Raw genomic sequence first — 89036 nt, 5'->3', positions numbered from 1 at the left:
ACCCCCGGCTCAACGGCCGGGGGTCGGCGAGCTCCGGTGTCCGCCCCACATGGCGCCGCGGAACGGGTCATGCGGGATGGCTACCACCGGCGTGAACGGCCGGATTCCATCATTTCCCGCAAATCCGGCAATTCTGTGCGCATTCGCTTCCTTCCCCGTCACTGATTCTCGTCGAATTCGCGCGTCGCCATTAGCACCCGAACGCGGAGGAATCGTCGCGCGGTATGAGACACTCGTCTGGACGAGCCTGGTTGGAGGGGGCCTCGGTTCGGCGCCCGGCAGCCGACGGGAACCAGGGAAGGTCTGCCGATACTGGGGGCGAGACGTGCTGGCGCTTCGATTGCTGGGGCCTCTGGTGCTGTCGGTGGACCACGACGAACTCGACCTCGGCGGCACCCGGCAACGGGTTGTGCTCACCGCTCTCGCACTCAGCGCGAACCGGGTGGTCCCGGTCGAACAGCTCATCGACGCCGTCTGGGACTCCGCGCCGCCGAACACGGCACGCGCGCAGATCCAGATCTGCGTGTCCGGGCTGCGCAGGGTGCTGGCGAAGGCGGGCGACGAGGCGCAGATCCGCACCCGCCCACCCGGCTACCTGCTCGAGATCCCCGAGGACAACCTCGACATCGCCCGGTTCACCAGCCTCGTGGCCGCCGCGCGCACCCACATCGAGGCCAACCGCGTCTCCGAGGCCGTCGCCGCGCTGCGCAGCGCGCTGTCGCTGTGGCGCGGCCCCGCACTGGCCGGCATGTACTCGGAGCCGCTGCGCAGGCACGCGGCCCAGCTCGAGGACGCCAGGGTCACCGCGATCATGGAGCGGATCCGCCTCGACCTCGCGCTCGGCAGGCACGAGGAGATCGTCGGCGAGCTTTTCGCGCTGGTGAAGGAGTACCCGCTGCGGGAACGGCTGTACGAGAACCTGATGCTCGCGCTGTACCGGTCCGGCCGTCAGGCCGAGGCGCTGGAGGTGTGCAGGCAGGCACGGGCCACGCTGATGGAGGAGCTCGGCATCGAGCTCGGCGACAGCGCGCGACGGCTGGAGACCGCGATCCTCAAGCGCGACCCCGGGCTCGACGTCGCCAAGGGCGGCGGCGCCGGGCCTCAGGTCCGGCCCGCGACGGCCGCGCAGGAGCCGCAGACGGTGGTGCCGCGCAGGCTGCCCGCGACCATCGCGGACTTCACCGGCAGACAGGCGCAGCTGGCCGAGATCAAGCACGCGCTCGGCAGCGACGAGCAGCGCGGGAACACCGAGAACTACGGCATGCGCATCGTCTCGATCTCCGGCAAGGGCGGCGTCGGCAAGTCCACCCTCGCCCTGCGTGCCGCGCACGAGCTACGTGACTCCTACCCCGACGGCCACCTCTACGGCGACCTGGAGTCCTCGGGCGGCGACGACCGCGTGCGCGGCGTGCTCGCCAGGTTCCTGCGTGCGCTGGGCGTCGACGGCAACGCGATGCCCGACGACGACGAGGAACGCGGCGACCTCTACCGCAGCCGCCTGGCCAACCGGCGGGTCCTGGTCGTGCTCGACGGCGCGACGGACGAGGCCCAGGTCATGTCGCTGCTGCCGGCGGGTGCCGGGTGTGCGGTGGTCGTGACCAGCAGACCGAGGCTGTCCGGCCTGCCAGGCGCACACCAGATCGCCATCGACGTGTTCGACGTCGACCGCTCGCTCGAGCTGCTCGCCACGATCGTCGGCGAGGACCGGCTGGTGGCCGAGCAGGCGGCGGCGCGCGAGCTGGTCGAGCTGTGCGGCGGCCTCCCCCTGGCGATCAGGATCGCGGGCGCCCGGCTGGCGTCCCGGGCGCACTGGCGCATCGACCTGCTGGTCGCGCGGCTACGCAACAGCGTGCGCAGGCTCGACGAGCTGTCCTTCCGCGGCCTCGTGCTGCGCTCCAACATCGACCAGAGCTACCAGGTGCTGTCGGCGGTCGGGCAGCGCCTGTTCCGCCGGTTCGCGTTGGTCACCACCCCCGACTTCCCGGGGTGGATCGCCGCCGCCCTGGTCGACGCCGACCCGTACGACGCCCTCGAGGTCGTGGAGACCCTGGTCGACGCGCAGTTGCTGGACACGGTGCAGTATCCGGGCGAGCGACTGCGCTACCGGTTCCACGACCTGATCCGGGTCTACGCCACCGAACTGCTCAACACCGTGGAGTCGGAGGCCGAGCGCACCGAGACCGTCGAGCGGCTGCTGGGCGCCTGGCTGGCCCGCGCGGAGCACGCGCACCGCAAGGAACACGGGGGCAACTACACGATCCTCCACGGCACCGCACCCCGCTGGGCCCGCGCGGCCGAGCTGGAGGACATCGACGAGATGGGCAACCAGATCGAATGGCTGGACGGCGAGCGCCGCTCGCTCGTGTCGGCCGTCCGGCTGGCCGCCGACTACGAGCTGGCAGAGGCGAGCTGGGACCTCGCGCTCACCTCGGTGTCGTTGTTCGAGGTCAAGGGCTACTTCGACGACTGGCGCGAGACCGGCGAGCGCGCGCTCGCCGCGGCGGAGGCTGCGGGCAACCAGCGCGGTCGCGCCGCCATGCTCTACTCGCTCGGCGGGATGCACTCGCAGCAGACCCGCTGGGCCGAGGCCGAACGCTGCTACACCGCCGCGCTCGAGATCTTCGAGCGGCTGGGCGACGACCACGGCTACGCCCTCGCGTTGCGCAACATCGCCACCCTCGACCGCCTGCGTGACGGGGACGAGAAGGTGATGGCGAAGTACGAGGTGGCCCTCGAGAAGATGCGCGCGGTCGGCGACCGGGTCGGCGAGGCCTACATCATGCGGAACATGGCCAAGGTGTGCATCGATGGAGGGGACACCGACCGCGCGCAAGCTCTTCTGGAGGCAGCGCTCGAGCACTGCCGGGGGGTCCGGTACCTGCGCGGTGAGGCGCAGGTGCTGATCCGGTTCGCCGAGCTGCACCAGTTCGTCAACAACTTCGAACAGGCTCACCAGTCGCTGAACCGGGTACTGCTGATCGTGCGGGACCTCGGCGACCGCATCGGCGAGGCGTACGCGCTGTACCGGCTGGGGGTGGTCCGGCAACGCTCCGGGCGGCTGGACAACGCGGAGACCACCCTCCAGCACGCCCTGTCCCTCGCCGAGCAGGTCGGCGAGCGCATGGTCGCCGGGTGGGCGCACTACGCGCTCGGCGAGATCGCGCTGACCCGCGGCCAGGAGACGGCAGGCGCCACTCACGTCGAGGCGGCTCTCGCACTGTTCATCGAGCTGGGCGCCACCATGTGGCGGGCGAAGGCACTGGTCCTGCGTGCGGACGTCCACCAGGGCCGGGGAGAGGACGAGCCCGCGGCCTGCGATCTCGGCCAGGCCATCGAGCTGCTCGCCACGGTCGAGTCCCCCGAGGCCGTCCGGTTGCGCAAGGAGCTGGAACGCAACCGCGGCGGCGCCGTCTTCCACTGATTCGGCGAACGGAGTCGATGAACGGTGGCAGGGCAACTCCCCCGAGCAGTCGCCTGCCACCGGTCCTATGCGGTCACGATCACGGGCAGGGGGGCGTCTGCCAGTCGTTGTCGCACTCGACGGTCGTCGGCTGGGATGCCGCGGTCGCCGTGGCGGTCGCCATGAACATCGCGGACAGGCCGAGGAACAGGGCGGCTGAGGACAGGACGATCTTGCGAATGGCAGACATGGCATTGCCTCCGGAACTGTTCTCTGATTTCTTTCTGCGGAAATCCCGCTCGAGAACAAGTAGACAGGGGCGCACCTTCAGTTGATTTTCAAGCAATTTAAGGAATTCTCTCGCCGGTCGATAGCGATCAGATAGCGCGATAGCGCGCCCCTGTCGGTCACCCCGCGTGCACACCGACGGCGACGGCCCCCGCCGCCCTGGCCGACAGGTGGCCGGCGTCGCGCAACCAGCGGACGGTGTCGGCGAAGGTCTCCTCCACTGGCCTGCTGGGCCGCCCGCCCGCGTCCTCCGCCACCCGCGCCGCGCACGCGCAGGTGTAGATCGCGCCGTACTCGGCCGGGATGTGCCACGGCCACATCCGCTGGACCACACCCATGAACGCGCCGAGCGGCAACATGGCGCGCGCCGGCAGATAGGCCGTCGGCAACGCCCGGCCGGTGACCTCCCGCAACGTCGCCACGAACCGCCGCGTGCTCACATAGTGGCCGGGCCCGAAATGGCGGTTTCCGGCAGGTTCTTCCCCAAGCAGCGCCGCGTGCAACGCGGCGGTGTCGCGGACGTCGCCCACCGGCAGCCCGCCCGACGGCCATACCGGCATCAGCCCGCGCAGCGTGTTGCGCAGCCGCGTGACCTGGTCACCCAGCTTGGGATCGTGCGGGCCGAGCAGCGCGGGCGGGTAGGTGATCGTCACCGGGGCGCCATCGGCCTGGTGGGCACGGGCGACGGACTCGGCGGCGGCCTTGGTCGCGAGGTAGGCCTCCCTCGGGCGGCCGACCGGTGAGTCCTTGGCGAGCACCCGGCCCGGCGCGGGCAGCAGCGCGCCGAAGCTGGACACGTACACGACCCGGCCGACCCCGGCCCTGCGCGCGGCGGCCATCACCTCCTCGGTGCCCGCCACGTTGGTCCTGCCCATCTCGCGGCGTGCCCGGCTGTCGAACGAGTAGACCGACGCCGCGTGCAGGACCGCGTCGGCGCCACGCACCAGCCGCTCCACGCTGAACCGGTCGAGCACATTGCCCGTGACCACGTCCACCTCGGTGGTGTCCACCCCCAACGGCGCGAGTGCACGCTCCACTGTGGACTCATCACGGACGAGCAGCCGGACCCGGTGACCCGCACGGAGCACGGCGGCGACGGAATGCGCGCCGACGAACCCGGTACCTCCGGTGACACTGATCAGCAAGAGAACCTCCAGGTACTGGCACGAGAAGGGGCCGTTGCCCGTGGCACGGACAACGGCCCCTGTGGTCGCTCGCCGGGGTCAGGCCGCCTTGGCGGCACTTCCGGCGTCCGCGCCGTAGCGCGGCGAGTTCTGGTAGGAGGCCAGCTTCCACTCGCCGTCCTGACGGACCGCCAGCCACGAGGCGCGGATGGCGTTCGCCTCGGTCACCTCGGTCTCACCGGGGTGCAGGACGCCGCCGAGGCTCAGCAGGAGCATCACGTCCGGGCCGAGCGACCGGATGCTGATCGGCTTTCCGGTCACCTGGGTGCCCTGCCAGCGGCCTGCCCACTCCTTGGTCATCTGCTCACGGATCTCGTCCCGGCCGGTGGACAACGACCCGGGCAGGATCATCGTGCCGTCGTCGACGAACACGTCCGCGAAAGTCTCGGCGTCGTGGTAGGCCCACGCGGCCAGGACCTTCTGGGTCAGAGCGGCGATCGCGGCCTTGTCCGCATCGGTGGTCATTCCTGCTTCCTCCTGATGTTCGACTGACCGGCTGTCAGATGTAGAGCGTGTTGGGTTCGAGACCGCACAGCACCCGGCCGTAGAGCTCGAAGTTCGTGTTCGGGTGCATCAGCGCGTGCTGGTTGACCGCCTGGATGTCACGGTTGATCCGCTGGATCGGGATCCCGCTGTAGATCGAGGTCCCGCCGCTCGCGGTGGCGAGGACGTCGATCGACTCCTTGGCGAGCCTGATCACGCTGCCGACGTCGGCCCGCGTCCTGGCCCGCTCCTCGAGCTTCCACTCGGTGCCCTCTTCGCACTTGCGGTCCACCAGGTTCGACGCGCGCCAGGCGTGGAACTCGGCCTGGTCGATCTTCAGTGCCGCCTCGGCCACCTGGAAGTGGGTGATCGGCGCCTCGCGCTGGCTCTCGTAGTTCGTGTAGGTGATCTTGCGATCGGGCAGCCGGTCAAGGAAGACGTCCTTGGCGCCCTTCGCCATGCCCACGATCGCGCCCGTCGACGACGCGGCCGCGACCGGCATCAGCGGCGCGCGGTAGATCGTGGAGTTCGCGTTGCGCTTGGACGCGGTCTGGCCGGACAGCACGACCGGCAGCGGCAGCACGCGCTGCTGCGGGATGAACAGGTCCTTCGCCACGGTGCTGATGCTGCCGGTGCCACGCAGGCCCGCGGTGTCCCAGTCGTCGACGACCAACAGGTCCGACAGCGGCACCAGTGCCATCACCGGGTACGGCTCGCCGTCCGGCGGCACCAGGATCGCGATGATCTCCTGCCATTGCGCGTGGTGCGCGCCGCTGATGAAGCCCCACCTGCCGTTGACGACGATGCCGCCGTCGACCGGCGTCGCCATCGCGGACGGGCTCAGCGTCCCGCAGATCCGCGTGTCCGGGGTGGCGAAGACCTCCTCCTGCACCTCGTCCGGGAACTGGCACGCCATCCAGGTCGGGATCCAGTACACCGACGCCACCCAGGAGGTGGAGCCACAACCCTGGCCGAGCGCGGTGCTGACCTCGGTGAGCGTGCGGGTGTCGGCCTCGTACCCGCCGAAGTGCTTGGGGCGCCGCAGCTTGAACACACCGGCGTCGGCCAGTGCCTCGATCGACTCGTCGTGCAGCCTGCGGTTCTCCTCGGCCCATGCCGCGTGCTTGCGCAGCAGCGGGATCAGCTCCGTCGCCTTCCGCACGATTTCCTCGCGCGGTGGGATCGTGGTGGCCAAGATGTCCTCCAAGCAATGGGGTCGGAACGAGCACGAACACGTGTCGCGCGAGGGGCTCGCCCGCGTCCGCGGTTGTTCCTGTCGAGCGTCCCCCGGCCAGGTCACCGGTGCATCTCCCGGCGTGCGGGTTACGCCACCGTCCACAGGCGACGGACGACGCGTGAAGACAGCATTCGCAAGGATGTCCCTCGGGCGGCGGCGGTGTGATCCTGGATGCCGACCCATGCCACCACACGAGGGCGGTGACCCCAGTGACCGAGCAGACCCGGCCGCTGACCGGCGCGGAGTACATCGAAAGCCTCCGCGACGACCGGGAGATCTATCTGTACGGTGAGCGGGTCAAGGACGTGACCGAGCACCCCGCCTTCCGCAACCCGGTACGGATGACCGCGCGGCTCTACGACGCGTTGCACGACCCCGAGCACCACGACGTGCTCACCACCGCCACCGACCACGGCGGCAGCGAGGGCTACACCCACCGCTTCTACACCACCCCGCACAGCGCCGAGGACCTCGTCGCCGACCAGCAGGCCATCGCCGCGTGGGCACGCATGAGCTACGGCTGGATGGGCCGCTCCCCCGACTACAAGGCCGCGTTCCTCGGCACCCTCGGCGCGAACGCCGGGTTCTACAACCCGTTCGCCGACAACGCCAGGCGGTGGTACCGGGAGTCGCAGGAGAAGGTCCTGTACTGGAACCACGCGATCGTGCACCCGCCGGTGGACCGGAACCGGCCACCGGACGAGGTCGCCGACGTGTTCGTCCATGTCGAACGCGAGACCGACAGCGGGCTGATCGTGTCCGGCGCCAAGGTCGTGGCGACCGGGTCGGCGCTGACCCACTACAACTTCGTCGCGCACTACGGGCTGCCGATCAAGGACCGCAAGTTCGCCCTGGTGGCCACCGTGCCGATGGACGCACCCGGCATGAAGCTGATCTGCCGCCAGTCCTACACGGCCGCGTCCGCGTTGACCGGCAGCCCGTTCGACTATCCGCTGTCCTCGCGGATGGACGAGAACGACACGGTACTGGTGCTGGACAAGGTGCTCATCCCGTGGGAGAACGTGTTCATCTACGGTGACGTCGTCAAGGTCGGCATGTTCACCGGGCACTCGGGGTTCATCGAGCGGTTCACCTTCCACGGCTGCACCCGGCTCGCGGTGAAGTTCGAGTTCCTCGCAGGCCTGCTCGCCAAGGCACTCGACATCACCGGCGTCAGCGACTTCCGCGGCGTACAAACCCGACTCGGCGAGGTCATCGCCTGGCGCAACCTGTTCTGGGGCCTCTCCGACGCCGCCGCCCGCAACCCCGTACCGTGGCGAAACGGCTCCGTACTCCCAAACCCGAACTACGGGGCGGCGTACCGGTGGTTCTCCCAGCTCGGTTACGCGCGCATGCGTGAGATCGTCCTGCAGGATGTCGCAAGTGGACTGATCTACCTCAACTCGAGCGCGAAGGACTTCCAGAACCCCGAAGTCCGGCCGTACCTCGACAAATATCTGCGCGGCTCACACGGCATCGACTCCGTCGAACGCGTCAAGGTGATGAAACTCCTGTGGGACGCCGTCGGCACCGAGTTCGGCGGCCGCCACGAACTCTACGAACGCAACTACGCGGGCAACCACGAGAACACCCGGGTGGAACTGCTGCTCGGCCAGATGGCCGACGGCCAGCTGGACTCGTACAAGGAACTCGTCGACCGGTGCCTCGCGGAATACGACCTGGACGGCTGGCAGGTACCCGACCTCGCCTCGTTCGAACAACTCGGCGAAGCGGGCCGCGACCTTCTGGGATGACGGGCCTCACGATCGACCGGGGTTATCGATCGATCCAAAGAAACGAAAACCGCGCGCATCCAGCGATACGCGCGGCGAGATGATCAGATGCGACCCTGAAGTCGTTGACAGGCCAGGGATCCGGGTGTCACAGCGCCCCCTGGTCAATTACCCGACCAAGGGAGCGGAATGAACCTCTCCGCAGAACCGATCGCCCCGATGAGTGGCCACCAGGTGCTGGTGTTCGTGACCCTCATCGGCCTGTTACTGGGCAGCGCCCTGCTGCTGGGCCTGCTGGCCCGGCGCCTGGGTCTGCCATCGGTCATCGGAGAGTTGTGCGCGGGCGTCCTGATCGGGCCGTCGATCGTCGGGACGCTGGTCCCGGACGTGGCCGGGTGGCTGCAGACCGGCCAGGAGCGCCAGCTGCACCTGGTGGACGCGGTGGGCTACCTCGGTGTGCTGCTGCTGGTCGGGATCACCGGCATCGGCATCGACGTCGGACTGCTGCGCCGCAGAGCGGGCGCGACAGCATGGGTGAGCGCGACCGCGCTGGTCCTGCCCCTCGCGGCCGGTGTCGCGCTGGGGCTGGTGCTGCCGGACGACCTCGTGGCACAGGGCGCGGACCGTGTCCCCTTCGCCGCGTTCGTCGGCGTCGCCATGTGCGTGAGCGCCGTTCCGGTCATCGCCAAGACCCTGCTGGACATGCGCCTGCTCCACCGCGACGTCGGTCAGCTGATCATGGGCAGCGCCACCGCGAGCGACCTGGTCGGCTGGCTGCTCCTGTCGGTCGTGTCCGCCATGGCGACGGTCGGCGTGCGCGCCGCGAACGTGCTCCTCCCGGTCGCGTTCATCGCCGGGCTCGTCCTCATCTGCATGACCGTCGCCCGGCCCTCGGTCGGGTACGTGCTGCGCCTCGCGGGGCGGACCCGGGACCATGGCGCGATGACCGCCACGGTCGTGCTGCTGCTGTTCGCTTTCGCCGCCCTCACGCAGGCCCTGCACCTGGAGGCCGTGCTCGGCGCGATGCTCGGCGGCATGGTGATCGGGTCGTCGAAGTACCTCGACCGGGAGAAGCTCGCGCCGCTGCGAACGTTCGTCACCGCGGTGCTCGCGCCACTGTTCTTCGCCACCGCAGGCCTGCGCATGGACCTGACGGCGCTGGCGAGGCCGACGGTGCTCGCCGCGGCCGGGCTGGTGCTGGTGGTCGCGGTGGTCACCAAGTTCGCGGGCGCCTACCTCGGGGCTCGCACCGCGCGCATGGGACGCTGGGAGTCGATGGCGCTTGGCGCCGGTCTGAACGCACGTGGTGCGATCGAGGTGATCATCGCCATCGTCGGGCTACAGCTGGGCGTGCTGACCACGGAGATGTACACGATCATCATCCTGGTCGCGATCATCACGTCGCTGACCGCGCCGCCGATGCTGCGTCTGGCCGCCAGGAACATCGAGGTGACGGCCGAGGAGAAGGCGCGGGACCGCTGGCTGAACGGCCCCACCGCCGACGACAACGCCGACGACGATGACGGACCTACGCTGCGAGCCGCGTGACGCTGCCGGGGCTCAACCTGAATCCACCGATTTCTTATCGGTTTGTCCGGTCGCGCAACGGACGCCGCCTTGGTCAACCCCGCTTCGCGGGCCGCAGGGTGCGAACCCCGTGCCCCGTCTTTCAGGACGTTGAGCCTGAATCCACCGGTTTGCCTAGTTGGTGCCACGAAAGGCGCCTTTGGGACGCTCAACGCCCTGAAAGCGCCTTTCGGGACATCGCGCCTGTCCGCCACCTCTGATGGGGACGCCGCCGGAGGCAAACCGGCGACAAACCAGCGAAGAGCCCCGGAAGCAAACCCAGCGAAGGCACAAGAAAATTCCGTCCGGCGAGAGGATCGCCGGACGGAATCCTTGTCGTGTCAGCTCGCGGTCTGTGCCGCGATGAACTCGGTGACGCTGCGCGGGCGCAGGTCGATCCAGTTCTCCCGCACGTAGGTCATGCAGTCCTCGCGGCCCGAGGGGCCGTGCACGACCGTCCAGCCGTCCGGTACGGGCGCGAACGACGGCCACAGTGAGTGCTGGTTCTCGTCGTTGCGCAGGACGGTGTAGTTGGCGTCCTTCTCTTCGAATGGGTTTGGCATCCGCTTCTCCTCCGGCTCAGGCTGCCGCAGCGGCGTCGGTGTCGATGTGTTCTGCCAGCCCTGCCACGGTCGGTACGTCGAACAGCACGTTGATCAGCAGGTCGACGTCGAGCTCGGCCCTGATCCGGCTGAGCAGCCGCATCGCCTGCAGGGACTGGCCGCCGAGGTCGAAGAAGCTGTCGTCGATGCCGACCTTGGGTGTCTCCAGCACCGAGGCGAAGATCGCGCACAGCGCCTCCTGCAGCGGCGTCTCCGGCGCCCGGTAGGCCGAGGTGGCCTCGAAGTCGGGCTCCGGCATCGCCTTGCGGTCCAGCTTCCCGTTCGACGTCAACGGAAGCGACTCCAGCTGGACGAACGCGGCTGGCACCATGTAGTCGGGCAGCGTCTGCCTGGCGTGCGCGCGCAGCGCCCCCAGGTCGATCTCACCCGACTCGGCTACGACGTAGCCGACCAGCCGCTTCTCCCCCGACTCCAGCTCCCGCACCACGACGACAACCTGCGCGAGACCGGGGTAGTCGACCAGCGCGGCCTCCACCTCGGCAAGCTCGACCCGGAAGCCGAGGATCTTCACCTGGCTGCTCGCCCGGCCGACGAACTCGATCAGGCCGTCGTCGTTGCGGCGGGCCAGGTCTCCGGTGCGGTACATGCGGGCGCCCGGACCACCGAACGGGTCCGCGACGAACACCTCCGCGGTCAGGTCCGTGCGGCCGAAGTAACCGCGGGAGACACCACGGCCTGCGATGTAGATCTCCCCCTCGATGCCGTTCGGCACCGGTTCGAGGCGGTCGCCCAGGATGTAGATCGTGACGTCGTTGAACGCGTCCCCGACCGGCACCAGCATGCCGGGAGTGTAGGACGCGGTCAGCGGGTGGTGCGCGGAGAACAGGGAGCACTCCGTGACGCCGTACATCGCCCGGATCACGATGTCCGGACAGGCGTCCAGCACCCGGCGCACCGCACCCGGCGAGATCACGTCCCCGCCGGTGAGGATCTCGGACAGTCCGGTGAACGTGTCCAGCGACTCCTCAGCGAGCACCCGGAACAGACCGGCCGTCAGGTGGATCCCGGTGATCCGCTCCTCCGTGATCAGCTCGCGCAGCTTGGCAGGCTCCAGGAGCCCCGGCGGCGCGACAACGACCTGGCCGCCGTGCAGCAGCGGCATCCAGATCTCGTAGGTGGACACGTTGAACGCGTACGGCGCCACCATCAGCACCCGCGCGTGCCGCTCCACCGTCCACTGTGTATTGAAGATGAGCCGCACCACGTCCCGCTGGGTCACCGCGACACCCTTGGGGTGGCCGGTGGAGCCGGACGTGTGGATCACGTAGGCCAGCTGGTCCGGGTGGATCGGCACCGACGGGTCGGTGACCGGCTGCTCCTCGGTGGCCGGGTCGTCGTCGACGATCACGACCGGCACGCCGGTCGGCAGGCCCGCGTCACGCATCGTGGTGTCGGCCAGCAGCACCGCCACGTCCGAGTGGTCCACGACCCACTGCTGGCGGTCGGCCGGGTAGTCCTCGTGCACCGGGATGTAGACGCCGCCGGACTTGACCGTCGCGAGGATCGCCACCACCAGGTCGATCGACCGTTCCAGCAACACCGCCACCCGGTCGTCCTGGCGGACGCCGAGCCCGATGAGCCGGTGCGCGAGCTGGTTGGCACGCTCGTCCAGTTCCCGGTAGGTCAGCTTGGCCGTACCGGCGGACACCGCCACCGCGTCCGGCGTCCTCGCGACCTGTTCCGCGAACCGCTCGGGGATTGCAAGTGATCCCATCTCCGTGTTTCCCATCCCTATCCCGCCAGCGTGTCCGGCGTCTGCGGCGCGTCGGAGTCCTGGAACGCCCGCAGCGCCAACGGTCCGTCGAAGATGTCACGCATGCCGGAGACACCGGACAACATCCGGGCGAAGTCGATCTTGCGCGGCCGCAGGCGCTTCGGGTCGATGCTCTGCTGCGCCGCCTCCCAGTAGTCCTCAACGGACTTCGTGCGGTCGTAGAAGAACCGGACGAACTCCAGCAGCGAGTTGAGGAACTCACGGTAGTTACGTTCGTAGCGCTCGTAGAGCGCCGCCTCCTGGTCCGGGTTGCGCAGCGCGAGGTTGGCCGTCTCGAACAGGCCGAGCGAACCACGCAAGGTCAGGCCGACGCCGGTGGAGAGCAGCGGGTCGATGAACGCCGCCGCGTCGCCGACCAGTGCCCAGCCGGGACCGTAGAACTTCGTGCAGGTGTAGGACCAGTCCTTGATCGTGCGGTACCCGCTCACCCTGGTGGCCGGCGCGGTGAGCGAGGTGATCTCGTCGGCCGAGGCCAGCTCACTGGCGTGCAGTTCCTCCAGCGACTTGCCTGCCTTCTTGTACTCGTCGATGGGCGTCACGTAACCGATGCTCACCGTCCCGTCCGAGAGCGGGATGAACCAGAACCAGCCGTGCGGGCGGTTCTCGGTGAGCGTGTCGCCCCACCGCGTTCCGCTGTAGCGGTTGCAGTTCTGGAAGTACGCCCAGACCGCGATGTTGCGCAGGTCGTTGTGGTACTCGATGAGCCCGAGCTTGCGGGCGAGCAGGTGCTGCTGGCCGGAAGCGTCGACCAGCAGCTTGGAGTTCACGGTGGTCGGTTCCGCGTCGCCCTTGCGCAGGTAACGCACGCCGACGGCACGGTCCCCCTCGAAGATCGCCTCCTGGACCGTGGCCTCCTCGATCACCAGCGCGCCGAGCTCGCGCGCCCGCCCGAGCAACACCGAGTCGAAGTCGGCCCTGCGGACCTGGAACGTGTACTCGTACTCCGACGCCTCGGTGAACCGGAAGTCCCATGCGCCCTGGTTGCGCCCCCACATGAGGGTGCCGCCGTACTTGCGGACGTAGCCCATCCGGTCCAGCTTCTCGCGCAGGCCGAGCGCCTCGATCGTCGGCATCGAACCGGTGATGAGCGACTCGCCGATGTGATAGCGGGGGAACTTCTCCTTCTCCAGCACGAGCACCTTGTGGCCCTGCTGTGCCAGCAGACCGGCTGTCGCCGACCCGCCGGGACCGCCGCCGATGATGACGACGTCGAAGTCTTCCGTGCCAGCCATTGTCGTGATTCCTCCGTCAGTCACTACGCTGCTCAGTTGCCGTCCCGGTACCGCTGGGTCTCGACCGCTTCGTACAACGACTTGATGTTCGAACTGCCGAACGTGCTCGCGCCCGCCCGCTCGATGATCTCCAGGAAGATCGTGTTCCTCGGGTGCACCGACTTCGCGAAGATCTGGTAGAGCTGACCGCCGTGGTCCTCGTCCAGCAGGATGTTCAGTGCGTGGAGCTCCTCGACACTGTGCCGGTCGGGCTCAACGCGCTCGGCCAGCAAGGTGTAGTAAGCGTCCGGAGTGGACAGGAACTCGATGCCGCGGTCCCCGATCTGCCCCACGGAGGCGAGAATGTCGTTGGTGCGCAGCGCCATGTGCTGCACGCCGGGCCCGCCGTGGTCCTTCAGGAAGGCGTCGATGTGCCCGGCCTCCAGCGAGACGTCCGACTCGATGAGCGTCAGCGTGACCGCCCGCGACTTGCTCTGCACGACCTTGATGTACATCGCCTGGTCGCCTGCCTCGATCCGCTCGGTGAGCGTGAGGTCGAAGTCGAGCGCCTGCCGGTAGAACTCGACGGTGTCGTCGATCTGGCCCGGCTCCACGACGACCGCGAAGTGGTCGACGGCGGTCAGCCCGAGGCCGTCGCCGTCCCCGGGAACGGAGACGGAGCCCAGCCCGCGCGCCTCGTACGCGGCTGAGCCGGCCGGACGCTGCACGAACGTGTGCGTCACGTCGCCGAAACCCATGACCGACGCGGTCACCACGTCGTTGCGCTCGGCCGGCGGCGCGACCGGGCGCGCGCCACCGCGCACCGCCTGTTCGAAGGCGCCGGCCGCGTCCGGCACCCGCAGACCGATGTTGGCCACCCCGTCACCGTGCCGCTCGACATACGCGGCCGCCGGGTGATCCTGCTCGACCGCCTGGGTCAGCACCAGGTCGATCTCGCCCTGCCCGACCACGACCGACCGGACATCCCCTGACAGGTCCACAGGAATCGCACGTACCGCGCAGCCGTAACCATCGACAAGCCAGTTGATACTTTGCTCGATGTCCGCGACATAGAACTCGACATAATCAACGGCCATGTTTTCGAATACTTGCGCTCGCGATATCGTCATCTACCCTCCAGGAGCTGCCAGAGACGCTGACATACGAGACTCCCACTGACGTTGACATCCGGTACACACACGCGCATCTTTCTGATTGCCGAGGAACCGTTACCCCGAGGAGAGCATCATGACCGCCACCTACACCTTCGACGTCTTTTCGAGCCTCGACGGTTTCGGCGCCCACAGCGGCGACTGGGGCGGCTACTGGGGCAAGCAGGGCCCCGAGCTGCTCGACCACCGCCTTGCCCTGTACAGCGAGGATCAGCGGATGGTCTTCGGCGCCACCACGTATCGGAGGCACGCGCGGATGCTGGCCGCGAGCGCCGATGGCGCCGAGGTTCGTGACCCATGGGTCACCCGGATGAGGGACCTGCCGGCAACGGTGGTGTCGAGCACGCTGAAGGGAGCGCTCGACTGGCCGGATGCGACAGTCGTGAGCGGCGACCCCGTCGACATCGTCGCCCGGCTCAAGGAGGAGTCCAAGGTGCCGTTGCGCTCACACGGCAGCCTGACGTTGAACAGGGCCCTGATGGCCGCCGGGCTGGTCGACCGCGTCCAGGTGACACTCTTCCCGGTGATCTCCGGTCAGTCCGGAGTGGACCCGGTGTTCCAGGACGCGGCTGGCTTCGACCTCGAGCTGATCGAGAGCCGGACGCTCGACGGCCACACCCAGGAGCTCACCTACCGGCCCACCCCGCATGCCTGAACCATCGCCGAAAGCGCGTTTCCCGGACCATTCACAGATAATTAACCCATTGAGCATCCTGGAAGTTGTCCACGCACGAGCCGCGACTCTACGCTTCTGGTTTCTGAAACCCCAAACCCGTGCCGGAGCCTTTGTCGGCGTTCATCCGTCGCCCGTAGCTGAGGGAGAAATTCGTGGGCACAATCCATGATCTGGACGTCACGCGTGGCGAGAAGGCCTGGCTGACGATCGGTGACACCGAATTCCATTCGCGACTGATCGTCGGGATCGAGCAGTACGACTCGGTGACCGACGTCAAGAACGTGCTCGAGGCGACCGGAGCCGACGTGTTCATCACGACCGTCGACCCGGACAGCAGGCGCTCCAGCCTGCTCCTGTCCGACCTCGACGCCGAGTTACCGCTGGACCAGTTCGTGTGGATCGGCACGACATCGTTCTCCCGGTCGAAGGAGAGCGCGCTGCGGACCGCCGAGATCCTGCACGACTCACTGGGTATCAACATCCTGAAGCTCGACGTGCGCGGTCACGACAACGTGCCGGACAACCGGCAGACCGTCGAGGCGGCGGCCGAACTGCGTGCGCGGGGCACCCACCTGCTGCCGTTCATCCTGCCCGACCTCGGCGTCGCGCGGGAGCTGGTGGACCTCGGGTGTTCTGCGCTGCGGGTGATGGCCGCCCCGGTCGCGTCCGGCCGCGGCATCGTCGACCCGAGGTCGATACGCACCATCATCGAGCAGTGCGAGATCCCGGTGGTCGTGGAAGGCGGCCTCGGCAGCGCGAAGCACGTCGCACTGGCCATGGAGCTGGGAGCGGCCGCGACGCTGGTCAACACCGCCCTTGTGCAGGCGGGCGACCCGATCAAGATGGCGAGGGCCATGCGCCACGCCACCATGGCCGGCCGGCTGTCCTACGAGTCCAGGCCCATGGCCGGGGACGCACTGGCGGCATGACGCGATGACAGTGCGTCAACCACAGCCCCACCCCGTGTCCCCGGGTGCGGGCACCGGGCCGCGGCGACGGGCACTCGCCCTGCTCGCCGCGGCCACCGCGGTCGGGAGCACCGGCCTCGCCGCGGGCGGCACGGCAGGCGCGCTGCTGGTCGTGGACATCACCGGGGCGCACGCGATGGCGGGTGTTCCGCTGGGACTGCTCGTCGTTGGCTCCGCCGCCGGCGCGCCGCTGCTCGCCCAGCAGGCGGCGGCAGGCCGCCGCGTCCGGGGCCTGGCGCTGGGCTACGCCATCGGTGTGGCAGGCGCCCTGATCGTGGTCCTTGCCGCACTGTGGCAGAACCTGCCCCTTCTCCTCGCGGGCAGCTTCGTGCTCGGGGTGGCGAACTCGTCGGTGTTCATGTCGCGATACGCGGCCATGGACGCGGCCACCGAGGGCACCAGAGGCCGGGCGATCGGCGTGGTCTTCGCCGCCATGGCACTCGGCGCCATCGTCAGCCCCACCCTGCTCGGACCGAGCGGGTCCGTGGCGCGGGCGATGGGCCTGCCGCCGCTGGCGGGTCTGTACCTGGTGGCGGTGCTCGCGTTCGGCGGCGCCGCGGTGCTGCTCGCCGCCCGGTCCGGTGCGCTCGCCACGCACCCCGAGCCCGGGGACGGGCGTGGCATCGTGGCCGTCCTGGCCGACACGATGCACCGCCCGGCGGCGGTGACGGCCGTCATCGTCCTGGCCGCGACGAACTTCGTCATGGTCGGTGTCATGACCATCGCGCCGGTGCACCTGACCGGGCACGGGCATTCGCTGGGCCAGGTCGGCGCCATCATCGCGCTGCACGTCACCGGGATGTTCGCGGTGGCGCCCCTGACCGGGCTGCTGGCCGACCGGGCAGGACCGGCCGTCGTAGCAAGGCTCGGTGGCCTGCTGCTGACCGTCGCCATGGTCATCGGCCTGTTCGTCGAAGGCTCGGGCGTCCTGGTGATGACCGTCCATCTCCTGGTTCTCGGCGTCGGCTGGAACTGTGGCGTCGTCGGCGGCAGCACGCTGCTCGGCACGGCTGTCCCCGCGCGGACGCGGCCCCATGTTGAGGGCATCGCGGAGGTGATGATGGGGCTCGCCGCGGCCGCCGCGGGCCCGGTCTCCGGCCTGGTCGCCGAACTCGGCGGTTATCTCACGTACTGCCTCATCGCCATACCGGCCGCCGTGTTCCTGTTCCTGAGGAGGATCCCCGCGTGAAACTGCTGACGCTGAGCAACAGCTGTCCCCGGTGGGACGCCGGTGGGCTGTTGCCGCGCTCGCCGGGTGGGCTGGTGCCGATGCTCATCGCGCTGCTCACCCAACACGGCGGGCACTGGGTCTTCACGGCTCCGCCCGGCAGCCCGTCGACGGGGTCGGTGCCACTGGACGGCGATGTCTGGCTGCATCCGGTGGAGCTGGACGAGACCTCCCGGCAGCAGCACTACGACACCGTGTCCATCGGACTGCTGCTCGGGATGCTGCACTACCTGCACGACACGTCCAGGCAACCGGTCGTCGACAGCGACATGGTCGAGGCATGGGGCGGGTACGAGGAGGTCAACCGGACCTACGCGAGGCGCCTCGGCGAACTGGCCGGCAACGCGGCTGACGAGCTGGTGCTGATCAACGACCCGCATCTGATGCTGGTGCCCGAGTACTACGCCGAACAGGGAGAGCGTGCGAACCGGTTGGCGTACTTCCTCGGCACGCCGTGGTGCGAGCCGGACTACTTCTCGATCCTGCCGGGCTGGATGCGCACCAGGATCCTGGCAAGCCTGCTGCGATGCGATGTCGTTGGCTTCCACGCGGACCGCTGGGTGGACGCGTTCCTCGCGTGCTGCCGCCGGTATCTGCCAGGCGCCACGATCGACGGCAACACGATCCGTTACCGGGGCGGGACGACGCGGATGGTCGCCGTACCGTTCCCGCTCGACGTGGACACGGTGGAGCAGGTCCGCGAGGAGCCCGCGACCACCCGCTGGCAGGGCAGGCTCGCCGAACTCGCGGCCGGTCGGCGGATCCTGACCAGGGCCGACCGGCTGGATCTGTGGAAGAACATGACCCGGGGCTTCCTGGCCTACGAGGCGATGCTGGCGCGGCGCCCGGAGCTCGCGGGCGAATGCTGGTTCGCCTCCGTCGCGACCGTGCCAAGCCGGGCAGCCGCACGACACGACACCTACCGGCAGGAGACCGAGGCGGTCGTGCGCAGGATCAACGAGCGCTTCGGCACTCCTGACCGGGAGGCGGTCTCGCTGATCTACCCGGGAACGGGTGGCGACTCACGCAACTGCGTGATCGCGGCACTCGGCATGAGCGACGCGGCACTGGTCAACTCCACCTACGACGGGCTCAACCTGTTCGCCAAGGAAGCGGCACTGGTGCTTCCCGACTCCGCGACGATCCTGCTGTCGGAGAACGCGGGCGTGCACGAGCAACTCGGCGAGTTCGCCGTCGCGATCGATCCGTTCGACATCGACCAGACCAGTGCCGCCATGGAGGCCGCACTCGACGGGCGGAGCACGCGAACCGGTGACGCGACCGCCCGCCGGGCGCTGCTCCGCGAGGAGAGCGCACAGCGGTGGCTCGACGCGGTGTTCTCCCGGGACGACACCGGCCACTTCGGTACCCGGGCCGCCTGAGCGGAGAGCTTTGACGGATCAACCGAACAAAGTGGTGGCAGAGATGAACAGTGAACTCCATGTACAAGCCGGCCTCTGGCACGGCAACGCGGTGCTGTTCCTGGAAGGCGAGGCACCCGACCGGCGAACCGGTGGCGGCATGGCCGAGGACGCGCTGTACCAGGTGGCGCTGCGCGGCGGCCTGCGACTGACCACCGACCTGGCACTCCTCGACCCGAGACCCGTGCGGGCCTGGCGAGTGGTGATAGACGACGATCACCAGGTGACCCTCGAGTGGCCGCACCACCGGCCCCTGTTCGACCACATCCCGCTGGACCTGCCGGAGGGCTGGCTCCCCACCGCCACCGAGACCGGCGTGGTCCTGCTCTTCGCGGGCTACGGCCTGAGCATGCGCGAACACGCCACCGACGGCGAGAGCCATCCCTTGCGGCACATGGAACACGTGGCCTACACCGGCGCACTGGCGGCCGGTGCGGTGCGGGTGTCGCTGCCGGTCGAACCGCGGTACCCGGTGGACGTGGCGATCCCGGCCAGCCGGTCCCCAATGGACGAACCGGCGCAGGAGCCCTTGCCACGCGGGCAAAGGGTCATGACGGGCTGAGCCGGCCGCGAACGTCCTTCGGAATGCGGTGTTCGCGTCGTGGGCTGGAGTCGTGCCGGTGCGGTCGTTTAGCGTTGACGGCATGGGATCCACAGTCGAGGACCTGCTGGCGGTGTTGCCGGCCGACCGGGTGATCACCGACCAGGACCTACTGGCCGGCCACCGCCGCGACGAGGCCGATCTGTGCGCAGCCGGCACGCCGCTCGCCATGGTGCGCCCGCAGGACACCGGGGAGGTCGCCGCCACGGTCCGGGTGGCCGCCGCGCACGGCGTGCCGGTCGTGCCACAGGGTGCGCGCACGGGGCTGACGGGCGCGGCCAACGCGGTCGACGGCGCTCTGGTCGTGTCACTGACCGGGTTGAACCGGATCCTCGAGATCGACCCGGCCGAGCGGATCGCGGTCGTGCAGCCGGGTGTGGTCAACGCCGAGCTGCGCCGCGCCGCCGCCAAGGAGGGCCTCGCCTACCCGCCGGACCCCGGTTCCTGGGAGTCCTCGACGATCGGCGGCAACGTCTCGACCGACGCTGGCGGGATGTGCTGCGTCAAGTACGGCGTCACCGGCGAGTACGTGCTCGGCATGGAGGTCGTGCTCGCCGACGGCGAGATCCTGCGCTGCGGCCGCCGCACGGTCAAGGGCGTCGCGGGCTACGACCTCACGGGGCTGTTCGTCGGCTCGGAGGGCACGCTCGGGATCATCACCGAGATCACCGTCCGGCTCCGGCCATCGGCCCAGGACGCACTGACCATGGTGGCCGTGTACCCGACGGTGGCGGCCGCCGGGCGGGCGGTGTCGTCGATCACCTCGGCCGGCCACGTGCCGAGCATGCTGGAGCTGCTCGACCGCACACACCTGCGGGCGATCGAGGCGTACCAGCCGATGGGCCTTTCCACCGACGCCGCCGCGATGCTGCTGGTCGCGACCGACACCGGCGACCGCGCCGCGGCCGACCTCGCCCTGATCGCGGAGTGCTGCCGGGAAGCGGGCGCGAGCGAGCTGTACGTCGCCGACGACGCGGTCGAGGCGCAGGCGTTGACCTCGGCCCGCAGGCTCGCCCACCCGGCAATGGAACGCCTTGCGGCGCAGGCGTTTCCCGGTGGCCGGGGCGGCCTCGTGGTGGACGACGTCGCGGTGCCGAGGTCACGGATCGTCGACCTCGTCACGGGCGTCGAGGAGATCTCCGCACGGCACGGCGTGCTGGTGGGTGTGGTCGGGCACGCCGGCGACGGGAACCTCCACCCGGTCATCGTGGTCGACCTTGCCGATCCGTCCAGTGTGGACAGTGGACGGGTGGTGTTCGACGAGATCATGCGGCTGGGGCTGGACCTGGGCGGCACCTGCACCGGCGAGCACGGCGTCGGCCTGCTCAAGCGGGACTGGCTCGCACGCGAGCTCGGTCCCGTCGGCATGCGGGTCCACCGGGCGGTGAAGGCCGCGCTCGACCCGGCCGGAATCCTCAACCCCGGAAAGGTGATCGCGCCGGACTGACGCACGAGGGGAGATGGCGGCGGCCGTCCCGGCTGGGAGCATCGGAACCGGATGCCGGGAGGAGACGCGATGGTGGTGGACGGCGAGTTCCCCGCGGTGGCCGTCATCGCGGGGACACCCTACGACTCCGTGCTCGGCGCCGAACTGCTGCGCGCCGAGGGGGTCGCCGCGGTACCACACGCCATGGCGGCGACGCCGGACGAGCAGGACTCGTTGCAGTACCGGGATCCCGACGGCCTGGCGGCCGCGTTCCACGAGCGTCTCGCCGAGTTTCGTGCGGGCGGGACCGAGCTGGCGATGCTGTTCTGCAACTCGATGTCCGCGGTGGTCGACCACGACGACGCCGCGCTGCCGGTGGTCTCACCCGTCACCGTCTACAGTGAACTGCTGCCGAAGCTGCGCTCATCGTTGGTGGTCACCGGGAACGCGCAGGCCGTTCTCGGGGTCGAACGCACCGCGTGGCGGACCGCGCCCGGCCACCGGATGCTCGGCGTGTCGGATCCCGCGCTGGTGCGCGGGATCGAGGCCGGTGACCCGGAAGCCGCCTTCGCCGCCTCGCACCTGCCGACCAGCCTGCGGCTCGCCGAGCAGCTCGGCCTCGACGCCGTCGTGCTCGCCTGCACGCACTTCACGTCCGTCCTACCCTTCGTCACCGCCTCCTGCGAACTGCCAGTCATCGACGTCGGCAGCCGGCTCGTCGAGCTGATCACGCTGGCCGCCAACGGATCGGAGCACCATGGTTGAGCTGTCCCGCGCCGGCCTGCACGTCTCGGTCTCCGACCCGGTGGCGACGTCGATGAACTTCCTCAACGAGATCGCGGGCCGGTACCCGGACGCGATCTCGCTCGCCGCCGGCAGACCGTACGACGGGTTCTACTCGGTCGAGGACATCGTCCGGTACCAGCGGTCCTATGTGGACCATCTGCGGAACGGCGGGCTCGCCGAGGAGCGGGTGCGCGGTCTGCTGCTGCAGTACGGACGCACCAACGGCCAGCTCGGCGACCTGATCGCCAGGATGCTCGAGATAGACGAGGACATCGTCGTGCCATCGGAGTCGGTGATGGTCACCGCGGGCTGCCAGGAAGCCATGATCATCGCGCTGCGCGCGCTCTGTGCTGGCCCCGACGATGTCGTTCTCGCGGTCGAGCCCTGCTACGTCGGGCTGACCGGCGCGGCCAGGATCCTCGGCGTCGACGTGGTGCCCGTGCCGGAAGCCGCCGGCGGACTCGACCCGGACGCCGTCGCGGAGGTCGCGCGGCGGGTCCGCGCGGCGGGCAAGCGGCCCCGTGCGCTCTACCTCGTGCCGAACTTCTCCAACCCGTCGGGCATCTCGCTCTCGACGGCCATTCGCCGCCGGCTGCTCGAGGTCGCGGGCGAGCAGGACCTGCTGCTGCTCGAGGACGACCCGTACGGCCTGTTCGGACTGGACGACGAGCCGCGCCCGGCGCTGAAGTCGCTGGACACCGATGGCCGCGTGATCTACCTGGGATCGTTCGCGAAGTCCTGCTTCCCCGGCGCCCGCGTCGGCTTCCTCGTCGCCGACCAGACCGTGGTCGGCGACGAGGGCGGGCGCACCCTGCTCGCCGACGAGATGTCGGCCATCAAGAGCATGCTGACCGTGAACACCTCGCCGATCTCGCAGGCCGTCATCGGCGGCGTGCTCGTCGAGTCGGGCTGCAGCATGCGCACCGCCAACCAGAACAAGCTCTCGTTCTACCGCAACAACCTGCGCACCATGCTCGCCGCCCTGGAGGAGCACTTCCCGCAGCCGGAACGCGGCATGCGCGGGGTGCGGTGGAACGTGCCGACCGGCGGGTTCTTCGCGGTCGTGGACGTGCCGTTCGCCGCAGACGAGAAGCTGCTCGAACTCTCCGCTGAGCAGTTCGGTGTCCTGTGGACCCCGATGAGCTTCTTCTACTCCGATGGCGGCGACCACGCGCTCCGGCTGTCCTGCAGCTACCTGGCGGCGGAGCGGATCGCGGAGGGCGTGCGGCGGCTGTCCCGGCTCGTCGCCGAGCACGCGTGAGTTCGGCATCCCAGGAGATGCACGCTTCGCCGGCGGCGGAACAGACTTGCGCACCTGTTGGCTGCGCGGTCCAGGTTCTGCCGCGTTTCGGGTCGGCCTCGGGGCCGGCCCGGTGATCGGGTTGGAGTGGCCGATGAAGTTTCGTCCGAACGGTTTACCCAAGCGCGCGGCGATCACCGTCGTCGCTGCCCTGTTGATGGCGGGCGGAGGTGCGACCCCGGTATCGGCGGGCGGCGGTGGCGCGGCGACGTACCCGCCAAGGCACGCGGGCCCGAGCGGCGACGGCACGGCCGTCACCCCGGTCGGTCATCGGGTGACACCCGCAGGCCACCAGACCAACCTTGGCGAACTACCGCTCCACGCGGTGTTCTTCCCGGACCGCAGGCATGTCCTCGTCGCGAACGCCGGTGACGGCGTGCAGTCTCTGCAGGTCGTGGACGCCACCACCAGCACGGTGACGCAGACGATCTCGTACCTGCCACCGGAGTCCCTGTCCACGGGCCTCGCGTTCAGCCCGGACGGCACGCACGTGTACGTCAGCGGTGGCGGCAGCAACAAGATCCGCGTGTTCGGTGTGTCCGGCGCGCGCCTGACCGAGCAGGCGCCGATCCCGCTGCCTGCCACGGCCAACCTCTCCCCGACCGGTCTCGCCGTCACCCCGGACGGCGCCCGGCTCGTCGTCGCCGACCAGTTGACCGATGCCGCGACAGTGGTCGACCTGGCCACCGGCCACACGAACACGATCACCATCGGCAACGCCCCGTACGCGGTCGCGCTGTCGAAGGACGGCCGCACCGCCTACGTCACCAACCAGGGCGGCAACACGGTCAGCGTGCTCGACGTGCGCACCGGCACGCCTGCCCTGCTCGCCACGATCACCGTCGGCACGCACCCCAACCAGCTGGTCCTCGACCAGACCGGCCGCACGCTCTACGTGTCGGGCGGCGACTCCGACCAGATCAGTGTCCTCGACACGGCGGCCAACCGCGTGGTGAAGACCATCAGCCTGGCGCCGTACGAGAACGCGCAGGTCGGCACGAACCCGGCCGGCCTGACCCTCTCGCCGGACGGGCGCCGCCTCTACGTCGCCAACTCCGGCAACAACGACGTCGCGGTGATCGACCTGAACCGCGGCCGGGTCGCCGGTCTGATCCCGACCGCGTGGTATCCGACGTCGGTGCTCGCGACGGCCGAGCGGCTGTTCGTCCTCAACGCCAAGGGACTCGGCGCAGGACCCAACCCCGACGGCCCCAACCCCTACATCGACTACCCCCACTCGGTCGAAGACCCTCGGTGGCGGGCACAGTTCGTCGGCACGATGATGGTCGGCACGCTGTCCACCATCCCGCTGCTTCGCGACGATGGCAGGCAACTGGCCGGGTGGACCAGGCAGGTCGCGGACAACAACGGCTTCGCGCTCGCCGACCGGGTGCGCGGCACAGCGGGTAACTCGGTCGTGCCAAGCCGCATCGGCGGATCGACGCCCATCGAGCACGTGATCTACGTGGTCAAGGAGGCCAGGCCCTACGACCAGATGCTCGGCAACCTGGGCAAGGGCAACGGCGACCCGAGCCTCGCCCTGTTCGGCGACGACAGCAAACCGAACCACTACGCGCTGTCGAACCGGTTCGTCACGCTGGACAACTTCTACTCCAACGCGGACGTACAGGCGCAGGGCTGGAACTGGGCCGTGGCGGCCAACTCCAACCTGTACACCCAGCAGACGTGGGTGGGCAGGCACTTCCGCCAAACCCACCCGACCCCCTCCGAGAGCAGCGACCCGGTCATCGCCCCGAACCGGAACCCGGCCGACGCCTACCTCTGGGACAGGCTGGCGAGCAAGGGAGTCTCCTTCCGCAACTACGGCTTCTACGTGACGCCGGACGCGGCGGGCAAGATGCGGGCCGTCGACCCGACACTGGACGCGAACACCAACGCGGACTACATGGGCTTCAACCCCAACTGCCCCGACTCGGCGGGCACCTTCCCGCCGCAGGGCAGCGAATGCCTGACGCCGCGCATCGAGGAGTGGAAGCGGGAGTTCGCGGGCTACGTTGCGAACAGCGACCTGCCCACCGTCCAGTTCGTCCGGCTGCCCAACGACAACACGTTCGGCAACTGGCCGGCCAAGCCGGTCCCCTCCGCGTACATCGGTGACAACGACTGGGCCCTCGGCCAGCTGGTCGACGCGGTGTCGCACTCGAAGTACTGGGCCAGCACGGCCATCTTCGTGACCGAGGTCGACGCCCAGGCCGGTGCTGACCACGTGTCCGCGCACCGCACCATGTCCCTGGTGATCAGCCCGTACACGCAGACCGGCAAGGTGGACTCCACCTTCTACAGCACGGTGTCCATGCTGCGCACCATCGAACTGATCGTCGGCATCAAGCCGCTGACCCAGTTCGACGCGTACGCGACGCCGATGTCGGCCTCCTTCACCAACCGCCCGGACTTCACCCCGTACGCGGCGGTCAAGCCGACCACGTCGTTCACACCGGTCAACCCACCGTACGAAAACGACAACTGACGAACGTATTCACGACTTCGGGGTGTGGCTCAGGTGAGCCACACCCCGAAGTCGTGAATACGTTCGTCCCGGCGAGGGCCGATATCACTCTCAGCACTCAATCGACCACCCACACCTGGCACTATGGAACGTGTCGACGTGCGTTTTCCATGAAAAACTTGGCCGACCGAATTGATCGGTAAGACCGATACGGGTCACTCAAGTCAGCACGACCAATGGAGCGCACCATGGCATACAAGACAGCCGAATCTCGTTCGGGATCCTCGATGGCGCGAACGGTGCCCTTGCGCTTACCCTCGCTGACCGGCACACGTTTCGTCGCGGCCGTTCTCGTCTTCCTGTTTCACGCGACCGTGTTGTTTCCCTTCGCCTCACCGGGCGCGCAGAAGAGCGCGACGACACTGTTCGCGACGGCCGGCTGGACGGGGGTGACCTTCTTCTTCGTGCTCAGCGGCTTCGTCCTCACCTGGGCCGTGCGGCCGGGAGACACGGCGCCGCAGTTCTGGCGGAGACGGTTCTTCAAGATCTACCCCAACCACCTGCTCACCTTCCTGGCCGCGCTCATCCTCCTGACCGGCGTCACCAAGGCAACCATCCACGGTTGGGACAGCGTGCTGAACGTGCTGCTGCTGCAGTCCTGGGATCCCGATCTCAGCGTCCGCACCGGCTTCAACGTGGTGGCATGGTCGCTGTCCTGTGAGGCGCTGTTCTACTTCTGCTTCCCGTTCCTCATCAGGCTTGTCGACAAGGTCCGGCCGGAGCGGCTGTGGTTCTGGACGATCCTCTCGGCCGCCTCGGTGATCTCCCTGCCGACCTTCGCGAAACTGCTGCCGGCCGGCCAGCAGTTCCCGTACGGCTTCTCCGACTGGGAGCTGTGGTTCGTCTTCCACTTCCCCCCGACGCAGATGCTGACGTTCGTCTTCGGCATCTTCATGGCGAAGATCGTGCTCACCGGAAGACGGCTCCCGGTGTCCTTCGGCGGCGCGGTCGCGCTGACCGTCGTCGCCTACTTCGTCACCCCGCTGTTCGGGCCGCTCTACCAGTTCAGCGCGGTCATGCTGGTCCCGATCGGCCTGCTCGTCGCCACTACCGCGGCCGCCGACGCGGGTAGCCAGCCGATGTTCCTCGGCAGCAGGAAGATGGTCTGGCTGGGTGACATCTCGTTCGCCTTCTACATGTGGCACGTCCTGGTGATCACCTACGGCCACCATTTGCTTGGCGCGGGTGAGAACTGGAGCACGTCGACCGCGATCGCCGTGATGGTCCTGCTGTTCGCGGCGACCCTGGCGCTGTCCTGGGCGACCTTCAGGTTCGTCGAACGGCCCCTCATGAGGCGGTTCGCCACCTCGCGGCGCAGGCGCGAGCTGGCCGCGGTCACGGCCGGCTCGACAAGCGTCCACAGCGACCGGGACGCGTAGCACCAGAGGTACCATGAAGGGGCGTCGGGCGCGATCCCGGCGCCCTTTCGTTGTGCCGCAGGCAATCCATCGATCGGGCGGGGCACCCAGTACACCGGCCGCCCGGGCCGGGTCAGTGAGCGCCCCGTCGGCGGTCAGGAACACCGGCGGGGCATCGACGATGGATGCCATGCCATCAACGGTAACGGATGGCACCGACACGACTCCAGCCCGCGACGCGATCGCAGCATTTACGAAGGAATCTCCGTTGCGTATGGCAATACATTCCACGCACGTGCACACGGCAAAGCCCGCGCGTGGAGAACGCGCGGGCTTTGCCGTGTGTTTACCGGTTTACGCCTATCCTTCGACGGCTGACGCGGTCTCGGGTTCCGAATCGGCCTTGTCGTCGTCCTTCTTGGCGTTGTCGTCAACCTCACCCTGCGCGTTCTTCGCGCCCTTGAAAGCACGCAGGGCGAGTACACACAGACCCGCGTAGAAGATGGCGCTGATGACACCCACCACGTGCAGGCCGGAGGTGAACGCGTCGCGGGCCGAGGCCAGCAGGTCGCCGCCCTGCTCGGCGGGCAGCCGGCCGGCCACGTCGACCGCACGGTCGACGCTTTCCCTGGCGGCGTCGGCCGCATCGGGTGGTACCGCGCCGAGCGCACCCTCCACATTGGTCCGGTACACCGCGGTCCCGAGCGTGGCGAGCGTCGCGATGCCGAGCCCGATGGCGAACTCGGTGGCCGTCTGCACGATCGACGCCCCGGAGCCTGCCTTCTCCGGCGGCACCGAACCCATGGCGAAGTGGTTCGCGAGCGCGGCCAGCGGCGCGGTGCCGAGCATGACGACGCACATCGCGAAGAAGATCGTCGAGGGGCCGGAGGTCGAGTCGGTCTGCGTGAAGATCAGGTAGCCGATACCCGCGACGAACAGCCCGCCCGCGATCAGGTACGCCGGACGGATGTGGTTCGCCACCGACGGGGTGGTCAGGCTGGCGATGATCATCAGCGCGTTGGGCACCAGCAGGAGCATGCCCGCCGCCAGCGGGGTGAGGCCGGTGACGTTCTGCAGGTACAGCGTGACGAGCAGGAGGGTGCCCGCACCCACCAGGGCGGTCACGAAGAACAGAGCCACCGTGGAACGGAAGATGCGGTTGCCGAACAGGCGCAGGTCGAGCAGCGGGTGCTCCAGGCGCCGCTGCCGCTGGACGAACACCACCCCTACCCCGATGCCGAACACCAGCGCCGCGGCGGGGAACAACTCCCAGCCGTTGCGCGCCAGCTCCTTGAGCCCGTAGACGAACGGCAGGATCGCCGCGAGGGACAGCACGACGCTGACCGGGTCGAGCTTGCCCGCCTGGGGTGACCTCTGGTCGGGCAGCAGGGAGGGGCCGAACACCAGCAGCAGCACGATTCCCGGCACGGACACCAGGAACACCGAACCCCACCAGAAGAAGTTGAGCAGCACGCCACCGACGAGCGGACCGAGCGTCGACCCGGTCATGAAGCAGGCCGTCCAGATGGCGAGGGCTTTGGCGCGTGGCTTCTGCTCGGTGAACATGCTGGTGACCAGTGCCATCACCGACGGCAGCACCGCGGCACCCGCCACGCCGAGCAGCGCACGGCTGGCGATGAGCATCTCCGGGCCGGTGGAGAACGCCGCCGACACCGAAGCGATGCCGAACAACGCGGCACCGGCGAGCAACAGTTTCTTCCTGCCGATCCGGTCACCGAGAGTTCCCATGGTGACCAGGAAGCCCGCGATCACCAGCCCGTAGATGTCCACGATCCACAGTTGCTGGATGCCGGTCGGCGCGAGATCGGCCGTGAGGTGCGGAACCCCCAGGTACAGCACGGAGAAATCCATCGAGACGAGAAACGTGGGCAAGCAGAGCAGGGCCAGTCCCACCCATTCCCGCCGCCCGGGTACGCGCGTCGTGTCTACAGCAGTCACGATCAAGTCCTGTCTTCGGCGCGTACCCGTGGCGACGCGCACTGTCATACGGTTGTCATGGCGGCGCGATGGCCGCCGCTTCACTCGCTCAGCGTGGCCTCGACCTCGAGCTGGATGTCGATCTTGTCGCCGACGAACACCTTGGAACCCTCGGTCGCGATGCCGAAGCTGACGCCGAACTCGCTGCGGTTGATCGAGGTCGTGCCCTCGAACCCGAGCCGCTGCTCGCCCTGCATGCCCGTCGGGTCGACGCCGAGGAACTCGACCTCGATGTCCACCGCCTTGGTGATGTCGAGGATCGTCAGGTCCCCGGTGAGGACCCACTTGTCGCCAGTCTGGCGCACGGCCGTGCTGGCGAAGGTCATCTTGGGCGTCTGCTCGACGTCGAAGAAGTCCTTGGTGCGCAGGTGGTTGTCGCGCATCTCGTTGCCCGTGTCCACCGAGGACAGTTCGATGACCACGTTCACGGACGACGCGTCCAGGGTCTCGCCGGCCACGATCTCGCCGGTGAACTCGGTGAATCTACCCCGCACCTTGCTCATCAGGTGGCGCACGGAGAAACCAACCCACGAATGAGAGGGATCGATCACCCAGGTCCCGGCCGCCACTCCTGGCAACGGACTCGTACCTGCGGTGTCGACCACAGCCTCGCTCATAATACCTCCCAGATCGATGAACTCTGCCATTTGACCACCGAAAGACGGCCGGCAATCGTTCCCTCAGATTCTTGACATCGCCGGGTTGCCCGGCATCTTCGAAAGTGCGATGTCCCGGCGGTTCCACGTCCAGGTGACAGGTCACCCGAACGGGTGGGCGACGCCGACATCGTCATGCCGCCGCGGACAGCGCACCCGTGAGGCGGACGGGCAGGTGACGGTGCCCGTTCATGATGAACGTGGGATAGGGCACGAGGTCCTTGGGATCGACGGCGAGCGTCAGGTCGGGGAAGCGCTCGAAGAGCGCGGAGAGGCTCGCCTTGGCCAGCATCCTGGCGATGCCGGCACCGAGGCAGTAATGCGGGCCATGACCGAACGACAGGTGCTCCTTGTCGGCGCGGGTGATGTCGAACGTGGCCGCCGACCCCCCGTGCAGCGCCGGGTCGCGCCCGAGCGCGGCGTAGTTGACCAGGATCGGGTCGCCCTTGGGAATGGTCACACCGTCCAATTCGATGTCCTCGACCGCGAACCGCAGCGGCAGGCTCGCCAGCGGCGACTGCAACCGCAGCACCTCCTCGATGACCTCCTCCCACGAGACCTGTCCCGACTTGACCAGCTCGAGCTGCTCTGGGTGGGTGAGCAGCGCGGTGACCGCGTTGTCGATGAAGTTGATCGTGGTCTCCGAGCCGGCGCCGAGGATCGCGAAGACCGTGTCGGTCATCTCCTGCTCGGTCATCCGCGAGCCGTCCTCGTCCCGCGCGGCGATCAGGTCGCTCGTGATGTCGGGGCCCGGCTCGGCCCGCTTGAGCGCGATGAGGTCGGCGATGGCGTCACGCCAGCCCAGCAGCGTGTCCTGGGCCTGCTCGGGGGTCACGTCCGTGGCGACCATCAGGTCGATCATCTTCGCCGCCGCCACCCTGGCCTCGTCCGACATGCCGATGAGCTCGGCGACGAGCATGCCGGGCAGCGGGTAGGCGAACTGCGTCTTCAGATCGACCACCTCGTCGGCGGCCGCAGCGGCCGCCAGGCCGTCGAGCAGCATGTCGATCATGGCCTGCGCCTTCGGGCGGACCTCGTCCGGCCTGCGCGCGTTGAACGCCTTACTGGTCAGCCGCCGCAGCCTGCGGTGGTCCTTGCCGAACGTGGTGGAGATGTTGTCCATCGCCACCCAGCTGATCATCTCCCAGTCGGACGGAACCTCGCCGTTGATGAACGCAGGCCAGTGGTTGCGGGCGCTCTTGCTGACGTTCGGGTCGCTCAGCAGCTTCTTGCTGACCTCGTAGCTGTTGACCGACCAGGCCAGCACGCCACCGGGCAGTTCCACCCGGGTGGCGGGGCCGAGCCCGCGCAGGTGGTCCGCTTCCGCGTGGATGTCACGGCCAGTGCGGTCCAGGATGAAGGGACGGTCTGTTGTCATGGCAGTCTCCCGGTATTTCGCGATGCGACGCTGGCTGATGAGGGTGACTGTGCACCCGGGCAACGAATTCCGCCGGAACCCAGGAATGGCCGGGTGGCTACGAACGTCACCCAGCCATTCGCCGTACTCGACTGTCGTACTACTGCTTTCTGGCGCAGAGGATTACGTAGGTCACGTCCTCCGGGCCCAGGTGGAATGCCTCTCGCATTCCCGTCCTCATGGCCTCGGCCAGCTCATTGCCGAACTCCTCGGCGATGGGACCGCTCACCTTGTCGAAGTGGGCGAGGTGGCGCTTGCCGGTGTTGACGTACACGCGGGCACTCTGGATCCGCTCCTCGACCACGAAGCCCGCGGACTCGAACGCCGTGACCCAGCTGTCCATCGTCATGGGCTCGCGGGCCTGGGGAAATGGCTTCCCCAGCGGTGAGGCGTCCGTCGTCTTCGCTATCTCGGACATGGCGACGCGACCGCCGGGCCGGAGCACGCGGTGGAACTCCAGCAGCGCCTTTTCCAGGTCGTAGGCGTTGAAGAGCGACTCGAACGCGACCAGGGCGTCGAAGTGATTCTCGGGGAACGGCAGCGTGTGGTAGTCGGCGACCTCGAACCCGACCTGGTCGGACACACCAGCGTCGTTCGCCCTGGCCTTGGCCTTCGCTGCCTCGGCGGGGCTGATCGTGATGCCGGTGACCCGGACGTCGTACTCGCCCGCGATGTCTATCGTCGCCGTGCCGGTGCCACAACCGGCGTCCAGCAGGCTCTCGCCAGGACGCAGGCCGAGCACGTCCACGATCTTGCGGGTGAGTCGCCCCGCGCCCTCCTCCAGCGAGGCGTCGTCGGCGTCGTCGTACCAGTAGCCCTGGCGCTGGTAACCACCGAAGTACTTGTCGGCCATGACGCTCGCGCCGTCGTAGAACTCAGCGATCTCGGCCGGTGTCGAGTTCAGTTCGCTCACGGAAAATCCCCTATGGTGTCGGGTTTGGCTTCCTCAGCGCCGCAATGCCGAGTCCGGAGAGCGGAGCGACGAGGTCAGCAGCTCCCGGTATTCCTCGACCATCGCGACAATGCTCGGCTCATCGAAATCGAGGCTGTTGTACTTCACCAGGCCCACCATGCCGTCGCCTGCCGGGTCAAGATCGAAGTCCCACAGGTTTCCGTCCGGAATTTCCGAGGTGTCCTTGGCCGAGATCAACCGCCTGCGCAGGCCCGTGTAGCCGACGTCGCCGATGACCTGCTCGTCGAGTGTCGCCGGGTAGTGGTTGACCTCGAACGCGCTGACGACACCGTTGGGATCCATGAAAGGCTGCATCAGTTCCGGCTCGGCCTGGGCCGCGATCTCGCGGAACGGCAGCTCGTAGGAGATCGCCTCCAGCAGGGTGGCGCGCGTCTTGTTCACCAGGTCGCGGAAGGTCACGCAGTCGGACACGTCGGTCCGGACCGGCATGAAGTTGAAGAACGGACCGACCGTCTCGTGGAACTCCGGCTCCGCGCGACCGGAGGTCAGGGTCGGCGCCACGATGTCGTTCACGCCCGTCCTGCGATGCAGGAACAGGTTGAAGCACGCGTAGAGCACCATGAACGCCGAGCTTCGCGTCGACTTGGCCAGCGCGTTGGCGGCGGTGTAGAGCCGCTGGTCGAACAGGAACCGGTACACCGAGTACACCGGCGGGACCTCCAGCCGCCTGACCCGGTCGGGAGGGATGGTGACGAACTTCCCGCCCGCCAGCTTGTTCTGCCAGTACTTGCGCGCGACGTTCGCGGACTCCTCTGCCAGCTCCTGCTGCTGCCATGCCGCGTGCTCGCCGTACTGGCGCATCTCCGGCAGCTCAGGCACCGGCAGCCCACGACGGGACGCGTAGCGGGTGGCGACATCACGGAGGATCAGGTGGATGGACCATGCGTCGCTGACCGTGTGGTGGGTGACGAGCACGAGTACCGCGTCGCCGTCGTCGAACCGCCCCAACCTGGCTCGCAGCAACGGCATCTGCCTGAGGTCGCACCTGCCGGTGCCCTCGACCTCGTTGAGGAACTCGTGCGCGCGCCGTTCGCGGGTGTCCTCGTCCACCGAGGACGAGAGATCGCTGACCGTCAGCTCGACGGCGCTCGGCGGAAAGACACGGGCGTAGGGCTCGCCGTCGTCCCTGACGATGAGGGTGCGTAACCCCTCGTGCCGCGCGGCGACATCGTCCAATGCGGACTGCAGCGTCGCCAGGTCCAGGTGACCCTTCAGGCGCCAGCCCGCGGTGATGAGACTCCGGGGGCCGAACGCACCAAGGTCGTTGCCCCGGTCGAAGGCGCACATGAATGCCTGGTTGGCCGAAAGATGACGCCGTTCAGTTCCGTCGCCGACGATCGGGAGTTCTTTTTCGATGGTCATCGGACCGTAGTTCCTCTCATGCGCGCCTGTCTTCTGGCTCGTACGATCTCCCAGGCTGCGATTCATCGTGCCCGCCAACCATGTCGTCGGCATCTTGGTTCGTGCTGCGCCACCGATCAGGACCGCAGTGCGAGAGATGCGCCGCGATCGGCCGGAAGACGACAATGAGCCGCATTCCTGAATTCGACGGACGATTCGACGGATGGGGAGAAACACCCGTACCCGACACTGGCCCACCTTCCTGACCGAGCAAGGGAGAAACAGATGCCAGAAGCAGCACGATGGGAGCTGCTGGTCAAGCGCGACGAGCTTGGGGTCACCGAGGTGCGCCGGGTCGCGACGCCGGAGCTGGCGGCGGACCAGGTCGAGCTCGCCGTCGAACGGCTGGCCCTGACCATGAACAACGTGACCTATGCCCGGTGGGGCGATCCGCCGATGCACTTCTGGGCCACGTTCCCCACCGCGGATCCGGCCTGGGGCCGGGTTCCCACGTGGGGCTTCGCACGGGTGACGCGCTCGCGCCATCCCGGCTTCGGGGTCGGCGAGCGCTTCTTCGGTTTGCTGCCTCCCTCGAGCCACCACCTCGTGCTGCCCGCACCCATCTCGGCAGGTTTCGCCGACACCACACCGGACCGGCACTACCCGCAGCCGTGGTACCGGACCTTCCGGCCCTCGGGCGAGGCCGACCACCGCGAGGACCGCAGGACGCTGGTGCGTCCGATCTATCCCGCGTCGTTCCACGCCGCCGAGCTCCTGGCCGGCAAGGCGGGCGATGACGGGTTGACGGTGCTGGTCACGTCGGCGTCGAGCAAGGTGGCGATCGGGATCGCGCATCGCCTGCACGGCAACCCGAACGTGCGGACCGTCGGGTTCACCTCAGAACACCACCGCGAGTTCGTGGCAGGCCTCGGACTGTACGACGCGGTGGCCGGTTACCCGGACCTCTCGGTGGTCACCGCCGACGGTCCGGTGGCCTGCGTCGACATCACCGGCGACAACGCGGTGGTGTCCGCCATCCACGGCGCGTTCCGGGACAGCCTGGTGCATTTCGCGTTGCTGGGCTGGACCCACGGCGCGCAGCCACCGCTCGACCTCGCCGATCCCGCTCCGGAGGTCCTCTTCTCTCCCGGCTTCGAGCAGAAGGCGATCGAGGCGGAGGGCGAGGACGCGTTCTTCGCTCGCTACCATGCGGCGGAGAACGAGTTCATCGATGCGACGGAGTCGTGGCTGACCGTCAAGAACGACGGTGGCCCCGACGCGGTGGCGGCGGTCTTCGCCAGCCTGGTCGACGGGACCCATCCTCCGGACAGTTGCACCGTTCTCGTTCCCTGACGACAAGATCGCCACGATGGTTGTCAGTGATTTCCGACCGAATTCCGGCCCGCATTCTCCGGAACCTTCTTCGAGATTGCTCTGCCTTCCGTCGAGCCCGCGTCCCCGACCCGGCGGGGATACGCTGGTGCCCGCACACCAAAAGGGACTCAACCACGAGATGATGAGAAGGGACCGCGATCGTGAAGCTCACTACCACCACGTGTATCACCGTCGACGGAGTGATGCAGGGACTCGGCGGTCCGGACGAGGACCGCAGCGGCGGATTCGAGCGCGGCGGTTGGCAAGGACCGCTGTGGGACAACGAGGCGGGGAAGTTTCTGAACGAGGTCTTCTCGCGCGCCGACGCGTTCCTGCTCGGCAGGCGGACCTACGAGATCTTTGTCGCCTACTGGGGAGCGATGGCGGCGGATCCTGGCGACAACGTCATCGCGCTGGCGTTGAACTCGCGGCCCAAGTACGTCGCGTCCAACACCCTCACCGACCCGCGGTGGGCGGACACGACCGTCCTCTCCGGTGATCTCGCGGCCGCCATCGGCGAGCTGAAGGCCAAGCAGGACGGGGAGCTGCAGGTGCACGGCAGCGGCGCCCTGATCCGCTGGCTACTCGACAACGAGCTCGTCGACGAGATCAACCTGCTCGTCAGCCCCGTGATCGTCGGCCAGGGCACGCGCCTGTTCCCAGACAACGGCCTGGACACAGCGCTCGAGCTGCTGGAGTCGCGGCCAACGCCGAACGGGATGACGATCCAGGTCTACCGGCCCACCGGCCGCCCGGAGTACGCGAGGTCCGACTCCTGAGGCACGTGACGTAGGCGTTCGCCGCAGACGCAACAGCAGCTCCAGGTCGTTGACCGGACCGGTCGACGACCATTGGCAGGCACCCGGATGCCCGGATCAGGCGCCCGGGTGCCTGTCACGTTTCCGAGGCGGCTGGGACGTCTTTGCGCATCCAGCGAGATGCGTCGACGTCGGCACCTCCAGCATCGTATGCACAGAGAATCAGGGCGCAACACGTCGGGTTCACGTCGATGCTATCGAAAGGTGAGGTGTCCCGGTGACCGAGCAGACCAGGCCGCTGACCGGTGCGGAGTACCTCGAGAGCCTGCGTGACGACCGGGAGATCTACCTCTACGGCGAGCGGGTCAAGGACGTCACCGAACACCCGGCTTTCCGCAATCCGGCGCGGATGAACGCGCGGCTCTACGACGCCCTGCACGACCCGGAGCACCACGACGTGCTCACCACCGCCACCGACGCCGGAGGCGATGGCTACACGCACCGCTTCTTCGCGACGCCGCACAGCGCGGAGGACCTCGTCGCCGACCAGAAGGCCATCGCCGCGTGGTCCAGGCTGAGCTATGGCTGGATGGGGCGCACCCCGGACTACAAGGCCGCGTTCCTCGGCACCCTCGGCGCCAACGCCGACTTCTACAACCCGTTCGCCGACAACGCCAGGCGCTGGTACAAGGAGTCCCAGGAGAAGGTCCTCTACTGGAACCACGCCTTCGTGCACCCGCCGGTGGACCGGGACCGGCCGCCGCACGAGGTCGCCGACGTGTTCGTCCACGTGGAACGCGAAACCGACAGCGGGGTCATCGTCAGCGGTGCCAAGGTCGTCGCGACGGGATCCGCACTGACCCACTACAACTTCATCGCCCATGACCGGCTGCCGATCAAGGACCGCAAGTTCAACATCGTGGCCACCGTGCCCATGGACGCACCCGGCATGAAGCTCATCTGCCGCCAGTCCTACACGGCCGCGTCCACGCTGACCGGCAGCCCGTTCGACTACCCGCTCTCCTCACGACTGGACGAGAACGACACCGTCCTGGTGATGGACAAGGTACTCATCCCGTGGGAGAACGTGTTCATCTACGGCGACGTCGCCAAGGTCGGCATGTTCACCGGGAACTCCGGGTTCAACGAACGAGCCCAGTTCCACGGCGCGACCCGGCTCGCGGTGAAGTTCGAGTTCCTCGCGGGCCTGCTCGCCAAAGCACTCGAGATCACCGGCGTCAGCGACTTCCGCGGCGTACAAACCCGACTCGGCGAAGTCCTCGCCTGGCGCAACCTGTTCTGGGGCCTCTCCGACGCCGCCGCCCGCAACCCCGTACCGTGGCGAAACGGCTCGGTGCTGCCGAACGCGAACTACGGCATGGCGTACCGGTGGTTCTCCCAGCTCGGCTACGCCAGGATCCGGGAGATCGTGTTGCAGGACGTCGCAAGTGGACTCATCTACCTGAACTCCAGCGCGAAGGACTTCCAGAACCCCGAAATCCGGCCGTACCTGGACAAGTACCTGCGCGGCTCACACGGCATCGACTCCGTCGAACGCGTCAAGGTGATGAAACTCCTGTGGGACGCGGTCGGCACCGAGTTCGGCGGCCGCCACGAGCTGTACGAACGCAACTACACCGGCAGCCACGAGAACACCAGGGTCGCGCTGCTGATGGGTCAGATGGCCGACGGGCAACTCGACGGCTACAAGGCGTTCGTCGACAAGTGCCTCGCGGAATACGACCTGGACGGCTGGCAGGTACCCGACCTCGCCTCCTTCGAACAACTCGGCCAGATGGGCCGCGACCTCCTCAGCTGAGGTCCCCGTCAGAGGCGGGGTGTCGTGCCCGGATCCACCGGATGCGCGATGCCCCGAAAGAGTGCTCACCCGCCAGTCGGCCACCAACCCAAGAGTCTGCCCGACGGCCGACTCCCAGAACTGATTAGGCGCTTTCGGGACGTTGAGGCGTCCTGAAAGCGCCTTTCGGGCACTCCGGCACCGCACCCTGCGGGTGCGGTGCCGGAGTGGGTCAGGCCGTTACCGTGAGCGCGTCCGGGGTCTTGGACGGGCAGGCGAGTACCGCCGCGTTGTGGCGGTCGAGCAACGCCTGTGCCTGCTCGTTCGCCGCGTGGAATCGGGTTGCCGGGTCCGCTCCCCTGAGCAGCACGTCTTCCATCGCCGCGATCGTGGCGCCGTTGATGCCGTTGAGGTTGCCGAGCAGCGGCCCGGCCGATGCCCGCGTCCGGTTCGGCGACGCGACCTGCTCCGTCGCGACGCGGTAGCCGGGGAACGGCTCGACCCACCGGTCCGACGTGACGTGTTCGTACGCCGCGAGGGTCAACGGGAGTGAACGGTCGGCTATCCGCGCTATCGCGTGCTGCGGGTTGAGCTGGTGCTGGAGGAAGGCGAGCGCGCCGTCCTCCTTCTCCTTCGGCAGGCCGCCCGCCAGGAAGAACGACTGGCCGCCGAAGGGCCCGCCGGTGTAGGGCTGGTCGTCGAAACGCGGCAGGTGACCCGCCACGAGCTCGATGCCCGCCTCGGTGGCCATATCCGTCATGAGCTGACCGACCGCCGACGACGTGACCACGAAGGCGACGTCCTGACGGGCAAAGGCCGCCATGCCACCGAAGTAGTCGTTCACCTCACCGGTGTAGTAGTAGTGGCCGCTCTCGTGCATGCGCTGCCACCACCGCACGTAGCTGAGCATCTCGGGGGAGTCGAGGAAGACCTCGGAGGACCGGCCGGACCGGCCGTTGTCGTTGTCGCAGAGCAACCCGCCCTGCCCGACGACCTCCGTGTGGAACAGCCAGCCGTAGTTGGGCCAGGTGACGCCGTGCGCCGGACCGTCGGGCAGCTCGGCGACGGCGGCACACGCGGCCGCCAGCTCCTGCCACGTCGCAGGCATCCGTTCGACGCCCGCGCGCTCGAGTACGGCCTTGTTGGCGTAGAAGATGTTGCTCGTCACGGACGTCGGCACGGAAACCAGTTCGCCGCGCAGGCTCCAGTAGTCGCGCACCGAGGGCACGAGGTCGTTGATGACCACCGGCTCCCCCAGGATCTTGGCACGGTCGCCGACCGCACGCTGGACCGGCACGAACAGCGGTTCACCGGCCGGGCCTCGGGTGTCGAGCGCCACCTGGGTCGCCGTGTAGACGTACTCCGCGAGGGCCGGCGCGTTTCCCTGCGCGGCCGCCTCGGCGACCACCTTCGGCAGCTCACGGAAGTCGACCTTGCGGATCCGCACCTCGTACTCCGGGTGCGCCCGGTTGAACGACTCGGCCGCCGCCACGATCGGCTCACCAAAACCCGGCAGCTTCTGATCGTCCGAATCTTCGAACTTCGGGCTGTCCCCAAGCCATACGTCGATGATGATCGGCGCGTCGGTTTCGATCGAATCCGGCACAGCATCCTCCGTGACTTATTCGACTGTTCAGCCTGTGCACCGTCGAGCCGATTCATGCCAAAATCACTGTCTCCGACATCGAGACTGGCATTCGTCGCACGTGCGCGCACCTCCGCGATTGCTCTCCACGTGCGGCGCGTCGCACTTTTCGAGATGCCGCCGGTATTCCTGGGTGGGACTATTTTTGTGCGTGCGTACTATTACCAGGAGGAAATGCTGATGGCGACCGGCGAACTGGACGAGATCCAGCAGTACGTGGTGGACGTGTCGCTCCGCGAGGACGCCATCGCGCATGAGCTGCGGATGGCCACCATGCGGCTGATCCAGCACGGCATGCTGGCCCCACCGGAAGAGGGGCAGTTGCTCCGCTTCCTCGTCGGACTGATCTCCGCCACCACCGTTGTCGAGGTCGGGACGTTCACCGGCTACAGCGCGCTGGCCATGGCCAGCGCGCTTCCCGAGCACGGCCGCCTCATCACCTGCGACGTCAGTGCCGAGTGGGCCGACATCGGCAGGCCGTTCTGGGCACGGGCTGGCGTCGCCGACCGCATCCAGTTCGAGCTGCGTCCCGCGGTCGAGACCCTGGACGCGCTGCTGGCCGACGGGGCAGCCGGCACGGTGGACTTCGCCTTCATCGACGCCGACAAGCAGAACTACTCCACCTACTTCGAACGGTGCCTCGAACTGCTCCGGCCGGGCGGACTGCTGGTGCTGGACAACGTGCTCTGGTCGGGCAGGGTGGCGCGGAAGGGCTTCAGCGACCCGGAAACGGACGCGCTACGCGCCCTGAACTCCGCACTGCGCGACGACAAGCGGGTCGAGCTCAGCATGCTCCCCGTCTTCGACGGCGTGACGCTGGTCTACAAGCGCCCCGACGACCTGCACGAACCGCGATGAGGCACTGACGACACGTCGTGGTGACTCGACTGGTGCTCCGTGCCGGGCGGGGGTAGAAATGCTGGGTGTCCGAGCCAATCGCAACCAGCCACCGACTCCCGCAGGCCGTCGATCGTCAGACCTGGCAGGCGAGGATCGACGAGCTTCGGGTCAAGGAGAAAGCCCATACCCGAGCCGGTGACGCACTGGCCGCGGAGCGACGCCGGTTGCCCATGGTGGAAGTCGACGCGACCACGAAGCTGATCGGTGCCGACGGGCCGGTGTCGTTGCTCGACGTCTTCGACGGCCGGTCCCAGCTGGTCGCCTATTTCCAGATGTGGCACACCGGCAAGTCCGCCGCCAACCAGTGCGAGGGCTGCACCTTCAACGTCTCCCACGTCAACGAGCTGGCCTACCTGCACTCGCGGGACGCGAGCTACGCGATCTTCAGCGAGGGACCGTACGAGGTGAGTTCCCGGTACCGCGACTTCATGGGCTGGACCATGCCCTGGTACTCGGTGCCGCAGACGGCCGTTGGCCCACTGGTCGCGAACCGCCACTTCGGCATCCTGGTCTGCTATGTCCGCGACGGTGACCGGGTCTTCGAGACCTACTGGACCACCGGCCGAGGCAACGAGGCGATGACACCGTCGTACGGCCTGCTGGACCGGACCGTCTACGGCCGCCAGGAGACCTGGGAGGACTCGCCGGACGGCTGGCCGCAGCGCTGGGGTTCCCGAGGTGGCCAGTTCCAGCTGGACGGCCGCCCGACCGCCCAGTGGCCTCGGATCGAGGCAGGCCGCGACGACGACCTCGGCACCTCGCCAGACCACCGCCACTGAGTGCTACGCCGATCTACCGGGAACGCGGTTCCCGGTAGATCGGCGAATGTCTCTCGTCAGCCGCGGCTGATCTGGACCGACAGCGACGGCGACCGGCGGCGCGCGGTGCGGTACAGCCACCACTGCACCAGCATCACGTTGCCGACCCAGGGAATCCACCGAGCGGCCTCTTGGTAGTACACCATGTCGAGCGGGATCTGAAAGCGCTGTATCAGGAGCAGGGCGAAGAAGGCCCACATGTTGTTCGCGGAGACCGCGAAGCTGTACAGCATGTACCGGCGGTGCTTGTTGAGGTCCCCCCGGCGAACGGCGCGGTACGCGGCAATGGTCGTCACGAACCAGAAGAGCAACAGGCTCAGTGCCCCGACCTTGCCGACCTGCGGCGCCCACCAGACGACGATGAACCCCAGACCCGCGCTGACCAGCACGGAGACGACGTAGATCCGGCCGCTCACCCGGTGCACCTTCGGACGCTCCTGCCGCAGCTTCGGCCACACCTGCAGGACCATCGTCAGCATCGCGATCGTGCCGGCGATCATGTGGACGATCAGCAGGGGGTAGTAGAGCGGAAAGTTCTCGTGCGGCTGCAGCGGCGCCTGCGCCTTCGGCACCCCGACGAACGGCTCGGACGCCAGGTAGATGTAGGCCACCACGGCGACGGCCAGTGGCGCCACCCACGGGCGCTGCCAGAACGGCTTGCCTGCGCGCGGTGGCGGCTGCGCGCGCTCAGGCGACCTCTGATCGCTGTCACTTTCCAGGTTCAACGTCACAGCTGTTGCTCCTCTCGGGTGGGCCACGGCGCGTTCTTTCGCAGGAGCGGGATCAGGTCCGACACCTTCCGAGTCGTGGATGTTTCGACTCGAGGCTGCCGCGTCGGTACCGGTTGTGCATCTTGTTCGTTGCTCATTTTCCAGTGCGGTATTCCGGCGTCCGCGAATCGCATTCCTGAGGATGTGGGGGTTGCGTTTCGGGTGTGATGCTCGGCGGTGACTCACGTTCGTGGAAGGGATGACCAGGACATGACGGCCGCCGCCAGGAGCCTGCCCGCAGATGATGGTTACCCGTCCCCGCCCGAGCCGGGACTGACGGCGGAGGAGGTCGTGGCCCGCGCGGAGCGCATCGCGGACGACCTCGTCGACCGGCAGCAGGACACCGAACAACGCGGGTACTACGGACTGGACACCCACAACGAGTTCCTCGCCGCGGGCTTCTACCGGCTGCTCGTGCCCCGGCGGTACGGCGGCTACGAGTTCGGCCTCGACACCTACCTGCGCGTGGTGACCGCGCTCGCCCGCGGCTGCGCGTCCACGGCGTGGATGTACACCTTCGGCGCCTCCCACGCCCACGTCGCCGCGACCCTGTTCAGCCAGGCAGCGCAGGACGAGCTGTTCGCGGGCGGCGACTTCATCTGCCCCGGCACCATCGGTCCGGTCGGGTTCGCCCAGCAGGCCGAGGACGGCGGCTGGATCGTCGACGGCGTCCACCGCTACTGCTCCGGCTCCCCCTACGCCACCCATTTCCTCGGCCACACCCTCGTCGCGGGCGAAGAAGGCGAGCCACCCGCACCGATGTTGTTCGCCGTGCCACGAAACCAGTGGGAGCGGCTGGACGACTGGGGCGCACAGCTCGGCCTCAAAGGCAGTGGGTCACACAGCATCAAGATCGAGAACGCCCACATCCCCGCGCACAACGCACTCCCCGGCACCCACATCGGCCTGGCAACCGTCCACGACGGCACACCGGGACTCGAGTTGCACGGCAACCCCCTGTACGGCGGCGGTGTGCTGAGCATGATCCAGTTCCAGAACGGCGCGCTGGCGGTCGGCATGGCCACCGGCGCCCTCGAGGCCTACGAACAGCTGATGCGCGATCGCATGACGATCTACCCACCCATCACGACACGCGCCCAGAACCCCGACTTCCAGCAGTCCTACGGCGAGGCCGCGGGCCGCATCGCCACCGCGCGGGCGGCACTGACGGACGCGGTGCGGCAGTGGCACGAGACCGCGGCACGCGGATCGGCGGCGTTCACCCGTGAAGTGGACCTCCGGCTGTCGTTGATCAGCCGGGAGGCCGTCCGCCTGTCCTGGAGCGCGGTGTCCGACCACCTGTTCCCGACCGCCGGATCGAGCGCCGTGCGGACGGGTGAACGCCTCGAACGCATCTGGCGGGACATGTCCACTCTGCACAGCCACGCCGGCGTGAGCATCTTCCTCGGCAAGGTGGCCAACCGGCAGCTGGCCGAAACGGTCTTCGACGTGGCAGGTGACCAATGAGCGACGCAACGAACGAAACCACCCGGCCGCTGACAGGGGCCGAATACCTCGAGAGCCTGCGTGACGACCGGGAGATCTACCTCTACGGCGAGCGGGTCAAGGACGTCACAGAGCACCCCGCGTTCCACAACCCGGCGCGGATGACCGCGCGGCTCTACGACGCGTTGCACGACCCCGAGCATCGGGACGTGCTCACCACGGCCACCGACCACGGCGGACGCCCCGGCTACACCCACCGCTTCTACACCACCCCACACAGCGCAGAGGACCTCGTCGCCGACCAGCAGGCCATCGCCGCGTGGGGCCGGCTGAGCTACAGCTACCTGGGCCGCAGCCCGGAACACAAGGCGGCGTTCCTCGGTACGCTCCAGGCCAACGCCGACTTCTACAATCCCTTCGCCGACAACGCCAGGCGCTGGTACCGCGAGTCCCAGGAAAAAGTCCTGTACTGGAACCATGCCTTCGTGCACCCGCCGGTGGACCGCAACCGGCCACCGGACGAGGTCGCCGACGTGTTCGTCCACGTGGAACGCGAAACCGACAGCGGGGTCATCGTCAGCGGTGCCAAGGTCGTCGCGACCGGCTCCGCACTGACCCACTACAACTTCGTCACCCATACCGGGATGCCGATCAAGGACCGCAAGTTCGCCATCGTGGCCACCGTGCCGACGGGCGCGCGGGGGATGAAGCTGATCTGCCGCCAGTCCTACGCGGCCGCGTCCACGCTGACCGGCAGCCCGTTCGACTACCCGTTGTCGTCCCGGTTCGACGAGAACGACACCATTCTGGTGATGGACAAGGTGCTCATCCCGTGGGAGAACGTGTTCACCTACGGCGACGTCGCCAAGGTCGGCATGTTCACCGGGCACTCGGGCTTCAACTCGCGAGCCTGGTTCCACGGCTGCACCCGCCTCGCGGTGAAGTTCGAGTTCCTCGCGGGCCTGCTCGCCAAGGCACTCGAGATCACCGGCGTCAGCGACTTCCGCGGCGTACAAACCCGACTCGGCGAAGTCCTCGCCTGGCGCAACCTGTTCTGGGGACTCTCCGACGCAGCCGCACGCAACCCAGTGCCATGGCGAAACGGCTCCGTACTCCCCAACCCGAACTACGGGGCGGCCTGGCGGTGGTTCTCCCAGCTCGGGTACGCGCGGCTCCGTGAGATCGTTCTGCAGGATGTCGCAAGTGGACTCATCTATCTCAACTCCAGTGCGAAGGACTTCCACAACCCGGAGGTCCGGCCGTACCTGGACAAGTACCTGCGCGGCTCACACGGCATCGACTCCGTCGAACGCGTCAAGGTGATGAAACTCCTGTGGGACGCCGTCGGCACGGAATTCGGCGGCCGCCACGAACTCTACGAACGCAACTACACCGGCAACCACGAGAACACCAGGGTGGAACTGCTGATGGGTCAGGTCAGCGACGGGCAACTCGACGGCTACAAGGCGTTCGTCGACAAGTGCCTCGCGGAGTACGACCTGGACGGCTGGCAGGTACCCGACCTCGCCTCCTTCGAACAACTCGGCCAGATGGGCCGCGACCTCCTCAGCTGAGCGCACACGAAGAAGGGAGCCCGGCCAACCGGCCGGGCTCCCTTCTTCGTGTGTACTCAGGACTTCAGGACCTCCGCCAGTGCGTCGTCGATGGCGGCCACGTCCTCGGGGAGCAGGCCGAACATGGTGAAGTGCCCCACCGGGCTGTCGATCACCCGCAGTCGCGCGCCGCGGATCATGGCCACGTCGGGCTCGTGGTCCTCCGGCGGGAAGAACAGGTCGCCGCCGAACGGGAACACGTAGAACCTGGCGGTGATCCGGCCGAGCGCCGCCCTCATGTCTCCGCCGGTCTGCAGGCTCACGTCCGCGTCGCGCCACTTCGCCGCCTGGCGGAGCAGGTTGTTCGGGTCCATCGGCTGGAAGTGGCCACGCATGAAGCCCAGCGTGAACTCCTCGACCGCCGCGAAACCGATCCGGCGCCACACCTCGTCACGGAAGAAGCCGTAGGTGGTGCTCATCATGGAGAAGGTCATCGCGTGCCGGCTCAGGCCGAGGTGCACGTCGTCGGAGTCGGTGTAGAAACCGTCCGCGAACGCGGGATCCGAACGCAGCAGTTCGCTGTGCACATCGATGAACAACTGGTTCTGCACCGGGGTCTTCGCGGTCGCCGCGAACACGGCCGCCCGCGCCACCATCTCCGGGTGACGCACCGCCCACTCGTAGGTCTGCTGGCCGCCCATCGACCAGCCGACCACCGCGTGCAGACTGGTGATCCCGAACTGTTCGGTCACCAGCCGGTGCTGTGCGCGCACGTCGTCGGCGATGGTCACCGCCGGGAAGTGGCCGCGGTCGAACGGCGCCGGGGTGTTGCTCGGCGACGAGGACAGGCCGCTGCCGAACTGGTCGGGCAGGATGATGAAGTACCGCGACGGGTCCAGCGCACGCCCCTCGCCGATGAGCCCCTGCATCGAGGCCGACGTGCCGGAGTACATGTGCGGGACGAGCACGGCGTTGTCCTTGGCCGCGTTCAGGCTGCCGTGCGTCCGGTACGCAAGCCGCGCCTCCGGCAGCGTGGCTCCACTGTCCAATGTGTACGAACCGAGCTCGAAACGCTCGTATGGCCCCTGCACCTCTGCGGTGTAGTAGTCGGCACCCATCGTGACCCTCCCAAGGGAATGGTTCCGCACATGACTGTCTCACCGGCGATCCGGAGCGTCTTGTCCGCAAGTGCGTGGTTTCGCGGTCACCGCACGGGAAAGGAAGTCGAATGGTCGACCGTCGTTAACATGGTGGCACGGTATTGTCGCCCGCTCCCAGCGATCAAGGCGTACCTGGTACCACCCTGGGTTAGGGAGGATTGATTCACATGGCCAGTGCGGCCGAGGAACTCGATGCTGTTGTGGTGGGAGCCGGCTTCGCCGGTCTCTACATGCTCCACAGACTCCGCGAAAAGGGGCTGTCGGTCAAGGTTTTCGAGGCGGGTGCCGACATCGGCGGAACGTGGTACTGGAACAGGTACCCCGGGGCCCGGTGCGATGTGGAGAGCATGGACTATTCGTACTCGTTCGATCCCGAGCTGGAGCAGGAATGGGAGTGGACGGAGAAGTACGCGGGACAGCCGGAGATTCTTGCCTACATCCGGCACGTCGCCGATCGTCACGATCTGCGTAAGGACGTGGTCCTGCGGACGAAGGTGACGCAGGCGAGTTTCGACGAGGACACGTCCCGGTGGATCGTCCGCACCGACCAGGGGCACGAGGTGTCCGCGCAGTACTGCGTCATGGCGACCGGCTGCCTCTCCGTGCCGAAGTTCCCGGAGGTGCCCGGCCTGGACCGGTTCTCGGGTCCCTGGTACCACACCGGTCTGTGGCCGGAGGGCCCCGTGGACTTCAGCGGGCAGCGGCTCGGCGTGATCGGCACCGGCTCGTCCGGCATCCAGGCCATCCCGCATCTCGCCGAGCAGGCAGGCGAACTGACGGTGTTCCAGCGCACGCCGAACTTCGTCCTCTCGGCGTTCAACGGGCCCATCGACCAGGAGCGGGTCGCCGACATCAAGGCGAACTACCGGCAGGCCCGCGAAGCGGCGCGGAACTCCATCTTCGGGATCGCGGTGGACATGCCGACGCAGTCGGCGCTCGAGGCGACCGAACAGGAACGCCAGGCGGCTTACCAGAAGGGCTGGGACCGGGGGCACCTGAACGCGATCATCCAGGCGTACACGGACCTGATCTTCAACGAGGAGTCCAACGAGACGGCCGCGGAGTTCATCCGGGCGCAGGTCCGCGACAAGGTCGACGACCCGGCGACGGCGGCGAAGCTCGAGCCGCGCGGCTACCCGTTCGGCACGAAGCGCCCCTGCCTCGACACCGGCTACTACGAGACCTACAACCTCGGCCACGTCCACCTCGTCGACCTGAGGGAAGAGGAGATCCTCGAGATCACGGAAACCGGGGTGCGCACCACCGCAAGCGAGTACGAGTTCGACAGCCTGGTCATCGCCACCGGCTTCGACGCCATGACCGGCGCACTGCTCGACATCGACATCACGGGCAAGGCGGACCAGTCGCTGCGGCAGAAGTGGCAGGACGGCCCCGGCACCTACCTCGGTCTCGCGGTCTCGGGCTTCCCGAACCTGTTCACGATCACCGGCCCCGGCAGCCCGTCCGTGCTCAGCAACATGGTCCTCTCGATCGAGCAGCACGTCGACTGGATCTCCGATCTCATCGACCACGTGGCGGCGAACGGCCGTTCCGTGGTCGAGGCGGTCGACACCGCCGAGAAGGAGTGGACCGACCACGTACGCGCGGTCGGTGACATGACGCTGTTCCCCAAAGCGGACTCCTACTACATCGGCGCCAATGTCCCCGGCAAGGCAAGGGTCTTCATGCCCTACGTCGGCGGAGTCGTCGGTTACCGGCAGAAGTGCGACGAGGTCGCCGGCAACGGCTACGAAGGATTCGAGCTGCACTGAGCCTGACCGCCCCGAAGGACGCGGCACTGGGATCACCCCCTTCGAGCCGCACTGAGGCCACGCAAACCCGTTGTCCGCACGATTTCCGAACTTCGCAACGCCGGAGATGCCGCGTAGGCCCGCCGGTGTGAGGCTTGCAGTACAAGCGAATTCACATCGGTTTTCCACTGCGCGACGACTTGATCGACACCGCGGCAAAGGAACTGGATCCCGCGTGAGGAATGTCAACCACGGAATCAAGGAGGTGACCGCGATGGGCCAGGATGCCGGGACCCGCGCGGTGGTGCTGGGAGGCAGCATTGCCGGCCTGTTTGCGGCCAGGGTGCTCGCGGACGCCTACGACGAGGTCCACATCGTGGACCGTGACAAGCTCGTCGGGGTCAAGGGCGTGCGACGGTTCTGCCCGCAGAGCCACCAGGCCAACGGGCTGCTCGCACGTGGCGTGCAGGTGATGGAGGAGCTCTTCCCAGGACTCACGCAGGAGATGATCGACTACGGCGTCCCGTCCGGCGACCTGTCCGGCAGCTGCCGCTGGTACGCAAGGGGCAACCGCCTCAAGCAGCAGCACGCTGGCCTGACCACCCTCGGCGTGGTCCGGCCGCTGTTCGAGTACTTCATCCGCGAGCGGGTGCAGCAGATCCCGAACGTGTCGTTCATCGAGGAGCACGACATCCTCGGGCTCACGACGACGGCCGACAAGTCCCGGGTCACCGGGGCACGGGTGCAGGAACGCGGCACGGACACCGACAAGGTCATCGAGGCCGACCTGGTGGTCGACGCCACCGGCCGCGGCTCGCGGACCCCGGTCTGGCTCGAACAGCTCGGCTACGAGAAGCCGTTCGAGGAGCGCAAGAAGATCGACCTCGGCTACGTCACGCAGCACTTCCGGCTGCGTAAGGGCGCCAACGGGTTCGTCAACGACGTGGCGATCAACCAGATCGCGCACGCGGGCGCACCCCGGGGCAACGTCTTCTTCCTGGTCGAGGACGGCAAGGTGGAGCTGACCACCTACGGCATCCTCGGCGACCACCCGCCCACCGACTACGATGGCCTCATGGCGTGGCTGAAGTCGTTGCCTGCCAAGGATGTCTACGAGACGCTGCGGTACGCGGACCCGGTGGACAAGGCGATGCCGTTCAAGTTCCCGACGACTCTGCGCCGCCACTACCACAAGCTGCGCCGCTTCCCCGAGGGCCTGCTGGTCACCGGTGACGCGGTCACCACGTTCAACCCCGTGTACGCACAGGGCATGAGCGTCGCCGCGCTGTGCGCGCTGGTCATCCGCCAGCACTTGCACAGCGGTGCCGCACCCGTGCCGCAGGACTACTTCCGCGACCTGGCGACGGACGCCATCGACCAGGCGTGGGAGATGACCAACATGATCGACCTGAGCCTGCCGGGCGTGCAGGGCGACCGCACGTTCCAGGTTCGCATGGGCAACTGGTTCCTGCGGCGGGTGCAGATCGCCGCGACCCACGACGGCAACATCACCGCCGCGTACTTCAAGACCGCGGGCCTCGTCCAGAAGCCGGAGGCGCTGATGAAGCCGGGCTTCGCGCTGAAGGTGCTGTGGAAGTCGTTGTTCGGTCCGTCAAAGGAAAGCAGGCAGCCGTTCGTGTTCGAGGTGGCCGCGGGTGTCGAGCCCGCGATCGGCGAGCCCGCCGAGCTGCCGAAGGCGGCATGACCGCACCAACCGTCCACATCGGCCACGGGTGTCCCGCCGGGATGCCCGTGGCCGTGCCCGTACGGGCGATCCCACCACTGGAGAGCCGATGACCACCGCGCACCGAACATGTCCCATCTGTGACTCCGTATGCGGCCTGAAGATCGACCTCGACCCCGCCGGCCGTGTCACGAAGGTGCGCGGTGACACCGAGGACCCGTTCACCGGCGGCTACATCTGCCCCAAGGGCGCGAGTATCGGCCGCCTCGACGAGGACCCGGACCGCCTGCGCCACCCCATGATCCGCGAAGGCGAACAGTGGCGGGAGGTCTCCTGGGACGAGGCGTTCCAGGCTGTCGAGCGCGGCATCACCGGCGTCATCGAGAAGTACGGCCGCGACGCCGTCGCCGTCTACTTCGGCAACCCGACCTACCACACGATGGCCGGGTTCCTGTACCGCGTGCCGTTGATCCAGTCGCTGGCGTCCAAGAACGTCTACTCGTCCGGCACCATCGACCACATGCCGAAGCACGTCGCGTGCGGGCACCTCTACGGCGACCCGTTCGCGATCGCCGTTCCGGACATCGACCGGACCGACTACTTCCTGGTCATCGGCGCGAACCCGATGGAGTCACACGGTTCCCTGTTCTGCGCCCCCGACATGCCAGGGCGCCTGCGGGCGCTGCGCAAGCGTGGCGGCAAGCTGGTCGTGGTCGACCCGCGCCGCACCCGCACCGCGGAGACCGCCGACGAGCACTTCTTCGTCCGGCCGGGCACGGATCCGTTGCTGCTGCTGGGCATCGTCCACACACTGCTCGAAGAGGACCTCGCCACGGTCACCCTCGACGTCGACGGCCTCGACGAGCTCCGCGCGCTGACGAAGGACTTCACTCCCGAGGCGGCGGAGCGGATCTGCGGCGTGCCCGCCGCCGACATCGCGCGGATCGCCCGCGAGCTGGCCGCGGCGCCGACGGCCGCCGTGTACTCGCGCATGGGCGGATCCGTCGTGGAGTTCGGCACGCTGACCCAGTGGCTCGTCGACGTGATCAACATCCTGACCGGCAACCTGGACAACCCCGGCGGGACCATGTTCGCGAAGACCGCCGCGCTCGAGGTGTTCCGCACCGGGCAGCCGTTCGAGTGGGGCCGCTGGCGCAGCCGTGTCAGGGGTTTCCCCGAGGTGCTCGGCGAGCTGCCGACGGCCACGCTGGCGGACGAGATCGAGACCCCCGGCGACGGCCAGGTCAGGGCGCTGATCAACATCGGGGCCAACCAGGTGATCGCGGCGCCCAACGGGCCACGGCTCGGGGATGCGTTCGACCGGCTGGACTTCATGGTCTGCGTCGACCCCTACCTCAACGAGACCACCAGGCACGCCACGGTGATCCTGCCGCCGCCGCGCATGCTGCAGGCCGCGCACTACGACTTCCTGATGCAGCTCGTGATGGTGCGGAACTACACCCGCTACTCCCCCGCGGTCCTGCCGCTCGACGATGACCAGCGCTCTGAGGAGGAGATCCTTGGCCGGCTGGTGCTGATCGCGGCGGGTGCCGGCGCGGGTGCCGACCCGGCCGGTGTCGACGAGATGTTCATCAACCAGCTGCTGACCGGCGCCACGCAGATGCCCGGCTCGCCGGTCGAGGGCATGGACGTCGAGGTGCTGCGGGCCACGATCGAGGGCGACAACTCCCGGGAGCAGATCCTGGACACGTTGCTCAAGTTCGGTCAGTACGGCCTGTCCCTCGCGAAGCTGAAGGAGAGCCCGCACGGCATCGACCTCGGCCCGCTGGAGCCGCGGCTGAAGGAGCTGCTGGTCACGCGGTCGGGCAGGGTGGAGCTGACCCCGGAGCCGATCGTGTCCGACCTGGACCGGTTGCGCGCCAAGGCGGCCGAGCCCGTCCCGGACGTGCTGCTGATCGGGCGGCGCCAGCTGCGGTCCAACAACAGCTGGCTGCACAACGTGAAATCCCTCGTTGGCGGCAGCAACACGTGCACGCTGCACGTCAACCCGGCCGACGTCGCCAGGCTGGGGCTGGGTGCGCGTGCGATCGTGCGCTCGGCCGTGTCCGAGCTGGTCGTCGATGTCGAACCGACCGACGTGGTCATGCCCGGCGTCGTGAGCCTCCCGCACGGGTGGGGGCACGCGGGCGGCAAGCAGCGGGTCGCGGCCGAGCACGCGGGTGTCAACGCGAACGCGCTGACCAACGAACTCGTCGTGGACGTCCCGTCCGGCAACGCGGTGTTCAACGGCGTCCCGGTCACCGTCAGCCCGCACCAGGCATGACACGAGACAAGGGACGGTCAGGCAACGGATTGCCCGACCGTCCCTTGTTCAACGACAGCTACGGGACGATCTCCATCTGGGCCATCATGCCGATCGCCGAGTGGTAGACGTAGTGGCAGTGGTAGGCGTACCTGCCGAGCTGCTCGGTGAAGGTGACCTGGATCCGGACCGTCTCCCCCGGCGCGACGAACACCGTGTCCTTGCGCCCCGCGTCGTCCGGCCCGGGCGGGGCGCCGTCGCGGTCGAGCACCCGGAACTGCTCGAGGTGCAGGTGGAACGTGTGGGGGATGCCGAACTCGGTGTCGTCGTTGCGGATCCGCCAGATCTCCGTGGTGCCGCGCTTGATCACGAAGTCCACCCGGTTCGGGTCGTAGGCCTGCTCGTTGACGAGCCCGACCGGTTCCGGCCCCGACAGGTCGAACCGCATCGAGACGTCGCGCTCGACGGTCGCGGTGGCGAGCGCGGGCAGGGCCCGGAGCCGGGCGGGCACCCGGCTGCGGTCGACGGCCGTGCGCGTCACGTCGAACCGCAGCACCGGCCCGTTCGCGCTGTTGAGCACGAACTGCGAGCCGATCGGCTGCCGGGAGAAGTCGACCACGATGTCCACCCGCTCCGCGGAGCCGAGCACGATCTCGGACCGTCGCACCGGTGTTGGCAGCAGGCCACCGTCGGAGGCGATCTGCGTCATCTGAAGGCCGCCGAGCGTCAGGCGGAGGATCAGGTCGTTGCCCGCGTTGAGCAACCGGAACCGGTACTTGCGCGCGGCCACCGGGAAGTTGGGGGTCTCCACACCGTTGGCCAGGATCGTGCCGCCCAGGACGGAGGGTGGAAAGACGAGATCGCCGTTCGCGTCGAGCTGCACGTCGCGGAGCATGATCGGCACGTCGAACTCACCGGTGGGCAGCCCGAGGCTGATCTCCGCCGGGTCCTCGATGATGTAGAAGCCGTGCAGGCCCTTGTAGATGTTCTCGGCCTCGAGGTGGTGGGAGTGGTCGTGGTACCAGAGGGTCGCGCCCTGCTGGTTGTTCGGGTAGTCGTAGGCGCGACTCTGACCTGGCGCGATGGTGTCCATCGGATGGCCGTCGCTGCCCTGCGGCACGTGCGCGCCGTGCAGATGCACGTTGGCAGGCACGTCGAGCTGGTTGCCGAACGTGATCCGCACCGGGGTGCCGGTCCTGGCACGGATCGTGGGCCCGATGAACTGGCCGCCGTAGGTGCGCACGGGGGTGGGGTGCCCGGCCATGATCTCGGCCTCGCCGGGCTTGATGGGGACCTGGTAGACGTCGACGCCGTCGCGGCGCCGAGGGGTCAGCTCACGCGGTACCGGCATCCGCCGGGAGAACCGGGTGCCCGGACTGATCGTCCGAGTGCCTGCCACCCGCTCGATGTCCGGGGCATGTTCGGTATGGCCCGCGGCGCCGGGACTCGTCGCCGCTTTGGGCCCCGGTGGCAGCAGCAAGACGCCACCCACTACACCCCCCGCAGTCATTCCCCCCACGGTGAGTAATCGCCTTCGGTTCAACATTGGTCCTCCTCCGTCATGGACCACCCGTTTGGGCGCTCCTTCATCACATAGAGCGATCGTCCGCTGGGAGGAGAGCCTCGAACATCTCCGAACGTGCGGGAAACGCGAGAATCGGACGAGCCACGCAAACCAACGAGGCGCCCGCAGCACCCGCCGCACCCAGGTCGCTCGAGAACTGTCGGAGGTGAGCGGGATGCTGGAGGGCGACGCCGGAATCGCGCTCACCGATCTACCCGCGGGCACCGGCTGGGATCTCTGCCTGCTCACCACCCCGCACACGGAAAGGAACCGGATGACCAACGCCACCAGCACCCGCCCCGAGGACCTGCGCGAGCAGATGATCAACCACATCCGCACCGCCGGTCACCTGCCCTCCGAGCGCATCGAGCAAGCGTTCCGCGCCGTCCCCCGGCACCGGTTCGTGCCCGCCGCCTCGATCGAGGAGGCGTACGCCAACAAGGCGATCACCATCAAGCCCGGCAAGGACCGGCCCGCCAGCTGCATCTCCGTGCCCACGGTGGTGGCGATGATGCTCGGCCAGCTCGACCCGCAGCCCGGTGATCACGTGCTGGAAATCGGCGCCGGAACCGGATACAACGCCGCCCTCCTCGCCGAACTCGTCGGACCGACCGGCAACGTCACCACCGTCGACATCCACCCCGACGTCACCGACCACGCCCGCCACACCCTGACCGACACCGGCTACGACCGGGTACGGATCGTCACCGGCGACGGCGCCCTCGGCGCACCCGACCACGCCCCCTACAACAAGATCATCGTCACCGTCGGGCCGTGGGACCTGCCCCCGGCCTGGTTCGACCAGCTCGCCCCCGGCGGCACCCTCGTGGTCCCGCTGCACTGGCGCGGTCAGGCCCGCAGCGTCGCCTTCACCCGCCACGACACCCACCTGCGCGCCACCAACAGCCAGCTCTGCGGGTTCATCCCCATGATCGGCATCGTGCCCACCGGCGAGCAGACCGACACCATCGTCGAGAACGTCGCCCTGTACTGGGACACCGACCAGAACATCGACCCGGCCGCCCTGCACGAGGTGTTCACCGGACCCGAGACCACCGTGTGGTCTGGCACCTCCGTGGTCGCAGGCGAGCCCTTCGACCACATCTGGCTGTGGCTGACCGCCACCGAACCCGGCACCTGCCGCCTCGACGCCGAGGACGAGGCCGTCGAAGCCGGGCTCTGCCGCCCCGCCTTCGCCTACCGCACGCCCGCGATCGTCGAGGGCGACTCCCTGGCCTACCTCGCCAAGCCTCGCCCCATCGACCACGACGGCGAACGCCGTTACGAACTCGGCGCCACCGGCCACGGCCCCGCCGCCGCCCAACTCGCCGAGCGGCTGGTCGAGCAGATCCGCCGCTTCGACCGCGACCGCACCGCCCAGCCCGTCATCACCGCCTACCCCGCCGCAACGGCCGACGAGACTCTGCCCACCGGCGTGGTCATCGACAAGCACCACGTCCGCATGGTCGCCACACCCTGACCGCGGTCAGCGCACCGGCGGCCCCTCGGCGTCTGCCGTGTTGGCGGCTTGCTCTGCCGCGTGCCGACGCTGGGCACGCTCGTCAGTTCCCGCACTTGTCGCGCTGTGTCTCGACTGCCTGGTAGAGGTTCTTGGTGTTCGAGCCGCCGAACGTGCTCGCGCCCGCCCGCTCGATGATCTCCAGGAAGATCGTGTAGGTGTCCGGAGTGGACAGCGGTACCCGTCACTGATCAGGCGTACGGAGTCGAGGGTGTCGGCGGTGGCCCTTCAGGAAGTCGTCGATGTGCCCGGCCGCCAGCGAGACGTCAGCGTCAGGGTGACCGCGCGGCGGGAGGCGCGACCGGGACGGGCACGCCTCACCACTTGCCGTGCGGCGACGATCGCATTGTCGGAGAAGGGTGGCCGCAAACGGCAATACCAGAGAGGTCGCCTGGGTAAATCTCGCGCGACAATAGCGGGACGATAAATCGACAGGTCTTCGTCACGAACCGAATGTCACGCCTGACGGGAGATTTTCGATGGCGGAACGCAAATTCGGCACGGCACGGCGCGTCGTCGGTATCTACGCACTGCTGGTCGTGGTACCCGTCATGCTCAGCATCGTGCTGCTCACCGGGGACAGCGGCTCGAACACCGGCGCGCCGGCGGTGGAGGCCGTCGCCGGGCACCCGCTGGCGCAGCTGTTGCTGGCGATCGCGGCGGTGGTCGCCGCGTGCAAGGCGGCAGGATGGCTGCTGCGGCGGGTCGGCCAGCCGCCGGTGATCGGCGAGATCGGCGCGGGCATCGTGCTCGGCCCGTCGGTGCTCGGTGCGGCGTGGCCGGAAGGTGCGGCCGCGCTGATCCCTCCCGCGATCCTGCCCCAGCTGAATGTGCTGGCACAGGTGGGAGTCGTGCTGTTCGTGTTCCTGACCGGACTCGAGCTGAACACGAAGTTGTTGCGCGGCAGGGGACATCTGGCCGTGGTGGTCAGCCACGTCAGCATCGCGGTGCCGTTCGTGCTCGGCGTCGGGCTCGCCATCGCCGCCTATGTCAGGTTTGCCCCACAGGGCATCAGCTACCTGGCTTTCGCACTGTTCATCGGTGTTTCGCTGAGTGTGACCGCGCTGCCGGTGCTGGTCCGGATCCTGAAGGACACCGGCATGTTCCGCAGTGAGGCCGGGGTGGTCGCGCTGACGTGCGCGGTGGTCGACGACGTCACCGCGTGGTGCCTGCTCGCGCTGGTGGTCGCGCTCGTCACCGCGTCGTCGCTCGCGGGCGTCCTGGTGACCATCGCGCTGACCGCGGTGTTCACCGCGGTGCTGTTCCTGGTGTTCCGCCCGCTGATGACCAGGCTCGTCAACCGGTCCGACAACTCGACGTTGCGGCGCATGGCACCACTGGCACTGGTCGGCGTGCTGCTGTGTGCGATGGCCACCGAGTGGATCGGCGTGCACGCGATGTTCGGCGCGTTCCTCTTCGGACTGGTGTTCCCGCGCGGCAACGCGATCGAGACCTGGCTGCACGAGAACACCGGTGGCCTCACCACCGCGTTGATGCTGCCGCTGTTCTTCGCCTACAGCGGACTACGCACCGACATGGGCCTCCTGGCAGGCGATGCCACGCTGTGGCTGTGGTGTGGCGCCATTCTCGTGGTGGCCGTGATCGGCAAGCTCGGTGGCGCCGCGCTCGCCGCGCGTAGCGTCGGCGAGACCTGGAACCGGTCGATGCAGATCGGCTCGCTGATGAACTGCCGTGGCCTCACGGAGTTGGTGGTGCTGAACATCGGACTTGACCTCGGCGTGCTGTCGCCGACCATGTTCACAATGCTGGTGATCATGGCGCTGGTCTCCACCGCGATGACCTCACCACTGGCCAGCTGGTTCCAGAAGCACGATGAGAAAAGGGTGTCGCTGGTCATGTCTGTTTCGAAAGAGCGACGCTGAACCACCGGTGAACCCGCAACGCCAGAGATGCCATGCCGGGTGACAAATGTGAGGGTTTTCTCATAGCTGTGGTGCTCTTCAGCAGTACCGGGCAGAGCGCGAAACAACTCGAACTCACCGACGAAGGAGTGAACAGCCGTGCCCCAGTTCGACGGACTACCCCGCGAGCGCACCGCGACGAACGACGAGGAGAACCCGGTCGCAAGGCTGAGCGTCGTCGAGGAACTGCACCCCACGACCCACACGAACCTCGCAAGGGGCATCGTCTGGGCCGACGTACTGGCCGACATCGCCGCAGACGAGGAAGCACGCCGCCAACTCCGCGACGCGGCCTGAACCGCTTCGCGGGGCCGGGCGCGGAGCGCCCGGCCCCGCGGTGTCCCCGTCAGAAATGGCGGACAGGCGCGATGTCCCGAAAGCGCCTTTCAAGGGCGTTGAGCGTCCCGAAAGCCCGCCTTTCGGGACATCGGGTCCCCGAGGCGCAAGCCCTTCACCCACAAGGGGATCCCTGCCATCCCGTCGACCTGGCGCTCCGGCGAGGAGCCGCCGGAGGCAAACCGGTGAGACAAAACGCAACCGGTGGATCCGGGCTTGTCTTTTCGCGACTGTCTTACTCCGCCACGGTTGCCACGCCGGGCACCGGATCGGCCGCGCGCAGCAGCACGGTGGCCTGCGCGGCGCCCGCCATGAGCACCATTCCCAGCACCGCGGCGCCGAGCCGCACCCCCACCGTGCCCGCGCGGCGTCTGGTGCGGGACACCGCGAACCATGCCATCGCGACGAGTGCGAGCACCACCCCCGTGTGCAGCAGGGTCGCGGTGCGCACTGGCCCCGCGCCGGCGAGCCAGGCCCTGGCGAACTGGTCGGCCGCGAGGGCCGCCGCGGGCCAGAAGACCCACGGCGCGAATCGCCGCGCGAGGTGGACGGCGGGCGCGAACCGGGGGTCGCTGGAGAGCGCGAGGTAGAGGGGGACGGTGAGCAGCGCGAGCAGTAGCGGCACCAGCCGCTCCGACAGGTTCAGACCACCGGAAAGCATGAGCACCAGCACGGCGCCGCCGCCCGCGCATCCGATCACGGCGGCCTGGCCCCGGCGACCGGGTTCGGTCAGGAACCCACGCATCAGGCCGTATCCCGCGACGACGGGAATCACCGCCAGCAGGGCGATCCGCAACACGAGCGGGCCGATGCTCACCCCGACGGTGAGCACATGGCCGTGCCCGCCGCCCTGCGCGAGCAGGACGGCGGGCACGGCGTGCTGGAGCACCTCAGGCACCGGCCGGCACGGGTATCCGCGCACACGAACACCGCATCAGCGCTGCCTCGGCCGGTTTCGGCCTCATGTGAAGGATCATCGCCACCACCATCGGGACGAACACGATGGCGTTGTAGAACAGGTGCAGCTCCACCCTCGGAAACGCGAGCTGCGCGATACTCGTCGGCACCTTGGCGCCCATCAGGTTCGCGCCGGTCAACGCCTGCAGGAGGAGCAGCAGGTGTTCGAAGTGGTGCCATACCTGGATCCACATGGCGGTGTTCCACCATGTCCTTGACCTGCCGACGAAACCGTGCCGCAGGATCACGAACGCCACCAGCATCACGATGGCGTACCCGTAGTGCAGCCACTCGGAGGTGACCAGCACCGGGAACGCCAGCCCGAGCACGCCACCGGCCTCCGGACGCGGCCAGCCAAGCACGTAAATCTGGTAGGCCTGCGTGAGGTGTTCGGCCCAGTGCCCGATCACGACAACGAGGAACACCATCACCCCGGCCTTGTGATACCGGGTGTTGAGCCTGCCACCAGGCCCTAACCATCGATCCGTGTCAACAGACGTCGTCATGGCCTCAAATCCTTGTAACAGAAGGTGTTCCCAACAGTGATTCCGAGCCTGCCATGTGAGCGAGACCATAGGCCATCGGCTCGACGGACCAAACTGACGGCCGCCGGTCGGCCGCCGGTCGGCTGTCGTTCGGCCGCCGGTCGGTCGTCATTCGGCCGCTGTTCCGGCACCGGCCGTATCAGGCCATCGCCTTCGGCGCATGCAGTCTTGGCAGCTGGAACATCTCCACGAAACTTCCGAGCAGCGTGGGATCACCTTCGACGCGCACCTGGCCGGTGGCCAGGACATCGTCCGCGGTCATCTCGCCGCTCATCAGCGCGAGCAGCAGGAAACCCAGATCCAGCTTGGCATCCGCGTCAGGCAACGGACCCGCGCCGACGTCGAGTTTGCCGTCGTCGATGCGCACGTTGAGCACGTGTTCGTCGGCGATGCGCAGTTCGTAGCTCAGCCGCACGCCGCGCGCCACGTCCGGCAGGAACGTCGCCTTCAACGCGATCATCAGGGACGAGTCGGTGACGATGTCCTCGGGACGGGGCGTCGCCAGACTCGCGGCGCCCCAACGACCGAAGGCGAGCACCGCCTCCTCCAGCTCGCGGCCGTACTCGGTGAGTTCGTACCGCACCCGCTCGCTGTCGGTGGTGTCCTTGTCGATCGGCTGGACGATCCCGCTGTACTCCATCTCCTTCAGCCGCCTGGTCACCAGTTTCGCCGACATGAGCGGCAAGCCGGTGTACAGGTCCTCAGCGGACTTCGGGCCTGCCAGGAGGTCGCGCACGATCAGGAAACCCCACCGCTCCCCCACCATTTCGGCAGCCCGGGACAGGCCACAATACTGGCCGTACGTACCCCGCACCGCACTCTGCAGGTCGGCGACGACCGCCTCGAGGTGCATGGGGTCCGTCCCGCTGGTCGTGAACGTGTAGGCGTCGCTGGAGATCGTCAGGCGGTCGCGGTCGACGACCACCTTCCAGTTCGATTCGGTCATGGCCCAGCGTCCAATCTCCCCCGCTCACCGGACGCGGAAACCGAAGGGAGTCCACGGTTTCGCGCCAAGCAGCGACAGTCGGTACGTGTTGTCCCATCCTCTCGACGGCGGCTGCCACCCGCATCTCCGCGCGTGCCGTTTCGCACACCGGCCCTGGTCACGCACTGTCGATGAGTATTCGACCAGCTACTGTTTGCGAGTCCCGTGGGTTACTCTCGGACAAGTGGTCAGCGCCGTGAGTTGGATCACAGCGGTGAATTGACCCCGGCTTCGCGCGTCCAGCTCGGTACGGCGCGGACGCGCTTGGGGGAGGTGCTGGTGTTACGACTCATGGGCCCGCTGACCCTGTCCAACCACGGACGGGAAATCGATCTGGGCGGGCCGCGCCAGCGGGTGGTGCTGGCCATGCTGGCACTCAACGCGAACCGGGTCGTACCAGTCGAACAGCTCATCGACGCCGTGTGGAACACGGCGCCGCCGACCACCGCACGCGCGCAGGTCCAGATCTGCGTTTCCACGCTGCGCAAGATCTTTCTCGACTCGAACGACGCGATGCGCATCCGGACCCGCAGCCCCGGATACCAGCTCGATGTGCCGCCGGACGAACTGGACACCGAGCAGTTCACGTCGCTGGTCACGACCGCGCGGGCACACTCGGGTGCCGGGCGCTGTTCCGAGGCGGTCGCGACCCTGCGCACCGCGCTGGACCTGTGGCGCGGCAACGCGCTCGCCGACCTGCACAGCGATCTCATCCGCCGAGGTGCGGACCAGCTGGAGCACGCCAGGCTGACCGCCGTCATGGAGCGCCTCCAACTCGACCTCACCCTCGGCAGGCACGAGGAGGTGGTCGGCGAGCTGACCACGCTGGTCGAGGAACATCCGTTGCGGGAACGGCTCTACGAGTTCCTCATGCTCGCCCTGTACCGCTCCGGGCGGCAGGCGGAGGCGCTCGAGGTGTGCAGGCGGGCGCGGACCGTCCTGGTCGAGGAGCTCGGCATCGAGCCGGGAAAAGGCTTGCAGGAGCTCGAAACCTCGATCTTGAACCGGATGCCGGAACTCGATCTCCCTGACACCGGCCCCAGGGCACTGCCCAGGGACGCGGGTGCACCGGCACGGGAGGAAAGACCTCGGGCCATGCCCCGCAGGCTGCCGGCCAGCATCGCCGACTTCACCGGCCGGGACGAACAGCTCGCCGAGATCAGGCAAGCGTTATCCGGCGACGAGCAGGACTCCCGTCTCGGCATCCGGATCGTGGCGATCTCCGGGAAGGGCGGCGTCGGCAAGTCCACGCTCGCCATCCGCGCGGCCCACGAGCTACGGGAGGTCTACCCGGACGGCCACCTGTTCGCCGATCTGGAGGCGCCGTCCGGCACCGGCCGGGTACAGGACGTCCTCGACCGGTTCCTGCGCGCGCTCGGCGTCGACGGCAACAGCATCCCGGCGGACGCCGAGGAGAAAGCGGACATGTACCGCAGCAGGCTGGCGAACCTGCGGGTGCTGATCGTGCTGGACGGGGCGAGTAGCGAGGAGGAGGTCATCCCCCTGCTGCCCGCGGGCTCGGGCTGCGCGGTGATCGTCACCAGCCGGTCACCGCTCAGCGGGCTGCCAGGGGCGCACCTGATCGCCATCCACCCGATGGACGTGGCCCTGTCACTGGAGATGCTCACCAAGATCATCGGTCCGGAGCGGATGGCAGCGGAGACCGACGCGGCGATCGAGCTGGTCGACTTCTGCGGCAGGCTGCCGCTCGCCATGCGGATCGCGGGCGCCCGGCTCGCCTCCCGCCCGCACTGGCGGCTGGACGTCCTGGTGGCGCGGCTGCGCAACACCGCACGGCGCCTCGACGAGCTGACCTACCGCGGTCTGGAGCTCCGGTCGAGCATCGGGTTGACCTACCGGGTACTCGAAAACGATGCCAAGCAGCTGTTTCGCCTCTTCTCCGTGGTACCCACCGCGGACTTCGCGGGCTGGACGGCGGCCGCGCTGCTCGACTGCGACCCCTTCGACGCCGAGGAGGTGCTCGAGCACCTCGTCGAGACCCAGCTGCTCGACACCGTCGCCTATCCCGGCGAGCACCCGCGCTACCGCTTCCACGACCTCATCCGGGTGTACGCCCAGGAACGGCTCAAGGAAGAGGAGCCTGCGGAGGACCGTGACGCCGCGATGGTCAGGCTGATCGGCGCGCTGCTCGCGAAGGCGGAGGACGCGCACGGCAAGGAGTACGGCGGCGACTACACGATCCTGCACGGCTCGGGACCGCGCTGGCGCCCGGCAGGTGGCGGCGACCACGACATCGACGACCCCATGGAGTGGCTGAGATCGGAGCGCCGCTCGCTCGTGGCCGCGGTGCGCCTCGCGGCGGAGATGGGCGAGGACGAGCTGTGCTGGGACCTCGCGCTGACCGCGGTGACGCTGTTCGAGGTGAAGGGCTACTACGACGACTGGCGGGAGACCTCGGAGGTGGCGCTCGAGGCGACCACGAGGGCGGGCAACCGGCGGGGGCGCGCGGCGATGCTGTACTCGCTGGGTTCGATGTCGATGTCGCAGCGCAGACTCGAGGCGGCCGAGGAACGCTTCGCCGCCGCACTGGAGATCTTCCGCGCCGACGGTGAGATGCACGGTTGCGCACTGGTGCTGCGCAACTCGGCCATGGTCGACCGGCTGCGCGGCCGTTCAACGGCGATGCTCACCAAATACCACGAGGCGCTGCGGTTGATGCGCGAGGTCGGGGACCCGGTCGGCGAGGCGGGCATCCTGCGCAGTCTCGCGAAGCTGCGGATCGACGAGGGCAACACCGACCACGCGCGTGAGCTGCTCGAGAAGGCGCTCGAGTGCACCCGCCGGGTCAACTACCTGCGTGGCGAGGCACAGGTGGTCATCCGGTTCGCCGAGCTGTACCTCGGTGAGAACCAGGTGAACGAGGCACACCGGGCACTGAACAGGGTGCTGCTGATCGTGCGCAACATCGGCGACCGGATCGGTGAGGCGCACGCGCTGTACGGGGTGGGGGTGGTGCGGCTGCGGACCGGCAGGCTGGACAACGCGAAGTCCACGCTGCAGCACGCCCATTCGCTCGCGGGGCGGGTCGGTGAGCGCCTCATCGAGGCCCAGTCCCTGTACGCGCTCGGGGAGATCGCGCTCGCCAGGGGCAACGGCGAGACGGGGCTGGAGCACCTGACCGAGGCATGCCGGCTCTTCGCCGAGCTCGGCTCGACGGTGTGGCACGCGAAGGCGCTGATCCTCATGTCCGACGTGCACCAGGGCGCAGGCGAACTCGACCTCGCGTGGCAGGAGCTCGAACAGGCCGACGCGTTGCTCACCCGAACCGACTCCAAGGAGGCGGAACGGTTGTCCTCGGAACTGGACGCGGTCAAGGCGACGCTGTTCCCGCACGTCGTCAACAGCATCGGCTGAACACACCGGAAATACGAATGGCGCCATTTCCGCGATGACCGCGGAAACGGCGCCATTGTCACCGGGCCAGAGCCCTGTCACCGATCAGTGCCGGTCTGTTCAGGGCTTCGGCGCATCCCATGGCGAGTCCGCGAGCACGGACACCTCGCTGTTCACCGCGTTGTCCTGACCTAAGGCGGCGATCGGCCCGGCGACCACCAGCAATCCGGCGGCGGCGGCCAACGTGACGAGCGTGGTGGCGGCAATCTTCTGCAGACGGAACATGATTTTTCCCCTTGACCCAGTGTGTTTCTCGAATCGCAGTGTTCCTGCTCGAGAACCAGTCAACGACGCCTCGCTTTGCGTTGACATTTCACGGGTTAACCGCCCGCTATCGCCCGTCGATAGCGGATCGATGGAGCGGAAGAAGAGACCTCCGGAAGATTTGCCAGCGTCAGGATGGGCAAGATGGAGAGGCGAGCGCGATGGCCGAGACGGTCCTGCGACTCGACGCAGACGATGTGTGGCGCACTCTCGAGACCCTCGACCCGGTCGCGGTACTCGCCGAGGTCCTGATCAAGCGTGCGATCAACCACCCGGACCAGGACAGGAAGCCCGACTGCCTGCTTGTGCCGTGGGGCGACCGCGAGGGTGAGTACGTCCTCGCCGAGGACCAGTCCCTCGGCCTGAGCTGCGCGATGCCGGCCACGGCGCTGCGGATGGTCCACGCCGCCGCGCTTTCCGCACTCGCCACGCGTGAGCTGCTTCCGCCTGGCGGCATCACGGTCGCGATGCTCGGCACCCGGCACGAGACCCAGTCGCAGCTCGCCATCCTCGTCGAGCACGTGCCCGACATCGTGCACGTCGCCATGCGCATCACCGACAAGACCGAGGCCGGCGAGCTCGAGCCCCGGCTGCTCGACCAGCTCGACCTCGCAGGCATCGGACTGTCCGTGGGGACGAAGCTGGCCGACTCGCTCTTCGGCGCCAACCTGGTGATCGCGGTGAGCGAGGACGCGCTGGTCGACGGCACCGAGCAGGCAGGCGTCAACCAACTGGTGCGCGGCACCGTGCTGGTGAACGCCTCGGGACACGACCTGCCGACCAGTCTGGTCGACCAGGTCGACCAGGTCTACGTCGACGACCTCGCTCTGCTGCCGGAGTACCCCGACCGTCACGTCGTCGCCCGGCACCTGACGCACTCGACCTCCGGCGCGATGTGGGCGGGCGGGCACGCCAGGCCGCCCGAGATCGCGGCGGATCTCGGCCTGCTGCTCGCCGGCTCCCGCCCTGGCCGCGAGCAGCAGGACGACATCGTCGTCGTCGAGCTGCTGAGCACGAACGTGCCGAACACCCCCCTCGCCCACGTGATCGCCAAGACCGCCGTGCGCTGCGGTCTCGGCGAGCGGGTGACGGCATGACCACCTCAGACCGTGGCACCCACGCCGGATGGAGAGTGACCAGCATGGATGACGGGGAACGGGACAGTCAGGACTTAAGGTTCTGCCGGAGCCAGCGACACGGTGGTGTCGCGTCCCGCACCGCCGCGGGCCTCTCGATCTGCACCGAATGCCGGGACGAGGCCGAGGAGAACCTGGTCGAGCTGCCCCAGCTGTACGACATGTGTGCCTACATGCTCGACGTGCCCCGCCAGCAGCCGAGGGAGCGGGTCAGCGGGCACCGGCCGCGCGGCATCGTGCTGCGTGACGCGGTGGTGAGCATCCGGTCGGACATCCTCGGCGTGCTCGCGTCGTGGTGCGGACTGGTGGCGAGCGAGCGCGGAGTCACCGGGCCCGACGAGCTGAGCATCCCCCGCCTGTCGACGTTCGTGCAGATCCACTTCGGGTGGCTCACCGCGCACCCGGCCGGCGCGGACTTCACCGACGAGCTGGCCGCACTGGCCGAACGGGCCCGCGCGGTGCTGACCCCGGACCCCCTCACCGTGATGCCGCTGGGGCCCTGCCCCCGCCCCGGTTGTGGCTGGACCTTGCGCGCCGAGGGGCACCCGCCGAAGCGGATTCTCTGCGAGGCGGGCCACGAGTGGCCGCCGGACCAGTGGCTGCTGCTGCGTGGCGGCAGGCTGGACTCTTCGAGGGAGGGTGGGGAATGACGACCAGTACTCGCCGCACGACGGTGCCCACCCAGCTGGCCGCGATGGCCGCGGGGGTGACCGAGGCGACGATCCGCAAGTGGGCGAGCCGGGGCAGGCTCACCCGTTACGGCACACCGGGCCGGGCCGAGTACGACCTTGCCGAGCTGTACGTCCTGGTCTCCGAGCGTGAGGGCACCAGGGTGACGTAGGCCGAGGGCACCGAAGATGGGGAGAGGGCCATGGGACACGACGGAGCATTGTTCGCCGAATGGGCACCGCGGTGCGGAACGCTGTTCGGCCACCGTCCCGGATACGTCCTCGAATCCGTCTTGACAACAACTCAAGCATCTGTCACGCTTTTTGGCAGCGGAGCTGCGCCCATTTCACGAATGCCCATTCACCTACCTAGGTGAATGGGCATTCGTGTTTTCGGCTCGATCCGGAAGTATCGAGAAGAGGAAACAACATGCGAATCGAAATAAAGGTGCTCGGTCCCCTGGAAGTCGACGTCGGCGAGATTTCCATCGTGCCGACGGCCAGCAAGCCGAGTCAGTTGCTGGCGATTCTGGCACTCAATGCCGGCCGGGTCGTGACAGTGAACTCCCTGACCGACGAGATCTGGGCCAGTAATCCGCCCCGCAGTGTGGTGCCGACCTTACACACCTACATCCTGAAGCTGCGCAGGAACCTGGACATGGCACTGGCCGACCACGGCGACCTGACGTCCAAGGACATCCTGATCACCCGGCGGGCGGGCTACCTGCTGAACGTGGAGCCGACCGCGGTGGACGCGATCCGCTACGAGCGGCTCTCGGCGGCGGGGCGGTCGGCGGTCAACGAGGGCGACCACGAGCGTGCTTCGCGGACACTGGCCGAGGCGCTGCGGCTGTGGCGCGGGCCAGCGCTCTCCGACGTGCCGGTGGGACCGCAGCTCGCGATCGAGGCGCTGCGCCTCGACGAGAACCGGCTCGGCGACCTGCACCTGCGCATCGAGGCGGACCTCAAGCTCGGCCGCCATCACCAGCTGCTCGGCGAGCTCGCGACGCTGTGCGTGCGGCACCCGATGCTGGAGAACTTCTGCGTGCAGCACATGATCGCGCTGTACCGCAGCGGCAGGCAGAGTCAGGCGCTCGCGGCCTACCGCAGGCTGCGCGGCGAGATGGTGGAACAACTGGGGGTCGAGCCGTCGCCACGAGTGCGCCAGCTGCACCACGCGATCCTCTCGGGGCAGGCCTCGGTCGAGGACACGTCGGTCGTGTTCAACGCCTGACGGGCCACGTCAGGTGAGGAGCTGGTTCAGCCCGGCGTAGCCGAGCGCCTCGAGCCGCTTGCCGGAGGTCGCGAAGTAGTCCGCGTCCGCGCGGATCCCGTGCCCCTCGACCATCCGGTTCATGAAGTTGAACAACGCGCACACCATGATCGCGGAGTGCAGTGCGCGCTCGTCCCACCCGGCGGCGAGCACGGCGTCCGCGTCGGCCCGCGTGACCGACGATGGCTCCCTGGTCAGCTTGCCGACGTAGCGCAGGACCGGCCGCATCTTCTCGTCGACCGGCGCCGTGTCGAGGTCGGCGACAGCCGAGGGCGCGGCGCCGGCCTTGATCCCGCAGGCCTCCGCCGTGACGGTGTGCACACCGTGGCAGTAGCCGCAGGCGTTGACGCCCGACACGTACGCGGCGATCAGCTCGCGCTCGCCGGGGGTGAACGGCGACGGGCCGCGCATCACGACCTCGTGGTAGTCGAGCAGCGGCCGGGAGGTCTCCGGGTACGCGCGGAAGACGTCCATCAGCACGGCGTTGTCGGGAAGAGATCGCAGATGTGCCACGGGGATCCTCCTGGGGGTCGGTGCCGGTGGTCAGTGCGGGGTGGAGTCAGTGCCCTGCCGCGGTCTTGTCGATCTCGTCCCGGCGCAGCCAGCAGGCGGCCAGGTACAACCGCTCAGCACGCCCGGCTGCCACGCCGGCTGCGGTGACGGTGTCCACCGCCGTGGACCACAGCTTGCGCAGCGCCGCGGACCGGGTCTCGTTGGCGGGCGCCGCGGCCGCGAGGGGTGCCCGTGCCGCCCGCCACCGCCGCGCGCCATCGGCGAGCGCCGCCGCGAGCGTCCGGTCCGGCCGGGCGTCGTGGCGCAGCTGGTCCACGTACAACATCGTCGTGGCCGGGTCGTCACCGAAGGACGGTGCGACAGCCAGCGCGGCGAGCAGGCGTTCCGGGCCGAGGCCCATCAGCAGCACCCCGAGCTCGGTGTCGGGGTGCTCGTCGACCGAGGGGAGGGAGAACACGGTGTCGTACTCAGACATGCGCTGCCGTCCGGTCGCGCAGCCCGGCGGCCACGCTCGTCGCGATGCGTGCGGTGGCCACCCGGTGGCCGTCGATGTTGCGGCCTGCCGGGCCGAGCACCATGCAGGTCGCCGCGCCCGCGGCGAACACCCTCGGCGCGTTGCGGTAGGCGAGGGTGCGTTCTTCGAGGTCCGGCCAGCCGTCGCGGGCGCCGACCACGGCGTCGGGCAGCAGCCCGTGGCCGATCGACGGGACGGTGCCCAGTGCGAGCCACACGTGCTCGCCCCGCACGGACGTGCCGTCCGCGACAAGAACCTCGCCGTCCCCGACCGCCTCGACCGCCGCGGCGCGGTGCACGGTGAGCCTGCCGTCCGCCTCAGCCTCGGTCAGCGGCGGGCGGAACTCGAACATCACCGACGCGCGCCGCTGGTCGCCCATCAGCCGCAGCCGGTCGGCCCACGGCACGCCGTCGAACCGGGCGCGGCCCTCCGCGCGGAAGAACGACGCGTTCACGTCGGAACACTGGTACCGCTCGGACTCCTCGCGCAGCAGCCACGTCACGTGGCTGCCTCGGCCGAGCGCGTTGTGGATGAGGTGCGCGGACGTCAGCCCGGCACCGACCACGACCTCGCGCCCGGCCTGCCGCGGTCCTGGCTCGTCCCAGTAGCCGACGGCCGCCGGCCGGTCGCCGGGCCACCAGTTGGCCGGGGCGTCGCGTCGTTCCTCGCCCTGGCACAGCACGACGTACCCGGCGGTGATCGTGAACTCCGCCCCGCCCGCGACACCGTGCACGGACACCCGGTCCTGGCCGGGTGCCAGCTCGCGGACCTCGCCCCGCACGAGGCTGCTCCGCACGCCGTGCAGGACCGCGGTGTGGTCGCAGTAGGCCTCGAACACGTCGACCGGCACCACCGAACGGTGCCCGGCCTGCGACATCCGGACCTCTCGCCGCTCGACCTCGGTCAGCAGCGCCCAGTGCGTCCTGGCGAAGTCACGCAGTTCGCAGTCGCGGTAGCCCTCGACACCGGGGTGGTGCTCGTAGGGCGAACGGAGCACCCGTTGCCCGATCCGGTCGATGCGGTCGAGAAAACGGCCTGCCGCGCGGCCGTCCCGGTCGACGATCACCACGTCGCGCACCCCGAGGTGCCACAAAGCCGCCGCGACCGCGAGCCCTGCCGGGCCCGCGCCGACGATGACCACGTCGGCGGCGGACGGCGGGCTCTCCTTCCGCGCCACGGCAGGGACCGGATACGCGGGCCAGTCCCGGTGCCGGGGCGAGGTGAGCAGGTCGGGGTGTGGCAGGAACCTGGTCACCCGATGACCGTGACCGGCACGATCACCTCGATGGTCGGCCGTTGCGGCATGCCGTCGGTGACCATCTGCTGCAACAGTTCCTCGGACCGTTCCGCGCTGTCCGAGGACACCGGGCTGTACCTGGCGTGCGCGTACGCGGGCCTGCGTGCCTCCGTCTCGATCTCGAACACCTTGAGCACGGCCTCGCCGGGGCGGACCTCGCCGTCGAAGAACGTCAGCCTGCGCATGTCGGGGGTGAGGAAGGTCTTGCTGAACTGGCGCGACATCACCAGCGCGTCCCCGCCCTCGACGAAGTGCGTGTCGTCGTCGGTGGTGACCTGCATGGCGACCCAGGTCTGGTCGGTGAGGTTGGTCTCCGACTTGATGATCTGCCAGCGCCCGGGCTCCGGCAGGTTGATGGACACCGACACGTCGTAGTCGACGGCGTCGATGGCCCCAGAGATCATCAACACCCGGCGGCGCACGTCGGCGACCCCCGCCATCTGGATGTCGCGGGCACGGACCCGCCCCGCCACGTCCAACCCCGGTACCTCGAGCGACGACATGAACGAACCTCCCAGACTGACCGGCAGTACTCACCGAGCGAGTGTTCTGTGGATCTCAGGTTCGCACACGACCCGGTATTGCTCAATACTCCCGATCTGTCCTAAAAGGACACCGGAGCGTCAGGCCGCTCCGGTCACCGGCCTGGTCGCGGCCGCGGTGGGCAGGGGCGCGCCATAGGTCACGTCCACACCGCGATCCCTTGCCGCCTTGACGATACCCGGAATCGCCCGCTCGGCGAGCGCGGCGATCGTGAGCGCTGGGTTCACGGTCAGCGCGCTCGGTACCGCGGAACCGTCAGTGACGAAGATGCCGGGGTGGCCGCGCAGTTCGTGGCGGTCGTCCAGTGCGGACGTCGCCGGATCGTCCCCGATCCGGCAGGACGACAACGGGTGCACTGTGTACGCGCCCACCAGGTCGTTCGTCCACGGTGCGACAGTGGCGAGACCGTCCTTTTCGAGGATCTCCTTCGCCGCCGCGTCGGCCTCCGCCCAGCCACGCAGCGTGTTCGGCGTCGGGTCGTAGCGCAGCGGCCCCTTGCCGAGCATCTGCTGGGAGATGCGGTAGGCGTTGCCGGTGGGCGGCGGCGGGCCGAAGACGCCCTCGTTGTCGTCCTCCGTCATGAGGAAGATGGTCAGCCACGACTTCCAGCGCTTGAGCATCTCCTTCTTCTCCTTGCCGAACCAGGCCGGTCCGGACTTGCCTGGCACCTGCGCGAGGATCGTGCCGAGGCCGGGCGGGAAGTAGAGCTGCTCCATGGAGAACCGGGAGTACTCGGGCCTGTCGCCGTTCACGTTGTCCCAGCACGCGACGACGGGGCCCTTGCCGATCTGGTTGGCCTCGTACACCGCGCCGTTCGGCCTGCGCAGGCCGAGCACCTCACCGACGCGCTCCTCGTTGATGATCGCGGTGTTGAGGCGCTCGCCGTTGCCGGAGAAGTACCGGCCGACGCCGTGCGGCATCTCCCCGAGCGCCTCCTCTGAGCGCTGGAGGATCACCGGGGTGGCGGCCGAACCCGCCGCGAGGACAACGATCTTCGCCTCGATCACGCCGCTGCCGGTGCTGACCCGGTAGTCGACCTCGTCGATGTTGTTGTAGTACACGCGGTAGTCGCCGGTGTCGGTGCGCTCGATCTTCTGGACCTCGTGCAGCGGGCGGATCTGCGTGCCGTGCGCGAGTGCGGCAGGCAGGTAGTTGAGCAGCATCGACCGCTTCGCGTCGAACCGGCAGCCGGCCATCATCCAGTTGCAGTTGGTGCACTTGGCGGTGTCGATGCCTACCGGCACCGGGTTCGCGGTGTGCCCCGAATGGTGGCACGCCGCCGCCCACAGGCCGCCCGCGTAGCTGATGTCGTTCCAGTCCTGCTGGCTGACCGGCAGCACCTCCGACACCCGGTCGTACCACGGGTCGAGGGTCTCGCGGCTGATCGCGGCCGGCCACATGCGGCGGCCGATCGACCCCTGCTTCTCGAAGACGTACCGGGGCGCTCTCGGCAGCGCGGCGAAGTAGACGACGCTGCCACCGCCGACGCAGTTCCCGCCGAGGACGCTCATCCCGTCCCCGGCAACGAAGTCGAACACCCGTGTGTAGGACTTGCCGAGGAGGTAGTCGTGATCGAAGTCCTTGCCCTCCAACCAGGGCCCGCGTTCCAGCACAACGACCTTCGCGCCGCCCGCCGCGAGGTGGTAGGCCGCGATCGATCCGCCGAACCCGCTGCCGACGACGAGGACGTCGGTGGTCTCCACTGCGCTCACTGCTGCTCCTCGCAGGCTCCGAGCAACCGCTCACGGGCGCCCTGTGTCATCGATTCGCTAGTGCCCCATCCAGGCGGATACGGCACGATTCTCGACGGCCCCGGCGCCCGCTGGCCGCGTTGCCGAAAGGCCCAAGTACAACCCGGTACGACGACCTTCCGGCGCCTTGCCAGCGAACACCGGGATCCGCCGATAACCACCCCAATCCACCTGGACGGGGCACTAGCCCATCCAGGAAGCTCGCTCATGCCGGGCTCCCGGATTCCGTCGTGTTGGGGTGCCGCTTGGCCAGTTCCTGGCCGTAGCTGAAGTCGGGGAACCGCCACAACCCGTCGCTGTCGGGCTTCGCGAAGCCCATCGCGATCAGGCCGGGATGCCCGTCGGCGATGGCCTCACCCGTGCTGCGGTGCGCGGCGCTGTCGTAGGCCATGTTGGTGAACATCGAGAGCAGCACCCAGCCGCTCTGCTCGGGGTGGCCCGGCGTGGTCAGCGCGTCCACCAGCGCCACCCGGTCCTCGTAGTCCAGCGCGACGAACGGCGGCACGCCTTCGTCGAGCGAGCGGCCGTGCTCCTGCGCGTACGCCGTCGCGTGCCCGTTGAGGGTCTGCGCCAGCGGGCCGAGTCCCGCGGTGATCCCGGTCGCGGGGTCGTTCAGCAACTCGAGCGCACCCGCCTCGACCGCACCCGGATCGTCGCACACACCGGCGATCGCGCGATCGTCCGGACCGCGCTTGACGCCGGGAACGATTGTGTCCGCGAATGCTTCGAGAGTGCTCGTCAGAACCTGGTCGTCAAATTCGGCGCCTGCTGCCACGGCTCCTCCAGTCTGTGCCGCACGCCGGATTGATCGCGGTTCGGAACCGTTCCGGCCACTGACTAATTCTGACGGCAGGACACCGAGGTCGCATCTTCTCCCGTGCCACTACCCTCCGTTCGCCCTCGGGGCGTTCTACCTGCGATATCGAGTGTTCCTGGAGTCATCGTCGACCGCTCTTGAGTCGCCGGTAGTCCAGACATCGAGCAAGGAATGACCACGGTTGCCAGCCAATTTCTACCAGCTTACGGTCAATTCAGCCAAACGTTGAGATAAATCCTTCAATTGATCGGTGCCAGCAATGGACGATTTCATCGTAAAAGCGGTGGAGCGCGTTATCCGCGCCATGCAGGACAATTTGGGAGAACCGATCACCATCGACGACATGGCGCGTACCGCCATGTTCAGCAAGTTCCACTTCTCCCGCATGTTCCAGCGGGTGACCGGGATCTCGCCCGGCCGCTTCCTGTCCGCGCTTCGCCTGCAGGAGGCGAAGCGGCTGCTCCTGACGAGCTCGCTGACGGTGGCGGACATCAGCCACCTGGTCGGCTACAACAGCATCGGCACGTTCAGCTCCCGTTTCCGGATGAGCGTCGGCGTCTCCCCGACGACCTACCGGCAGTTCGGCGGCCTCGTCGCCCCGCTCGACGAGCACCTGCGCCCCGGCAGGCACGGTCACGGCGAGCACTCGGTGGTGCGTGGCCACGTGCACCACGCGGCGGACTCCCGGCCTGGCCACATCCTGATGGGTCTGTTCCCCGACCGGATCGCCCAGGGCATGCCGGTCCGGCACATCACGCTCGCCGAGGCGGGTGCGTTCACCCTCTCCGACGTGCCGGCGGGCAAGTGGTACCTGATCGCACGGTCCGTCGGCGCCGGTTTCGACACGCACGAGGCAGGCGAGGTGTACGTCTCCGCCCTCGGTCCGATCGCGGTCGCCGACGGCAAACCCCTGCGTTCCGTGGACATGTGGCTTCGCCCGAGGCTGATCTTCGACCCGCCCGCGTTGCTGGCCCAGCTCGACGAGACCATGCTGGTCACCGGTGCACGGGCTCCCGACAGGGCTGAGGAGACCGCCCTGCCGGGAGCCTGACCAACGAGTGGGAACGCTCCGTCCAGCACACATGTGCCGGGCGGGGCTTCGTTCTTTTGCTGGTAAGGATCGGGGTACTACGCGGCCTTCGACACGGGCCGCCGGAAGTGGTCCCTGATCCGCTCGCGCCACAGCTCGTAGGCCGGGCTTTCCTCGGTCCCCGCGTCGTCCGCCTCGACCGCTACGGAGGCCGCGACCGTGACCGCGTCCTCCACGGATCCGCCGGTGAGCACCTCGACACCGAGCCGGCTGTGCTCTGGCACGTGCCCGGCCGCGAGCCGTGCGGTGCCCGCGAACGTGGCACCGAGCGCGAGTTCCGCCGCGTGCTCGCCAGCCGCCACGGTCAGGTCGGCGAGGCCGTCGGCGGGGCAGCCGCCCGCGAAGGTGGCGGCGAGCCCGACCCCGCTCCACAGGTCGGCCTGGCGCGCTTGCGGGAACGCGGCGACCGCGGCGGCGACCCGGTCCGGCAGCGCACCGTGGATGAACCACAGCGCACGGCCGACCCCCTGGTCCGCGGCACGGGGGAAGTAGTCGGGCCTGCCGGTCCACGGGTAGGGCTTGAACGGCTGCTGCTCGTCGACCACCTTGCGGGTGTGGAAGTAGGCCCGGTCGAACCCGTAGCCGTCGACGGCGAGCCAGCTCATCGTCGGGAAGAACGGCACGTTCTCGAGGTCGGGCATGATCCCGCGCCACAGCACCCTCGGCAGCCGCGCCATCGCGAAGCCGATGCCGATGTAGGTGAGGAAGATGTGCGGCAGCCCAGGACCCTCCAGCAGTACCTTGGTCCTGGTGCCCTTGCCGCCCGCCATCGCGTCCCGCACCGCGAACGCCATGGCCGCACCCTCGTAGGCGAACCCGCGCAGTTCGGGCGCCACGGTCGCCAGCCGCCGTTCGACGTCCCAGAGCTCGCGGTGCTCGATGCCCCACTCGAAGCCACAGATCACCGACTGCGGGATCGACTCGAGGTGCTCGGCCGCCGGTGCGCTCGCGCCGGGGAAGCCACGCCGCGCGAAGGTCACCGCACGCAGCTTCGGAGTCAGCACCAGTCTGCGCAACGTACCCAGAATGGGGGGCATGTCGGTTCCTCCAGCTCTCTTCTGTCCCTCACACCGGTGCATCCGGAGAGGTCAGCGGGTGATGGCGTCCGGCGCCCAGCCGTTCACCACGAACCTGGGGTCGTCGATGATCGGGTCACCGACGAGCATGGCCTGGTGCAGCATCCGCAGCCGCGGCGACGGGTCGACCCCGAACTGCTCGCGGATGGTCGCCCACATCTGGTGGTAGATCTCGAGCGCCTGCCCCGGCCTGCCGCAGCGGTAGAGCGCGAGCATGTACTGCGCCCGGAAGTTCTCCATGTGCGGGTGCCGCGCGCACAGCGCCGCGAGGTCGCCGAGCAGTTGGTGGTGGCGGCCGAGACAGAAGTCGGCGTCGATGCGCAGCGTGAGGTCGGTCAGCCTGCTCTCCGACAGCCGCGTCGCCTCGATCTCCAGGTGCGGGCCGATGGTCAGGTCCACGAGCAACGGCCCGCGCCACACCGACAACGCGGCCCGGAGCAGCCGTTCCGCGTTCTCGTAGTCGCCCGCCGCGCCCGCAGCGCGTCCGGCCGAGGCCAGCCGCACGTACCGGTCGACGTCCAGCGCCTGCCGGTCGACCCGCAGTACGTAACCCGTGTGCTTGGTCTCCAGGACCTTCCTCGGCTGGTACCGGTCCGCGCCCGACGACGCGCCCGCGATGAACTTTCGCAGCTGCATCACGTAGGTCTGCAGCGTGCTGTTCGCGCTGCGCGGCGCCTTGACACCCCACAGTTCCTCGATGAGCGACGCGGCGGTCACCACCCGGCCCGCGTTGATCGCGAGCACCGCAAGCAAATGGCGTGGTTTGGCCGCCGACGGCACGATCGAGACCCCGTCGATGGTCGCCTCGAATGTTCCCAGAACATCGATCTCAGCTCGCATGGTCAGCTCATTTCACCGGTATACCTCCTGGCAGCGTAAGGCCGTGCGCGGTTTCCACGAATATCCTGGAATGCGCCCACGGCGCTTACATTGTCCCGTCTCCGCCGAACCGCATTCTCGGAGTCGTCGACCCCGTCGACCGGGCGGCCACGTGCTGATCCTTCGCCCACCGCACAAGGAGAGTAGCTACCCGCCGCCTCCACATTGCATGCTGGAATCCGTTAGTCGGGCGGCGAGTCAGCACGGGCGTGACTCCTGTGCGATTTCTGCCTGGCCCTGAAGGCGGTGAACGTGAACAACGAGCGGATCGCCATTGTCGGTGTCGGCCTGCGTTATCCGGATGCGGTTTCGCCGGAAGAGCTCTGGGAGAACGTGCTCGCCGGCCGCGAGGCGTTCCGGCAGCCTGCGCGGGAACCAGGCCGGAGCCACGCCAGCCCGGCCGAGGTGGGTAGCGACGCCGGGCACCGGCTCGCGATGGACACCGCGGCCGCCGCGCTGGCGGACGCCGGTTTCCCCGGCGCGGACGGCCTTCCCCCGGCCACGACCGGCGTGCTCCTCACCGACGGCGAGCCCACGGGCGACAGCACGCGTTCCTCGTCGCTGCAGTCGGTCGTGAGTGCCGCGGAGGTGCTCGCCGACGGCGACCTGGACGTGGCGATCGCGGGCGGCGCGCAGGACGAGGGCTGCGGTGTGGTCGTGCTGATGCGTGAGGCCGACGCACTCGCCCGCCGCCGCCGGATCTACGCCTCGATCACCGGGTGGGGCGTCTGCGCGGGCCACCGGCTCGCGCTGGCCCGCGCCTACGAGCGCGCGAGGTACTGCGTGGCGACCGTCTCCTACTTCGAGGGCCACGACACGGGTACCGCGGTCGAGGAGCTCGCGGCCGCGCGGCGCGCGGCCGACCCCGCGGCACCGCCTGCCGCACTCGGCACGCTCAGCGGCAACGTCGGCCGCCCAAGGGCCTCGGCAGGCGTCGCCGGACTGATCAAGGCGGCGCTCGCGGTGCACCACCAGGTGATCCCGCCGGTCACCGGGCGCCATCCCCGTCCGGTGCAGGCAGGCCGGGACGCACCGGTGTACGTGCCGGACGACGCCGCCCTGTGGCCCGCAGGACTCCCGGTGCGCGCCGGGGTGTCCGCGACCGGTCTCGGCGGCACCACCTCCCACCTCGCGCTGGAGGAGGCGCCGGGGCGCGAACGCCGGACCGGCGTCGGCCGGTGGGCCGCGGCGCTGGTCGCCGGGCGACAGGACACCGACGTGCTGCTGGTCGACGCGCACTCCGCCGCCGAGCTGCTGGCCAGGGTGGCACGGCTCGCCGAAACCGCGGCCGGTCTGTCCACCGCCGGAATCACCGACCTGGCGGGCACACTGGCGATACAGCAGCGCGGCGGCGCCTTCCGCGTCGCGGTGGTCGCCGGTGATCCGGTGACCGCCACGACGCGGCTGTCGCTGGCGGCGGACGCGCTCGCCGATGGCCGCACCACACTGCTTTCCCCCGCCGACGGCGTGTTCCTCGCGCACCGCACCCGCGCACCCCGGATCGCCTACCTGTTCCCCGGCCACGGCGCGGGCCCGGGTCGCGGCGGCGCGCTCCGCCGCCGGTTCCCCGTGGCCGAGCACCTGTTCGGGATGGCACCCGACGGCGATCACCTCGGCGCCGACCTGGTCGTCGCGGGCTCGCTCGCCGGCCTGCGCGTGCTGCACGCGCTCGGCGTCGACGCGGACATCGCGGTGGGGCACGGCATCGGCGAGCTGACCGCGTTGTCATGGAGCGGCGCGCTGGACGGCGGCGACCTGATCCGCATCGCGGGCAGCCGAGGCCGGGCCGATGGCGCGACCGGGGTCGTCTTCTGCGAGCCGCGCAGGCCGGTGGTCTCCACCGTCACCGGCGGGCGGCTGGCCGCCAACGCCGACCCGTGCGCGTCACAGGACCGCGCGGCGGACGAACCGATGCGCTTCCAGGAGGAGGCGGTCGACGCGGTCGCGGGTGCGGATCTGGCGATCGAGGTCGGCCCTGGCCGCGCGCTCTCCGCACACGTCGCACGGGTCGCGCCGGGCACGCCGGTGCTGGCATGCGACACCGACAGCGCGTCGCTGTCGCCCTTGCTCGCCGCCGTTGGCGCGGCCTACGCACTGGGCGCCGCCGTGGACCCGACCCCGCTGTTCGCCGACCGGGTGATCCGGCCGGTCGGCGAAGACGACGAACCACGCTTCCTGCCGGGCCCGGGCAGGACGGCACCGGAGGAACCGGCCGTGCTCTCGAACAACGAGGCGCGGGCCGCGACTCGGGTGACCACAGTCGACAACGTCCCCGACCAGGTGAGTATCACCGTCCTGTCGGGCAGGGAGGACTGACATGGCCGCGTACTACGAGCTCAGCCATACCGTGGGATTCGAGGACACCAACCTCGCGGGCAACGTCTACTACGTGAGCTACCTGCGCTGGCAGGGACGGTGCCGGGAGATGTTCATCCAGGAGGAGGCCCCGGAGCTGCTCGACGATCTCCGAGGGGACCTGAAGTTGTTCACGTTGAAGGCGGAGTGCGAGTTCTTCGCCGAGATCACCGCCTTCGACGTGCTGAGCCTGCGGATGCGGGTGGAGGAACTCACCCAGACGCAGATCGAGTTCACCTTCGACTATGTGAAGATCGCCGACCGGCTGGAGACTCTCGTGGCCAGGGGAAATCAGCGGCTCGCGTGTATGCGCGGCCCCAACGACAACACGGTGCCCTCGCGGGTTCCCGCCGCGCTGCGCGAGGCGCTCGCGCCGTACTCGGGGACCGCGGCACCCGCGCGCCTGCGCGCGACGATGAACCGGGAGTCCCGATGACCGCCCGGCGACGCGAAGCGCAGCCGGGCACCGAGCCGGTGACGGTCCTGCGCACCAGCACTGAGCAGGAGACGACCAAACACGGGCTGCGCGACGTGATGGCCCAGTTCGCGACGGGGATCACGGTCCTCACCGCACGCGGCACGCTGGCCCACGCCATGACGGCCAACGCGTTCACGTCCGTCTCCCTCGACCCGCCGATGGTGCTGTGCTGCGTGGCCCGCACCGCACGCATGCACGAGACGATCCTCGACGCCAACGGGTTCGGCGTGTCGGTGCTCAGCCACGAGCAGGAAGGGCTGGCGCGGTACTTCGCCAGCCGCGGCCGCCCCGGTGGCATGGCGCAGTTCGACCGGATCGACTGGTTCCCAGGGCAGCACACCGGGGTGCCGCTGCTGACCGGCTCCCTCGCCTGGCTCGAGTGCGACCTCGAGGAGGTCTACGAGGGCGGCGACCACTCGATCTTCCTCGGCCTGGTGCGCAGTGCGAGCCGCGGCACCGGCCAGGCGCTGCTGTTCCTCGGCGGCGGCATGCACCAGTACGACCCGCCCGCGGCGCGGTCCGCCTGACCGCTCCGGACGACCACGACGCGGCACACAAGACCCGGGAGAGTTCACCGATGGACACGAAACTGGACGAGGTGGGCACCCCCACATTGCGCGGCGACCGGGCCGCCAACCACGAGTGCTACCGGCAGGTGCGGAGCAACGTGACCCAGTTGCTGACGCAGGCACGGCCGGTCGACGACCCCGTCGTCCCGGCCTGTCCTGAATGGACACTCAGGGGCCTGGTGACGCACCTGGTCGGCGTCGCGGCGATGGCGATCGGCCGGATGTCCGGGTGGCCGTCCGTCCAGCCGTCCTCGTCGGCGGACATGGACATCCCGGAACTGCTTGCGGCATGGGAGCGGCTGGGCAAGGAGGCCGACCTGCTGCTCGCCGACGCGGGCGGCCGCCGGGGCAGCATCCTCGTGATGGACGCGTTCACCCACGAGCTGGACATCCGCTACGCGATCGGTGCCGAGCTGCCACACAGCCACCCCGCGTTCGCGAGCGCGTTCGAGGTGCTCGCCAACGGGTTCGCCGCCGCCGTCAGCGACAACGACCTGCCCGCGCTGTGCCTGTCGACCGGCAGTACACAGTGGACGGTCGGCCATGGCGAGCCATCGGCCACGGTCGTCGCGAGCCGCTACGACCTCTACCGGTCGCTGGCCGGGCGCCGCAGCCACGCACAGATCACCGAACTCGAGTGGACCCGCGACTCGCACCGGTGGCTACCGGCTTTCACTTGGGGCCCTTTCACGCCGCCCGCCGCTCCCGTCGAGCCCGTCGCCGGCCGCCTCCGGCTCTGCTGACACGCCGTCGGCCCCGGCCTCCCCGAAGACGGCGGCGAACCGCTCCGCCGACGCGAGCACCGACGCCCGCGCGGCATCGAGGGCATCGCCCGCACCGACCATCAGCGTGACGGTCTGGCTCTCGAAGCACCGGTCGGCGTCGCACGGGTCGATCAGGTAGCCGCCGAGCTCCAGCTCGACCCCGCCGTGCATGGCGAGCCACATGTGGTGCGCCACCAGCATGGCGTCCTCCGCGCGGAACCGCCCAGACTCGATACAGCGCGCCGCGCACTCGACCACGGGGATGAGGTTGAACCGGCCGTACTGCCGGTCCTCCTCGCTGAGCTCGAAGCCCGCGAGGCCGCGGCCACCGAACATCACCGAGTAGAGGTGCGCGTTCGCGATCGCCGTGCCGCGGTACACGCGCCCGATCATGGCGAGATCCGCGACGGGGTCATCGGAGGACTCCACCCGGGCGAACGCGGCCGCGAGCCTGCCGAAACCCTCATGCACCATCTCACGCACGAGACCGCTCATGCTGCCGAAGTGCGTGTAGACGGCCATCGTCGAGGTGCCTGCCTCCTTGGCTATGCGGCGGCTCGACATCGACTCCGGACCCTCCTGCGCGAGGAGGCGCGCGGAGATCTCGATCAGTTCGGCTCTGGTGGCTGGGTCACGAGGTCTCGGGCTCATATTGACAATGTTACATAACGCCGCTACCTTTGGTAGTACAACATCGTTATAGATCCGTCCCTCGTCGGACCCCTCGAAGCAGGTGCAGTCATGAACGAATCCCGCAGGCAGGACAGCACCGCCCCCGGCACGTCTTTCCGTCTCGAGACCGGGCTCGAAGTCCTCGACGACTGGTCCGAGACCGCGAGTCAGTCGCAGAAGAACGTCATCCACAAGGCGCTGTTCGCGATGGTGGACGGCTCCCTGTTCCGCACCTACCGGGTCATCGACGACTACCAGCGGCCGAACGAGCTGTTCGTCGTCGTCAAGGACGACCTGGTGATGAAGATCCGCGTCAACTGCTTCGACTCGTTCGGCGTCGTCCACATCGGACCGCCCGCCTCCTCGGCCCGCTTCCGTGACAGCGCGGGCTGAGAAGGCTCGCGCCACACACGGCATGCGCGGATAAGACAGTCCGGCCCGTCGCGGTCATCCTGGAAGGGACGAAGCGACAGGCGAGAGGACAAGGCGCGTGACACAGCGAGACGTGATCTCCGACCTGACCGCGGAGGCCGAGGAGTTCGAGGGACTGGTCACCGGGATCGACGAGGCGAGCTGGCAGCTGCCGACCCCGGCACCCGGCTGGTCAGTCGCCCACCAGGTCGCGCACCTTGCCTTCATCTTCCGCCTCGCGGGCACCGCCGCCTCCGACGCGGAGGTCTTCGGCGCCATGGCCGCGCAGGCGGCCGCCGACTTCGAGGGCGCGGTCAACGCGTCACTCGCCGAGTACCTCGGGGACCCGCCGGAGGTGCTGCTGTCGCGCTGGCGCGCCGAGTGCGACACCGCGATCAAGGCACTCGCCGCGGTGCCCGCCGACCAGGTGGTCCCCTGGCTGGTCCGGCCGCTGCCCCCGGCAGTGCTCGCCGCCGCGGGCATGATGGAGCTGTTCGCCCACGGCCAGGACGTCGCCGACGCGCTCGGCGTCACCCGCGAGCGCACCGACCGGCTGTGGTGGATCGCTCTTTTCGTCACCCTCACCTGGGACTTCGGCTACCAGAGCCGTGGACTGACCCCGCCTGCCACGCCGTTCCGGTACGAGCTCACCGCGCCGTCGGGCGACACCTGGACGTTCGGGCCCGCCGAGGCCGAGCAGAAGATCACCGGCCCCGCCGAGGACCTGTGCCTGCTCGCCACCCGGCGCCGCCACCGCGACGACCTCGCGCTCACCGCGACCGGCGCCGATGCCGAGGCGTGGCTGGACATCGCGCAGGCCTACCGCGGCCCGGCCGGCGAAGGCAGGCGCCCTGGCCAGTTCAGGACCTGACGGTGGTTCTGGCCGTCCGAGGCGCGGTCCAGGTCGACCGGGACGACCCGGCCGACATCCTCGCGGCGACCCGGGAGCTGATCACCGAGATCGTTCGCCGCAACGGGATCGACGCGGCGGACCTGATCAGCATCGTGTTCACCCTGACCCCCGACCTGACGAGCTGTTTCCCCGCCACCGCGGCCCGTGACCTCGGACTTGTGGACGTGCCACTGCTGTGCGCCACCGAGGTCGCGGTTCCCGGCGCGCTGCCACGAGTGATCCGGCTGCTCGCCCACGTCGAGAGCGATCGTCCCCGCGCCGCGGTGCGCCACGTGTATCTGCGCGGTGCCACCCGGCTGCGACCGGACCTCGCCGCATAGCAGGAAGGAAAACCCGTGGTCGTCGTCATGCAACCGGGTGTGGAAGCAACGGACGTGGAGGCCGTCGTCGAGCGGGTCGAGGCGGCGGGCGGACAGGCGTTCGTCAGCCGAGGCGTGAGCCGGGTGATCGTCGGCCTGGTCGGCGACGTGGAGACGTTCGCGACGCTCGACCTGGCGGGCATGCCAGGGGTCGCGCAGGTCACGCGCGTGTCCACCGAGTTCAAACTGGTGAGCCGCGAACAACACCCGGACCGTTCTGTGGTGCACGTGCGCGGGGTGCCGGTCGGGCCGGACACGGTCACGCTGATCGCCGGGCCGTGCGCCGTCGAGACGCCCGAGCAGACGCTCGCGGCGGCGCGGATGGCGCAGGCCGCCGGCGCGACCATGTTGCGTGGTGGCGCCTTCAAGCCGAGGACCTCGCCGTACGCGTTCCAGGGGCTTGGCGAGCTCGGCCTGCGGATCCTCGCCGACGTGCGCGAGGAGACCGGGCTGCCGATCGTCACCGAGGTGCTGAGCGCCCACGACGTCGCGATGGTCGCCGAGTACGCGGACATGATGCAGATCGGCACCAGGAACATGCAGAACTTCGCGCTGCTGCAGGCGATCGGCGAGACGAACGTGCCGGTGATGCTCAAGCGCGGGATGAACGCGACCATCCAGGAATGGCTGATGGCCGCGGAGTACATCGCGCAGCGGGGCAACCTCGAGATCGTGCTGTGCGAGCGCGGTATCCGCACCTTCGAGACCGAGACCCGCAACACACTGGACATCTCGGCGGTGCCGGTGGTCCAGCGCCTTTCGCACCTGCCGGTGATCATCGACCCTTCGCACTCCGGCGGCCGCCGGGACCTCGTGCTCCCCCTCAGCCGGGCGGGCCTCGTCGCGGGCGCGGACGGCATCATCGTCGACGTGCACCCGCAACCGGAGCTCGCGCTCTGCGATGGCGCGCAGGCGCTCATCGGCAAGGATCTCGACGAGCTGGCCACGGCCGTCACCGATCTGACCACGTACATGGGGCGCAGTCCCGCACGACGTCGGTACCGCAGCGCCGGCTGACCGACCGCCGCGGCGGCGGGCCTGGTAGGAACGAGCCGTGCGCCACACCACCCGTTCTCCCCTGCCGCAACGCGGCGGGCTCGACGCCGCGCGGCTGCGGCTGCCGGAGGACGGCACGTGGCCCACGGTGCGGGCCTACCTCGTCGAGCGGCTGCCGAGGGTCGACCCGGCCCGCATCGACGCGATGCTGGCCGACGACCGGTTCGTCGGCGCCGACGGCCCGTTCGCGGCCGACGCCCCGTACCTGCCCGGCGGGTTCGTGTGGTTCCACCGCGACCTGCCCGACGAGGTGCCGGTGCCGTTCGAGGTCGGGATCGTGCACGCCGACGACCGGATCGTGGTCGCCGACAAGCCGCACTTCCTGTCGACCATCCCGCGCGGGCAGCACATCGCCGAGACCGCGCTGGTGCGGCTGCGCACCAGCCTTGGCCTCCCGGAGCTCTCGCCCGCGCACCGGCTGGACCGGCCGACCGCCGGGCTCGTGCTGTTCGTGGTGCGGCCCGAGCTGCGCGGCCGGTACCAGACGCTGTTCGCGAAGCGCCGCGTCCACAAGGAGTACGAGGCCATCGCCGCGCACCGGCCGGACCTGGCGCTGCCGACGGTCGTGCGCAGCCGGATCGTCAAGGAGCGCGGGGTGATCACCGCGCAGGAGGTGCCCGGCGAGCCGAACGCGGAGACCCGCGTCGAACTGCTCGCCCACCACGACGGCCTCGCCCGCTACCGCCTCCTGCCCACGACCGGGCGCACCCACCAGCTGCGGCTCCACATGTGCGGCCTCGGCGTCCCCATCCTCGGCGACCCGTTCTACCCGGTACTCGAGGACCGGCCGCTCGACGACTTCACCCGGCCACTGCAGCTGCTCGCGAAGGCACTGGCCTTCGACGACCCGGTCACCGGCGAACCACGCCGCTTCGAAAGCCGCCTGCACCTCGCCACGTGGCCTCCTTCCTCGGTCGGGTAGAGCGTGTCCTTTGGTTGCGCTTTGCCTCCGGCGGCTCCTCGCCGGAGGGGCAGGTCTCCGAGATGGCCTGGGGTTTGGTGGGTTTCTTGCGTTGGGTTCGGGTCTGCCTGCCATGGTGGCGGGCTTTGCGCCCTCGGCCGCCCCTTTCGGGGCATAATTGGTGTTCCGAAAGCCGATTTTGGGACGTTCAACGCCCTGCGTCTTTCGGGGCACTGGGATCGCACCCTGCGGGGGCGGGGTCTAATCCCGGGGAGGTGGACCAGCGCGCAGTTGCGCCAGCCGGGACTCGAGTACCTCGATCACCGGTGCCCGGTTGTCGCCCCGTCGCTCCTCGTCGATCAGGTGCTGGAGTTCGTCGACGCTGAGTGAGCGGACGTTGTCACGCACCGCACCCGTCGGCAGGTCGTCATAGTCGGCGGAGTCGTCGGCGGGGTTCGTCATCTCGGTCTCCCGTGTGTCTGGGTGCGCCCGGTGTCCTCGTGGTCCACGCCACCACGGCCGTCAGGAACCCGTCAAGGTGCGGGCCCTACGCGTCAAGGAGCCGTCAGGCCGCTACCACCGCCCGTGCCGGGGGTGGAGTGTCGCGGTCGGCCGCCAATCCGGGCAGCCCCTGATGTGAGGAGCGGACCAGATGGCCGACGTGGCCTTCGCGGTGCTGCTGATCGCCGGTTTCCTCGTGCTCGCGCTGGCGTTGCGCGGTTTGGAGCGGTTGTGAGCGGCGTGGGTGTGGTGGCGAACGTGGTCGGCGGCGTGCTCGCGCTGCTACTGATCGTCTACCTGTTCGTGGCTCTGATCCTGCCGGAGAAGTTCTGATGTCACCCACCGTGGCGGGCCTGCTTCAGGTCGGCGTACTCATGGTGGCACTCGTCGCGGTGTACAAGCCACTCGGCGACTACATGGCGCGTGTGTTCACCGGCACTAAGCACCTCGCGGTCGAACGGGCCGTCTACCGGGTCGTCCGGGTGAACCCGGACGCCGAGCAGCGGTGGCCGGTCTACGCCGCCGGGGTGCTCGGGTTCTCGCTCGTGTCGATCGTGGTGCTCTACCTGTTGCAGCGGCTGCAACCGTTGCTGCCGTGGGACTTCGGCCGTGGCGCGGTCGACCCCGGCATCGCGTTCAACACGGCGGTCAGTTTCGTGGCCAACACGAACTGGCAGTCGTACGTGCCGGAGGCGGTGATGGGGCACAGCGTGCAGATGTTCGGGCTGACCGTGCAGAACTTCCTGTCCGCCGGTGTCGGGCTCGCCGTGGCGATCGCGCTGGTTCGCGGGTTCACCCGGTCGACGACCGACAGGCTCGGCAACTTCTGGGTGGACCTGACCCGCGGCACCGTGCGGATCCTGCTGCCGATGGCGTTCGTGTTCGCGATCGTGCTGATCGCGCTCGGCGTCGTGCAGAGCCTGCGCTCCGGTGTGGCCGTCACCAACCCGGACGGGTCGTCGAGCACCATCGCGCTCGCGCCCGCCGCGTCGCAGGAGACGATCAAGGAGCTGGGCACCAACGGCGGCGGCATCTTCAACGCCAACTCCGCCCACCCGTTCGAGAACCCGAACGGCTGGACCAACCTCATCGAGATCTTCCTGCTGCTCGTGATCCCCGTCTGTCTGACGAGGACGTTCGGCACGCTGGCCGGCAACCGCAGGCAGGGTTACGCGCTGCTGTCGGTGATGGGTGTGCTGTGGGGCGCGATGCTCGCGGTGATCTGGTGGGCGGAGGCGCACCCGAACGGCCCGGCCGCACTGCTCGCGGGCGGCGCCATGGAGGGCAAGGAACAACGGTTCGGCATCCCGGGGTCGGCGTTGTTCGCCGACAGCACCACCGCCACGTCGACCGGCGCCGTGAACGCCATGCACGACAGCTTCTCCGGGCTCGGTGGTGGCGGCACGATCCTGAACATGCTGTTCGGCGAGATGACGCCGGGCGGGGTCGGGACCGGGCTGTACTCGATCCTGGTGATGGCGATCATCGCGGTGTTCCTCGCCGGGCTGATGGTCGGCCGCACCCCGGAGTACCTCGGCAAGAAGCTGGGGCGCCGCGAGATCACCGCGTCCGCCATCGCGATCCTCGCGATGCCGACCGTGCTGCTGCTCGGCGTCGGCGCGGCGATCATGCTGCCCGGCACGTCGGAGGCGATGAACAACTCGGGCAGCCACGGCTTCAGCGAGGTCCTCTACGCCTACACGTCGGCGTCGAACAACAACGGCAGCGCGTTCGCCGGGATCACCGTCACGAACGGCTGGTTCCAGTCCACCTTGGGCATCTGCATGCTGTTCGGCAGGCTCATCCCGATCCTGGCGGTGCTGTGCCTCGCCGGATCCCTTGCCGCACAGAGGAAGGTGCCCGCGACGGCGGGCACGCTGCCCACCACCGGCCCGCTGTTCGCCACGCTGCTGGGTGGCACCGTGGTGCTCGTCGCGGCACTCACCTTCGTCCCCGCACTCGCTCTCGGCCCGATCGCAGAGGCACTGGCATGACCACCACCACTGACCGGCCTCCGCTGGCGGCACCGCAGCACCACACCGGGAAGGCGGGCCGGGTCGGCGGCGGGGCGTTCAGTCCGCGCCAGCTCCTCGTGTCGTTCCCGGACGCACTGCGCAAGCTCGACCCGCGACACCAGGTCCGCAACCCGGTGATGTTCGTCGTGTGGGCGGGTTCCGTGCTCACCACGGTCTTCGCGATCGGCGAGCCGACCGTGTTCACGGTTCTCGTCGCCGTGTGGCTGTGGTTCACCGTCCTGTTCGCGAACCTGGCAGAGGCGGTCGCGGAGGGCAGGGGCAAGGCACAGGCGGAGACGTTGCGCCGCACCAAGAAGGAGACGATGGCGCGGCGGCTGGCGGCCGACGGCACCGAGGAGCCGGTGCCCGGTGCTGAGCTGCGCGTCGGCGACCGGGTGGTGGTCGAGGCGGGCGAGGTGATCCCCGGCGACGGCGACGTCGTCGAGGGCATCGCGACCGTGGACGAGTCGGCCATCACCGGCGAGTCCGCGCCCGTGATCCGCGAGTCGGGTGGCGACTTCTCCTCGGTCACCGGCGGCACCACCGTGCTGTCCGACCGGATCGTGGTGCGGATCGCGACCAGACCCGGCGAGTCCTTCGTGGACCGGATGATCGCGCTCGTCGAGGGCGCGCAACGGAAGAAGACACCGAACGAGATCGCGCTGACGATCCTGCTGTCCACGCTGACGATCATCTTTCTGCTCGCCGTCGTGTCGCTGCAGCCGATCGCCAGCTACTCCGGCAGCACGCAGTCGGTGATCGTGCTGACCGCGCTGCTCGTCTGCCTCATCCCGACCACGATCGGCGCGCTGCTGTCCGCGATCGGCATCGCGGGCATGGACCGCCTCGTGCAGCGGGGCGTGCTCGCCACCTCCGGCCGCGCGGTCGAGGCCGCCGGTGACGTGTCGACGCTGCTGCTCGACAAGACCGGCACGATCACCTTCGGCAACCGGCAGGCCACCGAGCTGATCCCCGTCGATAAGTCCACAATGGACTCTCTGCGGGCAGCGGCGCGGCTGGCGAGCCTTGCCGACGACACCCCGGAGGGCCGCAGCGTCCTCGAGCTGTGCGGTGGCCCGGTCACGGTGGCGGAACCACACGTGTTCGTGCCGTTCACCGCGCAGACCCGGATGAGTGGCGTGGACATCGGCACGCGGCACATCCGCAAGGGCGCGGCGAGCGCGTTCGAGACCACCGAGGAGGTGCGGCGGGTCGCCGACGGGATCAGCGCGGCGGGCGGCACTCCGCTCGTGGTCGCGGAGAACGACACGGTGCTCGGCGTCATCCGGCTGTCGGACGTGGTGAAGCCCGCCATGAAGGAGCGGTTCGCGCGGCTGCGCGGGATGGGCATCAGGACCGTCATGATCACCGGCGACAACCCGTTGACCGCGAGGGCGATCGCCGCCGAGTCCGGTGTGGACGACTACCTCGCGGAGGCCAGGCCCGAGGACAAGATGGCGCTGATCCGCGCGGAACAGGAGGGCGGGCGGCTCGTCGCGATGACCGGCGACGGCACCAACGACGCGCCAGCACTCGCCCAGTCCGACGTCGGCGTCGCGATGAACTCGGGGACCATGGCGGCCAAGGAGGCCGGGAACATGGTCGACCTGGACTCCGACCCGACCAAGCTGATCGAGATCGTGGAGATCGGCAAGCAGCTGCTGATCACCAGAGGCGCGCTGACCACGTTCAGCGTGGCCAACGACCTCGCGAAGTACTTCGCGATCCTGCCGGCCATGTTCGCGGGGATCTACCCGCAGCTGGACAAGCTGAACATCATGCACCTGCACTCGCCGTCCTCGGCGATCACCTCGGCGGTGGTCTTCAACGCGCTGGTCATCGTGGCGCTGATCCCGCTGGCGCTGCGCGGGGTGCGCTACCGGCCGTCGACCGCGGCCACGCTGCTGCGGCGCAACCTGCTCGTCTACGGGCTGGGCGGCGTCGTCACGCCGTTCGCGGGCATCTGGCTCATCGACCTCGTCGTCCGACTCGTCCCGGGAATGTGACCACCGTGAACTCGCTGCTGAAACAAAGCCTTGCCGGTCTCCGGGTGCTGATCGTGCTGACGGTGCTCACCGGGGTGCTCTACCCGTTCGGGGTCTGGCTGGTGAGCAGGCTCCCGGGCCTGCAGGCCAACGCGGAGGGCTCCGTGGTCACCGTGGACGGCACCGCCGCCGGGTCGGACCTGATCGGCATCGACCCGGTCGCGGCCGACCCCGCGCACGACCCGTGGTTCCACAACCGGCCATCGGCGGTCGCGCTGGACCTCGACGGGGACGGGTCGCCGGACGTGCTCGGCCCGGCCGACCCGTCGACCTCCGGCGGGTCCAACAAGGGCGCGTTCGACGAGGACCTGGCCGCGACCATCCAGCTGCGCAAGGACATCATCGCCGAGCGCGAGGGCGTCGCCCCGGCACGGGTGCCCGCCGACGCGGTCACCGCGTCCGCGTCCGGGCTCGACCCGATGATCAGCCCGGCCTATGCCGACCTGCAGGTGCCGAGGGTCGCCCGGGAGAACGGGCTGTCCGACGAGCGGGTGCGGCGGCTGGTCGCCGAGCACACCGGTGGCCGCGGCCTCGGCGTCGTCGGCGAACCCGGTGTGCACGTGCTCGGGCTCAACCTGGCGGTGCTGGCGGCGAGCAGGTCGTAGCATGGGCGCCATGCACGGTCTCGGCGAACTGGAAGCCGCGGTGATGGACGTGCTGTGGCGTGCGCCCGGCCCGATGAAGGTCCGCGACGTGCTGGACCACCTCGACCGGACGCTCGCCTACACGACCGTGATGACCGTGCTCGACAACCTGCACCGCAAGCAGTGGGTCGAGCGGGAACTGCGGGGCAAGGCCTACCTGTACCGGGCGAGGACGACCCGCGAGGAGGCCGCGGCCAGGGCGCTGCGCGAGGTGCTTGACGCCTCCGGTGACCCGCACGCGGTGCTGATGCACTTCGTGGCGTCGGGCTCCGAGGAGGAGACCGACATCCTGCGCAGTGCGCTGCGCAAGAAGCGGCGCACGTGATCCCCGCACTCACGATCCTCGCGAGCGCGGCCGCGGCGGGCTGGCTCGTCCCGCTGCTCCTGCTGCGGTTCGACATGCGCCGCCGTGATCCGGCCCCGGTCATCGTGGCGTGGCTCCTGTCGATGACCGGGGTCGTGCTCACCGCCGCGACCGGGGTGGCGCTGTTGCTGCTCCCCGGGCACGGCGGGTCGGTCCTCGCGCTGCTGCACCACTGCTGGCATGTCATCCAGCACGGGTCGCCGCCCGAGGTCGAGGTGCTCACCGGGCTGCTGGGGGTCGCACTGCTGTGCGCACTGGCCGTCCGGGTGCTCGTCGTGTTCGCCAGCGGCGCGCGAGCGCGGGCCCGCAAACGCCAGGAGAGCTACGACGTGCTCCGGCTCGCGGGCCGGGCACAGGACGGGCCGCCGGACGTGTTGTGGCTGCCGCACGGCACGCCGCTGGCGTTCAGCATGGCGGGCAGGCCGGGCGTCGTCGTGGCGACCGACGGACTGACGGCGCACCTGGGTGAGACCGAGGTGGCCGCGGTGTTCGCGCACGAGCGGGCGCACCTCGCCGGGCGGCACCACCTGCTGGTCGCCGTCGTCGACGCGCTGCGGGTCACGCTGCCGTTCGTGCCGCTGTTCCGCGCCGCGCCACGCGCGATCCGCGACCTGGTGGAGCTGGCCGCCGACGTCGCGGCGGTGCGGGCGTGCGGGCCA

78 protein-coding genes are annotated in these 89036 nt (G+C 68.8%); 47 read left to right on the top strand and 31 right to left on the bottom strand.

Features of this window, described 5'->3' with window-relative positions:
• Window positions 1-325: 325 nt before the first annotated feature.
• Window positions 326-3421, top strand: coding sequence for a BTAD domain-containing putative transcriptional regulator (locus WBA97_RS27530; RefSeq protein ID WP_424233838.1), 3096 nt, complete (start codon window positions 326-328; stop codon window positions 3419-3421).
• 79 nt (window positions 3422-3500) lie between these two features.
• On the opposite strand, the gene WBA97_RS27525 is transcribed toward WBA97_RS27530, so the two are convergent.
• The 4 genes from WBA97_RS27525 to WBA97_RS27510 form a co-directional block, all read right to left on the bottom strand.
• A complete protein-coding gene (locus WBA97_RS27525) occupies window positions 3501-3650 on the bottom strand; it encodes a hypothetical protein (protein ID WP_424233837.1) in 150 nt (49 codons plus the stop codon).
• 157 nt (window positions 3651-3807) lie between these two features.
• Window positions 3808-4833: an NAD-dependent epimerase/dehydratase family protein gene (locus WBA97_RS27520; protein WP_424233836.1), complete on the bottom strand. Its 1026-nt coding sequence runs from the start codon at window positions 4831-4833 to the stop codon at window positions 3808-3810.
• A gap of 78 nt (window positions 4834-4911) precedes the next feature.
• The gene (locus WBA97_RS27515; RefSeq protein ID WP_424233835.1) at window positions 4912-5337 is read right to left on the bottom strand and encodes an SgcJ/EcaC family oxidoreductase; all 426 of its coding nucleotides are present in this window, start codon (window positions 5335-5337) and stop codon (window positions 4912-4914) included.
• A 34-nt stretch (window positions 5338-5371) separates the two neighbouring features.
• Window positions 5372-6550, bottom strand: a complete 1179-nt coding sequence (locus WBA97_RS27510) for an acyl-CoA dehydrogenase family protein (RefSeq protein WP_424233834.1) — start codon at window positions 6548-6550, stop codon at window positions 5372-5374.
• Between the two features lie 251 nt (window positions 6551-6801).
• On the opposite strand from WBA97_RS27510, the gene WBA97_RS27505 reads away from it, so the two are divergent.
• Window positions 6802-8346 carry a 4-hydroxyphenylacetate 3-hydroxylase family protein gene (locus WBA97_RS27505; protein ID WP_424233833.1) on the top strand — a complete coding sequence of 515 codons (1545 nt, stop codon included), beginning with the start codon at window positions 6802-6804 and terminating at the stop codon, window positions 8344-8346.
• A 168-nt stretch (window positions 8347-8514) separates the two neighbouring features.
• Entirely contained in the window at window positions 8515-9873 is a 1359-nt protein-coding gene (locus tag WBA97_RS27500; protein WP_424233832.1) for a cation:proton antiporter, read from the top strand.
• 359 nt (window positions 9874-10232) lie between these two features.
• Here the strand turns inward: WBA97_RS27500 and WBA97_RS27495 are convergent, their stop codons facing one another.
• From WBA97_RS27495 to hppD, 4 genes are read right to left on the bottom strand one after another with little or no spacing between them, the layout of a single operon-like run.
• Window positions 10233-10454: an MbtH family protein gene (locus tag WBA97_RS27495; RefSeq protein WP_424233831.1), complete on the bottom strand. Its 222-nt coding sequence runs from the start codon at window positions 10452-10454 to the stop codon at window positions 10233-10235.
• A gap of 16 nt (window positions 10455-10470) precedes the next feature.
• Complete coding sequence (locus WBA97_RS27490) at window positions 10471-12228, bottom strand: non-ribosomal peptide synthetase (protein ID WP_424233830.1); 1758 nt, start codon at window positions 12226-12228, stop codon at window positions 10471-10473.
• Between the two features lie 17 nt (window positions 12229-12245).
• Window positions 12246-13520: an NAD(P)/FAD-dependent oxidoreductase gene (locus tag WBA97_RS27485; RefSeq protein WP_424233829.1), complete on the bottom strand. Its 1275-nt coding sequence runs from the start codon at window positions 13518-13520 to the stop codon at window positions 12246-12248.
• 32 nt (window positions 13521-13552) lie between these two features.
• Window positions 13553-14596: a 4-hydroxyphenylpyruvate dioxygenase gene (gene hppD, locus WBA97_RS27480; protein ID WP_424233828.1), complete on the bottom strand. Its 1044-nt coding sequence runs from the start codon at window positions 14594-14596 to the stop codon at window positions 13553-13555.
• A gap of 151 nt (window positions 14597-14747) precedes the next feature.
• On the opposite strand from hppD, the gene WBA97_RS27475 reads away from it, so the two are divergent.
• The 10 genes from WBA97_RS27475 (at window position 14748) to WBA97_RS27430 (ending at window position 26983) form a co-directional block, all read left to right on the top strand.
• Complete coding sequence (locus tag WBA97_RS27475) at window positions 14748-15326, top strand: dihydrofolate reductase family protein (protein WP_424233827.1); 579 nt, start codon at window positions 14748-14750, stop codon at window positions 15324-15326.
• Window positions 15327-15499: 173 nt separating this feature from the next.
• Entirely contained in the window at window positions 15500-16276 is a 777-nt protein-coding gene (locus WBA97_RS27470; protein WP_424233826.1) for a hypothetical protein, read from the top strand.
• Window positions 16277-16280: 4 nt separating this feature from the next.
• Complete coding sequence (locus WBA97_RS27465) at window positions 16281-17504, top strand: MFS transporter (protein ID WP_424233825.1); 1224 nt, start codon at window positions 16281-16283, stop codon at window positions 17502-17504.
• The gene (locus WBA97_RS27460) at window positions 17501-18925 is read left to right on the top strand and encodes a trehalose-6-phosphate synthase (protein ID WP_424233824.1); all 1425 of its coding nucleotides are present in this window, start codon (window positions 17501-17503) and stop codon (window positions 18923-18925) included. Before WBA97_RS27465 ends, WBA97_RS27460 begins: the two co-directional genes overlap by 4 nt.
• 43 nt (window positions 18926-18968) lie before the next feature.
• A complete protein-coding gene (locus WBA97_RS27455) occupies window positions 18969-19526 on the top strand; it encodes a hypothetical protein (protein ID WP_424233823.1) in 558 nt (185 codons plus the stop codon).
• 82 nt (window positions 19527-19608) lie between these two features.
• Window positions 19609-21012, top strand: a complete 1404-nt coding sequence (locus WBA97_RS27450; RefSeq protein ID WP_424233822.1) for an FAD-binding oxidoreductase — start codon at window positions 19609-19611, stop codon at window positions 21010-21012.
• Between the two features lie 69 nt (window positions 21013-21081).
• Complete coding sequence (locus WBA97_RS27445; RefSeq protein ID WP_424233821.1) at window positions 21082-21756, top strand: glutamate racemase; 675 nt, start codon at window positions 21082-21084, stop codon at window positions 21754-21756.
• Complete coding sequence (locus WBA97_RS27440; protein WP_424233820.1) at window positions 21749-23038, top strand: PLP-dependent aminotransferase family protein; 1290 nt, start codon at window positions 21749-21751, stop codon at window positions 23036-23038. Before WBA97_RS27445 ends, WBA97_RS27440 begins: the two co-directional genes overlap by 8 nt.
• Window positions 23039-23171: 133 nt before the next feature.
• On the top strand, window positions 23172-25565 hold the full coding sequence (locus WBA97_RS27435) for a beta-propeller fold lactonase family protein (RefSeq protein ID WP_424233819.1): 2394 nt from the start codon (window positions 23172-23174) through the stop codon (window positions 25563-25565).
• A 278-nt stretch (window positions 25566-25843) separates the two neighbouring features.
• Window positions 25844-26983, top strand: coding sequence for an acyltransferase family protein (locus WBA97_RS27430; RefSeq protein ID WP_424233818.1), 1140 nt, complete (start codon window positions 25844-25846; stop codon window positions 26981-26983).
• A 339-nt stretch (window positions 26984-27322) separates the two neighbouring features.
• On the opposite strand, the gene WBA97_RS27425 is transcribed toward WBA97_RS27430, so the two are convergent.
• The 5 genes from WBA97_RS27425 to WBA97_RS27405 form a co-directional block, all read right to left on the bottom strand.
• Window positions 27323-28921 carry an MFS transporter gene (locus tag WBA97_RS27425; protein ID WP_424233817.1) on the bottom strand — a complete coding sequence of 533 codons (1599 nt, stop codon included), beginning with the start codon at window positions 28919-28921 and terminating at the stop codon, window positions 27323-27325.
• Between the two features lie 80 nt (window positions 28922-29001).
• The gene (locus WBA97_RS27420) at window positions 29002-29577 is read right to left on the bottom strand and encodes a YceI family protein (protein ID WP_424233816.1); all 576 of its coding nucleotides are present in this window, start codon (window positions 29575-29577) and stop codon (window positions 29002-29004) included.
• A gap of 172 nt (window positions 29578-29749) precedes the next feature.
• Window positions 29750-30994 (bottom strand): cytochrome P450 family protein, encoded by a 1245-nt coding sequence (locus WBA97_RS27415; protein ID WP_424233815.1) that lies wholly within the window; start codon window positions 30992-30994, stop codon window positions 29750-29752.
• 139 nt (window positions 30995-31133) lie between these two features.
• Entirely contained in the window at window positions 31134-31946 is an 813-nt protein-coding gene (locus tag WBA97_RS27410; protein ID WP_424233814.1) for an SAM-dependent methyltransferase, read from the bottom strand.
• Window positions 31947-31979: 33 nt separating this feature from the next.
• On the bottom strand, window positions 31980-33368 hold the full coding sequence (locus WBA97_RS27405) for a condensation domain-containing protein (protein ID WP_424233813.1): 1389 nt from the start codon (window positions 33366-33368) through the stop codon (window positions 31980-31982).
• A 264-nt stretch (window positions 33369-33632) separates the two neighbouring features.
• On the opposite strand from WBA97_RS27405, the gene WBA97_RS27400 reads away from it, so the two are divergent.
• The 3 genes from WBA97_RS27400 to WBA97_RS27390 all read left to right on the top strand — a co-directional run bounded on the left by WBA97_RS27400 (window position 33633) and on the right by WBA97_RS27390 (window position 37298).
• Window positions 33633-34700 carry a DUF2855 family protein gene (locus WBA97_RS27400; RefSeq protein ID WP_424233812.1) on the top strand — a complete coding sequence of 356 codons (1068 nt, stop codon included), beginning with the start codon at window positions 33633-33635 and terminating at the stop codon, window positions 34698-34700.
• A gap of 182 nt (window positions 34701-34882) precedes the next feature.
• Window positions 34883-35500, top strand: a complete 618-nt coding sequence (locus WBA97_RS27395) for a dihydrofolate reductase family protein (protein WP_424233811.1) — start codon at window positions 34883-34885, stop codon at window positions 35498-35500.
• Between the two features lie 256 nt (window positions 35501-35756).
• The gene (locus WBA97_RS27390) at window positions 35757-37298 is read left to right on the top strand and encodes a 4-hydroxyphenylacetate 3-hydroxylase family protein (protein ID WP_424233810.1); all 1542 of its coding nucleotides are present in this window, start codon (window positions 35757-35759) and stop codon (window positions 37296-37298) included.
• 211 nt (window positions 37299-37509) lie between these two features.
• On the opposite strand, the gene WBA97_RS27385 is transcribed toward WBA97_RS27390, so the two are convergent.
• Window positions 37510-38883 (bottom strand): extracellular solute-binding protein, encoded by a 1374-nt coding sequence (locus WBA97_RS27385; RefSeq protein ID WP_424233809.1) that lies wholly within the window; start codon window positions 38881-38883, stop codon window positions 37510-37512.
• A gap of 186 nt (window positions 38884-39069) precedes the next feature.
• Between WBA97_RS27385 and WBA97_RS27380 the strand changes: the two genes are divergently transcribed.
• Window positions 39070-39780 carry an O-methyltransferase gene (locus WBA97_RS27380; protein ID WP_424233808.1) on the top strand — a complete coding sequence of 237 codons (711 nt, stop codon included), beginning with the start codon at window positions 39070-39072 and terminating at the stop codon, window positions 39778-39780.
• Between the two features lie 65 nt (window positions 39781-39845).
• The gene (locus WBA97_RS27375) at window positions 39846-40601 is read left to right on the top strand and encodes a DUF899 family protein (protein WP_424233807.1); all 756 of its coding nucleotides are present in this window, start codon (window positions 39846-39848) and stop codon (window positions 40599-40601) included.
• A 56-nt stretch (window positions 40602-40657) separates the two neighbouring features.
• Here the strand turns inward: WBA97_RS27375 and WBA97_RS27370 are convergent, their stop codons facing one another.
• The gene (locus WBA97_RS27370; RefSeq protein WP_424233806.1) at window positions 40658-41371 is read right to left on the bottom strand and encodes a DUF2306 domain-containing protein; all 714 of its coding nucleotides are present in this window, start codon (window positions 41369-41371) and stop codon (window positions 40658-40660) included.
• A gap of 249 nt (window positions 41372-41620) precedes the next feature.
• On the opposite strand from WBA97_RS27370, the gene WBA97_RS27365 reads away from it, so the two are divergent.
• Both WBA97_RS27365 and WBA97_RS27360 read left to right on the top strand, forming a co-directional pair.
• Entirely contained in the window at window positions 41621-42877 is a 1257-nt protein-coding gene (locus tag WBA97_RS27365; protein ID WP_424233805.1) for an acyl-CoA dehydrogenase family protein, read from the top strand.
• Window positions 42874-44430 carry a 4-hydroxyphenylacetate 3-hydroxylase family protein gene (locus tag WBA97_RS27360; protein WP_424233804.1) on the top strand — a complete coding sequence of 519 codons (1557 nt, stop codon included), beginning with the start codon at window positions 42874-42876 and terminating at the stop codon, window positions 44428-44430. Before WBA97_RS27365 ends, WBA97_RS27360 begins: the two co-directional genes overlap by 4 nt.
• A gap of 56 nt (window positions 44431-44486) precedes the next feature.
• Here the strand turns inward: WBA97_RS27360 and WBA97_RS27355 are convergent, their stop codons facing one another.
• On the bottom strand, window positions 44487-45527 hold the full coding sequence (locus WBA97_RS27355) for an alpha/beta fold hydrolase (RefSeq protein ID WP_424233803.1): 1041 nt from the start codon (window positions 45525-45527) through the stop codon (window positions 44487-44489).
• Between the two features lie 209 nt (window positions 45528-45736).
• On the opposite strand from WBA97_RS27355, the gene WBA97_RS27350 reads away from it, so the two are divergent.
• The 3 genes from WBA97_RS27350 (at window position 45737) to WBA97_RS27340 (ending at window position 51288) form a co-directional block, all read left to right on the top strand.
• On the top strand, window positions 45737-47341 hold the full coding sequence (locus tag WBA97_RS27350; RefSeq protein WP_424233802.1) for a flavin-containing monooxygenase: 1605 nt from the start codon (window positions 45737-45739) through the stop codon (window positions 47339-47341).
• A gap of 214 nt (window positions 47342-47555) precedes the next feature.
• The gene (locus tag WBA97_RS27345; RefSeq protein WP_424233801.1) at window positions 47556-49025 is read left to right on the top strand and encodes an FAD-dependent oxidoreductase; all 1470 of its coding nucleotides are present in this window, start codon (window positions 47556-47558) and stop codon (window positions 49023-49025) included.
• 88 nt (window positions 49026-49113) lie between these two features.
• Entirely contained in the window at window positions 49114-51288 is a 2175-nt protein-coding gene (locus WBA97_RS27340; protein WP_424233800.1) for a molybdopterin-dependent oxidoreductase, read from the top strand.
• A 58-nt stretch (window positions 51289-51346) separates the two neighbouring features.
• Here the strand turns inward: WBA97_RS27340 and WBA97_RS27335 are convergent, their stop codons facing one another.
• Entirely contained in the window at window positions 51347-52759 is a 1413-nt protein-coding gene (locus WBA97_RS27335; RefSeq protein ID WP_424233799.1) for a multicopper oxidase family protein, read from the bottom strand.
• A 247-nt stretch (window positions 52760-53006) separates the two neighbouring features.
• Here WBA97_RS27335 and fxlM point away from each other — a divergent pair, with 247 nt between their 5' ends.
• From fxlM to WBA97_RS27320, 3 genes are all read left to right on the top strand, one after another.
• Window positions 53007-54311 (top strand): methyltransferase, FxLD system, encoded by a 1305-nt coding sequence (fxlM, locus tag WBA97_RS27330; protein WP_424233798.1) that lies wholly within the window; start codon window positions 53007-53009, stop codon window positions 54309-54311.
• 518 nt (window positions 54312-54829) lie between these two features.
• The gene (locus WBA97_RS27325) at window positions 54830-56233 is read left to right on the top strand and encodes a cation:proton antiporter (RefSeq protein WP_424233797.1); all 1404 of its coding nucleotides are present in this window, start codon (window positions 54830-54832) and stop codon (window positions 56231-56233) included.
• Between the two features lie 138 nt (window positions 56234-56371).
• On the top strand, window positions 56372-56569 hold the full coding sequence (locus tag WBA97_RS27320; RefSeq protein WP_424233796.1) for a hypothetical protein: 198 nt from the start codon (window positions 56372-56374) through the stop codon (window positions 56567-56569).
• Between the two features lie 274 nt (window positions 56570-56843).
• Here the strand turns inward: WBA97_RS27320 and WBA97_RS27315 are convergent, their stop codons facing one another.
• The 3 genes from WBA97_RS27315 to WBA97_RS27305 all read right to left on the bottom strand — a co-directional run bounded on the left by WBA97_RS27315 (window position 56844) and on the right by WBA97_RS27305 (window position 59056).
• The gene (locus WBA97_RS27315) at window positions 56844-57506 is read right to left on the bottom strand and encodes a DUF6239 family natural product biosynthesis protein (protein ID WP_424233795.1); all 663 of its coding nucleotides are present in this window, start codon (window positions 57504-57506) and stop codon (window positions 56844-56846) included.
• Entirely contained in the window at window positions 57499-58071 is a 573-nt protein-coding gene (locus WBA97_RS27310) for a hypothetical protein (RefSeq protein ID WP_424233794.1), read from the bottom strand. Before WBA97_RS27310 ends, WBA97_RS27315 begins: the two co-directional genes overlap by 8 nt.
• A gap of 178 nt (window positions 58072-58249) precedes the next feature.
• Complete coding sequence (locus WBA97_RS27305) at window positions 58250-59056, bottom strand: winged helix-turn-helix transcriptional regulator (protein ID WP_424233793.1); 807 nt, start codon at window positions 59054-59056, stop codon at window positions 58250-58252.
• A gap of 318 nt (window positions 59057-59374) precedes the next feature.
• On the opposite strand from WBA97_RS27305, the gene WBA97_RS27300 reads away from it, so the two are divergent.
• Window positions 59375-62470, top strand: coding sequence for a BTAD domain-containing putative transcriptional regulator (locus WBA97_RS27300; RefSeq protein WP_424233792.1), 3096 nt, complete (start codon window positions 59375-59377; stop codon window positions 62468-62470).
• A 99-nt stretch (window positions 62471-62569) separates the two neighbouring features.
• Here WBA97_RS27300 and WBA97_RS27295 read toward each other — a convergent pair whose 3' ends face one another.
• Entirely contained in the window at window positions 62570-62734 is a 165-nt protein-coding gene (locus WBA97_RS27295; RefSeq protein WP_424233791.1) for a hypothetical protein, read from the bottom strand.
• A 200-nt stretch (window positions 62735-62934) separates the two neighbouring features.
• Between WBA97_RS27295 and WBA97_RS27290 the strand changes: the two genes are divergently transcribed.
• From WBA97_RS27290 to WBA97_RS27275, 4 genes are all read left to right on the top strand, one after another.
• A complete protein-coding gene (locus tag WBA97_RS27290) occupies window positions 62935-63870 on the top strand; it encodes a hypothetical protein (RefSeq protein WP_424233790.1) in 936 nt (311 codons plus the stop codon).
• 44 nt (window positions 63871-63914) lie between these two features.
• The gene (locus WBA97_RS27285) at window positions 63915-64559 is read left to right on the top strand and encodes a hypothetical protein (RefSeq protein ID WP_424233789.1); all 645 of its coding nucleotides are present in this window, start codon (window positions 63915-63917) and stop codon (window positions 64557-64559) included.
• Window positions 64556-64750, top strand: a complete 195-nt coding sequence (locus WBA97_RS27280) for a transcriptional regulator (RefSeq protein ID WP_424233788.1) — start codon at window positions 64556-64558, stop codon at window positions 64748-64750. Before WBA97_RS27285 ends, WBA97_RS27280 begins: the two co-directional genes overlap by 4 nt.
• A 257-nt stretch (window positions 64751-65007) precedes the next feature.
• The gene (locus WBA97_RS27275) at window positions 65008-65811 is read left to right on the top strand and encodes an AfsR/SARP family transcriptional regulator (RefSeq protein ID WP_424233787.1); all 804 of its coding nucleotides are present in this window, start codon (window positions 65008-65010) and stop codon (window positions 65809-65811) included.
• Between the two features lie 9 nt (window positions 65812-65820).
• On the opposite strand, the gene WBA97_RS27270 is transcribed toward WBA97_RS27275, so the two are convergent.
• From WBA97_RS27270 to WBA97_RS27245, 6 genes are all read right to left on the bottom strand, one after another.
• Window positions 65821-66363 (bottom strand): carboxymuconolactone decarboxylase family protein, encoded by a 543-nt coding sequence (locus tag WBA97_RS27270; protein ID WP_424233786.1) that lies wholly within the window; start codon window positions 66361-66363, stop codon window positions 65821-65823.
• 46 nt (window positions 66364-66409) lie between these two features.
• Window positions 66410-66838 carry a DUF6187 family protein gene (locus tag WBA97_RS27265; protein ID WP_424233785.1) on the bottom strand — a complete coding sequence of 143 codons (429 nt, stop codon included), beginning with the start codon at window positions 66836-66838 and terminating at the stop codon, window positions 66410-66412.
• Entirely contained in the window at window positions 66831-68132 is a 1302-nt protein-coding gene (locus tag WBA97_RS27260; protein ID WP_424233784.1) for an FAD-dependent oxidoreductase, read from the bottom strand. Before WBA97_RS27260 ends, WBA97_RS27265 begins: the two co-directional genes overlap by 8 nt.
• A complete protein-coding gene (locus WBA97_RS27255) occupies window positions 68129-68614 on the bottom strand; it encodes a DUF6423 family protein (RefSeq protein ID WP_424233839.1) in 486 nt (161 codons plus the stop codon). Before WBA97_RS27255 ends, WBA97_RS27260 begins: the two co-directional genes overlap by 4 nt.
• Before the next feature lie 183 nt (window positions 68615-68797).
• On the bottom strand, window positions 68798-70429 hold the full coding sequence (locus WBA97_RS27250; RefSeq protein ID WP_424233783.1) for a GMC family oxidoreductase N-terminal domain-containing protein: 1632 nt from the start codon (window positions 70427-70429) through the stop codon (window positions 68798-68800).
• 244 nt (window positions 70430-70673) lie between these two features.
• Window positions 70674-71243, bottom strand: a complete 570-nt coding sequence (locus WBA97_RS27245) for a DUF5987 family protein (protein WP_424233782.1) — start codon at window positions 71241-71243, stop codon at window positions 70674-70676.
• 325 nt (window positions 71244-71568) lie between these two features.
• Between WBA97_RS27245 and WBA97_RS27240 the strand changes: the two genes are divergently transcribed.
• Window positions 71569-72336 (top strand): helix-turn-helix domain-containing protein, encoded by a 768-nt coding sequence (locus WBA97_RS27240; RefSeq protein ID WP_424233781.1) that lies wholly within the window; start codon window positions 71569-71571, stop codon window positions 72334-72336.
• Window positions 72337-72413: 77 nt separating this feature from the next.
• On the opposite strand, the gene WBA97_RS27235 is transcribed toward WBA97_RS27240, so the two are convergent.
• Window positions 72414-73412: a DUF1702 family protein gene (locus tag WBA97_RS27235; RefSeq protein ID WP_424233780.1), complete on the bottom strand. Its 999-nt coding sequence runs from the start codon at window positions 73410-73412 to the stop codon at window positions 72414-72416.
• A 51-nt stretch (window positions 73413-73463) separates the two neighbouring features.
• Window positions 73464-74291, bottom strand: a complete 828-nt coding sequence (locus WBA97_RS27230) for an AfsR/SARP family transcriptional regulator (RefSeq protein WP_424233779.1) — start codon at window positions 74289-74291, stop codon at window positions 73464-73466.
• A gap of 291 nt (window positions 74292-74582) precedes the next feature.
• On the opposite strand from WBA97_RS27230, the gene WBA97_RS27225 reads away from it, so the two are divergent.
• From WBA97_RS27225 to WBA97_RS27210, 4 genes are read left to right on the top strand one after another with little or no spacing between them, the layout of a single operon-like run.
• Window positions 74583-76646: a beta-ketoacyl synthase N-terminal-like domain-containing protein gene (locus tag WBA97_RS27225; protein ID WP_424233778.1), complete on the top strand. Its 2064-nt coding sequence runs from the start codon at window positions 74583-74585 to the stop codon at window positions 76644-76646.
• A 1-nt stretch (window position 76647) separates the two neighbouring features.
• Entirely contained in the window at window positions 76648-77121 is a 474-nt protein-coding gene (locus WBA97_RS27220; RefSeq protein WP_424233777.1) for an acyl-CoA thioesterase, read from the top strand.
• On the top strand, window positions 77118-77690 hold the full coding sequence (locus tag WBA97_RS27215) for a flavin reductase family protein (RefSeq protein ID WP_424233776.1): 573 nt from the start codon (window positions 77118-77120) through the stop codon (window positions 77688-77690). The genes WBA97_RS27220 and WBA97_RS27215 overlap by 4 nt, the downstream gene beginning before the upstream one ends.
• A 50-nt stretch (window positions 77691-77740) precedes the next feature.
• The gene (locus WBA97_RS27210) at window positions 77741-78475 is read left to right on the top strand and encodes a maleylpyruvate isomerase family mycothiol-dependent enzyme (RefSeq protein ID WP_424233775.1); all 735 of its coding nucleotides are present in this window, start codon (window positions 77741-77743) and stop codon (window positions 78473-78475) included.
• Here the strand turns inward: WBA97_RS27210 and WBA97_RS27205 are convergent.
• Window positions 78395-79147, bottom strand: coding sequence for a TetR/AcrR family transcriptional regulator (locus tag WBA97_RS27205; protein WP_424233774.1), 753 nt, complete (start codon window positions 79145-79147; stop codon window positions 78395-78397). The genes WBA97_RS27210 and WBA97_RS27205 overlap by 81 nt on opposite strands.
• Window positions 79148-79237: 90 nt before the next feature.
• Between WBA97_RS27205 and WBA97_RS27200 the strand changes: the two genes are divergently transcribed.
• The 5 genes from WBA97_RS27200 to WBA97_RS27180 all read left to right on the top strand — a co-directional run bounded on the left by WBA97_RS27200 (window position 79238) and on the right by WBA97_RS27180 (window position 82829).
• Window positions 79238-79561 (top strand): DUF6235 family protein, encoded by a 324-nt coding sequence (locus WBA97_RS27200; protein WP_424233773.1) that lies wholly within the window; start codon window positions 79238-79240, stop codon window positions 79559-79561.
• Between the two features lie 97 nt (window positions 79562-79658).
• On the top strand, window positions 79659-80450 hold the full coding sequence (locus WBA97_RS27195; RefSeq protein ID WP_424233772.1) for a TIGR03084 family metal-binding protein: 792 nt from the start codon (window positions 79659-79661) through the stop codon (window positions 80448-80450).
• Between the two features lie 2 nt (window positions 80451-80452).
• Window positions 80453-80812, top strand: coding sequence for a chorismate mutase (gene aroH, locus WBA97_RS27190; protein WP_424233771.1), 360 nt, complete (start codon window positions 80453-80455; stop codon window positions 80810-80812).
• 15 nt (window positions 80813-80827) lie between these two features.
• Window positions 80828-81868, top strand: coding sequence for a 3-deoxy-7-phosphoheptulonate synthase (gene aroF, locus WBA97_RS27185; RefSeq protein ID WP_424233770.1), 1041 nt, complete (start codon window positions 80828-80830; stop codon window positions 81866-81868).
• 37 nt (window positions 81869-81905) lie between these two features.
• Complete coding sequence (locus WBA97_RS27180) at window positions 81906-82829, top strand: RluA family pseudouridine synthase (protein WP_424233769.1); 924 nt, start codon at window positions 81906-81908, stop codon at window positions 82827-82829.
• Window positions 82830-83069: 240 nt separating this feature from the next.
• On the opposite strand, the gene WBA97_RS27175 is transcribed toward WBA97_RS27180, so the two are convergent.
• Window positions 83070-83270 (bottom strand): hypothetical protein, encoded by a 201-nt coding sequence (locus tag WBA97_RS27175; protein ID WP_424233768.1) that lies wholly within the window; start codon window positions 83268-83270, stop codon window positions 83070-83072.
• A 270-nt stretch (window positions 83271-83540) separates the two neighbouring features.
• Here WBA97_RS27175 and kdpF point away from each other — a divergent pair, with 270 nt between their 5' ends.
• From kdpF to WBA97_RS27145, 6 genes are all read left to right on the top strand, one after another.
• Entirely contained in the window at window positions 83541-83642 is a 102-nt protein-coding gene (gene kdpF, locus WBA97_RS27170) for a K(+)-transporting ATPase subunit F (RefSeq protein WP_424233767.1), read from the top strand.
• Window positions 83642-85303, top strand: coding sequence for a potassium-transporting ATPase subunit KdpA (gene kdpA / locus WBA97_RS27165; RefSeq protein WP_424233766.1), 1662 nt, complete (start codon window positions 83642-83644; stop codon window positions 85301-85303). Before kdpF ends, kdpA begins: the two co-directional genes overlap by 1 nt.
• Window positions 85300-87330 (top strand): potassium-transporting ATPase subunit KdpB, encoded by a 2031-nt coding sequence (kdpB, locus tag WBA97_RS27160; protein WP_424233765.1) that lies wholly within the window; start codon window positions 85300-85302, stop codon window positions 87328-87330. Before kdpA ends, kdpB begins: the two co-directional genes overlap by 4 nt.
• A 5-nt stretch (window positions 87331-87335) precedes the next feature.
• Window positions 87336-87974, top strand: a complete 639-nt coding sequence (locus WBA97_RS27155; protein ID WP_424233764.1) for a potassium-transporting ATPase subunit C — start codon at window positions 87336-87338, stop codon at window positions 87972-87974.
• Between the two features lie 10 nt (window positions 87975-87984).
• Complete coding sequence (locus tag WBA97_RS27150) at window positions 87985-88338, top strand: BlaI/MecI/CopY family transcriptional regulator (RefSeq protein ID WP_424233763.1); 354 nt, start codon at window positions 87985-87987, stop codon at window positions 88336-88338.
• A partial coding sequence (locus WBA97_RS27145; protein WP_424233762.1) for a M56 family metallopeptidase occupies window positions 88335-89036 on the top strand: 702 nt, incomplete at its 3' end. The genes WBA97_RS27150 and WBA97_RS27145, both read left to right, overlap by 4 nt.

The organism is Actinophytocola sp. (genome assembly GCF_049647105.1).
Taxonomy (GTDB): domain Bacteria; phylum Actinomycetota; class Actinomycetes; order Mycobacteriales; family Pseudonocardiaceae; genus Actinophytocola.
Note: the sequence above shows the minus strand (reverse complement) of the source record. Positions and strands in the feature narration are given on the sequence as shown.

Excerpts from the sequence above, each read along its gene's own strand:
- WBA97_RS27525 (WP_424233837.1), bottom strand. The coding sequence starts at position 3,650 with ATGTCTGCCATTCGCAAGATCGTCCTGTCCTCAGCCGCCCTGTTCCTC.
- WBA97_RS27515 (WP_424233835.1), bottom strand. The coding sequence starts at position 5,337 with ATGACCACCGATGCGGACAAGGCCGCGATCGCCGCTCTGACCCAGAAG.
- WBA97_RS27500 (WP_424233832.1), top strand. The coding sequence starts at position 8,515 with ATGAACCTCTCCGCAGAACCGATCGCCCCGATGAGTGGCCACCAGGTG.
- WBA97_RS27495 (WP_424233831.1), bottom strand. The coding sequence starts at position 10,454 with ATGCCAAACCCATTCGAAGAGAAGGACGCCAACTACACCGTCCTGCGC.
- WBA97_RS27490 (WP_424233830.1), bottom strand. The coding sequence starts at position 12,228 with ATGGGATCACTTGCAATCCCCGAGCGGTTCGCGGAACAGGTCGCGAGG.
- WBA97_RS27485 (WP_424233829.1), bottom strand. The coding sequence starts at position 13,520 with ATGGCTGGCACGGAAGACTTCGACGTCGTCATCATCGGCGGCGGTCCC.
- hppD (WP_424233828.1), bottom strand. The coding sequence starts at position 14,596 with ATGGCCGTTGATTATGTCGAGTTCTATGTCGCGGACATCGAGCAAAGT.
- WBA97_RS27475 (WP_424233827.1), top strand. The coding sequence starts at position 14,748 with ATGACCGCCACCTACACCTTCGACGTCTTTTCGAGCCTCGACGGTTTC.
- WBA97_RS27465 (WP_424233825.1), top strand. The coding sequence starts at position 16,281 with ATGACAGTGCGTCAACCACAGCCCCACCCCGTGTCCCCGGGTGCGGGC.
- WBA97_RS27455 (WP_424233823.1), top strand. The coding sequence starts at position 18,969 with ATGAACAGTGAACTCCATGTACAAGCCGGCCTCTGGCACGGCAACGCG.
- WBA97_RS27450 (WP_424233822.1), top strand. The coding sequence starts at position 19,609 with ATGGGATCCACAGTCGAGGACCTGCTGGCGGTGTTGCCGGCCGACCGG.
- WBA97_RS27445 (WP_424233821.1), top strand. The coding sequence starts at position 21,082 with ATGGTGGTGGACGGCGAGTTCCCCGCGGTGGCCGTCATCGCGGGGACA.
- WBA97_RS27440 (WP_424233820.1), top strand. The coding sequence starts at position 21,749 with ATGGTTGAGCTGTCCCGCGCCGGCCTGCACGTCTCGGTCTCCGACCCG.
- WBA97_RS27435 (WP_424233819.1), top strand. The coding sequence starts at position 23,172 with ATGAAGTTTCGTCCGAACGGTTTACCCAAGCGCGCGGCGATCACCGTC.
- WBA97_RS27420 (WP_424233816.1), bottom strand. The coding sequence starts at position 29,577 with ATGAGCGAGGCTGTGGTCGACACCGCAGGTACGAGTCCGTTGCCAGGA.
- WBA97_RS27415 (WP_424233815.1), bottom strand. The coding sequence starts at position 30,994 with ATGACAACAGACCGTCCCTTCATCCTGGACCGCACTGGCCGTGACATC.
- WBA97_RS27405 (WP_424233813.1), bottom strand. The coding sequence starts at position 33,368 with ATGACCATCGAAAAAGAACTCCCGATCGTCGGCGACGGAACTGAACGG.
- WBA97_RS27400 (WP_424233812.1), top strand. The coding sequence starts at position 33,633 with ATGCCAGAAGCAGCACGATGGGAGCTGCTGGTCAAGCGCGACGAGCTT.
- WBA97_RS27365 (WP_424233805.1), top strand. The coding sequence starts at position 41,621 with ATGACGGCCGCCGCCAGGAGCCTGCCCGCAGATGATGGTTACCCGTCC.
- WBA97_RS27360 (WP_424233804.1), top strand. The coding sequence starts at position 42,874 with ATGAGCGACGCAACGAACGAAACCACCCGGCCGCTGACAGGGGCCGAA.
- WBA97_RS27355 (WP_424233803.1), bottom strand. The coding sequence starts at position 45,527 with ATGGGTGCCGACTACTACACCGCAGAGGTGCAGGGGCCATACGAGCGT.
- WBA97_RS27350 (WP_424233802.1), top strand. The coding sequence starts at position 45,737 with ATGGCCAGTGCGGCCGAGGAACTCGATGCTGTTGTGGTGGGAGCCGGC.
- WBA97_RS27340 (WP_424233800.1), top strand. The coding sequence starts at position 49,114 with ATGACCACCGCGCACCGAACATGTCCCATCTGTGACTCCGTATGCGGC.
- fxlM (WP_424233798.1), top strand. The coding sequence starts at position 53,007 with ATGCTGGAGGGCGACGCCGGAATCGCGCTCACCGATCTACCCGCGGGC.
- WBA97_RS27325 (WP_424233797.1), top strand. The coding sequence starts at position 54,830 with ATGGCGGAACGCAAATTCGGCACGGCACGGCGCGTCGTCGGTATCTAC.
- WBA97_RS27310 (WP_424233794.1), bottom strand. The coding sequence starts at position 58,071 with ATGACGACGTCTGTTGACACGGATCGATGGTTAGGGCCTGGTGGCAGG.
- WBA97_RS27305 (WP_424233793.1), bottom strand. The coding sequence starts at position 59,056 with ATGACCGAATCGAACTGGAAGGTGGTCGTCGACCGCGACCGCCTGACG.
- WBA97_RS27295 (WP_424233791.1), bottom strand. The coding sequence starts at position 62,734 with ATGTTCCGTCTGCAGAAGATTGCCGCCACCACGCTCGTCACGTTGGCC.
- WBA97_RS27290 (WP_424233790.1), top strand. The coding sequence starts at position 62,935 with ATGGCCGAGACGGTCCTGCGACTCGACGCAGACGATGTGTGGCGCACT.
- WBA97_RS27285 (WP_424233789.1), top strand. The coding sequence starts at position 63,915 with ATGGATGACGGGGAACGGGACAGTCAGGACTTAAGGTTCTGCCGGAGC.
- WBA97_RS27280 (WP_424233788.1), top strand. The coding sequence starts at position 64,556 with ATGACGACCAGTACTCGCCGCACGACGGTGCCCACCCAGCTGGCCGCG.
- WBA97_RS27275 (WP_424233787.1), top strand. The coding sequence starts at position 65,008 with ATGCGAATCGAAATAAAGGTGCTCGGTCCCCTGGAAGTCGACGTCGGC.
- WBA97_RS27265 (WP_424233785.1), bottom strand. The coding sequence starts at position 66,838 with ATGTCTGAGTACGACACCGTGTTCTCCCTCCCCTCGGTCGACGAGCAC.
- WBA97_RS27255 (WP_424233839.1), bottom strand. The coding sequence starts at position 68,614 with ATGGCGGGGGTCGCCGACGTGCGCCGCCGGGTGTTGATGATCTCTGGG.
- WBA97_RS27235 (WP_424233780.1), bottom strand. The coding sequence starts at position 73,412 with ATGCCCCCCATTCTGGGTACGTTGCGCAGACTGGTGCTGACTCCGAAG.
- WBA97_RS27230 (WP_424233779.1), bottom strand. The coding sequence starts at position 74,291 with ATGCGAGCTGAGATCGATGTTCTGGGAACATTCGAGGCGACCATCGAC.
- WBA97_RS27220 (WP_424233777.1), top strand. The coding sequence starts at position 76,648 with ATGGCCGCGTACTACGAGCTCAGCCATACCGTGGGATTCGAGGACACC.
- WBA97_RS27215 (WP_424233776.1), top strand. The coding sequence starts at position 77,118 with ATGACCGCCCGGCGACGCGAAGCGCAGCCGGGCACCGAGCCGGTGACG.
- WBA97_RS27210 (WP_424233775.1), top strand. The coding sequence starts at position 77,741 with ATGGACACGAAACTGGACGAGGTGGGCACCCCCACATTGCGCGGCGAC.
- WBA97_RS27205 (WP_424233774.1), bottom strand. The coding sequence starts at position 79,147 with ATGAGCCCGAGACCTCGTGACCCAGCCACCAGAGCCGAACTGATCGAG.
- WBA97_RS27200 (WP_424233773.1), top strand. The coding sequence starts at position 79,238 with ATGAACGAATCCCGCAGGCAGGACAGCACCGCCCCCGGCACGTCTTTC.
- WBA97_RS27175 (WP_424233768.1), bottom strand. The coding sequence starts at position 83,270 with ATGACGAACCCCGCCGACGACTCCGCCGACTATGACGACCTGCCGACG.
- kdpA (WP_424233766.1), top strand. The coding sequence starts at position 83,642 with ATGTCACCCACCGTGGCGGGCCTGCTTCAGGTCGGCGTACTCATGGTG.
- kdpB (WP_424233765.1), top strand. The coding sequence starts at position 85,300 with ATGACCACCACCACTGACCGGCCTCCGCTGGCGGCACCGCAGCACCAC.
- WBA97_RS27150 (WP_424233763.1), top strand. The coding sequence starts at position 87,985 with ATGCACGGTCTCGGCGAACTGGAAGCCGCGGTGATGGACGTGCTGTGG.